General features: G+C 43.2%; 92 protein-coding genes and 3 tRNA genes (1 of these 95 cut by a window edge). 49 read left to right on the forward strand and 46 right to left on the reverse strand.

All coding sequences use genetic code 11. From position 1 onward, the window contains the following. Positions 1-238 carry the 5' end (the start) of an Mrp/NBP35 family ATP-binding protein gene (locus tag CJD36_RS16165; RefSeq protein WP_105040233.1) on the reverse strand. It extends 860 nt beyond the left edge of the window, so only the first 238 of its 1,098 coding nucleotides appear in the window; it begins with the start codon at positions 236-238; its stop codon lies off the left edge, out of view. Positions 239-417: 179 nt separating this feature from the next. Between CJD36_RS16165 and CJD36_RS16170 the strand changes: the two genes are divergently transcribed. After that, positions 418-1,092, forward strand: coding sequence for a carboxypeptidase-like regulatory domain-containing protein (locus CJD36_RS16170; RefSeq protein WP_240609370.1), 675 nt, complete (start codon positions 418-420; stop codon positions 1,090-1,092). 141 nt (positions 1,093-1,233) lie between these two features. On the opposite strand, the gene CJD36_RS16175 is transcribed toward CJD36_RS16170, so the two are convergent. Beyond that, the gene (locus tag CJD36_RS16175; RefSeq protein ID WP_105040235.1) at positions 1,234-1,803 is read right to left on the reverse strand and encodes a hypothetical protein; all 570 of its coding nucleotides are present in this window, start codon (positions 1,801-1,803) and stop codon (positions 1,234-1,236) included. Between the two features lie 212 nt (positions 1,804-2,015). On the opposite strand from CJD36_RS16175, the gene CJD36_RS16180 reads away from it, so the two are divergent. Further along, a complete protein-coding gene (locus CJD36_RS16180; RefSeq protein WP_105040236.1) occupies positions 2,016-2,687 on the forward strand; it encodes a DUF1579 domain-containing protein in 672 nt (223 codons plus the stop codon). A gap of 75 nt (positions 2,688-2,762) precedes the next feature. On the opposite strand, the gene CJD36_RS16185 is transcribed toward CJD36_RS16180, so the two are convergent. From CJD36_RS16185 to CJD36_RS16195, 3 genes are read right to left on the reverse strand one after another with little or no spacing between them, the layout of a single operon-like run. Next, positions 2,763-3,428, reverse strand: a complete 666-nt coding sequence (locus CJD36_RS16185) for a DUF2461 domain-containing protein (protein ID WP_105040237.1) — start codon at positions 3,426-3,428, stop codon at positions 2,763-2,765. Positions 3,429-3,466: 38 nt separating this feature from the next. Continuing rightward, positions 3,467-4,531 (reverse strand): cytochrome-c peroxidase, encoded by a 1,065-nt coding sequence (locus CJD36_RS16190; RefSeq protein WP_205685625.1) that lies wholly within the window; start codon positions 4,529-4,531, stop codon positions 3,467-3,469. A gap of 13 nt (positions 4,532-4,544) precedes the next feature. Further along, a complete protein-coding gene (locus CJD36_RS16195; RefSeq protein WP_133162671.1) occupies positions 4,545-5,345 on the reverse strand; it encodes an MbnP family protein in 801 nt (266 codons plus the stop codon). A 227-nt stretch (positions 5,346-5,572) separates the two neighbouring features. On the opposite strand from CJD36_RS16195, the gene CJD36_RS16200 reads away from it, so the two are divergent. Continuing rightward, positions 5,573-6,169, forward strand: coding sequence for an outer membrane beta-barrel protein (locus tag CJD36_RS16200; RefSeq protein WP_161499340.1), 597 nt, complete (start codon positions 5,573-5,575; stop codon positions 6,167-6,169). A gap of 43 nt (positions 6,170-6,212) precedes the next feature. After that, a complete protein-coding gene (locus tag CJD36_RS16205; RefSeq protein WP_105040240.1) occupies positions 6,213-7,226 on the forward strand; it encodes a hypothetical protein in 1,014 nt (337 codons plus the stop codon). A 205-nt stretch (positions 7,227-7,431) separates the two neighbouring features. Here CJD36_RS16205 and asnS read toward each other — a convergent pair whose 3' ends face one another. Further along, positions 7,432-8,862: an asparagine--tRNA ligase gene (gene asnS / locus CJD36_RS16210; protein ID WP_105040241.1), complete on the reverse strand. Its 1,431-nt coding sequence runs from the start codon at positions 8,860-8,862 to the stop codon at positions 7,432-7,434. A gap of 423 nt (positions 8,863-9,285) precedes the next feature. On the opposite strand from asnS, the gene CJD36_RS16215 reads away from it, so the two are divergent. Further along, positions 9,286-11,331: a gliding motility-associated C-terminal domain-containing protein gene (locus CJD36_RS16215; RefSeq protein ID WP_161499341.1), complete on the forward strand. Its 2,046-nt coding sequence runs from the start codon at positions 9,286-9,288 to the stop codon at positions 11,329-11,331. A 70-nt stretch (positions 11,332-11,401) separates the two neighbouring features. Here CJD36_RS16215 and CJD36_RS16220 read toward each other — a convergent pair whose 3' ends face one another. Beyond that, positions 11,402-11,776: a hypothetical protein gene (locus CJD36_RS16220; RefSeq protein WP_133162672.1), complete on the reverse strand. Its 375-nt coding sequence runs from the start codon at positions 11,774-11,776 to the stop codon at positions 11,402-11,404. Between the two features lie 113 nt (positions 11,777-11,889). On the opposite strand from CJD36_RS16220, the gene CJD36_RS16225 reads away from it, so the two are divergent. Beyond that, positions 11,890-13,626, forward strand: coding sequence for a M28 family peptidase (locus CJD36_RS16225; protein WP_105040244.1), 1,737 nt, complete (start codon positions 11,890-11,892; stop codon positions 13,624-13,626). Between the two features lie 56 nt (positions 13,627-13,682). On the opposite strand, the gene CJD36_RS16230 is transcribed toward CJD36_RS16225, so the two are convergent. Beyond that, positions 13,683-14,627, reverse strand: coding sequence for an ABC transporter ATP-binding protein (locus tag CJD36_RS16230; RefSeq protein WP_105040245.1), 945 nt, complete (start codon positions 14,625-14,627; stop codon positions 13,683-13,685). Between the two features lie 145 nt (positions 14,628-14,772). Here CJD36_RS16230 and CJD36_RS16235 point away from each other — a divergent pair, with 145 nt between their 5' ends. The 3 genes from CJD36_RS16235 (at position 14,773) to CJD36_RS16245 (ending at position 17,957) form a co-directional block, all read left to right on the forward strand. Next, complete coding sequence (locus CJD36_RS16235) at positions 14,773-15,714, forward strand: alpha/beta hydrolase (protein WP_105040246.1); 942 nt, start codon at positions 14,773-14,775, stop codon at positions 15,712-15,714. A 70-nt stretch (positions 15,715-15,784) separates the two neighbouring features. Beyond that, the gene (locus CJD36_RS16240) at positions 15,785-17,302 is read left to right on the forward strand and encodes a hypothetical protein (RefSeq protein ID WP_105040247.1); all 1,518 of its coding nucleotides are present in this window, start codon (positions 15,785-15,787) and stop codon (positions 17,300-17,302) included. Between the two features lie 214 nt (positions 17,303-17,516). Continuing rightward, entirely contained in the window at positions 17,517-17,957 is a 441-nt protein-coding gene (locus CJD36_RS16245; protein ID WP_105040248.1) for a response regulator, read from the forward strand. Positions 17,958-17,986: 29 nt separating this feature from the next. Here the strand turns inward: CJD36_RS16245 and CJD36_RS16250 are convergent, their stop codons facing one another. From CJD36_RS16250 to CJD36_RS16270, 5 genes are all read right to left on the reverse strand, one after another. Further along, positions 17,987-18,334, reverse strand: a complete 348-nt coding sequence (locus CJD36_RS16250; RefSeq protein WP_105040249.1) for a Spx/MgsR family RNA polymerase-binding regulatory protein — start codon at positions 18,332-18,334, stop codon at positions 17,987-17,989. Between the two features lie 158 nt (positions 18,335-18,492). Then, the gene (locus CJD36_RS16255; RefSeq protein ID WP_161499342.1) at positions 18,493-21,099 is read right to left on the reverse strand and encodes a T9SS type A sorting domain-containing protein; all 2,607 of its coding nucleotides are present in this window, start codon (positions 21,097-21,099) and stop codon (positions 18,493-18,495) included. Between the two features lie 733 nt (positions 21,100-21,832). Then, positions 21,833-24,472: a T9SS type A sorting domain-containing protein gene (locus CJD36_RS16260; protein ID WP_105040251.1), complete on the reverse strand. Its 2,640-nt coding sequence runs from the start codon at positions 24,470-24,472 to the stop codon at positions 21,833-21,835. A 914-nt stretch (positions 24,473-25,386) separates the two neighbouring features. Continuing rightward, a tRNA-Asn gene (locus CJD36_RS16265) sits at positions 25,387-25,460 on the reverse strand. A 118-nt stretch (positions 25,461-25,578) separates the two neighbouring features. Continuing rightward, positions 25,579-25,652, reverse strand: a tRNA-Asn gene (locus CJD36_RS16270). A 240-nt stretch (positions 25,653-25,892) separates the two neighbouring features. On the opposite strand from CJD36_RS16270, the gene CJD36_RS16275 reads away from it, so the two are divergent. From CJD36_RS16275 to CJD36_RS16305, 7 genes are all read left to right on the forward strand, one after another. Beyond that, the gene (locus tag CJD36_RS16275; protein WP_105040252.1) at positions 25,893-26,153 is read left to right on the forward strand and encodes a PadR family transcriptional regulator; all 261 of its coding nucleotides are present in this window, start codon (positions 25,893-25,895) and stop codon (positions 26,151-26,153) included. A 47-nt stretch (positions 26,154-26,200) separates the two neighbouring features. Then, the gene (locus CJD36_RS16280; protein ID WP_205685626.1) at positions 26,201-26,542 is read left to right on the forward strand and encodes a PadR family transcriptional regulator; all 342 of its coding nucleotides are present in this window, start codon (positions 26,201-26,203) and stop codon (positions 26,540-26,542) included. Next, positions 26,543-27,682, forward strand: coding sequence for a hypothetical protein (locus tag CJD36_RS16285; RefSeq protein ID WP_105040253.1), 1,140 nt, complete (start codon positions 26,543-26,545; stop codon positions 27,680-27,682). Positions 27,683-28,162: 480 nt separating this feature from the next. Further along, positions 28,163-30,571, forward strand: coding sequence for a TonB-dependent receptor (locus CJD36_RS16290; RefSeq protein WP_105040254.1), 2,409 nt, complete (start codon positions 28,163-28,165; stop codon positions 30,569-30,571). A 202-nt stretch (positions 30,572-30,773) separates the two neighbouring features. After that, positions 30,774-31,679, forward strand: coding sequence for an ABC transporter ATP-binding protein (locus tag CJD36_RS16295; RefSeq protein ID WP_105040255.1), 906 nt, complete (start codon positions 30,774-30,776; stop codon positions 31,677-31,679). A 10-nt stretch (positions 31,680-31,689) separates the two neighbouring features. Continuing rightward, a complete protein-coding gene (locus tag CJD36_RS16300; protein ID WP_105040256.1) occupies positions 31,690-32,466 on the forward strand; it encodes an ABC transporter permease in 777 nt (258 codons plus the stop codon). Positions 32,467-32,591: 125 nt separating this feature from the next. Further along, on the forward strand, positions 32,592-33,821 hold the full coding sequence (locus CJD36_RS16305; protein ID WP_105040257.1) for a DEAD/DEAH box helicase: 1,230 nt from the start codon (positions 32,592-32,594) through the stop codon (positions 33,819-33,821). 88 nt (positions 33,822-33,909) lie between these two features. Here the strand turns inward: CJD36_RS16305 and CJD36_RS23025 are convergent, their stop codons facing one another. Continuing rightward, complete coding sequence (locus CJD36_RS23025) at positions 33,910-34,392, reverse strand: hypothetical protein (protein WP_133162673.1); 483 nt, start codon at positions 34,390-34,392, stop codon at positions 33,910-33,912. 52 nt (positions 34,393-34,444) lie between these two features. Next, positions 34,445-36,385, reverse strand: a complete 1,941-nt coding sequence (locus CJD36_RS16315; RefSeq protein ID WP_105040259.1) for a glycosyltransferase family 2 protein — start codon at positions 36,383-36,385, stop codon at positions 34,445-34,447. Between the two features lie 64 nt (positions 36,386-36,449). Here CJD36_RS16315 and CJD36_RS16320 point away from each other — a divergent pair, with 64 nt between their 5' ends. From CJD36_RS16320 to CJD36_RS16345, 6 genes are all read left to right on the forward strand, one after another. Further along, positions 36,450-36,752 carry a hypothetical protein gene (locus CJD36_RS16320; RefSeq protein WP_105040260.1) on the forward strand — a complete coding sequence of 101 codons (303 nt, stop codon included), beginning with the start codon at positions 36,450-36,452 and terminating at the stop codon, positions 36,750-36,752. A 121-nt stretch (positions 36,753-36,873) separates the two neighbouring features. Then, positions 36,874-38,982 (forward strand): endonuclease MutS2, encoded by a 2,109-nt coding sequence (locus CJD36_RS16325; RefSeq protein ID WP_105040336.1) that lies wholly within the window; start codon positions 36,874-36,876, stop codon positions 38,980-38,982. Positions 38,983-39,048: 66 nt separating this feature from the next. Further along, positions 39,049-40,560 (forward strand): hypothetical protein, encoded by a 1,512-nt coding sequence (locus tag CJD36_RS16330; protein WP_133162674.1) that lies wholly within the window; start codon positions 39,049-39,051, stop codon positions 40,558-40,560. A 14-nt stretch (positions 40,561-40,574) separates the two neighbouring features. Beyond that, positions 40,575-41,711 carry a hypothetical protein gene (locus tag CJD36_RS16335; RefSeq protein ID WP_105040262.1) on the forward strand — a complete coding sequence of 379 codons (1,137 nt, stop codon included), beginning with the start codon at positions 40,575-40,577 and terminating at the stop codon, positions 41,709-41,711. After that, positions 41,704-44,352, forward strand: coding sequence for an amidohydrolase family protein (locus tag CJD36_RS16340; protein WP_105040263.1), 2,649 nt, complete (start codon positions 41,704-41,706; stop codon positions 44,350-44,352). The genes CJD36_RS16335 and CJD36_RS16340 overlap by 8 nt, the downstream gene beginning before the upstream one ends. 157 nt (positions 44,353-44,509) lie before the next feature. Further along, on the forward strand, positions 44,510-44,752 hold the full coding sequence (locus CJD36_RS16345; RefSeq protein ID WP_105040264.1) for a hypothetical protein: 243 nt from the start codon (positions 44,510-44,512) through the stop codon (positions 44,750-44,752). A gap of 14 nt (positions 44,753-44,766) precedes the next feature. Here CJD36_RS16345 and CJD36_RS16350 read toward each other — a convergent pair whose 3' ends face one another. The 5 genes from CJD36_RS16350 to CJD36_RS16370 form a co-directional block, all read right to left on the reverse strand. Then, the gene (locus tag CJD36_RS16350; RefSeq protein WP_105040265.1) at positions 44,767-45,279 is read right to left on the reverse strand and encodes a hypothetical protein; all 513 of its coding nucleotides are present in this window, start codon (positions 45,277-45,279) and stop codon (positions 44,767-44,769) included. An 89-nt stretch (positions 45,280-45,368) separates the two neighbouring features. Next, positions 45,369-45,869: a MepB family protein gene (locus tag CJD36_RS16355; protein WP_105040266.1), complete on the reverse strand. Its 501-nt coding sequence runs from the start codon at positions 45,867-45,869 to the stop codon at positions 45,369-45,371. A 74-nt stretch (positions 45,870-45,943) separates the two neighbouring features. Further along, on the reverse strand, positions 45,944-46,495 hold the full coding sequence (locus CJD36_RS16360) for a hypothetical protein (protein ID WP_105040267.1): 552 nt from the start codon (positions 46,493-46,495) through the stop codon (positions 45,944-45,946). A gap of 47 nt (positions 46,496-46,542) precedes the next feature. Then, positions 46,543-46,902: an MmcQ/YjbR family DNA-binding protein gene (locus CJD36_RS16365; RefSeq protein WP_105040268.1), complete on the reverse strand. Its 360-nt coding sequence runs from the start codon at positions 46,900-46,902 to the stop codon at positions 46,543-46,545. A gap of 6 nt (positions 46,903-46,908) precedes the next feature. After that, positions 46,909-47,853, reverse strand: coding sequence for a DUF3667 domain-containing protein (locus CJD36_RS16370; protein WP_161499343.1), 945 nt, complete (start codon positions 47,851-47,853; stop codon positions 46,909-46,911). Positions 47,854-47,912: 59 nt separating this feature from the next. On the opposite strand from CJD36_RS16370, the gene CJD36_RS16375 reads away from it, so the two are divergent. After that, positions 47,913-48,713: a GNAT family N-acetyltransferase gene (locus tag CJD36_RS16375; RefSeq protein WP_161499344.1), complete on the forward strand. Its 801-nt coding sequence runs from the start codon at positions 47,913-47,915 to the stop codon at positions 48,711-48,713. A 31-nt stretch (positions 48,714-48,744) separates the two neighbouring features. Here the strand turns inward: CJD36_RS16375 and CJD36_RS16380 are convergent, their stop codons facing one another. The 5 genes from CJD36_RS16380 to CJD36_RS16400 form a co-directional block, all read right to left on the reverse strand. Continuing rightward, positions 48,745-49,167: a WG repeat-containing protein gene (locus CJD36_RS16380; protein ID WP_105040271.1), complete on the reverse strand. Its 423-nt coding sequence runs from the start codon at positions 49,165-49,167 to the stop codon at positions 48,745-48,747. A gap of 93 nt (positions 49,168-49,260) precedes the next feature. Continuing rightward, positions 49,261-51,153 carry a WG repeat-containing protein gene (locus CJD36_RS16385; protein ID WP_161499345.1) on the reverse strand — a complete coding sequence of 631 codons (1,893 nt, stop codon included), beginning with the start codon at positions 51,151-51,153 and terminating at the stop codon, positions 49,261-49,263. Between the two features lie 113 nt (positions 51,154-51,266). Next, on the reverse strand, positions 51,267-51,737 hold the full coding sequence (gene rpsG, locus CJD36_RS16390) for a 30S ribosomal protein S7 (RefSeq protein ID WP_105040273.1): 471 nt from the start codon (positions 51,735-51,737) through the stop codon (positions 51,267-51,269). Positions 51,738-51,779: 42 nt separating this feature from the next. After that, positions 51,780-52,178: a 30S ribosomal protein S12 gene (gene rpsL, locus CJD36_RS16395; RefSeq protein WP_105040274.1), complete on the reverse strand. Its 399-nt coding sequence runs from the start codon at positions 52,176-52,178 to the stop codon at positions 51,780-51,782. Between the two features lie 500 nt (positions 52,179-52,678). Continuing rightward, positions 52,679-53,221: a hypothetical protein gene (locus CJD36_RS16400; protein WP_105040275.1), complete on the reverse strand. Its 543-nt coding sequence runs from the start codon at positions 53,219-53,221 to the stop codon at positions 52,679-52,681. Positions 53,222-53,436: 215 nt separating this feature from the next. Here CJD36_RS16400 and CJD36_RS16405 point away from each other — a divergent pair, with 215 nt between their 5' ends. From CJD36_RS16405 to CJD36_RS23035, 7 genes are all read left to right on the forward strand, one after another. Then, complete coding sequence (locus tag CJD36_RS16405; protein ID WP_105040276.1) at positions 53,437-54,213, forward strand: hypothetical protein; 777 nt, start codon at positions 53,437-53,439, stop codon at positions 54,211-54,213. A gap of 523 nt (positions 54,214-54,736) precedes the next feature. Continuing rightward, entirely contained in the window at positions 54,737-54,988 is a 252-nt protein-coding gene (locus CJD36_RS23030; protein ID WP_161499346.1) for a hypothetical protein, read from the forward strand. Beyond that, complete coding sequence (locus tag CJD36_RS16415) at positions 54,985-55,749, forward strand: sensor histidine kinase (protein WP_105040278.1); 765 nt, start codon at positions 54,985-54,987, stop codon at positions 55,747-55,749. Before CJD36_RS23030 ends, CJD36_RS16415 begins: the two co-directional genes overlap by 4 nt. A 6-nt stretch (positions 55,750-55,755) precedes the next feature. Further along, complete coding sequence (locus CJD36_RS16420; RefSeq protein WP_105040279.1) at positions 55,756-56,415, forward strand: response regulator transcription factor; 660 nt, start codon at positions 55,756-55,758, stop codon at positions 56,413-56,415. Between the two features lie 434 nt (positions 56,416-56,849). Further along, positions 56,850-57,734: a succinate--CoA ligase subunit alpha gene (sucD, locus tag CJD36_RS16425; RefSeq protein WP_105040280.1), complete on the forward strand. Its 885-nt coding sequence runs from the start codon at positions 56,850-56,852 to the stop codon at positions 57,732-57,734. Between the two features lie 151 nt (positions 57,735-57,885). Further along, positions 57,886-59,322 (forward strand): DUF6600 domain-containing protein, encoded by a 1,437-nt coding sequence (locus tag CJD36_RS22920; protein WP_117601803.1) that lies wholly within the window; start codon positions 57,886-57,888, stop codon positions 59,320-59,322. Between the two features lie 593 nt (positions 59,323-59,915). Further along, positions 59,916-60,185: a hypothetical protein gene (locus tag CJD36_RS23035; protein WP_133162676.1), complete on the forward strand. Its 270-nt coding sequence runs from the start codon at positions 59,916-59,918 to the stop codon at positions 60,183-60,185. A gap of 255 nt (positions 60,186-60,440) precedes the next feature. Here the strand turns inward: CJD36_RS23035 and CJD36_RS16435 are convergent, their stop codons facing one another. Together CJD36_RS16435 and CJD36_RS16440 are read right to left on the reverse strand one after the other, a co-directional pair. Continuing rightward, entirely contained in the window at positions 60,441-60,893 is a 453-nt protein-coding gene (locus CJD36_RS16435) for a DUF4268 domain-containing protein (protein WP_105040281.1), read from the reverse strand. A gap of 12 nt (positions 60,894-60,905) precedes the next feature. Then, entirely contained in the window at positions 60,906-61,343 is a 438-nt protein-coding gene (locus CJD36_RS16440; RefSeq protein ID WP_105040282.1) for a DUF6526 family protein, read from the reverse strand. 368 nt (positions 61,344-61,711) lie between these two features. Between CJD36_RS16440 and CJD36_RS16445 the strand changes: the two genes are divergently transcribed. From CJD36_RS16445 to CJD36_RS16475, 7 genes are all read left to right on the forward strand, one after another. Further along, complete coding sequence (locus tag CJD36_RS16445; protein ID WP_105040283.1) at positions 61,712-62,164, forward strand: hypothetical protein; 453 nt, start codon at positions 61,712-61,714, stop codon at positions 62,162-62,164. A gap of 206 nt (positions 62,165-62,370) precedes the next feature. After that, positions 62,371-63,636 (forward strand): adenylosuccinate synthase, encoded by a 1,266-nt coding sequence (locus CJD36_RS16450; protein WP_105040284.1) that lies wholly within the window; start codon positions 62,371-62,373, stop codon positions 63,634-63,636. 116 nt (positions 63,637-63,752) lie between these two features. Continuing rightward, complete coding sequence (locus CJD36_RS23285; protein WP_161499347.1) at positions 63,753-64,205, forward strand: hypothetical protein; 453 nt, start codon at positions 63,753-63,755, stop codon at positions 64,203-64,205. A 3-nt stretch (positions 64,206-64,208) separates the two neighbouring features. Beyond that, entirely contained in the window at positions 64,209-65,513 is a 1,305-nt protein-coding gene (locus CJD36_RS16460; RefSeq protein WP_105040285.1) for an anthranilate synthase component I family protein, read from the forward strand. Positions 65,514-65,598: 85 nt separating this feature from the next. Beyond that, positions 65,599-65,669, forward strand: a tRNA-Gln gene (locus CJD36_RS16465). A 63-nt stretch (positions 65,670-65,732) separates the two neighbouring features. Further along, positions 65,733-66,632: a hypothetical protein gene (locus tag CJD36_RS16470; RefSeq protein ID WP_105040286.1), complete on the forward strand. Its 900-nt coding sequence runs from the start codon at positions 65,733-65,735 to the stop codon at positions 66,630-66,632. After that, entirely contained in the window at positions 66,629-66,868 is a 240-nt protein-coding gene (locus CJD36_RS16475) for a hypothetical protein (protein ID WP_133162677.1), read from the forward strand. The genes CJD36_RS16470 and CJD36_RS16475 overlap by 4 nt, the downstream gene beginning before the upstream one ends. A 21-nt stretch (positions 66,869-66,889) precedes the next feature. Here CJD36_RS16475 and CJD36_RS16480 read toward each other — a convergent pair whose 3' ends face one another. After that, positions 66,890-69,040 (reverse strand): hypothetical protein, encoded by a 2,151-nt coding sequence (locus CJD36_RS16480; protein WP_105040288.1) that lies wholly within the window; start codon positions 69,038-69,040, stop codon positions 66,890-66,892. A gap of 49 nt (positions 69,041-69,089) precedes the next feature. Beyond that, positions 69,090-71,603 (reverse strand): cation-translocating P-type ATPase, encoded by a 2,514-nt coding sequence (locus tag CJD36_RS16485; RefSeq protein ID WP_105040289.1) that lies wholly within the window; start codon positions 71,601-71,603, stop codon positions 69,090-69,092. 104 nt (positions 71,604-71,707) lie between these two features. Here CJD36_RS16485 and CJD36_RS16490 point away from each other — a divergent pair, with 104 nt between their 5' ends. From CJD36_RS16490 to CJD36_RS16500, 3 genes are all read left to right on the forward strand, one after another. Then, complete coding sequence (locus CJD36_RS16490) at positions 71,708-72,070, forward strand: SpoIIAA family protein (protein ID WP_133162678.1); 363 nt, start codon at positions 71,708-71,710, stop codon at positions 72,068-72,070. Between the two features lie 95 nt (positions 72,071-72,165). Continuing rightward, on the forward strand, positions 72,166-72,588 hold the full coding sequence (locus CJD36_RS16495; protein WP_105040291.1) for a response regulator: 423 nt from the start codon (positions 72,166-72,168) through the stop codon (positions 72,586-72,588). 34 nt (positions 72,589-72,622) lie between these two features. Further along, positions 72,623-73,720, forward strand: coding sequence for a DNA topoisomerase IB (locus tag CJD36_RS16500; protein WP_105040292.1), 1,098 nt, complete (start codon positions 72,623-72,625; stop codon positions 73,718-73,720). Between the two features lie 78 nt (positions 73,721-73,798). On the opposite strand, the gene CJD36_RS16505 is transcribed toward CJD36_RS16500, so the two are convergent. The 4 genes from CJD36_RS16505 to pyrR form a co-directional block, all read right to left on the reverse strand. Then, on the reverse strand, positions 73,799-74,224 hold the full coding sequence (locus CJD36_RS16505) for a hypothetical protein (protein ID WP_105040293.1): 426 nt from the start codon (positions 74,222-74,224) through the stop codon (positions 73,799-73,801). Between the two features lie 109 nt (positions 74,225-74,333). Then, complete coding sequence (locus CJD36_RS23040) at positions 74,334-74,720, reverse strand: GldL-related protein (protein ID WP_133162679.1); 387 nt, start codon at positions 74,718-74,720, stop codon at positions 74,334-74,336. A 16-nt stretch (positions 74,721-74,736) separates the two neighbouring features. Next, positions 74,737-75,669 carry an aspartate carbamoyltransferase catalytic subunit gene (locus CJD36_RS16515; protein ID WP_105040295.1) on the reverse strand — a complete coding sequence of 311 codons (933 nt, stop codon included), beginning with the start codon at positions 75,667-75,669 and terminating at the stop codon, positions 74,737-74,739. 88 nt (positions 75,670-75,757) lie between these two features. Next, a complete protein-coding gene (gene pyrR / locus CJD36_RS16520) occupies positions 75,758-76,303 on the reverse strand; it encodes a bifunctional pyr operon transcriptional regulator/uracil phosphoribosyltransferase PyrR (protein ID WP_105040296.1) in 546 nt (181 codons plus the stop codon). A gap of 145 nt (positions 76,304-76,448) precedes the next feature. On the opposite strand from pyrR, the gene CJD36_RS16525 reads away from it, so the two are divergent. The 5 genes from CJD36_RS16525 (at position 76,449) to CJD36_RS16545 (ending at position 81,923) form a co-directional block, all read left to right on the forward strand. Further along, complete coding sequence (locus tag CJD36_RS16525; RefSeq protein WP_161499348.1) at positions 76,449-76,871, forward strand: hypothetical protein; 423 nt, start codon at positions 76,449-76,451, stop codon at positions 76,869-76,871. Between the two features lie 198 nt (positions 76,872-77,069). Next, positions 77,070-77,450: a hypothetical protein gene (locus tag CJD36_RS16530; protein ID WP_105040298.1), complete on the forward strand. Its 381-nt coding sequence runs from the start codon at positions 77,070-77,072 to the stop codon at positions 77,448-77,450. Positions 77,451-77,635: 185 nt separating this feature from the next. Next, a complete protein-coding gene (mrdA, locus tag CJD36_RS16535) occupies positions 77,636-79,651 on the forward strand; it encodes a penicillin-binding protein 2 (protein WP_105040299.1) in 2,016 nt (671 codons plus the stop codon). Between the two features lie 25 nt (positions 79,652-79,676). Beyond that, the gene (rodA, locus tag CJD36_RS16540) at positions 79,677-80,999 is read left to right on the forward strand and encodes a rod shape-determining protein RodA (protein WP_105040300.1); all 1,323 of its coding nucleotides are present in this window, start codon (positions 79,677-79,679) and stop codon (positions 80,997-80,999) included. Positions 81,000-81,176: 177 nt separating this feature from the next. Then, positions 81,177-81,923, forward strand: coding sequence for an MBL fold metallo-hydrolase (locus CJD36_RS16545; protein WP_105040301.1), 747 nt, complete (start codon positions 81,177-81,179; stop codon positions 81,921-81,923). An 85-nt stretch (positions 81,924-82,008) separates the two neighbouring features. Here CJD36_RS16545 and CJD36_RS16550 read toward each other — a convergent pair whose 3' ends face one another. Next, positions 82,009-82,848: a 5'-nucleotidase, lipoprotein e(P4) family gene (locus CJD36_RS16550; RefSeq protein ID WP_105040302.1), complete on the reverse strand. Its 840-nt coding sequence runs from the start codon at positions 82,846-82,848 to the stop codon at positions 82,009-82,011. A gap of 64 nt (positions 82,849-82,912) precedes the next feature. Continuing rightward, complete coding sequence (locus CJD36_RS16555) at positions 82,913-83,908, reverse strand: LuxE/PaaK family acyltransferase (RefSeq protein ID WP_240609372.1); 996 nt, start codon at positions 83,906-83,908, stop codon at positions 82,913-82,915. 20 nt (positions 83,909-83,928) lie between these two features. On the opposite strand from CJD36_RS16555, the gene CJD36_RS16560 reads away from it, so the two are divergent. After that, positions 83,929-84,387 carry a hypothetical protein gene (locus CJD36_RS16560; protein WP_105040303.1) on the forward strand — a complete coding sequence of 153 codons (459 nt, stop codon included), beginning with the start codon at positions 83,929-83,931 and terminating at the stop codon, positions 84,385-84,387. Between the two features lie 58 nt (positions 84,388-84,445). Here CJD36_RS16560 and CJD36_RS16565 read toward each other — a convergent pair whose 3' ends face one another. From CJD36_RS16565 to CJD36_RS16615, 11 genes are all read right to left on the reverse strand, one after another. Then, a complete protein-coding gene (locus CJD36_RS16565; RefSeq protein ID WP_105040304.1) occupies positions 84,446-84,874 on the reverse strand; it encodes an SRPBCC family protein in 429 nt (142 codons plus the stop codon). A gap of 5 nt (positions 84,875-84,879) precedes the next feature. Beyond that, entirely contained in the window at positions 84,880-90,972 is a 6,093-nt protein-coding gene (locus CJD36_RS16570) for an FG-GAP-like repeat-containing protein (protein WP_161499349.1), read from the reverse strand. Between the two features lie 162 nt (positions 90,973-91,134). Continuing rightward, positions 91,135-92,778, reverse strand: coding sequence for a S8 family serine peptidase (locus tag CJD36_RS16575; protein ID WP_105040306.1), 1,644 nt, complete (start codon positions 92,776-92,778; stop codon positions 91,135-91,137). Between the two features lie 6 nt (positions 92,779-92,784). Then, the gene (locus CJD36_RS16580) at positions 92,785-93,558 is read right to left on the reverse strand and encodes a hypothetical protein (protein ID WP_105040307.1); all 774 of its coding nucleotides are present in this window, start codon (positions 93,556-93,558) and stop codon (positions 92,785-92,787) included. A 161-nt stretch (positions 93,559-93,719) separates the two neighbouring features. Beyond that, positions 93,720-94,826 (reverse strand): tRNA 2-thiouridine(34) synthase MnmA, encoded by a 1,107-nt coding sequence (mnmA, locus tag CJD36_RS16585; protein WP_105040308.1) that lies wholly within the window; start codon positions 94,824-94,826, stop codon positions 93,720-93,722. 295 nt (positions 94,827-95,121) lie between these two features. Further along, a complete protein-coding gene (locus CJD36_RS16590; RefSeq protein WP_105040309.1) occupies positions 95,122-95,472 on the reverse strand; it encodes a hypothetical protein in 351 nt (116 codons plus the stop codon). 661 nt (positions 95,473-96,133) lie between these two features. Next, positions 96,134-96,613, reverse strand: coding sequence for a ComEA family DNA-binding protein (locus tag CJD36_RS16595; RefSeq protein WP_105040310.1), 480 nt, complete (start codon positions 96,611-96,613; stop codon positions 96,134-96,136). A 72-nt stretch (positions 96,614-96,685) separates the two neighbouring features. After that, entirely contained in the window at positions 96,686-97,762 is a 1,077-nt protein-coding gene (locus CJD36_RS16600; RefSeq protein WP_105040311.1) for an iron-containing alcohol dehydrogenase family protein, read from the reverse strand. Between the two features lie 439 nt (positions 97,763-98,201). Next, positions 98,202-100,139: a T9SS type A sorting domain-containing protein gene (locus CJD36_RS16605; protein ID WP_105040312.1), complete on the reverse strand. Its 1,938-nt coding sequence runs from the start codon at positions 100,137-100,139 to the stop codon at positions 98,202-98,204. A 102-nt stretch (positions 100,140-100,241) separates the two neighbouring features. Then, complete coding sequence (locus CJD36_RS16610; RefSeq protein WP_105040313.1) at positions 100,242-100,799, reverse strand: DUF6368 family protein; 558 nt, start codon at positions 100,797-100,799, stop codon at positions 100,242-100,244. Positions 100,800-100,900: 101 nt separating this feature from the next. Continuing rightward, positions 100,901-101,350 carry an HAD domain-containing protein gene (locus tag CJD36_RS16615; protein WP_105040314.1) on the reverse strand — a complete coding sequence of 150 codons (450 nt, stop codon included), beginning with the start codon at positions 101,348-101,350 and terminating at the stop codon, positions 100,901-100,903. Between the two features lie 415 nt (positions 101,351-101,765). Between CJD36_RS16615 and CJD36_RS16620 the strand changes: the two genes are divergently transcribed. From CJD36_RS16620 to CJD36_RS16630, 3 genes are all read left to right on the forward strand, one after another. Beyond that, positions 101,766-102,356, forward strand: a complete 591-nt coding sequence (locus CJD36_RS16620) for an RNA polymerase sigma factor (protein WP_105040315.1) — start codon at positions 101,766-101,768, stop codon at positions 102,354-102,356. Beyond that, positions 102,337-103,569 (forward strand): hypothetical protein, encoded by a 1,233-nt coding sequence (locus tag CJD36_RS16625; RefSeq protein ID WP_105040316.1) that lies wholly within the window; start codon positions 102,337-102,339, stop codon positions 103,567-103,569. The genes CJD36_RS16620 and CJD36_RS16625 overlap by 20 nt, the downstream gene beginning before the upstream one ends. 324 nt (positions 103,570-103,893) lie before the next feature. Then, entirely contained in the window at positions 103,894-104,739 is an 846-nt protein-coding gene (locus CJD36_RS16630; protein WP_105040317.1) for an NAD(P)-dependent oxidoreductase, read from the forward strand. Positions 104,740-105,389: the final 650 nt, after the last annotated feature.

Below are 105,389 nucleotides of genomic sequence, written 5' to 3' on the forward strand. Positions count from 1 at the left end.
CGGTAAGATTCACCTTTACTACAGCTTCTTTATCTACCAGATGATGAATGGCAGTAACGCAAGCTCTTTCGATCATCTCTTTAAGCGGGCAGGCAGGAGTTGTGAGTACCACAGTAAATGATACATTCTTACCATCAACTTCTACATCCTTCACCATGTTCAATGTTACCAGGTCTTTTCCCAGATCGGGTTCTTCCACATTGCTCAGCGCCTCTAATACAGCTTCTTTTGTTATCATGTAAACCTTTGTTAAAGTACTTTTTTCGTACCGCAAAAGTAAGTGAAACCCGCTTACTTTGTAGGGGTACAAGTGATCTTTATTCGTTTTTAACTGTATACGGTTATAAATAGAATTAATTTCATTTCGATTGCCCGACCCTCATCTGTTTCTTATTTATAATTGTAACTTTGGTATACATGCGGATGAATTTTTTGTCATATTGTCTCTTATCGCTGCTGGTGCTCGCAGTTGGTCAAACTGGCCATGCTCAAACCGGGTATGACAATGTGATACAGATAAACGGGGTGATCATGACAGCCGACAGCCTTAGGGCAGTGCCCAATGTGACAGTACAGGTAAAGAACAAGAACCGCGGTGTAGAGTCGGAATACTCGGGTGTATTTAGCATTGTTTGTTATAAGGGGGATACTCTGGAATTCAGCAGTGTTGGTTACCGCCCTAAAGAATATGTAGTAAAAAAGGATATAGGCGGTAACATATTTTCTATGATACAGTTGATGGTTCAGGATACGTTCTTTCTTCCTGAAACGATCATCCGTCCTTTGCCATCCGGAGAGGGATTTGATTATGCATTCCTGCACTGGCGCATTCCTAATGACCAGTACGAAATTGCCCGCCGCAATACAGATGCCTACATCCTTCGTGCGCTGGCCTATACCTTACCTAAAGATGGCCATGAAGCACAATCGGCCTACCTGCAGCAGCAGGCACGTGAGGCTGTTTATTACGGACAACAAAAACCAATGAACATCCTTAACCCGCTTGCATGGGGCGAGTTCTTCGAGGCCTGGAAGCGCGGTGATTTCAGAAAAAAGAGTAATCCTTATCTGAGTACTCAGAGTAGTTATTAGGGGTTTGTCCTGATTTTTGTCTGAACCAGGATTTATAGGATTAAAGGATTTATGGATGCCCGATAATTGGGTTGCTATGCTCAGCCGCTCTGGAGACGCAATTATGCGTCTCTACGTTCTCGGAGTTGAGTGATTTTTGATTTACGCGGCCCGCTCCAGACTCTTCTTCCAGATCTTTATGTTTTGTTTGAGTACCTCGTAGTCGACATATTCGAGGAAGTCGTTGGCGTCATGGATGAATTGGCGGCTGGCGGCGGGTAGGCAGTACTGGAAGAGGTTATATTGCAGCCATTTGGCGTTTACCTGCGTGTCTCTGAATTTTACGGTGGTGGCGTCTTCAATAAAGCCAATGTTGCCAAGGATGTAGTTGTAGTCTTCAAAATCCTGCTGGCTTACAGGTGCTGTTTCTTGTGCGGCTACGACCTGTTGTTTTTCTGTGTTCGCCGGTACTGCAGTGGGAGCCGTTTCCGCCACCGTGGTTTCTTTCTTTGTTTTGCGCGATGGCGTTCTGCCAGAGAATCTCCTTATTTTATCCAGACAGTTCACGAGTTTCACCATCATCATTGTTTCTTCGGATGTTGGGGCGTCTTGCCCCTGTGGACGGGCAATGATGTTTCGTTGGATAGCAATGATCTGGCGGCAAAAGTTTTCGGCGATCTGATCTGCGGCTAAGAGGGCGGCTTCGTGGTATTCGTTTGTAATGTTGTTCATGCTGATATAGTTTGAGGATGTAAAATTGCTATGAAAAAACGACACTTGCAAACTAAAAATCATAAGTTATCCACATTTGCGTGTGCCAAAAGTGATGCTATCAATTGATTTTCAATGTACTTATGAGTGATCAAAAAATGTGGATATCTTTTTTAGAGCCTTCACTTAAATAATTAATAATATATTATTAATTTGCAAAGAAAAACCGGATCATGAAACACACATTTATTCTAATTCCCGTTATTGCCGTGGCAATGATCGGTTGCAATTCAGGCGAAACAAAGACGGCGACAACTGATAGCACCACTGCTACGACAGCCACTACCACCACGGTAGCTGCAACACCCGCTAAAGAAGAAACCAAGGCTCCGCCAATGGATTCGGCAGCCAAAATGAAGGCATGGATGGACTATGCCACACCGGGTGATATGCACAAGATGCTGGCATCTATGAGTGGTAAATGGTCCGCAGAAACCACTATGTGGGAAGAGGAAGGCAAGGCACCGCAAATGGGTAGCGGTGTATGCGAGAATAAGATGATAATGGGTGGCCGTTATGAGGTGTCGACCTTTCATGGTACCATGATGGGGATGCCTTTTGAAGGCACTAACACAATAGCCTATGACAATGGTAAGAAGAAATTTATAAGCACGTGGATAGATAATATGGGTACGGGAATGATGAACCTGGAAGGTACTTATGATGCCGCAGGTAAAGCACTAAACCTTACAGGCAAGTGTGTAGACCTGCTTACCGGTAAGGATATGGAGATAAGGGAAGTGACGAAGATGATAGATGACAAACACCAGGTAATGGAGATGTATACTACTCCGGCAGGTGGTAAAGAGTTTAAGACAATGGAGATAAAGTATACGAAGAAATAAGTGTTAGCGCTCATGAAATGAAAATGCCACTTGCAGTAGCAGGTGGCATTTTCATTTGAGTATTGGACTAGATCATTAGCTGATTTCCGCCCCTTTATTGAGGAACTGAATAAAGGGATCCATTGTAGCAAAAGTATCTGTAACAGTCTTTACAAACGTTTTGCTATGTATTTCTTTGTCAGCTATGTTGTTGCTGACAACAAATCCTTTCATCTTAATGTACTTTATTGCCGGATTATCTTCGGTATAGCCAACGGGTGGTTTCTTGGCCGATTCTCCTGTTACTTCGGGGAACATTTTTTTGAATTTCTTATCGTCTATTATGGCTTTGAACTCATCGAAGTTATAATCGATCTCCTGCCTTACAGCTTTAAGTACAGGCGATTCTGGCATCCACAAGCCGCCACCGGCAAAGGTTTTGCCACCCGGCTCTACATGCAGATAAAAGCCTGCACCGGTAGACTTTTTGCCACCCTTGTTGAAGTAGGCACCAAAGTGCGATTTGTAGGGTGTTTTATCGGTACCGAAACGTACATCTCTGAATATGCGGAAGATGCAGTCTTTGGGTTTCTGCTCTGCAAACGCAGGTTCCATCTTTGCCAGGCCTTTAAGTATATCCGCTACCACTACTTCAAAATCTTCTTTTGCAGCGGTGTACCGGTCGCGGTTGGCGTCGAACCATGGCTTGTTATTGTTGTGCGCTAGCTCTTGCAGAAAGGTGGTGGTGCCGGTGGTAAGCATGAATAAGTTTTTTGAGCAATAAATTTTGAAGCGTTGGCTTAAGGATGTTTAAAAGCCTGGTTGTTGATAAATGAGGTATCGGTGAGTGTGTGCAGGAAGGCAATGATGTCGGTCATATCCTGAGCTGTCATTCTACCTTTGGGAGATACTGAAAGCACCGGGTCTAGCGATGGACTGTAATGAAAGCCGGTGTTATAATGGTCAAGGCACTGCTGCAGGGTAGTAAACCGACCATCATGCATGTAAGGGGCAGTGAGGGCAATGTTCCTTAGCGATGGTGTTTTGAATTTGCCACTATCGCTGCCTATGAGGGTGATCTTATAGCGTCCTGCATCGGCATAGATGCTATCTACACCATTGTTACGGAATTCAAAATCTGAGAAGGTGCTACCCATTGCATGGCAGTGCGTGCAGTCGCCTTTGGCCGGGTCCTGGTATAGCTCCATACCTCTTAATTCCTGTGCAGTAAGAGTCGCCGAGCCTCTTACATATTGGTCGTATTTTGAGTTGCCCGATATCATGGTCCGTTCAAATTGGGCTATCGCCCTCATGAGCATAGATGTCGTAATGGTGTCGCCACCAAATGCTTTCTTGAACAGAGTAGGGTATTCCAGATCTGTATTCAGCTTGTGAATGGCGTTGGCAAGGTTCTCGTGCATCTCTACCGGGTTCTGTATTGGGCCAATTACCTGGCTTTCCAGGTCTGCAGCACCACCATCCCAGAAGAATTTTTTCTGGTAGCCAAGGTTCACAAGGTTCATTGCATTGCGTGTACCTGCTAAGCCATCTATACCTATGCTATATTGGTTGCTGCTGTCGGTAAATGAAAAGGCCTGGTTGTGGCAGCTGGCGCAGCTCATGGTGCGGTTGCCTGAAAGGATAGGATCGTAAAACAACTTTCTACCTAGTGCCACACCTTCTTGGGTCATTGGGTTGTTGGCCGGTATATCCATCCTTGGTAAACCCGTTGGTATGACCAACAGATAGGGGGTAGGACCTGTATAAGCATCGGGGTTTATGTCCTTTTTACAGGCATTAAAAACCGTTACTGATAACATTAGTGCAAGTATAGCCAGACAAATGTGTAATTTCTTATTGCTCATTTAATGATTATGATTACTGTACTTTATCGAATGTAAATGCAGATGAGAAATTGGCTTTCATCTGACCTAACCATGCTCTGTCTCTTGTTTCCAGAGATTGGTGCACGGCATTGCCGCTATCGAAAGTAATAACATTAGGATCGCCGTATTGCTTATTGAGGTCGAACTTGAGCAACATGGTCTTATGGTCTGCTGCTATGGTGAATGCCGATACCGGGATGTCAATAGTTTTCATATTAGCATCTACACCATAGTGGTAAAGCAAGACGGATGTGCCACCCGTGTCATTGATGAATGTTCCCTCATGCTTAAAGAATATGTACCCGGTGCTCCAGGTCCACACCATGCCGTTAGATGGGTTCAGGTCGCCTTCATTCAGTAATGTATGGTTCTTGGCAGAATCTACACCTATGTAAAAGCGAACCGCTTTGTAAGTGCCATTGGCAACAGAATCGAGCGTAAAGGAACAGGTGCTGGTATCGGCAGCGTTGATGAGCTTATAGTTGGCGAAATTATGCTCCGAATTATCGCTTTTTATCAACGTAAAATTGCTCACGAAGTATTTGAGCAGGTCTACCTTATACGCATTGCCAGCGGCATTGGTATAGGTGCCGGAGCCCATTACAATGGCTGTGCCGCCGGCCTCATTACTAAATTTTACAGTAAGCGACCCGTAGCTGCTTGTTGGTGTTACAGGAGTAACTACAACAGCCTTGTCTTTATACCTGCAAGATGCAGTTACTAACAGCGCGCAAATGGCTGCAATGCCGGCATATCTGAAACCGGAGAATCTAGATCTAATAGCAGAAATCATGTATGTAAAGATACTGATTTTAGGAGAAAATAGTTTTGCCGGCAAACGCAGAGTTTGTAATTAACTTTTGCAAAGCCATTGATATTGACCACAATAAGAAAAGCCAAAGAGAGTTTAGGTTATTAGTAACTTTACCCACAGGGAAATTGTCTACCAATAAGATGATAAAACGGTGTCTGATACTCTTACTCATATGTTTGCCGCTGTGCCTGAGGGCGCAGTTCAACATGTTTGCTAAAGAGGGCGAAGACCTGAAAAAGTTTACAGGAGCATTGGTAATGGGGCTTAATTTCTCGCAGGTAGATGGAGACTCTTACTGGGGTTATCACAAAGTAGGACTGAATGCAGGTGCCCAGGTATTCATCCACTTTACCCCATCTATTGGCATTAGCATGGAATTGCTCTACACCCGCAAGGGTAGCAGGGCAGCGACGGTGACAGAGTCACCCTACGTAGGCACGTATATATGGAAGTACTACATGGATGTGAATTATGTGGAGGTACCCATTATGCTGCACTATACAGAGGGTAAATATGACTTTGAGCTGGGCGCGAGTTATGCGCGCCTCATCAATTCAAACGAATATGTGATCACCGACCAGCCCGTGAATATAGATGCAGTCGGCAATCGCTTTAATATATCTGATATCGACTTCACTGTAGGACTTACCCGCCACTTGTATAAAAACCTGCTGGCCAATATCCGTTACCAGTATTCCCTCACCTCCATTCGCCCACCCGAAAGAATACCCATAGGGTATAGCTATGGCAATCAGGGGCAGTTCAATAATCTGTTTAATTTAAGGTTGGAGTATGTGTTTTAGTTATGTACTCAACAGTTTTGCAGTATCTTGGTAAAAACCTGCTATGCGCTATCTCTTTGTATTACTTTGTCTGTTGCTATTTTCTTGCGAGGAAAAGAGGCAAAGGCTCACTGAGCCCAGAGACGCACTGACTTTTCTAGATGCCGGACATGTATTAAAAGAGTCGGAACACAAGTTGACTTTAAGCGATCTGAAATTTCCTGATCCCGAAAAGGACGAAATAATCAGAAATCATGTTCAATGTATTACCGGCCTTGATTCCTCCACCTATAATTACTATCCACCAACAATATTGTCAGGGATCATTATCAATTCTTTCAACGATACATTGGAAAGTTATGAAGGAAGAGAAATAGAAAAATTTGACAGATCGGGTAATTTGATATTTCATATTTCTGCTGGTCAACGCGAGTATATGCGACGCCCGTGGATTGAGAAGTTTACTTTTGATTGCCTCGATTATAATGTGACCCACTATTGTGTAACAACTGAGTTTGGAGGACCGCAAGGCAGTTTTGATACTATTTGTTATTCATTGGTGCCTTGTAAAAATGTATTGAAGACATCATATAAGATAAAAGTACAGCTTTTTTGGCCACACTATTGTGATTCTTCATATTCCTATTTCGATAGCGCAGGTAAATTGCTGGCTACGATAAGTTACCCTAATAAGCGAGCGGATACAACAATTTACTTTTATGCTAAAGATGGGAAACTACAAACTATAAAACAAAGGAACCAAACAGATAGTTATTGCCACCATTGTTTAAAAGCGACCACGCAATATGGTTATAAAAAAGGTTTGCTCAATTCAAAGAAAATACTATCCTTTTATGAAGATGGTTGCGTAAGTAATGATGACTATTATTATGACGAAAATGGAATCATAAGAACAAGCTACCTTGACGACGCGTATTTTCAAATTGATGGCTATGGTAACGAGCATGTACACTTTGATACAGCAAATTTACGTCCCAAGTTTAATTACAATAGGCGCCTGAGGTATAAGGTGATGTATAGCTATAAGCGATTTGACGGTACGAAATCAGTTCAATGATCGACTGTTCAATCAATCAGTTTGGGGTAGGTAGCGAACCTACGGCTCGCTATGTGAGAGGGTGGCTAATGTGCTACAAACCTGTTGCCGCCTAACGGGGCAATGATATGCGATGTGCAGTTCTTCGATGTGTAATTTGTATTGTAGGTAATAAACAAAAAGCCGCCCGGTTAGGCGGCTTTTTACGTTGAGTATTATAACTCAATTAAAACTCAGCATTCTTTGGTGTCCTTGGGAAAGGTATTACGTCGCGTATGTTGGTCATGCCGGTAACGAAGAGCACCATGCGCTCAAAGCCCAGTCCGAAGCCTGCGTGTGGCACTGTGCCGAATTTGCGGGTATCCATGTACCAGTACATTTCATCGGCAGGAATGTGCATTTCCTTCATGCGCTGTTCCAGTTTGTCCAGGCGCTCTTCTCTCTGGCTTCCGCCTACTATTTCACCAATGCCCGGTGCCAGTATATCCATAGCGGCTACGGTCTTGCCATCATCGTTCTGGCGCATGTAGAACGATTTGATGTCTTTAGGATAGTCGGTAACGATAACCGGTTTCTTAAAGTGCTTTTCTACCAGGTAGCGCTCATGCTCGCTTTGCAGGTCTACGCCCCATTTCACCTCATACTGGAATTTCTTCTTTTTGTTGGCAGGTGAGTTCAACAGTATGTCTACCGCCTCGGTATAAGTGATGCGCTCAAACTTGTTGTTAAGTACAAATTCCAGCTTCTCTATCAGGCCCAGTTCACTGCGCTCATTCATTGGCTTCTGCTTCTCTTCATCCACCAGGCGCTGTGCCAGGAATTCAAGATCCTCACGGTTATGCTGCATGGCATAACCTATAATGTACCTGATGAAATCTTCAGCAAGGTCCATGTTGTCGGTAATGTCATTGAATGCCACTTCGGGTTCTATCATCCAGAACTCGGCCAGGTGACGGGCGGTGTTACTGTTCTCGGCACGGAAGGTTGGTCCGAAAGTATATACCTCACTAAATGCCATAGCACCCAGTTCTGCTTCCAGCTGACCGCTAACGGTAAGGTTGGTGCAGCGGCCAAAGAAGTCTTCTTTATAGTCTATGCTGCCATCTTCATTGCGTGGCGGATTTTCTGTAGGCAAGGTACTTACCCTGAACATTTCGCCGGCACCTTCGGCATCAGATGCGGTGATGATAGGCGTATGCAGGTATACAAAACCCCTGTCGTTAAAGAACTGGTGTACTGCAAATGCCAGTGAGTGGCGTACCCTGAAGATGGCGCCAAATGTACTGGTGCGGAAGCGCAGGTGTGCTATCTCGCGCAGGTATTCCAGGCTAGGGCGGTTCTTCAACTGCAGCGGAAATTTATCCGTATCGCAATCCCCGAGAATGGTAATGTTGTCTGCCTTTATTTCTACTTTCTGTCCTTTACCCAATGAGGCTATAACAGTGCCGTCAACGCTTATAGATGCGCCGGTGGTGATACGTTTAGTGATCGCTTCGTCTGTATCGAGGGTAATTACTACCTGTACATTATTAATGGTGGAGCCATCGTTAAGGGCTATGAACTGGTTATTGCGGAATGAGCGTACCCATCCTTTTACGTTTACCGTATAATCTGTCTTGTCCGATAGTAAGATGTCCTTGATCTTTGTCCGTGCCATTTGTATTGTAGTAATTTAGAGTGTGGGCAATGCCCTGTTGCGGGCAAACCCTCTATTATAATGAGCATCAAAAATAGTTCATAGTAAGAAGTAATTACAATATCGGGTAGGTAAAACGGGACTAAAAATCAAAAAAAAACCTTAAAGCTTAATGCAGGGTCGCTTTTAGCCCCAAATAGAATATTTGATTTATTGCAATCTGGCCGCTTTGTGCCATCTTTGTAGTAGCCGGTTTCTATCAACGGTGTAATACCAATGAGTAGATTGGTGCGTATTTTTTTACTGTCCTTCACTTTGCTTTTCCCGGCTCTCTGCTCCCGGGCCAGTCATATTTTTGGGGGTGAACTATTGTACACGCATCTTTCTGGCAGCCTTTACCGCGTTTCGCTTACCCTTTACGGTGATTGTCAGGCGGATTATAGTTTGTTTAATCAACTGTATTCCGCAAGGCCGCGGCTAGAAGTTTGGGATGGTAATGTGTTGGTGAGAGATTCTTTTGTGTTGAAACTCAATCCCGGGTCGGGAATAGAAGTGTCCCCCGTATGCCCCGGCCAATTGAGTAATACTTTTTGTAATGGTGGTACTTTGCCCGGTGTAAAGCAGTTCGTATATTCAGATACCATCTCGCTGCATCCTTCTTTCAGGTGGAAGTTTATATTCAAAGGAGTATTGGGCGATGGGTATAATGCGGGTAGGAGTGATAATATTACCAACATCAATTCGCCTACTATCATGCAGATAGAGGCATCGCTCGACAACCAGGCAGGCGAAAATTCATCTCCTATATACTCCACCATTCCCACACCATATTACTGTATCAACATACTGCAGCAATACAATCATGGCGCTACAGATGCTGATGGCGACTCGCTTGCTTTCAGTCTCGTGCCCGCACTCAATGGGTCATCGGGAATGAATGTCACCTACATCTATCCGCGCACGGCGACAGCACCATTGGGCACAGCAGCGGGAGGGTTTCTCTTTAATTCGGTCAACGGGCAGATGACCTTCACCCCCAATCTGGTGCAAGATGCGCTGGTGGTAAACCGGGTGAGTGAATACCGCAATGGGGTACTCATAGGCACTACTGAGCGGGAAATGGCATTTATTGTGCAGAACAATTGCGATGGGATACCGCCTGTTGCCAATGTGTCCAGTATTACCGGTGGCATCCTCACTCCGGGTAACGTTATCAATATCTGTGTTGGTCAACCCAATGTAGATTTCACTATTACGCTTGATAATCCTGATGGTGATGTAACTGATATAACCCCCGTTAACGTGCCATCTACCGCTACGCTGATGGTGAGCTATAACCACACCGCTGCTCCTGTTGTTAATTTCAGCTGGGCTACCGGCGGACTGGCTGTAGGGCATTATACCTTTTACCTGAATATTAAGAACAATCATTGTCCGCTGGTCAATACCCAGACAGTAGCCTACACCATTAATGTAGCCTATCCGCCAACCATGCAGGTAAAGCAAACCTCTGTTACCAATTGCATACACCCGGCAGGAATAGATTATACGATCAACTATGGCTTTGCCCCGCGCAACATTATAGTTATGGAGAGTGGGAGCGTGGTGAAGACAATAATAGATAATACTGCCGGCGATACTGTGGTGGTTAAGGACAGCCTGCCACCGGGGAATTATACCGTAATAGTAAGGTCTGATATGCTTTGTGTAGATTCAGCTTCATTCACCATTTCTGATAGCGGTAGTCTGCCGGTGTCGCCCGTTACAGTCTCTTATTGCAGGGGCGATGGGTCTTTACCTATCGTTATTGTGCCTATAATGCCGGGTGCTACCATCAACTGGTTCAATACAGATAGTACGCCACTGCCCGGAGCACCTGTTGTCAATACCTCATCAGAAAATGTGTTCAGCTGGTATTTTATTGAAGACTACAGGGTTTGCTCATCCGGGCCTGTGCCGGTTACTGCAACGGTGCACCGGCTTCCACATGCCGTGCTATTGAATTTACCGCAGACCATATGCTATGGTGATGCCATATACCTGCAGGCAACGGGGGGCACACAATACACGTGGGAGCCTGTCTCAGATGTAAAGCACGATACGGGCGGGTATTATATTGAGGTGTTGACACCGGTAACGGTAGTAGTACACGCCACAGATGAGTTTGGCTGCAAAGACACCACAAGCGTCACTTTTTCAGACATACAAGACTGCTGCCGCTTCTCTTACCCCAATGCATTTACCCCCAATAACGATGGCAATAATGATGGCTTCAGGATAGTGACCTGGGGCAATATGCGCGACTATTCGCTTACTATATTCAACCGCTGGGGGCAGCCCGTATTTTTTACCGCCGACCCTAAAAAAGCCTGGGATGGCACCTTTCATGGTGAGCCCTGCGATATAGGCACCTACTACTACTACCTTAAAGCCGAGTGCCTTACCGGCCCTAAAGAATGGCATAAAGGTGATGTGATACTGATACGGTAATTTGATAATTCGGCAATTTGACAATTCGGCAATGCCTGTGATTTGCAATATGTGCTTGTTTTTGAATTTGCTACTCCCTCACACCCCGCAGGGTTATTCCATAATACGCACTACCTGGTGATGCGGGACCAATGATATTTATGTAAATGGAGCTATCTGTAAGCATCATGTCGTTTTCTACGCCGGAAACTGAATACCGGTACTGGCCGCTGTGTAGCATTTGGAAAGTATCACTGCCCCATAATGCATATTTGGCGGTGTCTACAGTTAATGATATTGTGCGGTTGATAGTTGCTCGGTTGGTGTAGCCTGTACCTTTCCAGGAATAAGTATAACTGCTGTCCGTGAGGCGGTAATGGCGCATGTTCACTTGTGATAATGTCGTCTTTTTGCAGGAAGCGCTTAAAATGATAGCGGTAATAATAAGAACGAGATAAGGGCGCATAATGAAGGTATTAACATAATAAATTTAAGCCTTGTTTCAGAGATATCCAAAATATGAAGAGGTCATGCCAGCACTATTCATATAATGTGTAGTTTTATACCAAAGCCAACTAAATGAAGCAACTGCTACTTTTATTATCAGGTATATTTTTTCTTTTCGCATCGCAGGGCACTGCACAAACCGCTATTACCTGTTCCGATACTATTGCAGCACAGGTTATGATGGGCAATTATGATCCTGCTGCTTTTATGGCTACTGCCGTTATTAACGACCATAACTCCATCAGCAATGGCATACATAGTGGGGTGTCGGCTGATACGCTGCATAGCTACCTCAGTAAATTACAGACATTTTACACCCGCAATTCAGCGTCAGATACCGTTTCTAATACCATAGGTATAGGTGCTGCCCGCAGGTGGGTGTTGGCTAAATTTAAACAGATAGGCGCACAGAATGATAATCGCCTGAGACCCTGCTATTTGCAGTTCGACCAATTGATGTGCACGGTGAATCAGCACCGGAATATTATGGCCGTCCTTCCCGGTATGGATACCAGCGATAGGTCGATCATCATTATAGAAGGTCATATTGACAGCCGTAGTGCAGACCTGTGCGACACCGCAATAGTAGCGCAGGGAATGGAAGACAACGCAACGGGCACGGCATTGGTGATAGAGCTGGCAAGGGTAATGAGCCGTTATAGTTACAACCATACAATAGTGTTTATGGTGACTATTGGCGAAGAGCAGGGGCTGTATGGCGCACAGGCTTTTGTGAACTATGCTAATCTGCATGGAATAAAGATAAAGGCAGTATTGAACAATGATGTTATAGGTGGAGTGATCTGCGGGCATACTTCTTCGGCCCCCAGCTGTTCTGGCGAGGGTACGATCGATAGCACTCACGTGCGGTTGTTCTCTTCTGGTGGGTTCAATTCTTTTCATAAAGGACTGGCACGCTATATAAAGCTTGAATATAACGAACGTATTTTACCAACTGCCGCAATGCCAATGGGCATAAGTATTATGACTCCTGCCGACCGCACGGGGCGCGGAGGAGACCATATTCCTTTTCATAATGCCGGTTTTACTGCTATGCGGTTTACTGCCGCAAATGAAAGCGGTGATGCCAATGTAACTGACACTGCATACCACGACAGGCAGCACACTTCACGCGACAGCCTGGGCTTAGATACTAATGGAGATGGTATCTACGATAGTTTTTATGTAGACTTTAATTACCTGGCACGTAATACCATTATTAATGGCAATGTAGCAGGTATGATAGCTATAAGTCCTGCTGTTCCTGATTTTACAATGACATCGGGGATCGGCAGCTTCACTGTGAACATTACTACGCACCCCGAATACCTGCATTATAAAGTAGGCGTGCGCACCACCACCTACGACTGGGATTCTGTCTATGAGTTTTCCGGGGCTATCACACAGACCATTGCTGTGCCTGCCGCAGGTACTTATGAGGTGAGCGTAGCATCGGTAGATGCCAATGGGGTAGAGAGTATGTTCTCTAAAGAGATCATGAAGGTGGTGGGTGTGGAAAATATCGCTGCTGTAAAACCCGCTGTAGAGTTGTTGCAGAACAAGCCCAATCCATCGGATGAGGCAACAATGATATCGGTAGTAGTTAGTGAAGCGTTTACTTATAGGGAAGCATACATTGATATTACTGACCTTAACGGCAAGTTAGTGGAACGAAAGCCCGTTACGCTTAACACAGGCGTTAACGAATTACTTTATGAACACGGCTACCATGCTTCAGGCACGTATGTATACACCTTGGTTATAGATAACGTGAAGGTACAGAGTAAGAAAATGGTGTTTGTAAATTGAAAAGGAATGTGGTGAAATGTAGTAATGTGGTCGGGTCGAATTAAGACTGCATTCAATTATATCGACAAATTAACTACCTCTCCCTTCATAAATCCTGGCTTATCTGTGCGCACTATGAGGGTTTGTCCGGCAATGAATACTTCCAGTTCGTAATGGCCGCCATAGAATAGTACCTTGGTTATTTTGGCTTTCAGTCCTTCGGCATCATTGGGTAGTATGGTTATTTCTTCGGGGCGCACGTATGCTTTGCGGCCAAAACCACCGGGTAGCATGGTGGCCAGTTCCAGGGAAATGAGATTGTACTTGCCCAGTAGTCCGGCTACATAAGTGTTTACGGGAGAGCGGTATACATCCATAGGTTCGCCACGCTGTACTATTTTACCATTCTGCATCACAAGTAGTTCATCGGCCCATGGCAGCAGGTCCAGCGGATCGTGAGAAATAAGCATACAGGTGATACGCATACGCTCACTGGCAAAGTCTACTACTGCCTTCAGCGTGGTTTTGTGGATGAGGTCCATATTAGAGAACGGCTCATCCAGTAGCAACAATTTCGGCGTTTGGGTGATCAACCTGGCCAATGCTACACGTTGGCGTTCACCACCGCTCAGTGTCTGGCATTGGCGGGTGAGCAGGTGCTTTATGTGGCATACATCTACCAGTGCGTCAAAAGAATCTTTGAGCAGGTTATTGGCATACATCAATTCTTCCTCTACCCGGTAATTATTGCGTAGTTCAAAGTGCTGAGAGAGGTAGGCAATGCCCTTGTGGCCTGCCATTAGTTTTTCGTTGACACCTTTTACCGGACGGTCTTCAAAAAGTACCTCGCCGCTATCCGCTTGTCCCAGTCCGGCTACAATACGTAGCAGGGTCGTCTTCCCGCTTCCTGTTTCACCGGCAATAGCTATTTTCTGCATCCGCTCCAGCGTAAAGCTCACGTTGTTCACCACCGTTTCGGTGCCATGCTTCTTAACTATGTTGGCTACTCTGAGCAAGCTCATTTTTAGGGGAAGACGATTGATTAAGTGTGCAAATATAAGGGATAAGCTGTTGGGCTATATGGTATTCATTAACCTTAATTAATGTGCATGCTCCTATATCTTGTACCAATTTGCTGAACTTTACTGTAAATACGCTCTGAATTCTATGAATAAACCCCTCAAGCGCTGCCTATGGGCTGTGGTTATTATCTTTATAGCGGCCAATGCAGTTGCGGCCATGCATGCTTATAAGTTTACTCATTACAGCACAGCTGGTCAACGGGTAAGTGAACTTGGGTTGAGTCTGCCGCAGAAGTTAAAGCTTGTTGTCACAGGGGTAGACTTGCCCCGCCCTGAAAATACAGCCTTTCCGCAGCACCCTTTTACAGCAGTTACCATACCCAGTAATGTGCCGCTAGGGTGTTGGTATATTCCATCGATAACGCTACAGTCGAAGGGGACTGTAATCATCTTTCATGGGTATTCTTCTAACAAAAGCTCGCTGACAGGCAGGGCAGAGCCATTTCTGCAAGATGGCTATAATTGCCTGTTGGTAGATTTTATGGGGTCGGGCACTTCGGGTGGCAATGCTACCACCATAGGCTTTAAGGAAGCATGGGAAGTGAAGGACTGTTTTGAATACATCAAAGCGCAAGGGGAGCCTCATATTTTCCTCTACGGCTCATCAATGGGCGCGGTAGCCATAATGAAAGCCATCAGCGACGAACACATAGCGCCTAAAGCCATAATCATAGAATGTCCTTTTGCCAGTATGTATGAGACAGTTGCTATCAGGTTTAAGAATATGGGTATACCCACATTCCCTATGGCACATCTGCTCATGTTCTGGGGTGGGGTAGAGAATGGATTCTGGGCATATGGCCATAATCCTTCTGAATATGCTAAGCATATTCATTGTCCGGTATTGCTGCAATATGGTGAAAAAGACGAGCGCGTGGCCCGTAATGAAACAGACCACATTTTCGCCAATCTTCATGGACCCAAACAATTGATCACTTATCCTTTGGCTGGTCACGACGACTACCACCGGCAATACGGCAGGCATTGGGCCAGCAACATGACGACATTCCTGGATCAAATAAAATAGCACGTACTACGGGCTGTTTTCTTTTATAGCTCATTATAGCTACTTTTATCTCCATGCTAACTCCCGGTCTATGAATACTATCAACAGCAAAATACAAGGTGCGGCGCGGGTAATAACCCTCGTGTCACTGCTTTTTCTTATTGTTATCGGGGGCATTATGGTTGCGGTAGAAATAAGACCATTCTGGGTAGATGAGTGGTTCATTATCTACAATCTGAAAACGAGGGCTGCCGGCGATATGTTTACCAAGCTGGAATTTATGCAGCAGTTCCCCCGCACCTATCTGGCGTCATTAAAGCGATTCACTGCATTCTTTAACTACAGTTATAGCTCACTCAGGTTGCCATCTTACCTGGTTAGTTTATTCAGTATGGCACTTGTGTGGAAGGTAATGAAGCGCATCTTTGAACCGGCAGTATATACTCGCTATTTGTTGACATTGGTGCTGATCTCGTCATTTACCTTCCTTAAGTACTATGTAGAAATGAAGCAGTATCCTATGGATATACTGATGAGTGTAGTGGCGCTCTGGCAGTTGTTGGAGCTACTGGAAATAGATAAAATACAAACGGGTTTTGCAATGCGCTATGCGTTGTTGTGTCAGAGTTTTGCGGTAGTGCCCTTCTTTAGCTATACCTATTTATTGGCTATCGCGCCTGTGTATGGTGTCTTGTTTCTGCAGGCTATCTCAGTCATCAGATCCAATGCCGATGTGGGTGTGAAATCAAAAACGCTGATCAGACAATGGGTGCCCCTCATCATAGGTTTGGCAAGCATTGCGACCTTCTATAACATAGACGTGCGCCAACTAGCCACCGACGCTGTTATGTACGATCGCTGGAATTTCATTATGTTGGATAACAACCACAAGGTGCTTTCCTTTTTTATGAGTGCATATAGTCTATTTGCCCAGGTGGGCACCGGAGATCTGTTTGAAAATGTATTTGGGGTACTGGGTGTAGTTTCTTTTATAGCGGGTGCAGTGCAAGTAATTAAAGGTTGGTTGCGTAAAGAGCAGTCGCTTGACATACAGTTGAGGTTGTACAGTATTCTTGTAGTATGTGTGGCATTGGTGCTCTTTTTGCTAAAGAAATTGCCATTGGGCACGCCCAGGCTCAATGTATTTACTGTTCCTTCTATTACGCTACTGATCATCTATGGCATTAACAGCTTGCCGGTTAAGTGGAGTAAGGTGCAAATAGCGATAGCCTCTTTGTTGTATCTGGGTTTAGCGGGTAATGTATTTGTAACCTACTTCAACTACTTCAGCAGTGAAGAGTATGGTAAACAACAGAAGATATATACCAATACCACAATAGCCATACAGCGCGCGCAATCATCACGTATGCCGATATTCGTGTTGCCCGGAATTGCCTATCCTTACGAAACACCGGTAATAGATGCAGGTAAGCCCGACCCTGCAATATGGGTACTGCAAACATTTCCTGCGTACAATATGCAACAGCAGTTACCCGTTTATCCTATTTATCCGGGTAAGGACCTGCATGACACCTGGCAGAAGATTGGAGCAGGGCCCGATAGTGCGCTCGTTGGCGATGGGGTAGATTGGCGTGTTATGGGTAGGTAACGTCTCCCGTAGATCAGTGTATTTCATTTGATTTCCTCAATAGTGTGTTTCGTTATATTCATGAAGCATTGGTCGGCCAAATTGTGAATAGTAGTCATTATTTTTGTGGGCTACGGGAAAACCATTAGTAATTCTAAAGTTGGAATATGGGCGATTGGCATGATTTATATTAGAGTGAAGTGAACCTTACCTTAACCATCAATTACCATGTACCATGAACCAACGTGACAACGAAATAGATATTTTACTGGCAGATGACGATCCGGAAGACGTATTTATATTTGAAACCGCGCTGCAGGATGCAGAGATAGGCTATGTGCTGAGACACGCCAATAATGGAGAAGCACTTTTTGTGCTGCTTAAAGATAAGCTCCCCTATATTTTATTCCTCGACATTAATATGCCCTGCAAAGATGGTGTGGCGTGTATAACAGAAATTAGAAAGAACCGCGAATTTGACAACCTGCCGGTAGTAATGTATACCTCCAATCTTTCTGCCAAAGTAGTAGACGAATGCTTTGAAAAAGGAGCTAACCTCTATATGGCTAAGTCCTTTACCTTCAATACCCTTATTCAGAACCTTAAAAAGGTATTTGCTATTGATTGGGAAGATTACCTGCACTACCCGCCTAAGAGTAGGTTTGTACTTAGTTAACCCATTTGTCATCACAGGAGTCCGGGTGATCAGATAAGTTCGCTCAATTCCTTTTCATTCCACCCCAGGTAAAATTTACCATTGCCAAAGTCCCACAACGGACGCTTGATGAGCGAATTATGCTTCATCATCAGGGCTATAGCCTTAGTCTTGTCTGTAACACCTGCCTTTTCTTCAGCGGTAAGTTCCTTATAAGTAGTGCTGCGTAGGTTCACCACCTTATCTAACGGCAGCTGTTTCAGCCATTCCGTTATTGTAGCCTTGTCAATGCCCGACTCCTTGTAGTTGTGAAACACATATTCCGTTCCCCTTGCATCCAGCCACTTAAGGGCTTTTTGCATAGTATCACAGTTCTTTATGCCGTAAATGGTGATCATGGGTACGAAGGTAAGGAAATGAGGAAGCCTCGACTTCTCTCGAAAGCCTTTTTCTTTTTGTTCTCCATTAGTGACTTGAAGTGCCGTCTATAAAATACAAAGAGCGCCTCCGTTGCCGGGGCGCCCTTTATAGATTTCATTACATTTATTTTCAAAGATTACAACTTCTGGAATTTTCCGGTTTTAGTTCCGTTTTCGCCAGAGAATTTGTAAATGTACATACCAGATGGTAAGCTTGAAACATCTACGGTCTGTTTGTTCGATCCTTGTAGTTCATGTACCGTAGTTTGGTTGATTACTTTGCCAACCATATCGGTAATTTCGATCTGAGCATCATTATCGCCTGCGCTTGCCCACTCAAAATTTAATGTGCCGTCTGTAGGAATTGGATACACAGTCAATTCGTCTCCTGATTCTGCAGAGGCTACACCACCAGAGTTTGTTTTGAAAAAGTTTCCGGCACTCCAGGCTGGACCACCATCAATGATCTTAAACCAGGTATATGCACTCACTACACCGCAATAAGCAGCTGTGATAGATACTGTAGCCTTAAAAGCATTATTGTTTTTGATAGTACCGTAGTTTATACTAAACCAGCCCGGTGTTGTGGTCAAGGAATTGAACGTAAAAATAGCAGGTAGGCTGGATGCCGCTGTTGTTGAATTAGCAACATTGGCGATAAAGGTAGTACCTGTTGCATCATACTCATCTATCGTAACGTTGTAGCTGCTAAATCCACCTGTTGCACTAGCGGTGCTACCTGCTAATCCACAAGATCCTGCTCCCAGCCAACCTATTATGCATGGCGGTGTGGTAACAGGTGATGTGAAAGTAGTAAACGTGGGAGTTAAATTCCTTGGTTGAAATGTGCCGCAGCTAGATGGGCCATTAACTAAAAAATCAACAGCTGCTGTAGCACTCTTTACATCAAATAATTGGAATGTTGAGGCTGTGTTGCAAAGGCCGTTTACTGTTAACGTTACCTTGATGCAATTTACAGGGGAGGCAAGGTAAGCAGGGAAAAGTGTGTACAGATTGACACTTGATGGAAGTGCTCCGGGGGTATACTGTGTTGCTGAGGTTCCGGCGGGGATAAATCCACCTGAATAAGAGCCCTTTTCTACGGTTATGGTATAGCCTGTAACGCTACTCACGCCAGCGGGTGCTATTGATGGAGCCAAAACAATAGCTGTACTGCCAGCGCACTGCCATACATCTGCCGGTGCAGCCAAAGTTTGGGTTTGGCCACCTACGGTGAAGTTGAGGCCAGTTACAGAAACACCGCTTACAATGTTAAACAGCTCTTTTACCGGTGTGGCACATGCGCCGGTAGTTACAGTTACCCGTATACAGCCTGTATATCCGCTCAGGAAAGGGAGAACGGTAAGCAGGTCGGTAGAAGGGAAGCTAGAGGCAACTTTAGTATATGTTTGGGTGCCGGCACCACCAAGTGGGTTAAAAACTGTAGTGAAATTACCTTTCTCCACAGTTATGGTGTAGTTAGTAAAAGCTCCACTTATGCTTGGGTTTAACAGAAGGGCAGTAGCGCCGTTGCAAAGTGTTATATTGGTAGGTGAGGTTGCAGTGCTCGTAATTCCGTTAATATTGAAGTTGGTAGAGGTAGGTGTTGTGAATGCCAAATCAATATCTTCTCCTTCAACATGGCTATTTACGCTATAAACCTGATTAGTAAATGCATATCCCGGGTCATTAAGATTGGAGCCTGTATACCCAAAAGTTCCAAACCCTGCTGGCGAAGGTATGTAGTAGTCCAGGTTTACATCGGTCATTGTTGCGTCGAACTGACCAAAATAGATCTTGCCATCCTTTCCTAATGCCATAGTGCAGTTAATTGCATTTGATGCACTTATGGGTGTAAAACTACCTGCTGTATTTTCTACATAATAACCAAAGTCCGTTCCGTTGTTGGCGTACCAGCGGCGAGAGCTTTTCAAAGTTACCTGCACTACTCCGCATCTCTGATATATTCCTGTAGGGCGTCCGATTGGAGTTGTTACAGGTGCCATCATGCCCACATATGCGGTAAAGGCTCCTGTAGTGGTGTTGCATGTTGTAAACTTACCTGTATTATTAAAATAGGCGATCGTTGCACCATCGGGCGATATATGCGGGGTGGTAGCAACGGTAGGTATGCTGCTGCTAATAGTAATAGGACCTGATATGACGCCAGTATAAGAAATTGCGTAACGAAGCAATGCGCTACTTGTGGCAGCAAAACCCATTGTGCCCTTCAAAACGTAAATGAATCGCGTTCCGTCAGAATTCAGTGGGGCAACCACTGTTGAATACCCAAGTGTACTGGCAGAGGCAACAATCTGTGGGGCTCCTGCTGAAGGATAGCCTGTTGTAGCAGGATTTGTTGTCACAGTCGAGGCGTCGATCGTGCTTATTGTAACAATATTTCCGTAGGGAGAAGTAGCGCCTGTAGGGTATTGAACGGATAGGGCATAGTATTTTTTGCAATTTCCCGGTATTGGAAATAACTGTGGTAAGGGGCCAGTTAAAGATCCTGATATATTAGGGTATCCAACTACAAATCCGCTTGTGCCTATGTTATTTAAAATGCCGAACATAAGGTAGCCGGCACTGTTGAAAACTGGTTGCTCTTCCTGATCTATCGCATAGTTATAGGTGGCTGGGCTTGAAGGGAAAGGTGTTGTGGTGCCCGTAGCGGTATTATATAATTTGTAATTTCCTACAGGTATATAAGTATCCTGTGCTCGTGTACTAACTACGTTAGCCATTGAAAGGCATATCAATGTTAACGAAGTTAACAAATATTTTATTTTCGTCATGATGATTAAGTATAAAATTAAATAAGAAATAAATTATGTTTGTTAAATAGATAATGATATTATTTAAGTAGGACTTCTGGGCTTTTTATAAAAAAGCTTACGATAATATGAGTTTACCATATTTGATTATTTTAGACTTCAAATTAAGCTATATAAAAATATATAATGTAAATTGAATTGTGTAATTTGAGAAAGAAAGTTGTAATTGCGGCAGGGAAATACCCTAAAATGAACAAAGGATGGACCTATGTTGTTTTGTAGTGGGGATTGAAAAGGCTGAGCCTAACATTATTGGTGAAATCCAGGGGGAGAAAATTAATGCCGGAATGGTTTGGTGTTTGTTTCATGAGTGTAGGTTTTTTTAGGAAAAATGTACAGATGCTTTATTTCAAAAAGCTCCATTTGCAAGTGTAAGGTAGGTGTCAGAAAGTAATTTGTCAACTTTTTTTTAAACTTTATTTATTTAATGTTTAGACTTTTGTTTACAAATTGTTTAAAAGATTAAAAAACAATAAAGTATTATTTTAAAGTTTTGATTATAACCGTGCATGGTATTTTCAGGATGGTATAAAAAACATGTAAGTATAGGAGTATCGTAAAAATCAGAAAATATAAAGAGCGCTTCCGTTGCCGGAGCGCCCTTTATAGACTCTTAACTACATTTATTTTCAAAGATTACAGATTATAATTTCTGGAATTTTCCGGTTTTAATTCCGTTTTCGCCAGAGAATTTGTAAATGTACATACCAGATGGTAAGCTTGAAACATCTACTGTCTGCTTGTTTGATCCTTGAATTTGATGTACAGCGTTTTGGCTTATTGCTTTTCCAACCATGTCGGTAATTTCGATCTGAGCATCTTTATCGCCTGCGCTTGCCCACTCAAAATTTATTGTTCCGTCTGTAGGGATTGGATAAACAGTCAATTCATCTCCTGACTCTGTAGAGGCTACTCCACCAGGGTTTGTTTTGAAAAAGTTACCGGCACTCCATGCTGGCCCACCGTCAATAATTTTAAACCAGGTATACGCATTCACTACACCGCAATAAGCAGCTGTGATAGATACTGTTGCCTTAAAAGCATTATTGTTTTTGATAGTACCGTAGTTTATACTAAACCAGCCCGGTGTTGTGGTTAAGGAATTGAAAGTAAAAACAGCAGGTAGGCTGGTTGCCGCTGTTGTTGAATTAGCAACATTGGCGATAAAGGTAGTACCTGTAGCATCATACTCATCTATCGTAACGGTATAGCTGCTAAACCCACCTGTTGCAGAAGCGCTGCCACCTGCCAATCCACAAGAGCCTGCTCCAAGCCACCCTTGAATGCATGGTGGGGAGGTAACCGGTTGCGCAAAAGTAGTAAATGTAGGTGTTAGAAGGCGGGACTGAAAAGTAGTGCAGCTGGAAGGGCCATTAACAGAAAAATTGACTGCTGCAGTAGCGCTCTGTACGTTAAATATCTGTACGCTTGACGCTGTGTTGCATAGTCCGATTACAGCCAATGTTACCCTGATATAACCTGCAGGAGATGTAAGATAAGCTGGGAAAAGGGTATACAGATCTGTACTTGTAAGCGGCCCTGTAAAAGGTGCACTTACACCGCTGCCTATTGGAGTAAAGATGCCTCCTGAAAATGTGCCTTTTACTACTGTTATTGTATAATTGGCAACACTACCTGCACCAGCGGTAACTGAAGGCACGAATGGTAATGCTGTACTACCACCGCACTGCCATACATTGGCTGGTGTGCCCGCCAGGGTTTGCGTCTGACCATCTACAGTAAAGTTGAGGCCGGTGATAGAAACGCCTGTACTTATATTAAATAGCTCTACCACAGAAGTGCCGCAGCCACCTACAGTCACAGTTACGCGCATATAGCCTGTATACCCGCTAAGGAAAGGGAGAACGGTGAGTAGGTCGGTAGAAGGGAAATTGGAGGCAACTTTAGTATAGGTCTGGCTACTGGTTGGTGTGAATGATCCTGACCATGTACCTTTTTCCACCTTTATGGTATAGTTGGTAAAAGCGCCAGATATGCTTGGATTTATTTGAAGAGTGGTAGTACCTCCGCACAGTACGATATTAGCTGGTGAAGTGGAGGTGCCGGTAATGCCATTCACATTGAAGCTGGTAGAGCTAGGTGTTGAGAATGATAAGTCAATATCTTCACCTTCAACGTGGTTATTTACACAATAGATCTCATTGCCCATTGAAAAACCTGATATATCATTGAGGAGACCACCCGTGAAGCCAAAAGTACCAAGTCCAGATACTGCTGGTATGTAATAATTCAGTTTAGTATCTCCTGAAGCAACGTCTAACTGACCAAAATAGATCCTGCCATTTTTACCCAATGCCATTGTGCAATTTGTGGCATTTGCACCACTGAGTGCTGTAAAACTACCTGCTGTACTTTCTATATAGTAACCAAAGGCAGTGCCATTGTTGGCGTACCAACGACGAGAGCCACCAACTGTTGTTTGCACGACCCCGCAAATCTGATATATGCCAAGCGGTGTGCTCATTGAGCCTCCTGATAAAGGAGCTGTCATGCCAAGATAGGAAGTAAATGCACCGGTACTGGTATTGCAAGTTGTAAACTTACCTGTATTATCAAAGTAAGCCATAGATGCGCCGTCAGGCGACAAATGCATAGGGGCAGCGATAATAGGCAGTCCGGAGGCAATAGTGGTCGGGCCCGAGATAACGCCGTTAAAAGAAACGGTATAACGAAGCAACGTACTGCTTGGAGGGGCATATCCCATAACACCTCTCATAACGTATATGTATCGCGTGCCGTCTGAATTTAATGGAGCTGCTGCAGCAAGGTAGCCTAAAACACTGCCAGATGCCACAACCTGCAGTGCTCCTGTTGAAGGATACCCTGTAGTAGCCGGATTGGAAGTAACCGCTGAAACATCTATAGTGCTCATCACCACTACGTTTCCGTAATAGGGAGTCATGCCTGTTGCATATTGGACAGATAGGGTAAAGTACTTATTGCAATTCCCGGGTATTGAAAATACCTGAGATGTAGGTCCGGTCGCAGATCCTGATAAATTGGGATTCCCAACTGTAAATCCGCTTGAAGCAGTATTATTCAAAATGCTAAACTTCAGATCGCCTGTACTGTTGAAAACAGGTTGCTGATCAATCGAATAGCTATAAGTAGCCGGACTTCCGGGAAAGGTAGTTATTGCGCTTGTGGCAGTATTAAACAACCTATAGCTTCCCAGAGCAATATAAGTGTCCTGCGCCTGAGTACTCATCACACTGGTAAGCAAAAGACACGCTGTAAACAATAAATTTTTTATTTTTATCATGATGATTTATTTTAAAATTAAATTAATAATAAATTAATTATTTAAAATTTATAGTGGATTTATTTGAAATTTTGTTGGCCCCCTCGGCTTTTTATAAAACAGCTTAAAATAACATATTGTTGACATATACAATTAAATAAGCCATTTGCATTAAAAACCTCAGCAGAGGGAAGAAGTGAGCTACATCCGATTTTGGTTATTCGTGGAGGCTGGTTGAGTGTCGATTTATCCCGAAAACAAAATAGATTGGACCTACGGGGTATTTTTGTACGAATGGAAATTGCTTGGTCGCGCTTTACAGTTAGCGATTGTGTGTAGGGAAATCACGCTAAGATTATTCTTTAATTGTTTCATAACTATAGGTTTTTAGAGAAAATCAATCGGTTGAATGAGAAAGGATAACTTATTTCTATGGCAAGGTATGTCTCAATTTTTAATTTCTAAACTTATTTTTAAATTATATAAAATTAATATTTCTTATACTGTTTGTAAATAGATTAAGAAAAATATAAAATATTAATATGTAATTAATTTACAATTGTATTGACCTGGATTTTTTGAAAACGCTTCCAGCAAGGTACCTGTTGGGTGTTTAAACAGTGTTCAAACAATACGCAGGATCTGGTAGATTTATGGGTGAACTCATGGATCAATCCTAAATGAGAAAATCTCCTAAGATGCAGTGCTGGACTACTTCTTAGGGTGCTGCAAGTGCTCTCCCTTCTGGACTTAAACCATCCCGTACCTACGGGATGATTAACTGGTCGTACTGGACACTATCTAATTCGTCCAAAGTACCTGCCTCAGATAGCGTGGTATAGAACGAGTTGTGTCTACTGAATGTGTTGAACGGCCCTAAAAGAGAAAATCCTCATATAAACCTGATAAACAAGTTAATATGAGGATTTCTAGCGCTCTCCCTTCTGGACTTGAACCAGAGACCCTCTGATTAACAGTCAGATGCTCTAACCAACTGAGCTAAGGAAGAATCTTGTAAAACAAAAATAAAGCGTTTTTCCGTGCTTTCAAAAAATGAAAACTAAAAAAATACTGCTTTCATTTAAAGCAAAAAAGCAGCTACAAATGAATGTAACTGCTTTTGACTGCTCTCCCTTCTGGACTTGAACCAGAGACCCTCTGATTAACAGTCAGATGCTCTAACCAACTGAGCTAAGGAAGAATCTTTACCCTATTAGATACTTTGCAATCGCTTACGCTGTATCGTTTTGGGAGTGCAAAAATAGGTTGTTTTTTAGTTCTACAAAATTATTTGCTGCTTTTTTTTAGATATTTTTTATTGGCAAGTAAAACAAGTACATCTGAATAGTTTTAAATAAATTGAGTTAAAATAAATGTGATTAATTTAACCAGATGCATTGGAATCCAATGTATCTTTGTCTTATGCTAATAAATAGTTGATATGTCGCAACTCTATACACCAGATAAAAAGCTCCTGGCAATTGTTTTGAAGTTGTTGGATAAAGAAGAGAAAATGCACGGCTACCTGCTTACACAAAGATTCAAAAGCATGGTAGATGTGCCGGTAAAGGAAGGTGCATTGTATCCTACTCTTTACTTGCTTGAGGCAAGGGGTTTGCTGGTAACAGAAACAGAAGATATGGGAAAAAGAGTACGAAAGTATTATAGCCTGAGTGCAGCAGGTAAAAGGGCATCGGAGTAACAGACAGATTGGTTAACTTGTATAAGAGAAGCTATAAATAAAAGGATATGATTTTTTCAACGGAATTGCTGAAGGGGACGCTTAAGACCATCGTTTTGAAATTGCTCGACGATAACAAAAGAATGTATGGTTATGAGATAACGCAGAAAGTGAAAGATCTGACAGCCGATAGAATTCAGCTTACGGAAGGATCGCTATATCCAACGCTGCATGCACTTGAAGCTGAGGGCTTGCTGACAACCGAACTGGAATATATTGGTAAGCGGGTGCGTAAGTACTATAGCCTCAGCCAGACGGGTAAAACAAAGTCGGCCGAAAAGGTAAATGAGCTGGCGGCGTTTATGGAAACTATGACTATTCTGCTTGATATCAAACCTAAAATTGCCTAAATGTATACCATTACAGACGAGCAGATAGACTTCATCCTTGCCGATATCAAAAAGAATGGTATCGATACGGAAGATCTGCAGCTAAATCTGCTGGATCATATTTGCTGCATACTGGAGCATGAGGTGAGTAGTGATGGCGATTTTGATGCCAGCTACAAGAGGGTGGTGCGGCAGTTTTATAAACGGGAGCTGTCGGAAATAGAAGAAGAAACAAAACAATTGCTCCAATTCAAAAACTATTATGCAATGAAAAGGTTAATGCTCATTTCCGGTGCTATTTCGGCAGCTGCATTTATAGGTGGTTCTATATTGAAGATCATGGCGTGGCCCGGTGCAAGCGCGTTGCTTTTCCTGGGGGTGGTTATCCTTAGTTTTCTGTTTTTACCGCTACTGGTGTTGCTGAAGACCCGCGAAGCAGATACCCGCCGTAATAAGCTGGTGTTGATACTTGGCGCAGTGGTAGGTATATTATATAGCATGTCGACACTGTTTGCCATGATGCACTGGCCGGGGGCTACATCACTCTGGCTCACAACGGTCATCATGTCTATAGGTGTGCTGGTGCCTACTTATTTTTTTACCGGCATCCGCCAACCCGAAACCAAAGTAAATACCATTGTTACTACTATACTGCTTGTAAGTGCCACGGGTTTGCTGTTTACAATGTTGCGTATACGCCAGCCATTGCCGCTGCAAACGTACAATTATATTAAAAATGAACAGCTGTTGAAGAAGATGCAGCGAAACCTGAATAATGTTGGTGATACCAACAACAAATTAGTTGCCGATATCAATACTGCCTGTGACAGCCTTAAGGGTATCATACTGAACAGGGACATAGCCCGCACAACTATCCCCGATGATGCCGAGCAAAAAGAGATAATTATAGCCGAGCGTAACGTGTTTATGCCGGAAACGAGTGAGGCCTTTGCACTACTGGAAAAGCTTAGAGTAGCAGTCTCTGCATACAATGCAGCGCAAACAACTAATGATAACAAAATATCGACGGCCCATACAGTTTTAGAAATTGCACCCGATAAATTAAATACCTGTACCAATTTTTTTGTGTTGAACAGCCTTACGCAGATGCAGCTGAGCCTGGTGAGCAATGCGCAGCACCCGGTGTTGACTATGAAGTAAATTGCCGGAATAGCAAGGCGTATAAAAGTGTAGTGGTATATATAGTTATGTCGCCCCTACAGGGCTGGTATTAAATTGAGGAAGTTTTGCTTAATTAGACATGCGATACCTTCGGCATCGGCCACCTAATTAATAACTGATTTGCTATAAACATGTGATGCCTTCAGCATCATTACGCACAATGACTCCTTTAACTTAATGACTTGCCTTTCTGGGCTGGTCGTTTTCGTGACTGTTCTTTTGAATACCATATTCCCTGTCAGTCAGGGGACAGGGAAACTATTGTCTTTTAAAACTACAAAATCATCGTTGCTATGTATGCCATCCTTCGTAGAGTAGCCGCTGCTTAGCGCTAAAAATCCCAATTAATTTCTCATTTCGTTTGCCTTCTTCACCTGCATTTCAGCGTGTACAGGTCTTGCTATGCCCCTAATTGTCATCACCAATCATTCATTTCACCACTCTTAAAACTTAAAGATCATGAACAGGTATTTGTTTTTATTGCTGTTATTATGCAGTACCATTTGCTCCCTGGCGCAGCCGCGTATCACAGGTGCGGTCAAGAATAGCGCCAATATACCTCTGCCTTATTGTGCCGTTGCGCTAATGGATAGCGCAGGCCATACTACATTGAAGGGTACAATAACCGGCGAGGATGGCCGGTTTGTTATAGACATACCTGTGCCGGGCCACTACAGGGTACAGGTGAGGTTAATGGGATATACTGAGTATGTTTCTGGTGTCGTAAATATTGATAGCCTTGCCGTTGACCAGGGTGCAATAGTATTACGATACGCCACGCACGGACTTGCAGAAGCTGCCGTTAAAGCACAACGCCCCCTGGTTGAATTTAAAAACGGTACCATAGTGCTCAATGTAGAAAACGACCTATTGGCTACCGGCAATACGGCACTGGAACTGCTGAAGCGGCTGCCGGGAGTGATGGTGGATGCACAGAATAATGTAACAGTAGATGGCAGGGGGGGGATAGGCTTTATGATGGATGGCAGGCTGCAGCAGATACCAGCTGGGCAAATGATCAATATACTCAGCAGTATGACCTCTGAATCTATAGCTTCTATCCAGCTTATTAAAAACCCTTCTGCCAAATATGATGCGGCAGGCACATCGGGGCTAATTAATATTATATCTAAGAAGGTAAGGCTGCGTGGCGTAAGTGGCAATCTATTTGAAAGTGCCAGCTATGGCAAGCGGGGTGGAAGTGTGTCGGCATTTTCGCTCAATTATAAAACCAACAAATTCACCCTGCTTACCAATACCAGTTATAATAACAAAGTAATACTGTTAGAGAATACCATGAACAGGACATTAAATACAGCAGGTGGCGATATGGTGATACGTGCTAAGGGCAGGTCGGAGTCGTTGAGTTCTGTACTCAATTTTAAGGGCGGCGTCGAATATGCGCCTACAGACCGCACTACCATGGGCATTAATATAACAACTGCTCCCAACACCGTAAATGAATTTGCTGACCTGAACACAACTATAGACGGTGCCAATACTTTAGCCTATAGCCTGCTTAGCAGCAAGGCATACAATCCGGAGCATTACAATAATCCATCAGTGAGTACCTATGCTGTGCATACTTTCGATTCGAGCGGCACACAGCTAAAATTTTCGGCTGACTATACCCGTTTTCTCGATGAGTATTCGGGGTTGAACAGGAACAGTTTTTTTAATAATCAGATAGAGGTAATGCCCATGCAGGCCTATAACAACCACATAGATCTGGTCTTTAAGGTATTTACCCAGAAGCTGGATTTCACCAAAATGCTCACAAAAACCATTACCCTGGAGGCAGGTGAAAAGACCAGTTTTGTGGAAAATAACAACAGTAGTTCTGTCGACATGAATGTACCAGGCACTGAAACCTATTATGCCGATACGCTGTACAACAACCGCTATGTATATAACGAACAGATATTGGCAGGCTATGTAAATGTGACCAAGGCACTGACAAAGGGAGCGCTGCAGCTGGGCTTGCGCGGAGAACAGACAAACATAGATGGCATAAATCATGCAAACGGCTATTCGTTTACACAGCATTACTTCAATTTGTTTCCTAACCTGAGTTTTGATTATGCGTTGAGTCAGAAGAATAGTCTGCAATTCAGCTATAGCTATAGGATAGACAGGCCGGCCTACAACCAGCTGAACCCGATCCGTATCTTCAGCGATGCCTTAAACTATGGTACAGGTAACCCTCAGTTGCAGCCACAATACAGCCATAAGATAAATGCAGAGGTGGCCCATGGTCGTGTGTTTCACTTCAGTCTGGCATACACGCATACCGACAATAGCATATACAGCTATTCATTTACCCGGCCCGGCATGCAGAGCAATGTGGATACCACTTTCAACTTCGCGTTTAGCGACCAGGTAGTGCTGGGCACATTTGCGCAATTCCAGTCTAAATGGTATAACCTGCAGACAATGGCCGAGTTCATGTATGGTAACCGCCGGGGAATGATAGACGGCAGCAATACATTGAATGAGACCTTTGCCATGCAGGGCAGCATGAACAATACCTTCTTACTGCCCAAAGAATGGAGACTGCAGCTAAACGGGCGATACAATACCGGCTTTTATGATGGTATACAACATTATAATCAGCGCGGCCAGGTTGATATTGCCGTGCAAAAGAAACTGCTGAAAGGAAAGCTGAACACGACCCTGGGCATCTACGATATATTCTATACCGACTATGGCAGGTATACTAGCACCTTGCCGGGGCAGCAATATTATTATAAACAAAGGCCGGATAGCAGAAGACTGCGCCTTACCCTCAACTATCGCTTTGGTAATATGAGAATAGACCGCAAGGTAAGTGATGGGGAGGATAATAGCAGGCTAAAGAAGGGGAGCTGATGAAAGTTTAAAGTCAAAAGTTAAAACCTAAAAGTGGGTCACAGCTTTGAATACTGAAGCAGCCTAATTCGTAAAGATCCACCCCAACTGGTCTTTGCGAGGAACGAAGCAATCTCGCATCGGGACGTATTCGTTTTGTATTGAGTATGCCTTTGCGCTCTTTGCCTGACCCTTTTTAATCATTCATAAAAAAATAAATTTTATGTACTGTATAGAAACAACCGATCTTACCTACAAGTTCGAAAAGGGAGATCCGATTCTTAATAATATCAACATCCGGGTGCCGGAGGGGTCGATTTATGGTTTTCTTGGCCCCAATGGAGCGGGCAAGACCACAACGCTTAAGCTCATTCTCGGGCTGTTGAAGATGCAGCAAGGCAGTATTTCGATACTCGGCAAACAGATCGACAAAGATAGAATAGCCATACTGCGTCAGGTGGGATCTTTGATAGAGGCGCCATCGCTTTATGCCCATCTTACAGCAAAAGAGAATCTACGTGTCTTGCAGATGATATATCAATGTCCCGAAACGCGCATACAGGAGGTACTGGATATAGTAGGCCTGCCCGATACCGGCAAGAAGAAGGCCGGCCGCTTTTCGTTGGGTATGAAGCAACGGCTGAGTATTGCCATTGCTCTCTTACCCAACCCCTCATTGCTTATTCTAGATGAGCCTACCAATGGCCTTGACCCCAACGGCATTATTGAAATGAGGGAGCTGCTGAAACGGCTGAATAAGGAACATAAGATGACTATTGTCATATCCAGTCACTTGCTATCGGAGGTAGAAAAGCTGGTAACCGATGTTGGCATCATCAACAAAAGCGAACTTCTTTTCCAGGGCACGCTGGAAGAATTACTTAAACAACAGCAACAATCTGCCCACAGCCTGCTGGAAACCAGTGATAATGCGGGTGCGATAAAATTGCTTACAAAGGCTGGCATTAGTGCTCACGAGGAACATGGAAAGGTGGTGATGCCAGCGGCCACCAGAGAAGCACTTGGAGATATAAGCCAGAGCCTTGCGCAGCAGGGTATTAAAGTGTATGAGATCACCACAGTGAAGAACGACCTGGAAACAATATTTATTGACTTACTCAAAAACTAAAACTAATTATATGAACGTCTCTTTTGTTAATAGTTTCAGGAGCGAATGGCTCAAAAGAAGGCATACTGCCTCATCGTGGATAGTACTCATCGGAGCGGCCTTTATGCCATTGCTGGTAATCCTTATGCGCCTGCAGGATCATGGTAAGCCGGCCGACAAAATATTTATGAAGAATATATGGGCGGCTATGTATCACCGCAACTGGACGGCCATGGGCATGTTCATGCTGCCATTCATGCTCATATTGAGTACCAGTCTTATTACCAATGTGGAATTTAAGAACAATACCTGGAAGCAGTTGCATACCACTCCTCAGAGCCTGACTACTATTTATTTTGCCAAGTTTTCTGTGATCATTGTAATGCTTATTCAGCTCTTTCTGCTGTTCAATGTGGGTATATACTTGTCGGTAATGCTGCCAGGTTATATCTTCAGCGACCTACAGCTACCTACTGATCCGTATCCTTATCAGGCTTACTTTCGCGGCACCGGTTACTTTTTTATAGATTGCCTGCCTGTTATAGCGCTCCAGTATTTGCTCAGTCTGAAGTTCAAAAACTTTATAGTGCCGATAGGTATAGGATTTTCAATGCTGGTAATAGCATTGCTCGCCCTTAACTGGAAGTATGGCTACATCATTCCCTATATCTACACGCCCCTCAATTTTAAAGAGAACCAGAATTTTGTAGATCCGTTAATGAACAGACACTATTGGGCAGCCGGTTATTGTGTAGTGCTGACTGTTGTCGGGTATATATTATATGTGACCAAAAAGGAGAAGGGGTAGTGGTATAGCACCTAGCTTGTAATGGTTGCTACTCCGGATTTAATTAACCCGTTTAATATGCTCTTAATATATAAATGCGGTTACCGCCGGTTTCTGTACTATCTTTATCCAAATTTATTTAAGAATTGAAGTTTTCAGAATTTGGATTTGATGATTATCTCATGGATGGTATTGATGCCATGGGATATGTAGACGCTACACCTGTACAAGAGGCAGTAATACCAAGCATAATTAATGGTAAAGACATTATAGCCGCCGCGCAAACCGGTACAGGTAAGACCGCAGCATTCCTGTTGCCCGTACTGCACAACATTCTCACGCACACTAAGGACGACGGTAATATTAAGTGCATGATCATTGTGCCCACCCGCGAACTGGCTACACAGATAGCACAGACGCTGGAAGGTATCTCTTATTTTACCGAGGTGAGTTCCATTGCCGTTTATGGTGGAGGCAGTGGCAACCTATTTGCTGCCGAGCGTAAGGCATTGTCATCGGGCGTAGATATTGTTATCTGCACTCCCGGTCGTATGATCGCCCACCTCAACATGAATTATGTAAAGCTTGATGAGCTGAAGTACCTGGTACTGGACGAGGCCGACCGTATGTTGGATATGGGTTTCTTTGAGGATATCACCAAGATACTCTCTTATATGCCCAAGAAAAGGCAGAACCTCATGTTCTCGGCTACCATGCCACCTGCCATCCGCAAGCTGGCCAATACCATGTTGCACAACCCGGTAGAGGTGAATATTGCCATAAGCAAACCCGCAGAGCAGATCAAACAAGGCGTTTTCTATGTATTCGACGGACAGAAGATAAAGCTGGTAAAACACGTGCTAACGCATGGCGAATTTACAAGTGTACTTATTTTCTGTAGCAGCAAGCTAAGTGTAAAAGCACTGACCGAAGAATTGAAGCGTGCCAAGTTTGCCGTAGATATGATACAGAGCGACCTGGAGCAGGAGAAACGCGAACAGGTATTGCTCGACTTCAAGAACAAGAAACTAAAGATACTAGTTGCTACAGATATCCTGAGCCGCGGTATTGATATAGAAGATATAGACCTGGTCATCAATTACGATGTGCCGCACGATGGTGAGGATTACATTCACCGTATTGGTCGTACAGCCCGTGCAGCTGCAAAGGGTACCGCTTATACCTTCGTAAATGAAAAAGAGCAATATAAGTTCAAGCAGATCGAAAAACTAATGGAGAGCACGGTCGAAAGCCAGAAAGTTCCTGACGAGTTTGGTCCTGTTCCTGAGGTCAGCGAAAATGCAAGGCCATTTAAGAAGCCGGGCGGCAGTAGCGGTGGCGGAAAAGGAAGGAATAATAAGTTTAAGAAAAAGTAAAACAATTTGGCAATTCGGCAATTTGACAATTAGCCAATGATTTTTTGTAAAAATAGTAAAGAGGAATATGTTTCGGCATGTTCCTTTTTTAATAGTCAAAATAAAGGTACGTAAAACGACTGGTGCCTATTCCGTCTCCGGAAACTGTAATATCTGCACCATTTATTGTATAGCCGTAATCATTAGCGCATTGATAACTATTGTATAGGGCAGGTTTCTTTCGACTTACGAAATGCGTGTTCTTAATATAGTATATCTTTTCAGAAGGATGGGCAACCAGTTTCCAATCATTCAAAGTAAAAAGCTTGCCTACCATGTCGCTTCCCCAAATCCCATAATGTTTTTTGTTATGGATCGAATTCATAATCCTGCAATCAAATACGGTATCGGATTGTGAAAAATAGCCCGACTTCGAATACCTGAAGATTGTGACCGATGTATCACTAATCCCGATGGTTGTATCGCGGGCTGTAAAAAATGCAAAACCAAACTGTTCATTTTTACATTCGGTCTTTCCCCGGCAGGAGAAAAGAGCAACTGTTAACGAGAGAATAGCTAGTAGTTGTTTCATATTAAGGAATATAGACTGTTAGGAACGGAGATATCATGAAAATATTATCTGACTACAGAAACCTAAAATTCTTCATCATCAATCCAATATCTGTTGCCGGGGTATAGTGCTGGGCATACGCCAGATTTATCTGTAGCTTCACGTGGTCAGATGGTTCATACCCCGCCAGTATGTTGTAGGGTGGGAGAGCTCCCGGCCGCAACGCTGGCAATCTGTTGGTTGCTGTGCCCGGGGCATAACCTACCCACGTTTTACCACCGCTAAGCACACTAAATATGTTGGTGAACATAGTCCCCGGCTTCTTTACAAGGAAGAAAGTGAATGGAAAAAGGATCAGTAATAGCAGGGACATCACTATGTCTACCAGTCGTTTATTCCGCTGCATGGCGAAAGAGGATAGGTTAAAGCTTCGGTCAATTGTATACAGGTCTCCGGATGTATTGCTTGAATTACTTCCTACAAAGCTTTGACTACCATTAAGATGTATTTTATATTCATAGCCATCACCACACTCCTGCATTTGCTTGAACACATCCAGATAGCTCAAACCATCCACACAAAAGATCACTTCATTTACACCCGTAGTATATAGCAGTTGCTTCATTTCGGGTAGTGCAGCCAATGCATTATCCCGTTCGCTCGTCGGACTAACTCTGCCCGAAAGTTCGGGTGCGTAGTGTACTTTCTGCAATATGTCGGCAGTCTGTTGGTAGGAGGTTTCATCTGCCACTATCACTGCGCGCTTTGGCAGCTTGTCGTAAGGAATGTATTTCAGGATGCCTAGACGATACAATACCTCGTGCAGTCCCAGTAATCCTACCGTACCTACGATGCCCGAGAACACTATGATCGCCCTCGAATACCTCAATTCAGCCGGAAGAAGGCCGAAATAAGCCAATATGATGATCGTACCCATTAACATGCCCCTGATTACCTTAAGCGGGCGGTAAGGGCTGTCGTAGGCCCCGTTAAAATACAAAGACACCAGCCACAGCAATGCGTAGACAGGGAAAGTGGCATAAACCGACGATGCGGGTATGGGAAATATGTTCTTTACCTCATTTACCCAGAATTGTTTTATGCCGTAAAGCGTACCTAGTAGTATTAATGCGTCAAATAGAGGCATGCGCAGCACCTTAAGCGCTGTCTTCAGCGAACCAAGTACTGCTCGCAGTATAATGCCTATGTTGATAAACAGTATGAACAACCGAGCATCTTTGGCCGAATAATGCTTTTTCACAAACGTAACCAGCGCTTCATTAAAGATGCGGACATACGATAACGTCATCTTTTTGGTACTCTCTCCTTTGTAGTGGATCAGGTCTACCTCCGGGTAATAGATGTTCTCGAACCCGGCTTTTAGTATGCGGTAAGACAGATCCACATCCTCGCAATACATAAAGTAATCCTCGTCAAATGCACCACCGGCTATGTCCATGGCCGAGCGGCGTACCAGCATACAGCAGCCACTCAGTACTTCCACAGGGGCGGTTTCCCGCTCACCGATATGCACCGCATAATACTTGTTGAAGTAAGGAGATTTTTTGAATAACTTATTGATTCCCGTAGTTTTGAAGATAGCTACCGAAAGCGAAGGGAAAGATTTTTTTCCATCCGGTGCAAAGTCCCCTTTACCATCAATAAGCCTTGGTCCCAGCGATCCTGCCTTAGGGTGGGCATCCATATAGGCCACCGTCTTCACCAGGAAATCCTCCGGCATCACCGTGTCCGGATTCAGGAAAAGGATGTATTCACCCATAGCAATATCCACACCCTGGTTGTTGGCTTTGGAGAAACCCCTATTGTCTATATTTTCTATAAGTGTAACAGAAGGGAACTTTTCGCGCACCATTGCGCAGCTGGTATCGGTAGAATTATTATCCACAACGACCACCTCAACAGCCATACCTTCAGCCGCACGCATTACAGAATGCAGGCATACCTCCAGAAAGTACTTTACATTGTAATTAACTATAATGACTGTTACTTTCATTCCTTACTGTAGCGGCTGTTGTTTTGAGGTTGCGAAGATAGTTGATTAATGGCTGAATTTCGAAATGGCTGAATGGCTCAATGAGGAACGGGAAATGCGTATATTTATTTTATTCACTAACTTTACGTTTGTGAGCAAGCCCCGCATACATATCTATAGATCGTTTGAAGAGCAAGCAGCAGAAGAAGCTGCTGCCGAAGCGGCTTATTCTCCGGTGGAGCGCTTACGTGAAACGGTAGAGTTGATATTGCGTGTTTATGGCGTTACTAGGGAAGAGTTGATGTCCAGACCCAAGAGCAAAAGGATAAATTTTACACAACCCGATTGGATTGTTAAGGCCAGGCAAATGGCACACGCTAAGAAATAGCTCTATCACATTGCCACATTTCATCGCATTCCTCCCACATTACCCTATTGCCAAATTCAATTGAGCCATTGAGCTATTAAGCCATTGGGCCATTAAAATAGTTTATTTTTGCACAGCCATGATGCAACTGTACCCGGCTACTGCCATTGAGAGTTTAGAGTTTAATAAAGTGTGTGATCTGCTGCTGCATAAATGCCGCACAGATGCTGCACGTGAAAGAGTGCAATCCATTCGTTTTCATGTACGTATGGAGCATATGCAGAAAGAGTTACTTCAGGTCAATGAGTTCAAAATGGTACTGCAGACCGGCGACCATTTCCCCAATGATTTTACCCGAAACATCACCCGCGAACTGAAACTCCTACAGATAACCGGTGGGGTACTGACCGGCGAGCAACTCCTGTTCTGCAATCAGCTGGCGCTCAATATGAAGGACATATTGCAGTGGTTCAGAAAAAATAATGATCTGTTTCCCACCCTTGAGGCTATAAGTGACAAGGTGGTCTATGAGAAAAAGATAACCGAACTCATCACATCTGTTGTCGACGAGACCGGGGTAGTGAGGGATACTGCATCTAAAGATCTCATGTATATCCGTTCCGAACTGGGTAAGGCACGCCATGCCGCAAGACGCACCTTCGATGGTGTTTTGCGCAAACTGGGCAAGGCCGGTTACCTGGCCGATATATCTGAAAGTTTCTATAATGGTCGCCGCACGGCTGCCGTACTGGCCGAGTACAAGCGTATAGTGAAAGGTATCTTGCACGGCGAGAGCGACACCCAGAAAACCGTTTTCATAGAACCTGAAGAGACCATAGACCTCAACAACGAGATATTCTCCCTCGAACGCTCAGAACAAAAAGAGATACAACGCATATTGGTTCAGGCCACAAAAGACCTGTCCGAGTTCGGGCCGCAGCTCGAAGGTTACTATCACATTAGTGGGATTTACGATTTTATAAGAGCCAAGGCAAATCTGGCGGTTGATATGAATGCGCATATGCCGCGGCTTAGTCCGCATGCGGTGATACAGTTGGTCAAGGCATATCACCCCCTCTTGTTGCTGCGCAACAAGCAGAGCGGCAAGCCAACAATCCCCCTCAATATCTCCCTCGATCGTAATAACCGCATCCTCATCATTAGCGGACCTAACGCCGGTGGTAAGACGGTATCTATGAAAACAGTAGGCCTCCTGCAACTGATGGTGCAGGCAGGTATGCTCATTCCGGCCGATGAAAATTCAGAAGTAGGCGTGTTCCGCCAGTTGATGGTGCAGATAGGGGATACACAAAGTATAGAACACGAACTAAGTACCTACAGCGCCCACCTGCAGGACATGAAATACTTCATGGACTTCGCCAATGGCAAGACCTTATTTTTCATAGATGAACTCGGAAGTGGTTCAGATCCAAACCTTGGCGGTGCCTTTGCTGAAGCGATAGTTGAAGACATGGCATCTAAAAATGCCCTAGGTATCATCACCACCCACTACCTCAACCTGAAGGTTATGGCCGGCAAAGTGAAAGGTATTTTCAATGGCGCCATGGCATTTGACGAGGAAAAACTGGAACCATTGTACCAGCTGACCGTTGGCAAACCGGGTAGCTCTTACACCTTTGCTATTGCCCAGCGCAGCGGTTTATCGCCCAAAGTAATAGCCCGCGCCAAAGAACTCACCCAGCGCGAACACTTCAAACTCGACAAAATGCTCCTGCAGACCGAGCAGCAATCGGTACGACTGGGAGACAAAGAAAAGGAACTGGACAGGCTGCTGAAGATCAACGAACAACTGAAAAAGAACCTGGAGACCGTTACCGACAAAGAGAAGATAAAGCAGCAGCACGACATACTGAACCTGCAAAACAAGATAAAGAAAGAAGAGCTGGAATACCTGCGCGACACCGAGCGCAAGTTCAAACAGATCATACAAGACTGGAAAAAAGCCGACAACAAGCAGGAAGTGATCACAGCTGCCGAGAATGTACTCTTCCGTAAAAAGAACGTACAGACCAATGCCGCCGCCGCCAAAAAGGCCGACAAAGCCTACGAACTAACCGGAGGCAAACCCCACATCGGCAACCTTGTCCGCAACAAAATAAACCACCAGGTCGGCATCCTCACCGAGTTCCGCGACAAAAAAGCCATCGTCCAGATTGGCAAACTACCTTTTACTGTGAATATTGATGAGTGGTTGGTGGTGAGGAAGAAGGCGGAAGGAAAGGAAAAATAGCCCAGTTTAATTAGCATTTGTAATTAGTTTATCTATATTTATGGATAAAACTATTATTTCATGTCTATGAAGCAACACACGCTCACTATTGATTTAAATAATGATTACAGAATTAACATCGATAACAACCTAAATTACTCTTTCTTTAAGGATGTATATATTAAGGCAAAAGAGTTGACCGACGATATTATTAAGAAAAATAAACAAAGCAGCGAAAGAAGCAAGTTAGGTGATTTTGACAAGGACGTCTTTTATAATAATGTAATAGCTTTCGTAGGGGATAGAGGTACGGGAAAGAGTTCAGCTATGACTTCTTTTGCGCGGGCATTAATATTGAAAAGTAATACTGAAAACACTATTTTTTTTAAAGGTGCTGAACAAATTGGAGAGACTGAATTTGTGTCTATTGAAACAATTGACCCATCCCTTTTTGATCAGAGAGATAACTTATTGCAGATAATTATCTCTAAAATGTTTTCAAAATTTGAGAAGACACTAAGAGACACCAATAGGCAAATAGATACAGACAAGAAAAGAAATTTAATTAGACTATTTAATGATGTTTATGAGAATCTAAAAACAATAAACCATCCTAATGAATTTAAAGGTGAGGCCATAGATGAGCTTTCTAAGCTAGCTTTAGGGTCAAACCTACGGGTAAAGTTCATGGAATTGGTAAGGTCTTTCAACAATTTTTTTGCAAACAATGACAGTAAAAAAAGCCATTTGATAATTTGCATAGATGACTTCGATTTGAATATTGCAGAGGCTTATGATATGTTGGAGGATGTTAGAAAATATTTGACAGTAGAAAATGTGATAGTATTTATATCGTGTAAGATTGAGCAATTGTTGAATGATATCGAGGAGAAAATACTGAGCAAATATCAATATGTGATTAATTTCTCAAACTTGATTGAACAGCCCAAACAGTCTGGGGAAAAATACCTTGAAAAGGTAATTCCATCAGACCGAAGACTCTATCTCCCAGAATTGAAGAGATTTAACAAAAATAATATCTTGGATATTGAAATCGTAGGTGATCCGATTAAGTATGCTGAAACTAGTATAGAAGCTTTTGTAATGGGATTGATACATAAAAAAAGCGGGTTATTTATCATACCCAGTAACTATTATATACACCCAGCAACGCCCTATTCTCTACGTGCGTTTATAAATAGTTATCAATTGTATAATAGTTTGACATTTTCTTCGTCCTCACTGTTTATATTGAGCAAAAATCTATTAAAGGAGGCGACCTCTATAAAAAATGATTATATAACATATGATAGGAATGATAAAGAGTTATTAAAAGAAGATGCAGTAACTTATCACAGTTTTTTAGAGGATTTAGACAATTTCAATTTAGATATTTTAAATAAAAATATAATATTTTTCCTACTTGATAATGACTTTATCGACGAAAATTTATCAGAAAATTCGTTTATAAATAGCATCACCTCCAATTTAAACAATCCCAAGAATATCTCTTTTGGTGATTTGATCAATATTTTGCGAATTATTCAAATAAGTATAGATCCTAATCAAGAGAGTAGCTACATTTTCTTGTATTGTTAAAGGTTATATTTAATATGAAAATTGCTGGACTAATTTATGATGAGGTAGATATTAGAGCAATTTTGGGCAATAGTTATATTGTTGAGAATGGTCATTATTTCCCGTCGTTAGAAAATAATGCAGTCAGGCGTGATATTTTTGAATTTAACTATAAATCCTTATGCGAAAATCTTGAAAAAGGTGTTATTAATGAGGAGGATTTTTTATGGTTATTCTCTTTTGTCTCGATTTTGGGGCGACGTAGTCCATTATTTATTAGGGTAATTCCTAATGAACAAAGAAATCAACTAGGATATCGGACAGATAGCATCGCAGTTTATGATCGTTTTGATTATGGTTCAAATGTTGGACAATACACTTCTGCTACATTTTCATTTATAGACTTTTTAATTAATTCATTGTTTATCGAGGAGAGGTACGAACGAATTTCTAGGCGACTTCAAAAAGCTAAAAAGAATAACGGTTTATATAAGAAAATTTTGGATTGGAGTAATATAAAAAGTAACAGAATCATGCTTTCCAATATGGATTTCGTCTCGGAATTGATTGAAGAAATATCTTTATTTGGTATAAACTATAGGGAAAAATTGCCGGACAATTATTCAGCCGTTTTGAAAAAATACTTAATAGAAGGATCAGTGAAGGCAATAGAAAAAATGAAATTAAAATATAGTTATTTAGATATTAGTAGTGATTTTATTATCGAACATCCAATAATAAAATACTGGGTAAGCATTGACAATCAAGTTAGAATTGACGATTTGTTGGATGCCGTATATCTTAGCCAGAATGGTAACAATGACGGTAATCTTAAAAAGAATGATGATGCCCCCACTACTCCTATTATATATAAAGTAGCGAAACGAAGGCCACCGCTAAAAAAAGAAGCTAGAACAAGGGATAGGTTGAATAAGACTATTGCTAGTACGATTAAGGTCCTCAGTACGATTTTAGAAAATCATAGGACAGCTAAAATTGTTTTAAGTAGACCGGAAATGGATAAAATCAGAAATGAGTACAATAAGTATTCAGAACGTAGACCAGAAATTCATCTTAATATGAAAGAAGCGTACTTCAAATTTCAAAAGACCAAAAACAAAAAGTACTTATTGGGAATAATCGACTACTTGAATGAAATGATAAATGGATAACCTTATCAACATAATTAGTACTCTATTTAGAAAGGTTAATCCAGAAGACTTATTCTTTTACGGGGGCGCTGTAGATGAAAAAAGTATTCTCAATTATTTGCTACGGCAACATAAAGAGTATATTGGCAATCACTCCGAAGATGACTGGAATAACATAATAAGCCTTGTTGGGCAAAAGTGGTTGATGACTCGTGATTTAGATGAGACTGCAAATAGGTATAACTTATTGTTACATTTCACTAAAGATATTTTAATTGAAGATCACGATCAACCAGGTGTTCAATTTAAGCACTTGCTTCGATGGCGAATGTTGTCTTATGAGATAGGTGAAGATTTGTTGACCTGTTCTACTATGGCATATAGAGATGTCGTTTCGAGGCGGCATCGAGATTTTTTCGCTTGGAAGCCAACTATAGCATCAGATAATTCAAGACTCAAGGCAATTCTAAGTGAAGGCGTAGCGGAAAATCATTTTCATTTAAAAGGTTCTGCGCCTGTCTTTGAAATCTCATGGATATCATTAATGAACCAACCCAACGAAAGGAGTGAGGAGTGGGCGGCGTTTACAAAGAAAGGAAGATTGAATGAGGCCACACATGCTGTGTTCAACTACCAAAATGTATCACTTGAAAGTTTGGTGAAATTTGCAGCGGTATTAAGGCTGCAACTCTTTGCCATGACCAGTGCTCCTTCAGTTGCAATTGATCCGTTGATACAAAACATTGATAAGCAGAATCTCGGTTCAAAATTCGACGATGTGTTTCTATTACTGCCAATTATGGAAAGTGAGAAAAGTGCTTTTACTGCAAGTAATATGTGCCTTAAGTTTCCTTACAGAGATAATAAGTATACTATAGACTATGCGATCCCTTCAAATATACACGCCTCAAATTTATCTGCCAATGTAATATTGACCGGTGAACGAATACTGCTATATAATTGTTTTAGAAATATTTTCGGAAATGGAGAAAACCACGAGGTTATTGCTCATAATCTATATATCTACTTATTGATAAAATCAAAACTTAGAGAGGAACTTGTTCAACTCAACAATAAGGTTGGTTTTGGAAATTTCTTGAGTTATCAGGATAGGAAAGAAGTATTCATAAAGTCGGGTAGTATATATGAGGTAGCATTTTACAGTATGGCGGTCGATGATACTAGTAAGAACAATCGTTTACTTTCTTTCGAGACGCGTATTGCACCTAAGAATAATGCTAACAATTTATTGAAGTCTATTATTGTAACTGACAAATTATCTGCTTATCAGTACTTTGATAATGTCACAGATAAGCTATCTAATTCATTGAGTGTAATTACTGGTACTTATGTAAAGCCCGAACCATCTAATCATCATACTATTCATTTCATTAAGCATAATCCAGATGAAAGGTATAGACATGACATTAGAGACTTGATTCTTACTGTTATTCCTCGAAACAATGTACTTAGGCAAAATGTTAAAAGAGAGGCAATTGCTATTCAACGATTACGTGAGTTTGTGACAAAAAGATCAGAAAGAATATGGGGAATAGATGCTGCGTCCTCAGAGTTTCAGGCCAGACCTGAGGTGTTTGCCCAGGCTTTCAGATACCTTAAAGGTCATCAATTATCTGGCAGAAATAATCATCTTAAGAACGAACTTGGTATAAGGAAATTGGGTGCTACTTATCATGTAGGAGAAGACTTTTTCGATATTATTGATGGTTTACGAGCTATAGATGAAGTACTTATTTATCTCGATTTTCAACAAGGTGACAGAATAGGGCATGCCTTGGCTATGGGTATATCTGCTGAACAGTATTTTAGATTCAAAGGCAAGACGCTTGCCATTTCTAAGCAAGATTATTTAGATAATATTGTTTGGGTGATATTTAAGTCTATGAAGTTTGGCATAAAGGAGTGTTCGAACGAGGTATTGAAACTTAAGATCGAATTTCATAGGTTGTTCAATGAGATCTACCTTAATAATTTACCAACAGGCTCAAATGTTTCATTTACACAGCTAGATTATCATGATGCATGGTTACTGAGAGGTGATGATCCAGAGCGATATTTGAACGATTGGGAAACTGCCGATAGATCACGTCAGAATTTGACTTATTGGGATCGGTGCGGCTTGAATTGTTCTATCTCCATCCTTGATACTGCTAGGGAGAACAGAAATGCTAGATTGCTTTACCATATGTATCATTTCAACGCTAATGTCAAAAATGCGGGTAGCCTGATCGAAGAGGTAAAGATATCTCAAGAGTACATCCGACTGGTTGACAAGATTCAGCATGAATATCGTCACTTCTTTAGCAAGAAGGGTATTGCAATTGAGTGTAATCCCACATCCAATTATTTGATAAGTACGTTCAAAAGATATGCAGATCATCCAATAAAGACATTTTACAATTTAGGTCTCACTTACGATCCCCAAGAGAATAAAAACTGCCCGCAGATAATGGTATCAATTAACACTGATGATCAGGGTATTTTTTCTACAAGTCTCGAAAATGAGTATGCTTTATTGGCGTTAGGTTTAGAAAAAGAAACTAATGCAGATGGCACTGCCAAGTATAGCCCAGCAATGATATATGACTGGTTAGATAGAATTAGAAAAATGGGCCTTGAAATGAGCTTCCAAAATAAGTAAATTCATTTGATTACTTTATATAACAAAACACCACAACCCAAAATGAAAAACCTCCTCCTCCCTCTGCCTCCTCACCACACTCACCGACACCCGCCTCCATGCCCAAACCCTTATAGGCGGCAAGCACTGGTATCGCGTAACCAGCGATTCGGGTAGGGTGGTGATACCGGCCAACTGTGTTGTTACAGCTATTGGCGTTAATTACGAGAGTAAGCGTTCTTTTCCCGAGCGCATATTTATTGACCAACTATCCTATACCCTCAATTTCGATGGTGGTATTCAGACATTCGGCTTTACCGGTGAGATCTTCAGCGGCAACAAGCCTCTCGATGTATACCTGGGCTCAAGTAAGGGCGCGCCTTTGAATAAGGGTATTATGGTCGTTACTTACTATAATTGATAGTTCAACTCCCATTATTTCCTGAACACCCATACAGGAAATGGTGCTAAAGAATCATTAATAGCGGGTTGGCCATTAAACTTGCAATAGACAAGCTCATAGTAACATTGACATGTTTTGCTGCCGTTTTCATAATGCCGGTATTCCATTTCTATACTGTCGAACGCTACGCCTTTCCTTTCCAGGTAAAACTTGTGTATGCCTACATCAGCGGTTTTAAAGATCAGGTCTCTTGAAGCAAATATGTGCTGAAACTTATAGGGCTCAGGATAGGGTGCATAGGCGAAGTCACCAATATAATATTTAGACCCCGCATAGTAGTACACCAGTGCCACAGAGTCAGATACTTTGGTAGTATCCGTATTGTCAACATAATAGTCATTGTTATTGCTATCCACTATTACAAAGCAAAATGGCGACGGCATAATACCCGGTATAGGGTCTTCGTATATGTCGGGAAATTTTTTACAGCCGGCTACTGCATAGAGCAGGTAAAACAATAGTGCGGCAATAGAAGCTTTTTTCATTTGGTAGTGTATATCATCACCAAGGTATATACTTTTTTGTAAAGCGGCAACGGCTCGAAATACATTCTGCCACTTTGAATCAGATATGACTAGTGTAGTCCATACAACTCCTTTAGTCGCTCAAGGTCTGTGTCTGTTATTTTAAGGAAATAAGCCACCTGCCACTGCTGTGTTTTCGTTGCTTTTTTGTTCAGGTCTTGTTCCCACGGCGGGTATACCCTAAATCCACGTTTGCCATCTTTGCCATTGGCCGAAAATACACCATGTTCCACCAGTGCCGTCACTGGAAAAACAAACTGTCCCGATAGCTGATCTTTGCGCACATCAATCACCACCAGGTCTATGCCATCGGTCCTATCAAACGGAGCCGTAATGCCCTGCTCGTTTCTCTTCCATACAGTAACAAAGAGGCCGGGTTTGGTGGGTGTAATTTTGGCTTCACGGTATATTACACATTTCCCATTCAGGGTAAACCTGCAACCATTATAGGCTGCGCTCTCTTTGTCGGGTTGCACGTCTGTTGCCACCCAACCACTTTTATTATAAATGGCAGTTTGTACAGACCTTGGGCCGGTGATTTGATTGTTCATAGACTTTGCAATTTACAACAATGCCGCTACCAGGCTAGCTGGTAACGGCATCAGATAAAAAAGTTAATTGGAAACTAAGCGCCTACTCTAAAGCAATAACCTATCAGAGCTGTTGTGCTACTTGCACCCATTATAGATATGTTTGGCCTGTTTACGAGGAAGCAATACTCACCATTTTCAAGCTGATCTTTGCATGATACTGCGTAAACACCATCAGAAACTTTCTTGAACGTCAGTTTTACTTTGGTAAGTTCTACAGTTTTGTCTTTGCCCATGCTCATTTCAGCAACCAATATCTGGCGGTTTTTCTTAGTCTGTTCAAATTTGAACAATTCAACCACGGTTTCAGGGTCAATACCTGGTTCTATCTTTACTACATATGTTTCGCTGGTGCTGCCCGCATGTACTGTTGCCGAGGTCTTTCCGTTAGCTACAATGTTTACTTCAGAGTGGCCACCCATGTTGGTATGCAATACCGATGAAAGGTCTGTCTTGTCAAGATCAGCAAGCGCATTGCTCTTGTCTACAAACATTACCTTGTTCTTAAATTCGGGCGCAGGAATGTTTTGCGCATAAGAATTGAATACAATTGCACCAAAGGCAATTAAAAGTGATAGTTTTTTCATTTTTGTTTTTTGCTCAAAAGTAATCGATTATGTCCATTTTTAAACTATCAGTCAATGGTATTTTCTTTCCGTGCCAATATAGGCTGCGCCAGTTTTTTAGGTGCTACTGTACAATAGGCGGTCTCCAGTGCATCCTGTAGCATCTCCTTTTTTATCAGTGCGAGGTTGATGAGTGTCCACCCTTGCTTGCCCCATTTGTTGGGCACCGGGTATATCACATCCCTATCAAAAGAGCAGAATGCCGACTGGTCTAGCTCCGAAAATTTCAGGCATGCCCGGTTCTCCACCATATTCAGCGTAGCAAATATCTTCTTCTTTACCCTGAAGGAAGTCTGCTCAAAATGAGGTTGCTCCTCCGCTTCAGGTAGCGATAAGGCTATATTGCGAAATGTGTGAATAGACGTCATAATACACTAGTGTTTAAAATGAACATGTAGATATCTGACAATAAAGTAGTAGACCAAAAACACAATAAAGAGCATAAATGCATAAGAAATGATTATGATCACATCATAAAGAATGGCTCTTCCCGTTTTTATCCCGTAAACTTGTTTTAGTGCCAGAACGGAATAAAGAAGTGGTGCAATTGTAAAGATGTACCCAATTACCCTATTGAAGACATTATCACTATCATATAGCGTAAAGATGAGTGATAAGAAATAAAAAGTTTGAACGTGGAATGAAAATATGGTATGGTGCACGATGGTCAGTTCCTTTCGCTTACTAAATAATAGTTTCAATACAATAGCCAGAAGAGGGATCATAAAGAAAAAGAATTTGGGAATTGTGTGTTCAATATTTTCCCATGTCTCGTCTCTCGTTTTTAGCCTTTCCGCCCTTTCTTCAGGGGTAAGTCTGGCTATTTTAGGTGCCTTAATGCCAAAGGCTGCTGCTACTGCCGCCTTTCCTGCAGAATCACTCTTTTCAAGTTGTAACTGCTGTGCAGCATCCGCAGACTTACGAGAAGAAGTCCACGTGTCCGGAGCCGAAAATGTATAAACAATGAAAAAGAAAACGAATGTTACGAATAAATACAACGATATAGGTGACAGGTAGCGGGTACGTTGTTTATTCCAATAAGCAATGGTTAACTTTCCCGGGCTTACAATTAGTGTTTTCAGAGTTTGCCAAAACTTAGAGTCGTAGTGAATATAGTGACCAATGAAGTGCGTGGTGAGCGCCCACAAGGTATCACTATGTAAACGGGTCTCCTGTCCGCACTGGTAGCAGTAGTTGCCGGTGGTAGTGCTGCCACAGTTAGGGCAAATTTTGTTTTCTTCCGTATGGTGAGATTTATCTTCGGTGTTATAAGACATTAATGTGTAGCTATTGGCAGAGCAAGATAATAATTCTTTCAACAACAGCGTTGATATAGCCTTCCATATTACACCGGATTCTGCTACATTTAATGAACAAAATGGACTTTCTTTCCTTACTACATACCGATCTTGACGAACTCCGCGAACTACAGCCTGTAGACTGGGCAGATATCATTGCCCCAACGTTGCGCAATATAAATTCATCATTCTGCATGGTGTATAAGGCTGTGATAGATGGTAAGATGGTTGGTACGGGAGCAGTTATTTATCATGGCCATACCGCCTGGCTGGCAACGATCATTGTGCATCCCGACCATAGAAACAAAGGCTATGGAAAGCGCATAACCCAATATTTAATAGATAGTATTGACCGCGTAAGATACCCAACTATCTTGCTTGATGCTACCCACTTTGGTTATCTCGTCTACAAAAGCCTGGGCTTTGAAACCATAACGCATCATGTACACTTTGATATTACCAGTCCTTACCCTGTAGTTGCATCATCGCCCCATATGAGACCATTTGAACAAAATGACCTTAAGCAGATACTCGCTCTTGACCGTGTAGCGACAGGGGAGGATAGAACAGCAACATTACTGACCAAAGTAAGCACAGCAATTGTATTTGCAGATGGCGGACGTGTAGGTGGCTTTTACATGCCGGATCTTATGAAGGGCCTGCTCATAGCAGACAATCCGGTAGCTGGTATCGAACTAATGAAGATACGCCTGCAGCATCAACCCAATTGTATGCTGCCAGAAGAAAACAATGCTGCTCTAGACTTTTTTATCGATGCCGGCTACACCCAATCACGTACATCTACCCGTATGAGGCTGGGCCCGGCTGTGGAGTGGCAGCCTGAATTTATATATAATGTGGCCAGTGGGGCGATTGGGTAGGGGATTAGCAGCATTCCTGTTAATAATCGCATTATTGTCCACTGCCCTTACATGACCATACATATGGGTGGTTATCTATGATAATTCCTCTTCTGTTTATTATTCTATATTCTTTACTTTGTTTTACCAATGCGTCACCATACTTAAATTCTTGCGCACTATCAAAGGTGCAATGAATTATTTCCCTTCCATCGGCAGTAACATAGCCCCACTTGCCTTTTTTAGAAACTGGCTGTAATCCTTCCCTATACTCACCAACTGCATCGTATTGGTAGGGCACTATCAATGTTCCCTTGTTACTGATCATACCCCACTTGCCATTTTTCAATACCCATGACAGGCCATTCTTTTTATAGTCTATTTCGTCATAGATACAAGGTATTATTTCCTCGGCACTGAAATTAATTATTCCTTGTTTTTTTCCCTTATAAACCTTCGCAAAGCCATCAAACAAGTCATAGTTGCTGTTTTTCTATCTATGCGCGTATAGTTACTGTAAATTATTGTTCCACTTTTGAAATTAAATATAGTCCAGGAGGTATCCTTGCTAAAAGCAATAAGTTGATCTCCTATATATCCAAGTACTATATTCAAATGGCAATACAGGATATCCTTTGTCGTTTATATAGCCCCATTTACCATTTTTTAATGCTGGTGCATATTTGTTGTGGATATGATAGACTTCTTCATAGTGATAGGGAATAACAAGCTCCAGTTGGTTATCAATAAAGCCCCATTTTTTGCCATTTTTCACTGCCGCCATACCGCTCGAAAAATCCTGACAATCGTCATATAAACACGGGATTATTATTTTCCCGGTAGTGTCTACATAACCATATCTTTTATTTCTGGCCACCTTCACTACACCATCTTCTATATCGTCGGCATAATCATAAATGCAGGGTATAGTTGCTCTTCCTAATGTATCTATATAGCCATATTTGTTATTTCTTTTTACTTTTGCAAAGCCACTTCTGAACACACTAATGTTATCATAGGGTATGCCGCCAATTATTTGTCCATTTTCTTTTATAATATCCCACTTTCCAGCTTTCTTTGCTAATCCGGTTGTTCCATTAAAATTAACGGCTGTGTCGTACTTGCACTCTGCTATCAGCACACCGTCAGTATTAATAAATCCCCATTTTTTATCTTTTATTACAATTGCCACGTCTTCATTTTCCAGTTCATCGCCATATCTGTTGCCAGGTATTATTGCGTCATATATGCAGGGTATTATTTCCACTCCTTCATCATTGAGCATTCCATTCTTTTTATTTCGGGTTACTATCATGTCAAATGGGTTATAAAAGACCTTGCTATGGTAACTAAGCCCGGCATCATATAAATTAGATGAGATTCTTTTGCCGCTACTATCCCACAATTCCCATTTGTCATCCACCCGCGCTTTCAATATTCTGTCTGTATAAAAATCTATCTCTTGGTATTTGCAAGGTATTACTTCTTTCAGTGAGGCATTTACCATCCCAATAAGTTCATTTTTTCTGATTATGGCGAAATTATTATAGCGTTTTACTACAAGGCTATCATAGATCTCACTCACCACCTTTCCTTTTTTATCAATAAGCATACTGCGGTGATTTATCTTTGCTGTTGCAAGACCATTACTGAATTCGTCAAGTTGACTATATATGATTGGTATTACTTCATGATCAGTTGAGTCTACATATCCCCATAGGCTGTCTTTTTGTACTAATGAGATACCATCTTCAAAAAGGCCTATTGATTTATACTTGTTTTTTGCAAAATACCTACCATTTCTATCTATAAGATTTTTGTTCCCATCTTTGACCACAAAGGCGTATCCGTTATAAAATACAGTGGCTTTGTCAAATTGGAATGGCAACACAATTTTTCCTTTCAGATCAACAAAGCCCCATTTGTCTTTTAAGTAAACACAAGCGATACCCCCGTAGCAGCCATTTACATCATCATACTTACAAGGCACAATTTCTTTTCCGTTTGTATCCGCTAGGCCCCACAAATTATTTCTACATACTGGTGCGGTGTAAGCTATAAAGCGTTTTACTACGTCATATTTGTATTGAGATACCTGCTTTCCTGTAGCGTCAAGGTACATCCATTTCTCGCCTTCATTTACAAGCACCAAGTTGTTGGTGTATATATATACCTGATCGTAGATTAATGGAATTTTTATTTTGCCATTTTTGTCGACACATCCACACTTATAGTCACCCACAGAGACCGTTGCAAGTCCAAATTCAAACTCTCCTGCCGATTGATATTTACACGGGATAACTGTTTCGTTGCGACTATTTTTGTATCCCCAAAGCTTGAATTTTTTATACCGGTGAAGCGCACCTTGTTCTGTTTGGTTTGGTAGGGTAGAGGTTGTTTGCGCAAGGGTGCTATAAGAGCAGAGGCCAGTTACAACTATGAGCAGATCAATAAATCTCATGATAATAGGTATATAGTGAATACCTAAGTTACAAAATCTCCCGCACCCACACAGCAAAAAGCCTTCCGACATAATCGAAAGGCTTTTTAAATATATTACTAACTGTATAAAGGTTAGATCTTGAAGTGAGAGAACGCCTTGTTGGCTTCAGCCATACGGTGCGTATCTTCTTTTTTCTTGTATGCTCCACCTTCACCCTTAGCAGCTGCGATGATCTCGTTAGCCAACTTGTCAGCGATGGTCTTACCGTTTCTTTCACGAGAGAAGCGGATCAACCACTTCATGCTCAAAGAAATTTTACGGTCAGGGCGTACTTCAGATGGTATCTGGAAAGTAGCACCACCAATACGGCGGCTACGAACCTCTACAGCAGGAGTTACATTCTGCAAAGCGCGTTTCCACACCTCGTAGCCTTCTTCTGTACCACTTATTTTAGTTACTTTATCAAGCGCATCATAGAATGCACTCAGAACTACTGTTTTATTACCACCCCACATAAGGCAGTTAACAAAACGGGTTACTTGTTTGTCGTTGAATTTTGGATCCGGTGCTAACGGGAACTTTTTGGCTTGTGCCTTTCTCATTGCCTGAGCTTTACTTTGTTATCTTAATGAAATTAGTTTCGATTATTTCTTCTTGGCTGCTCCGCCTTTGATCTTTTCTTTCTTAGTACCATACTTAGAGCGGCTCTGCTTACGGTCTTTAACACCTGCAGTATCCAATGCACCACGAACGATGTGGTAACGTACACCCGGAAGGTCCTTAACACGACCACCGCGGATCAATACGATTGAGTGCTCCTGCAAGTTGTGGCCTTCACCCGGAATATAGGCGATAACCTCAATTTTGTTTGTCAGACGCACCTTTGCCACCTTACGTAGGGCAGAGTTTGGTTTCTTAGGAGTGGTTGTATATACGCGGGTACAAACACCACGGCGTTGAGGACATGCGTCCAGTGCACGAGATTTGGATTTCGTCCGCATTTGTTCGCGGCCCTTGCGTACTAGTTGTTGTATTGTAGGCATTGTTAGCTTTAAGTAAAAAATTAAAACGGAGTGCAAAGGTAAATAAAAATTTCAATAGCAAAAACAAAAAGTAAAAAAATATTTTCTCAGCTTTTTATTTTACCACCGCTTCTTTATTTACGGACTGCAAAAGTATAAAATATGAGTTATATAATGTTCAATTCTCAAAATTATATTTTTCCACAACCACAAAATAACTGGCTTTTGGGTGTTTTTTAACATAATCTCTGTAAAATCAAGTTCTTTAAGGCTATTCGCCCTGTTCCATTCCCCGTTATTTCACGTTAGGTTTTAGCCAGACTTCTCATTCATACTCAACATATAAATGATCACACAGAACCCCACCATAACCTTACTTAACAATAGCGTTGTATACAGTAAGTAACTGCTGGTAGCGCCGGCAGTGGGAAGCAGCCGGCGGGAGATCTGTGTGATCCTCTAATAACGCCAAGTGAGGATGCGCATGCATCTTAGATACATAGCACGATCACTTTTTACGCTCAATACTCGTACGTCCTCAGGTGGTCTTTAATAACCCTGGTGCCCGGTATTATCACATCGTGCTCCAGCTGCACATTATACTTATTCTTGCCATCCAGCATTTCTTCTCCTATATTACCTATCAGGTAGGGCGCGGTTAGCTCTTTGCCCGCAAGGGTAGTATCTCCGTGGCCAAAATAGTGGTTGCCGTGGCGGGCATTTACAGCATGTACGCAACTATGCAGCAGGGTGTTGCAAATGCTGGCTACGGGGCGTTCCAGCTTCCATATATTCATGTGTATAATGTCGGGGTTACGGTCATCGTCATAGAGGTCTATGTTCTTTACCGGGCTTATTGCGTAATATAGGTCTACTTCCATTTTAAAAGCTGCATTGCGCATCAATACAGCTATTTCCATGGGCGATGCAGTTGAAAGGTCGAACCAGCTATGCCTGGCTACATTATCATAAAAGCGGGGATCTTGTAGTAGTTTGTTCGTCTTGGATACTGCTTCCTGCACTATTGGCCTCATGCCAGAATATTCTATGCATATCGTATTCATTGTGTTGGCTGATGTTATGTTCCCGTATCAGTATCGGGGTTTAGCGATGGTAAAAAGAAGTGATCTATAATCTGATGTAAAATTTGCGAAGTTCACTTTGCCCCGCAAGGTGAAAAGATGCAAAGGCAAAGGGGGTAGTTTTCACGGGTAGGAAAAATTTGGTTTATTGGCAATCAGTACTTTATATTTACTGTCTACCATTTAAACAAACCTTTATGCCGGTAAAACTAAATTCAGAGAGCAATTCCCAGGATGCTATGAGCATATCCTTAGCCGAATACAACCAGGGCCGCACCAACTTTACCTCTCATTATTACAGGTCTTCCTGCAACACTAATTTTGGCGGGCAGGACCTGCAAATACCGTGGGATACTTTGCAAACCGACGTCAACAACTTTATTGCCAATGCCCAGACCACCGATGTAGCACTACGAATGGTATACTGCTTTGATGGTGCCACCAATGCACTTTATCTAAGAATACAAATATGCAGGATGGATGAATTGGAACAATCGCTGGGTACCTATGCACTGATCACAACCGGCTGTTCATGGTATAAGTTGTGGAACGGCACATTAATTACTACCCCCGACACTTCACTGCAAAACGCCGCTTACCTCAATAGTTTTTACTACTGCGCCAATCCTCCTTGCACAGGCACCAATGTGCAGCAACTGGCAGCTGATACTTCAGCTTCTCTATACGCACGTACCATTACCTTCCCTTGGACACAGGAAATACTGCAGATGTATATTGACAACGGCTCACCAACCGGTGCCAAGATATGCTTTGGTTCCACGTCTTATGTTCATGCCAACAGTGGAGAGTCTAACATACCATTTCCGCACGGGCTGGTGTTGTATCTAAGAAACAGCGCAGGGCAGCCGATGCTGGACAATAACGATACGATATCGGTGTTTCATAACAAGGGTGCTGACTTTGGTACTCTGTGCCCTAACGTTTGTGGCGTTTACGTATTGCCAAAGGTGTAATCGTTTCTTCAAAAGATGGCAACAAGAATTGATAGCGAACAGTTTTCGAACTTGTTCGCTACTGTTGTTACCAGTGTTTAATTAGATTTGCAGGTAAATACACATCACCTTGCTGAACCTACATTTTTTACTCATTATTATAGCCCCGAAGGTAATCGGCATGTTGATAGGGCTCTATTATTTCAGGTGCTTATCGAATCCTTTCAGATTATTTTTTTTTATCAATGTTGTAGCGCTTCTGGTTGAAACCATTGGACATTTTATCAGTTATGGTCTGCAAAAACCTAATTTGTGGCTGTTTAATATTTATCTTTTTGTCGATCCTATCTTATATCTCTCACTGTCAGGTTACTTTATAAGGGAGTATATAAAAAAATATTTATATTTAATATGTTTGGCCAATCTTGTTGTTTGGGCATATTTGATCTACAGAAATTCGATTTTCAATTTCGCTTATTTTTCATTGGTGCTCACAGCCCTTATAATTACTTTTATTTATACATTTATCTTGATCGATAATACTATGCGCTCATCAAAAGGGGTTGCGAAAGATCCATTGTTTTGGCTTTGTTTATCGATAGTATCGTACTATGCCTGCGATATTCCGTTTATGAGTACGCTTGCGCTTGAAGCCAGTACTTTTATTAAAACTGCCGCACATATGCACATTTTTGATGTTAATGATGTGCTGGGTGTTGTGTCACAGGTGTTTGAATGTCTTACTATCGTTATGGCTGCTAAAGAAATGAAAAACTATAAACTAACTAACGGATGACTGATCACAACGGTATTACGGTCATATTTTCCACTCTTGTTATACTCCTTTTATTGTGTAGCGTTATCATCAGTGTATTCGTTGCCAATCGCCGACACGTAAACCAGGAAGTAAAAATAGCCCGCATGGAGGCAGACTACGAAAAAGAACTACGTATAGCCGAACACGAGGTGCAGGAGCGCGTAATGGCCAATGTGGCCCGCGAATTGCACGACAACCTGGGCCAGCGGCTCACGGTATTAAAGATGCACGTAGAGCGACACAAGATCATTCACAAGGACATAAGAGAGGAAATAGAACCGATAACGGCTGATATTGACACAACTATAAGTGAACTAAGACAGATAAGCCGCAGCCTGAACAGCGATTTCCTGGAGAAGGGGGGCATGATAACCGCCATGCACGACGAAATAGAACGCATACGCAAGTTGAATACCTACACCATCCACTGGACCGCCGAAGAAGAACCTAAACTGGAAAAAGACCAACGTGTTATGATGTTCCGCATATTCCAGGAAACGCTTAATAATATATTGAAGCATGCCAGAGGTAAGAACATTTATATAACCCTGCAAGGAGGTAGCCAATTTATGTTGGAGGTAAAGGATGACGGCATGGGCTTCGACGTGGCTACTAAAATGACCACAGGTAATGGTGCCGGGCTGAACAATATGATAAAGCGTGCTGCCATAGCCAACATAAATGGCTCAATAGAAAGTGAGGAGGGTAAGGGTACAATCTGTAGATTTACACAAGTTTAGTATCTCATGGAAAACAAAGTATCTATAGTATTAGTTGATGATCATGTAATTGTAAGGAGTGGTTTGCGGTCATTAATAGAAGTATTGGGCAATTACGAAGTGATTAAAGAATACTCTGACGGCAAAGAGCTTACAGAAGCCATAAAAGCCGGCGAGCCACTGCCCGATATTGTGATCATGGACCTGGAGATGCCCGTAATGGATGGAGAGGCAACAATGCTGTGGCTGCAAAAGAAAGTACCCAAACTAAAAGTGCTGATACTTACCTGGGATGCCAGTGAACGTAAAGTAATAGACCTCTTCAGGCTGGGCGTAAGAGGCTACCTGCTTAAAAGCTGCACTGCAGATGTGCTGCAAAAGGCCATTCATGACACCCACACCACGGGCTACTACCATAGCGAACTGCTGCAAACGGCCATGATGAAGAAGATGGAAACCAACGTGCCGGTAAATGAAGTAGCGCAGCATGTTACCGAGCGCGAGATGATGTTCCTGAGGTTGGTATGCGATAAAAATGAATACACCTACGATAATATGGCAGATATACTACAGGTACACCGCCGCACCGTAGATGGCTACCGCGAGTCCCTCTTTGATAAATTCAATATCAAGTCAAAGACCGGTCTGGTGATGTTTGCGATCAAGCACGGTTTTGTGGAGTTGTAGTAAATTTTTATATCAATAATGTTGGTGTTGAGCGTATTCGTTTTCTACCCATAGGGGCAATGTCATTGACTTAAAGCTCTGAAAGAGCGTCCTCAATAGCGTAGGGCGTTTAGCCCTACGTCAGAAACCACCGCATCACAAAAGCGCTGAAAGAGCGCAATCAGTATAGAAGACATCTTAAATCAATGACATTGCCTGTATGGGCAATCCCTTGCGGTTGCCCTCCCAAGCGTATGTATTCGTTTTCCCATTTCCATGCACTCTCTTGTCGGTCTGACTGACGACCATCGAATTGAAATCATAGTCGATCTTTTAATCAGTGTAATCACAGTTCAGACAATTGTAGTTACGTTTCCTGCTTTTTTTCACCCGCTTATATTGCTTTTGCGGCCAAATTGATTAATTTCGCCATCAAATTCAAAAAATAAAGGCTCATGGCTGTTCTCGTAAATAAAGATTCAAAGGTAATTGTACAGGGTTTTACCGGTACTGAAGGTACTTTCCATGCTACCCAGATGATAGAATATGGTACCAACGTGGTTGGTGGTGTTACACCTGCAAAGGGTGGTACTACTCACCTCGACAGGCCTGTATTTAATACCGTTCAGGATGCTGTAGACACTACCGGTGCCGATGTTTCTATCATATTTGTACCGCCTGCATTTGCAGCAGATGCTATTATGGAAGCTGCTGACGCAGGTGTAAAGGTGATCATTTGCATTACAGAAGGCATTCCTGTACAGGATATGGTGAAGGCACGTGAATTCATCAGAAGCCGCGATTGCCGTTTGATCGGTCCTAACTGCCCTGGTGTTATCACTGCGGGTGAGGCTAAGGTAGGCATCATGCCGGGCTTTATCTTCGTTCCGGGTCGCATCGGTATCGTATCTAAGTCAGGTACATTGACTTACGAAGCTGCCGACCAGGCTGTAAAGGCAGGATTGGGTATCTCTACTGCTATTGGTATTGGTGGCGATCCTATCATTGGCACAACTACCCGCGAAGCGGTAGAATTGCTGATGAACGATCCTGAAACTGACGGTATCATCATGATAGGTGAGATCGGCGGTAATATGGAAGCTGAAGCCGCTCATTGGCTTAAAGAAAATATGCGCAAGCCTGTTGTAGGTTTCATAGCTGGTCAAACTGCTCCAGCAGGTCGCCGTATGGGTCACGCTGGTGCTATCATTGGTGGTGCCGATGATACAGCTGCTGCTAAAATGAAGACTATGGCTGAGTGTGGTATACACGTGGTTGCGAGCCCTGCAAACATTGGCGCTACAATGGCCAAAGTGCTTAAGGGTGAATTAGTTGCCTAGTTAATGTTATTATATTTTGTACATCCCCGGTTATGCCGGGGATTTTTTTTAAGTTGTTGAAAATTATTGGCATCATTATTGAACTATACAGATCAAACAGTGAGATTTTAAGTCAAATACAATCTGAAAAACAACATTTAAAAATAAAAACATGAAAAAAGTATTCAATAGCCTGCTGTACGTCTCAGTGTTGAGCATGTTACTGCTTGTTTCTACCGGAAGCAAAACTCAGGCTCAGGATGTTTCCGTTTCTTACCAGACATTTTATGATGAATTGTCTCCCTACGGCCAATGGGTTTATGATCCTGAATATGGTAACGTTTGGGTGCCTAACGAAGATGGTGATTTCCGTCCGTATGGCAGCCGCGGCCAGTGGGTGATGACCGACTATGGTAATACATGGGTTTCTGATGATCCTTGGGGATGGGCTTGCTACCACTATGGCCGCTGGACATATAACGGCTATTATGGCTGGATATGGGTTCCGGGTTATGAATGGGCTCCGGCCTGGGTAAGCTGGAGATATGGCGGCGGTTATGCCGGTTGGGCGCCGCTGGCACCTGGTTATGGTGTAGGCTCAAGCTATGGTTGCCCCGATTCATGGTGGGTATTCGTAGGTCCGCAGTATCTCTACAGGCATGATTACTATAACTACTGGAGAGGTCCTTCTTACAACAGAGGGTACATTAACCAGACTACCATCATCAATAATGTGTATGTCGATAATCGCTCTCATGTACAGTATAACTATGGTCCGCGTGCGTCTACAATACAGGCTACAACACATGCACCTGTGCAGGTTTACAGAGTGTCAAACAGCACAAGGCCGGGTTCTTCTGCTATACAGCAGCGCACAGTAAGCATGTATCGCCCTAATGTAGACAGAGGTACTTATACTACTGCTCGTCCGGGTAATGTTGTTCAGGCACCGCGCAATATCGGTCGCCCTGAAGCGGCAACACCAACTACCGGTAGGCAGCCGGGTTTCAGACAGGAAATACAGAGGAACAACCCGGGTAACACTGGTGTTGTAGGTCCGAGGAACAATAATAATAATAATAATACGCCTAACCAGCAGCCTGGTCGTAATAACCCGCAGCAGGCAAACCCCGGAGGCCGTAACGATCGTAATCCCGAACCACGTAACCCGCAGCAGTCACCCGGCCGTTTCGACCAGAGAAATCCTCAGCAGACACGCCAGGAACCACAGCGTAACCCAGAGCCTGTAAGGCAGAACCCACAGGTGCAGCCACAACAGCCTCAGCGCTTTGACCCTCAGCCACAGCGTAACCCAGAGCCTGTAAGGCAGAACCCACAGGTACAGCCACAACAGCCACGCCCTGAGCCACAGCGCTTTACCCCTCAGCGTAATCCTGAGCCGCAGCAGCCACAACGTGCACCTGAGCCACAGCGCAATCCTGAACCTCAACGTTATAATCCGCCGCCACAGCAGCCACAGCGCGCACCGGAACAGCCAAGGCCACAGCCGCAACCACAAATGCAGCAGCCACGCCCTCAACCGGCACCGGCTCCCGCACCAAGGCCGCAGCAGGCACCACAGGAACAGCGTGGTGGTGGTAGAAGGTAAAATACCAGTAAGTTATAAGTTGTAAGTAGAAAGTCTGCTTATAGATACATAAAGAAACAGGCCGGTCATATCTGATCGGCCTGTTTTGTTTTTCATCTCTCTGATCGCCTGCGTTTGAAACGCGGATGCAACGGTAGGCGTTTGTAACGCCCATACGCACCATAACATTTGCAGACTCCGTAGAATAGCTCCCATTATTTAGAATGAATTCATTTTTTGCGTCGCGAGAAAAAACATATCCACAAAATTCGTCGTCTGTAACCCTTGCCCACAAGGCGTATCAGCCGACGCAGACGTAACTTTTGTGAATATCTTTATTTGCCCGAATCAATCTGCCGTATTAATTTACACCCGAATTATAAATTTGTCATCCTGAACTCAAGTTTACACTGAGTTTACCAAAGTGAAGGACGACGCGCTCTTTGACATTATGAACCCTATGAAAACACAATCACTCCACACAAATCGCACTGTAGGGGCTTAACATTTTCCGCCCCTGCACCAACCAATGAAAATCACTCATCTAATTAGAATCTGTAGAATCTGTGATTCAGACAAAAAGCAGAAGAAATGTAGAAGAAATGTAGAAGAAAGTGGAAGAAAAGTGGAAGAAAGTGGAAGTTTTTGGAAATTTGTTAAAACACACTGAAACGCAATACCATAAGGTACTTCAGCCAAAACACACCCAACAAAACTTCCGCAAGCAAGAAAAAACTTCCACTGGCAAAAACTGGTTGTTCGTAGAGACGCAAGATTTTGCGTCTCCTCAGCGGCAGGGTAAAAACAACATGTCTTACTGGTCGAAGCGTCCGCTTCGTCCTTATTATTGGAAGCGTCTCGCTTCCGAAAATGTCAGCAAATAACTACACGTATTATCTAACCAACATGTAAACCTATTAAGGGACTACTCACCTAAAAAAGTAGCACCCAAAAAGTAGCATCCAAAAGTAGCATCAAAAAGTGGCAACATGTGGCAGAAAGTGGCAGGAAGTGGCAGAAAGTGGCAGAAAGTAGCAGTTTGTTAAAATACGCTGGAAATCACATCTGCAAAGCATTTCAGCCAAAAAACCTAAACCAAAACTGCCACTTTTATGAAAAACTGCCACTTTTCAAAAACTTCACTCAAACCCATACTTTGCCATGCTCCAGAAAGCATCAAGTGCCACAATGCGTTGCTTAAAGAAAGAGATGATCTGTGGCCATTCGTCTTTACGAAGTACGTTTATATCGTCGAGGGTGATGCCTACCTGGCTTATCTGCTTACCATATTCATCCTGTACTTCAGGTTGCCAGTCCCACTGCTCGTTGGTAGATTCAAGTAACACTGCTTTAAGGCGCACCAGTTGGTCATAATAAGCACGGCGTACGTCTGCATCACTCTGCGCAAATACAATGGCAATACTCGCACGTTCGGTATCAGCATCCATTTTAAAATGAATGCCAGATATGCCGGTCTTATAGTTGATCCAGTTTATTTTTTCCTTATCAGCCGACAATATAGGTTGCATATATTGCCCGAAGGTGGTCCAGAATAACTGCCTTTGTTTTTGTGCTTCCTGCCTGGTGTACATTGTGTGGTAAAATTACACCCTCATATAATCACCTTCCCAGTTTTTGATCGCCTTTTTTATGTCGGTCGGTGATAGTTTTTCGGCAACCGCACGTTGCACCAATGCGGGTAGTTCTTCATCACTTGCAAAGCGCAATGCGGATAGTTGACCAAATGATAATTGCTGTTCTATTGGCTCCAGGCGTTGCTGCGTAAGTATAAAATAGCGCAGCCGCAATTCCAGTCTTACTGTTCGGTTTTGGTTGATCAGCCCGTAGTGTTGGCGCATCATAAAAGACAGCCAGGCCAGCAGCAGGAATATCCCGGTAATGGCAAGCCATTCCATTTGCACCTCAGGATGAGTAAAAGCACGCCTGCCGCTATATATGGATGCAGCTAATACAACAGGGTAAAAAATAAAATGTTGTGGTACATACCACTGTATATGATTAGAATACTCTTGTTTTTTCATCTCTTATTATGTCGATTTCAGGGTCAATTACCGCAGCCAAGCTACATGAATTTTTACTGCAACTTGTAGATTTTCTTCTATTGCCCTATTGTTATTATGTGTTGAAAAGCAGGCTAAAGTAAGAGGCTTTTATTCTTTGTTTTACATATTTACAGCCTTAGTAACCCATTTACACAGTGAATTTATATTAACTTACTATTTAAAAAACACATAATTAGGCAATACCCAACCAATAAAAGAATCCGCTGCTGGTAAGCGTTTCAGGCTATAAATGGCGGTTTTGGATGTGAAAGCACCAGGAGTAAGTATTTTTTGCAAGTATTTGTCTAATTTGCTTTAAAATTATTCATTAAAATAATAGGTTAATTATGAAAAAGCTAATCATTACCACTGCATTATTTGCGTTTGCAACTGTTCCGGTTTTCGCACAGTCTACGCAAACACAGGCTGCACCAATGCCTGCAAAGCAGCAGCCGGTTCAGCAGCAGCAAATGACGCCTGCACAACGCTCTGAGAAAATGGCTGAGCACCAGTCTCAAACTTACGCTCAGCAGTATAAGCTGAACGAAGATCAGACTAAAAAGATACACGCGGCATGCCTTGAGTTTGCCACCACATTGGAAAACAGCCGTGCATCGGGCAAGCAGATCACCCGCGCTGATGTAGATGCCGCTCTTGCTACAAGAAACGCTAAGTTCAAGTCTGTAATGACTGCAGAGCAGTACAAGGCTTACGATGCAACGTTGGTTCACTCTACGCCACAGCCAGTGCCTAATGGCCCGGTAAAAGTACAGGGTGCACCTGCCACAAAAACAAAATAATACTGTGTAAAGTACTTATATAATTGATCAGCCTGTGGTTTTCCGCAGGCTGATTTTTTGTGGTAAAGCGCAAACAAATATTTGCCCGTTATAGAAAAGAAAAGTGAAATAAAAAAGTTTAGTTAGCGAATTAAAACTAGCACGGGTGTGCACATTTGTATAATTTCGCATCTGCATTATAATTGTAAGCGTTTAAACTATTTTTCATGATCGATGTTTTGCTGGGATTACAATGGGGGGATGAAGGAAAGGGTAAGATAGTAGACTATCTTGCTGACAAGTACGACATCATAGCCCGTTTCCAGGGTGGACCAAATGCCGGACATACCTTGTATGTAAACGGTGAGAAGGTAGTATTGCATACCATTCCTTCAGGTGTGTTCCACAATCATTGCCTTAACCTTATTGGTAATGGCGTAGTAATAGATCCTGTTACATTGCAGGCCGAAATGAAGAAGATAGTGCCGCTTTGCCCCGATCTGCTCAGCAGGTTGTATGTATCGCAGAAGGCCCATCTTATACTGCCTACACACCGTGCGTTGGATGCTGCTTCTGAAGCGGCTAAGGGTAAGGATAAAATAGGCTCTACTCTTAAGGGCATAGGTCCTGCTTACATGGATAAAACAGGTCGTAACGGACTAAGAGTAGGGGATATACTTTCAAAAAATTTCCGCGAGAAATATGACAAGCTTACGCAGAAGCATAAAGACATGCTGAAGCAGTATGATAATGTAGTAGAATGGCAACAGTGGGAACCTGCATTTTTTGAAGCGATAGAAGAGTTGAAAAAACTGCAGATAGTGAATGGTGAATACTGGCTGGATACACATATGAAAGCGGGTAAAACAGTATTGGCAGAAGGTGCGCAAGGTAGCATGCTCGATGTTGACTTTGGTACTTATCCGTTTGTTACATCATCCAATACTATATCGGCTGGTGTGTGTAATGGGCTGGGCGTTGCTCCGCAAAGGATTGGCGAAGTGTTTGGTATCACTAAGGCATATTGTACTCGTGTAGGTGGTGGTCCATTCCCTACAGAGCTGCATGATGAGACCGGTGAAGCGCTGCGTAAAGCAGGCAGTGAGTTTGGCGCAACTACCGGAAGGCCGCGCAGATGTGGCTGGATAGATCTTGTTGCACTGCGTTATGCAGTGATGCTGAGCGGGGTGACCAAACTCATCATGACAAAGACAGATGTACTCGATAACTTTACACCAATTAAGGCTGCAGTTGCGTATATTGCAGATGGAAAAGAAACGGAAGAGTTTCCTTATGATGTAACCGATGATGTAAGCCTGGAGCCTGTTTACAAGGAATTTGCAGGATGGGGTGAGCCGCTTACTGGTGTTACAGAATATGATGCACTGCCACAGGATTTTAAAGATTACTGCAAGTTTGTAGAACAATTTCTAGGCACTAAGATAGCTTATATTTCTAACGGTACAGGTCGTAACCAGTTGATAGTTATCTAAGCGCCAGAAGTCAATGTAACGAACATTTTTAAGAAAAAAAATTATAAAATTTCTGTCAAAAAAATTTGGCAATCTCATCAAACTATTAAAATTTTACGTCAACAAGTATGAGCGCGATGAAATCAAATACAGACAAAAAAACCGCAAGCAAAAAGAGTGCTGACGAAAGTGCGGTAGGAGCATCTAAGAAAGCAGCAGCTTCAAAGAAGAGCAAGGTGGAAGACGATGACGACGACCTTGATGACGATCTTGAAGATGATGATGCACCTAAGAAAAAGGGCGCAGCTAAGAAGACAGCAGCAAAGAAATCTAAGGCTGATGACGATGATGACGACGATGATGATCTGGACGAAGTAGATGATGACTTCGGCAAAGACGATGACGACGATTTTGATGTTGACATCGACAAGGATTTCGAAGAGTTTGAATTGCCGAAATCTAAGACCAAAGCTGCTGGCAAAAAGAAATCATCTAAGGATGATGACTTCGACAGTGATGATGATTTTAAAGACCTTGGTTTCTTCAGTGAAGGAGCAAGTGGTTTTGATGACGACGACGACGATTTTTAATTAATGTCCACATCGCTGCACAGGCAGAAAATAGAATTTCCTATCGGTCCGCATGAGGCCGGTAATATAAAAGCAAGGATGCTGAATTGGTCTCAACAATTCAGCATCCTTCTTTATCTTGATAGCAACAGTTATCCATCGGTTTACGGCACTTATGAGTGCTTGCTGGCTACAGGTGCAAGGGATAGCATATCGTCCGTTAATGGTGAAGATCTTAGTTCACTTTCCGCCCGCTACAATTCGCATAAAGACTGGTTGTTCGGGCATATCAATTACGACTTCAAGAATGTACTATTTAACAAGCTACATTCAGACCACAAAGCCACATCACAGTTCCCGCAACTCCACTTCTTTGTCCCTGAAACGGTGTGCCATATTAACCCGGCACAAACTTCCCTAACCATAGAGTCATTTTATGATCCGGCCTTAGTTTATGACCAGATAATCAATTGGGAAATTGCAGCCGCACCCGCCTTACCAAAAGTTACGTTTACGAGTCTCTTCAATAAAGAAGATTATGTTGCCACTATTGAGGCACTAAGAGATCACATTAGGGAAGGAGATTGCTACGAGATCAACTTCTGCAACAAGGGTTATTGTGATGATGTATTGCTTGATCCGTTGGAGGTATTCAAAGCACTCAATGAGCTTTCTCCGGCACCGTTTGCCGCATACTATAAGCTTAACGGGCAATACATGGCATGTGCCAGCCCCGAGCGCTATTTGAAGAAGCGAGGTAGTAAAATACTTTCGCAGCCCATAAAGGGCACCGCAAAGCGTAGCAATGACCCTTCTGCAGACAATGAGATAAGAGAACAGTTGCGGAATGATGTTAAAGAGCGTGCCGAAAATGTAATGATAGTAGACCTGGTGCGTAACGACCTTGCAAAGGCGTGTGAGGTGGGCAGTATTGCAGTAGATGAATTGTTTGGCATATACACTTACCCTCAGGTGCACCAGATGATATCTACCGTAAGCGGTCATTTAAAGGCGGACACCCCATTTACAGATGCCATACATCATTCATTCCCTATGGGTAGCATGACAGGGGCACCGAAGTACAAAGTAATGCAACTGATAGAGCAACATGAGCGCTCGCAACGAGAACTGTTTTCGGGCTCGGTAGGGTATATAACACCTGCAGGAGATTTTGATTTTAACGTCATTATCCGTAGCCTTTTCTACAATGCCGACACTCATTATCTTTCTTATCAAACTGGTGGCGCTATTACATATGATAGTATTCCTGAACAGGAGTGGGAAGAAATGAGGCTAAAAGCCTGGGCTTTGGAGCGAATTTTTGAATAACTGAAGGTTTTAAGAAAATTTTCGGGAGAAATTTTTCATTATCTCTGAAAACCTTCTTAACATTGCACTCCCAAACACAAATCATAGTTCGATGGTGTAACGGTAGCATTACAGTCTCTGACTCTGTCTGTCTAGGTTCGAATCCTAGTCGAACTACTTGAAAAATGCAAGCCACGTGCTTGCATTTTTTATTTATATTACTGCCTGAAATTGATACATATGGGCACTTACCTCCGCTTCAGTCATTCTATTTTTATCCTATCACTCTTTTTGTGTACAAATGGCTATGCGCAATACAAGCGCGTGCCTGATGTAAACAAAGACCGCAATGAGGTTAATCAGCAGATACTGAAAGGGCACTATAAGGGCACAAAATTATACGAGTTGGAGTTGTTTCCTGATAAGGCAATGGACACAGTGATGTATAGCGACTTTAGTTACTATCCGTCTGGTCAGTTAAAAGAGTTTAAAGGCTACAGTTATACGAAATGGGAGGAAGTGAAAGAGCTGGAGTATTGGCGGAAGTTGGGTAGGTATCAGCAGGGGGCAGCGGTTAGTTTTTCTTACGATGGCAAAGGCAATATGGTAGCTAAAAGAAGCACCATCCTCTATCCGCGCAATTCATATATGGCAATGATGGCAATAGCCATGAAGCCAGAAGTTAAGCAGGGTCTGGACCCCGATTCATTGTTGGCGGTAGGAGTACCGGAGCAAGCCATGGCCAGAGAAGTACTTACTTACAAGTATGATAAAGATGGCAATCCTGTATCTTCATTTGATTCGGTAAACGGCGCTACTACGGTCTATAGATATAAGTATGATAATGCTAAAAGAGTAACAGTTCAACGACAGACCACTTACGAAAGCGACAAGCAGCGCCCTAAAACAGTTTCGGAGTTTCATTTTGGATATGACAAGACCGGTAACCTTGATTCTATAATGGCGTATCGATCATTTATGGACACGGTAAATGTGGTTATAGCGCGCAACAGGCAATACATGGTAGGTAGAGTGTATAACGGAAAAGGCAAGGTGATCAGAGAGTATACAAGCAGCCAGAGCACGGATCCCGCTGAGACTGTTTTTATATTTGATGATACCTTAATATGGGTAGCGTGACGATCAGGAAATTTACGAACGATACTGATGCCATAACCGAAAATCGGTATGACGATAAGAAACGCCCGATAGAGGAAAAGAAGACAGTGTTTAATAGGGGCATCCGATATTCCTACAATAGAAAAGAATTCACCTATGACGATGCCGATAATGTAACCGAGATCCGCTACTATAGCCGCGAGGCGGCCGCTACTAAAGAGCAGATGAACAAGAGAAATGTGTTTATATTTTACTAGTTATGTGCAGTATTGATCGGGTCACTTTTCGCTGGCCTCATCCCAGTATTTAATGCCGCTTACAGAGTAGAAACCGCCTATGAGTTTTACATAGTTGGTATGGTGTGTGATCTTGCTTTCCGGGTCTGATTCGTAGTCTTTTTTCATGGCGTGAAGTATGATGCCACTTTCCATTCCGGGTTTAGTATTGATCACTTCTTTCGCCGTCATTCCCGAATATTCTTCATAATCGCTAAAGGGCAAGACGGGCGAAAGATCGAGCGCTGAGAAGACTCCCTGTTCCTTATCGGTGTTGGTGCAGATAATAACAATAGCTGCATTATTCAGCGTTTTGTAGTCGCGGTAAGCGTAGGGTAGAGAATCGATTTTATTTGTGGCCGGGTTGTACAATTGAATAGAAGTAGGGGGAAGGAACTTTGATGAATGATAGCGTAATATTTTCCCATTAACGGTAAGTAGGTATGCTGCGCCTACTACATTGCTTACATCCCATGTGGCCAGGATTTCTCCATTTGCATTGATGATATAGGCCTTTGCTACTTCGGTATAATCGTAGTTGTTGTTACGCCAGTAGGCAGGTGGTGCCTGATAGGTAAAGGCGAGCCATTTGCCGTTTACAGAATAGTCTGAGATATAGTCGAAATATACACCGTCGAATACCACATTGTTAGCAGTGTCGATCCAGTACGTTTTGCCCTTTCTTGTTACTTTGGCATACAGGCTATTCTTAAACTCGAGGTAGTCGTACAAAGGCGAAATTGTTTCCTCCATACTGCTGTTGATCAGTCCATACTTGTCCTTTCTCTTTACCTTGGCAAACTTATTGGCAAGTATTCTTAATGATACAATGGAGTCGTACTTTTTGTTGATAATATTTAGTTGTGGGTCGAAAAGGGTAAGTGGTCTGTCCATCTTTTCTCTCACAAAATTGTATCGCACATTTGTCCAGTGGCCATCTATAAGCTTGGTATAGGTTAGGTCGCCCATAACCTGTCTATAGGGTTTGTGTCCCCACATTGAGTCGGGCATGGAGAATTGAATCTTCCCGGTGTAGCCGTTAATGTATTGCTGGTAGCCAGCATGTCTAACCGTAAGAAACTGACCATAGTCGGTAGACAGTGCTGTAGGCTCGGGAATTGTGCTTTCGGCTGCTTGTACAAATGGTTCCTTGTAGATCAGCTTCCATGAGTTCTTTACAATATCATACAAGTAGGTATTTGTGGTAAGTGCCGGAGTTGAATCGGCAATGGCAACCAGCAGCATGCCGTTTAGCCATTCTCTAACTGTGCACACGTTTTTAATAAAGGTGCCATCGGTCGAATAGAGTGCTATTCTGTTATCCGGTTTCATGGTCTGTTTTCTATTGCTCAGCCATAGTGCCTTTACTTTTTCGTTAGGGTATATCATTCGGCCCCAATCTTTATCAGCGGCAAAAAGTAGCTTGCCGGTATTAGTATACAAAGAACCTTTCTCTCCCTTTTTGGCATGTGTTTCCAATAGCAGTCCATCATTGTATATTTCCTTTAGGTCACTTGCGGCAATTGGGATATTATATGATTTGCCCGTGAAGGTGTAGGCTGTACATTTATCAGCACTACTTACAAGTATAAATTTATGAGGGACGATCCTCATGCTGTCGGGCGACAATGGGACAATGTATTGCTGTGTGTTGATGTCATAAACGCCTTGATAGTTTCCGTTACTGACACGTACCCAGGCATGGCCATCGTGCATGGCAATGAGTGTGTCTTTGACCACTGTTTTGTATCCCAAACTATCTATTGTCCATGCTCGGGATGGTGTTAGTTCTGTCCACTCACTTAGGGTGCGCCGACTATTTTGTTGCTGCGCAATCAACAGCTTTACCATATCTCTTACATTATATGGCTCAATTAGCAGTACCTTGCTCGTACCTATCCTGAATATGTTGTAGGATGCGCTATCTATGGCTTGTGCTTTGCTATTAAATACTGTAACCATTCCTGTAGAGGCCGTGCAGATATAGAAATTGTCATTAGCCTCTGTGGTAATATATACCGGAGGAATAGCCATTCTTTTTTCTTTTGTGCAATAGCCAAACAGCTTACCTGCTTTGTAGGGATACAGCGGCTCCTGTGCAAAGGAGTTGGTTATTAGAAACAATGCAATCAGGCAGGCTACCGGGAACTTCATTGGTTGGCTATTAGTTTACCGAAGATAAAAATTTCCCAATTGAAATTTGTTAGTTAGCTGGCTTCTTACTAATAATCCTCTTCCGCCACTTTACAGCTTCATACCAGATCACAGATAATGCGCCAATGCCAATACTTGTGCCTGCCTGCGCCGGTGTGAGGTAGCCAAACTTGAAAAAGTTGCTTAGTGAAGGGACATAGATAAGCGCCACTGCAATTGCCATGGTTATGCCAATTATCAACCAGACCAGATTGTTTCTATACCTGATGGTAGTGAGTATTGAATAATAGAATGAGCGGTTGATCAAGGTAAGCAAAATGTTTGCAGACAATAATGCCGTGAATACCATGGTACGGGTTATTGGTTCATTATAGCCCTGATGTACTGCATATTGATAGGTGGTGAGCGTGCCGGCTGTAATGAGTAGTCCCTGTAGTAAACTTGTTGCCAGTTCGCTCCAGTTGAAGAATGTTGTTGCAAATGGGCGTGGCTTAAGTGACATGGTATTCTTTTCCATGGGTTCATTCTCATAGATGATAGAGCATGTTGGCCCCATTATCAGCTCCAGGAAAATTATATGTACCGGGGAAAAGATATTGGGGTATATCCAACCCAATGCCAATGGTATAAATACGGTAAGTATAATGGGTATATGAATAGAGATTATATACTGAATGGCCTTTTTGAGGTTGGTGTATATCTTACGTCCTATAGCTACTGCGTCGACCATTTTAGAAAGGTCGTCTTCCATGAGAATGAGTGATGCTGCGTGTTTGGCAATTTCAGTACCTTTCTTCCCCATAGCAATTCCAATGTGCGCCGCTTTTAAGGCGGGCCCATCATTTACTCCATCGCCTGTCATGGCTACAATTTCGTTGCGGGCTTTCAGCGAGTTTATGATCCGCAGTTTTGCTTCCGGGAACATGCGGGTAAATATATTGGTTGTTTCTACGCGCTCCTCAAGTTCGGCATCTGAAAGGGCCATTAGTTCATCGCCTGTAATACTTTGTTCAGAACCCTTAAATCCTATTTGTCGTGCAATAGCGCCTGTGGTAGCTGCATTGTCGCCGGTTACTATTTTTACCGCTATGCCTGCCTTATAAAATTCCTGTAGTACAGCTGCTATGTTCTTTTTCGGAGGATCATAAAATGCCACCATACCCATAAATTTGAATTTGTAATCCTGCTGTTGTTCGGGACAGTTGTTACCCTGCATGGATGTTACTCCCACAGCCAGCAACCGGTATCCTTCCGCAGCCATTGAGTTGATGGCGGTGTGTATATTCTGTTTTTCGGTGTCCGAAAGGTCTGCTACTGCCATTATAGCCTCCGGTGCGCCCTTGGCAGCTATAATGCGGTTGCCTGCCTTGTTTTCATGTATATGAGTCATCATAGGCGGTTTGCCGCCCAGCGGATATTCATGGATCAATTTGTAGTCGGGGCGGTCATCAACCTTTGCAGATCGGGCATAGGCGTCGTGCAGTGCTATTTCCATCGGGTCGAAGGGAATAGGCTCGCTGGCCCACATAGCCAGTGTGATCAATTCTTTTTCTTCGTCATTCAGTGTTTCCTCGGGAGTGATCGTCTTGTTGGCGGTAAGTGTGAAGAGACGCGCTAGTGTCATTTTATTCTCGGTGATAGTACCTGTCTTGTCGGTGCAAATAACGGTGGCACTACCCAGGGTTTCCACGGTTTTCATTTGCTTTACTACAATTCCCATCTTCATCAGCCGCCATGCGCCCATAGCCATAAAAGTGGTAAATGCTACCGGTATCTCTTCCGGCAATATGCTCATGGCTAATGTAAGCGCTTTGAGCAGGCTATCCAGTATACTGCGTGAATGATAATAGTTAATGCCCCAGACCACCACAAATACTATTGCGCCAATGATCACCATCTTCTTGACAAAATTGGTGATCTGTAATTCTAAAGGCGTTGGCTCGTCTTCAATGCTTTCCAGGCTTTTGCCTATTTTACCTAGTTTAGTCTTATTGCCAATAGCCGTGATCTCTACTATTGCCAGTCCACTTATCACTGAAGTGCCCCTGAACACAAGGTTATTCTCACTTGCGTGATCTTTGTAAACCGATAAAGATTCTCCCGTGAGAATAGACTCATTTACTGAAAAATCGTTGGAATGAACTATGGTGCCATCGGCCGCGATAGCGCCGCCTTCTTCGATCATCAGGCTGTCGCCTATGACTAGTTCTTCACTACCTATTTCGATCACCTCGCCATTGCGTATTACTTTGGCGTTGGGTTGGGTGAAACTTTTTAGTTTGGCCAGGGCATCCCGGCTTTTTGCATCCTGGTACAGGGAAATGGTGGCTACCAGAACAATGGCGAATGTCAGAAACGCACCATCACCAAAATCACCGCTTATGAAGTAAATAGAAGCAGTAATGATCAGCAAGATGACCATCGGCTCTTTAGCCAGGCTTTTAATAGCATCAATTATTGTATTTTCCTTCTTGTAGTCAAGCCTATTAGCACCGTTCTTATTTCTTGATTCGATTACTTCATTATTACTCAACCCTTTTATTTCGGTATTGTTAATTATCATAAGTGGCTGATTTTGTATGGGATCCCATTGCTGAAATTACAACAAATAGCGTGCCCCTGCCGTGGCATAGAAATTATTGCAGCCTAAAATACAAAAAGCATTTTATGATAGAACAGATGAAAGACCTGCCGGCCAATGTGGTTGGGTTCAGGGCAACCGGAAAGATAACTAAAGAAGAATTTGACACGGTACTGATACCTGCAGTTGATAAAGTTGCTGATGCTACCGGAAAGATCAACTATCTGTTTGTACTGGACACAGATGTAAGCAATATGAGCGCAGGTGCATGGTATGATGATATGAAATTAGGATTAAAACACCTGCTGCAGTGGCGGAAGATAGCTATTGCCAGTGGCCAGGATGGCGTAAATAGGGCAACCGATATTGCGAAACATGTGATGCCAGGAGAAGTAAGGTCATTTACGCTGGGTGAAATAGACGAGGCTGTCAATTGGCTGTCTATATAAATTTTTCTGTCTATTTGGTTGGTTGATAGGTATATATATATTCTCCTGTAATCATTCGGGTATATTAGTCTACCTTTCACCGCTAACGGTATATCATGAATAAAAATGGTCCAATAATAGTAATTGAGGATGATCTTGATGATCAGCATTTGTTGATAGAGATATTTGCTAAACTGGGTTATGCCAATGAAGTGCACTATTTCATGAACGGATATGAGGCATTGGATTTTTTGAACCGAACAGACATTCAGCCATTTTTAATTCTATCTGATATCAATATGCCTAAGATCAACGGATTTGAACTGCGGTATAAAGTGTTCAACAATGAAGAATTGAAAATGAAGTGCATTCCTTACCTGTTTTTCACCACCGGGGCTAATAAGCAATCTGTTGTTGAAGCCTATGCCATGTCGGTGCAGGGATTTTTTAAGAAGCCGGGATCGCTGGAAGAGTTTGAAAGTACCATAAAAAAGATCGTTGAATACTGGAAGGAATGCATAGCACCGAATGAATACTAGCTGAAGGCACGAATTTTTTAGGGTTATTAGCATTATGCGAAAAGTTACCCAAACAGATAGCAAAAACGAGTTAACCCTTCCTGCAAAAAAGCTGGCGGCCCTATTTAAGGATGGGGAAGGAAGTGCAGAGGTGGTGAACCTGGTATATGTGAGTGATAGTGAGCCGGGTATAACACGGGAAAAGGAGGGGTCTGACTTCGTTTACGTGTTTAAATACCGGGAAGTTAAAGATAAAAACGTACTAAAAAGGATAAAGCAACTTGTACTTCCTCCAGCCTGGGAGAATGTGTGGATCTGTGTTAATCAGGATGGGCATCTGCAGGCAACTGGTATAGATGCAATGGGTAGAAAGCAATACCGCTATCACGCTATGTGGAATGCGGTGCGCAATGAAACCAAGTTTCACCATCTGTATGAATTTGGTAAGGTGTTGCCACAGATCAGGGAGCGACTTCATAAGGATCTTTCGCTATCGGGTTTACCAATGGAAAAGGTGTTGGCTACAATAGTGTCGCTTATGCAGTGCACCTGTATACGCATTGGCAGTAATGCCTATGAAAAGCTATATGGTTCTTATGGATTAACAACTTTGAAAGATAAGCATGTCAGTTTTTCGGGCGCTACCATGGAATTCAAGTTTAAAGGGAAGAAGGGTGTGCTGCATGATATATCTATGCATAACAAACACCTGGCCCATATTGTAAAGCAGTGCCAGGATATACCCGGAAAGGAGCTGTTCCAGTTTCTTGATGCTGATGGCAAGCATCATAAGGTAGAGTCGGGGATGGTGAATAATTATATAAAAGAAATAAGCGGCGGTGAGTTTACCGCTAAAGATTTCAGGACATGGGCGGGGTCGCTGCACGCCATAGAGGCGTTTATGGAATTGGGTGATGCTGAATCGGAATCTGGCTTGAAGAAGAATGTAGTGGCAGCACTGGATAAGGTAGCCGAACATTTGGGTAATACTCGTATGGTGTGCAAGAAGTATTATGTACACCCTATTGTAATAGATCATTACATGAACAAAACTATAAAGAAATACTTTGCGAAAGCAGAGAAGAAAAAGGATTGTGATACATCTTCATTACTTAGTGCAGAAGAACAATTGCTGATGGATATGATAAAATAATTTGACAATTTTTACTGAATAAAAAAACGTGGCATACTTTCAAAGTGTGCCACGTTCCTGTATTATTGTTGTAGATAATTATTCTCCCTTATTTTTTTCCTGTGCTTCGTGGTTATCGCCGCCAAGGCTGTAGTAGTTGTTTTCTTCATCCTCTTCGCCTAAGGCTTCGTTTTTGTCGTCATCCTCACTTCCCGGTACGTCCAGATCGCTGCCCGACAGGTTGCCGGGAAGCGTTGCTTCATTGAGCGGATCTCCATCTTCATCGACATTATCTAAGATAGACTGCTGTAAATTGGCAGCATCGGTAGTGTCCATATTATTTTCTGTGGCATCCAGTATTTGCAGGTCATCAGCAGATACATCTGCATCATTATCTGTTGCTGTAGGTGCATTAGGTGTAGCATCTCCGGCCTCTTCCTTTAGGGTTACTTTCCCGGCATTGTTAGTGATGTCTTCATTGGCAGGGTAGTGTGGATACCCGGGAAACTGTTCGTTCTTGTCCATGGTGGTTTGTTTTTATGGAGTGTTACAAAATCGTGCCTAAAGAAATGGCTCAATAGCTTAATGGCTCAATGCAGTAACATGAAATTTGCCGAATTGGGAGAGGTAATTACTAAACATCAATAGAATCGAACTTAATGTGGTCGTACCTGCCACGTACATTCAGGAATTTCTTTCTGCCGTTTCTTAAATAAATGGTTCCGATTATAAAAAATGGCAATAACAAGGGTAAGGATGTAGTAAAGAAACCTAGAAAGGCAAGACTTGTGATGATGACCAGTATTATCAGCGGAATTCCCCACAGCAATTTTGTGCTTAAAGATGCCTTACGGGAACCGAATATTTCAATTGCCATTATTATCATACATACCATCTCAATGGCCGTGCCTGTCACAGAGCAATACAAACCACCTGGCCAGTGTTGTATTTTGAATAAAGCACCTACAATGAGAAAGGAAATGCCAATGTAGAATGTGCCAGGAACCACTCGGGTTTTCATAGTGTATCGTTTTGGTCTATTCGTTCATGTCTCTTTTCCCAGACAGCAGGTAGATGACTGCCATACGGATGGCTACACCATTTTCAACCTGATTGAGGATGATGGATTGTTTGCTATCGGCAACATCACTGTTTATTTCCACGCCGCGGTTTATGGGGCCCGGGTGCATGATCACTATGTCTTTCTCCAGGCTATCGAGCATTTGCTTGTTTACGCCATAGTAGAGTGCATATTCGCGTAGGGTAGAGAAGAGCGGCTTGTGCTGGCGTTCCAGCTGTATACGCAGCACGTTGGCTACATCACACCATTCCAAGGCCTTCTTCACGTTGTATTCCACCTTTACACCCAGTGATTCTATGTGTTTAGGTATCAGCGTGGGAGGGCCTGATACGACTACCTCGGCACCAAGTTTATTCAAACAGTATATATTGCTCAGTGCTACGCGGGAGTGCATGATATCACCCAATATGGCCACACGCTTACCTTTTAAGTTGCCCAATTGTTCCCGCATAGAATAGGCATCCAGCAGGGCCTGTGTGGGGTGTTCATTTGTTCCATCGCCGGCATTTACTATGCTGGCATCTATATGCTGAGCCAGAAACCATGGCGCTCCGCTGGCAGAGTGGCGCATCACCACCATATCTACCTTCATAGCCAGAATGTTATTGACCGTATCTATCAGCGTTTCTCCCTTGCTTACAGAAGAGCCAGATGCGGAGAAGTTGACTACATCGGCACCGAGGCGTTTTTCGGCCAATTCAAAAGAAAGACGCGTACGGGTAGAGTTTTCGAAAAATATGTTGGCAACGGTAGTATCCCGAAGGGTGGGTACTTTCTTAATAGGCCGCTGTAATACTTGTTTAAAATTATCAGCCGTCTGAAATATCTGTTCAATATCCTGAGCATTCAATTCTTTGATACCTAACAGATGTTTTACCGATAGCGCCATTTTTCTTTTTTTTCAGTTGTGGTGGTTGTCAGCTTTTTCCGATCAGCCACCGGTTATGCAATAAAAAAACAGGAATAAATATCCTGTTCTACTTAATTTCAGTATTCTTTTCAATCAATACCACTTCATCTTTACCATCTTTTTCATCCCAGTATACTTTCACTTTCTGGGTAAGAATAGTATCAACGGAATAGCCTACATAGTCGGGCTGTACCGGTAATTCTCTGCTGAAACGCCTGTCTATAAGTGTGAGCAGCTCTACTTTCTTGGGGCGGCCAAAGTCTATCAGCGCATCCATAGCCGAGCGTATGGTACGGCCGGTGTAGAGCACATCATCGATGAGGATTACGTTCTTATCTTCTATGCTGAAGGAAATATCGGTATGAGATGGCACCTGAATATTAGTCGTGTGCACATCATCGCGGTAAAAGGTGATGTCGAGCAGGCCGTAATTAATATTGTTATTGCCACTGATCTTTTTTACCAGCCTGGCAATGCGGTCGGAAAGGTAAATGCCCCTGGGTTGAATGCCTATCAGCACGGTGTCAGCAAAAGACAGGTGGTTCTCTACCAACTGGTGTGCCAACCGCTGCAGCGTGATATTCATATGGGTACTGGATAGCAGGGTCTTCAATGATTGCTGGTTTTAGGGTCAAAATTAAAAATCTCAGCGGGATTATTCTGAATTATTTTTTGAAAAATGTTTTTTGCTACTTTACAAAATAGGATAAAGTGGTACTTTCGCGGCGTGAAATGAGTGAGTTATGAATAGTTCTGCCATGCCGGTACAAAATATAAATGATTTTTTTGAAATATATGCTAATGCTCTTGTGCAGCACAACACAAAAGGCATGGCCTACCTGCATCATGTTCCGTGTACTATGCTATCGGACGATGCTACAACGATATTTAGTGATGCCAGTAAGCTAGAGGGCTTCTTTAACCAGGGAATGTCTTTTTACAGGCAATTTGGTATTACCCATGTGCGCTCGGATGTGTGGAGCTCGCAGCAACTCACAGATAGAATTTGCAAGGTGAAGGTGTTGTGGCAGTATATGGACGCGTTCAAGCAGCCTATATACAACTGCGATTATCACTATGTAATGAAGCTGGATAAGTACAATACTTGGAAGATCATTCTCTCTGTATCGGTAAATGAGAAGGAAAGAATGGAAGAGTGGAAGAGCAAGAGCGAAGGTTAAGTTGAGAGCGGGTCTGGGAGCGGAGAGCGGCTGCCGTGACATAGAGCGTGTGGCCGTATGTGGAAGCAGTGTAGTAATATACAAAACGAATACGCCCCGATGATCCGGCCGGGAGACCAGCAACCGCTAAGACGTAGTCAGTGACTACTTCTGCCATCAAGAATGTTTTAAGTTTGTTTGATAAAATATTAAAAAACCATGCTGAATAAGCGCACAAGTTCGTTCCAGGTGTGGGTGTATATAGCCTACGGGTTCTACTTCCTGGTGGGGCTTGCCTGGTTTTTAATGAGCCTGCTGAAGGGCGGGCGTTTTAACATTTACCCGGTCTTTATCATGGCTATTTTCGGGGTGCAGTATTACTACAAGCACCTTATAACCAACCTGGTACTTGGATTGCTGTCCTTGTTGTTATCTGTTTATTCTCTTCTTGAAGCGGTTAATCTCGCAGCCTATTACGCCAAGTTACGTCCACTTGAAATGGCGGACAGGCTATTGATCGCTTTGCCTGTAGTAGGCATCGTAATGTCCGGAATCCTGGTGTTCAGCTACATAAAGTTGAATCTGGACAGGAAGCTGTAATGGTGGACAACCCGTTTTTATCCTTTCAATTTCTTGCTTCCAAATGCATATTTGTACTAATTTGTTTTAGTTAATAAGTGTGTGAGTAAATAATTGGGTTTTGTATTAAAATTACCTTTTGCAATGCTGTTTTATTAATAGCTTTGTAATGAATTTTCCCCCTACTTTTTAAATAGTAAAATTATATGTCTTCAGCGGCAAACCCGCGTCAATATATTATTCAGATAATATTCCTTGGCGTGGCCTCGGTGATATTATTGCGCTTGTTCTTTTTGCAGAATTTCGAGTCGAAGTATAAGGTCATGGCCAATGATATTGCCATCTATAAAAAGGTGGTGTATCCTCCCCGTGGTGTTATATATGACCGCAAGGGCAAGGTAATGCTCTCTAATACTACTATCTATGATCTGATGGTGACGCCGAGGAATATGAAGAACTTTGATACCGCACAGTTTTGTGTGGCTATGGGTCTTGATCTGCCGGGCTTTCTGAAGATAATGAAAGGTGTGCAGACACGTAATATCGATGTTCGCCAGAGTACATTTATGGAGCAGCTGAGTCCGGAACAGACGGCAAGGTTCCAGGAGAATGCATTTTCATTCCAGGGATTTGAGTTGGTAGAGCGTAACATACGTGAATACAAAAATGCTACAGCAGGTATAGTGCTTGGTTATATAGGCGAGGTGTCGCTGGATATGCTGAAGAAAGATCGCTATGCATCTTACCGACAGGGTGACTATACCGGGTTGAGCGGGTTAGAATTGCAGTATGAGGAGGCTCTTCGCGGACAGCGAGGGGTACACTTTATGGAAAGAGACAAGTTCAATCGTCCGAAGGACCCTTACCGCAATGGTGCGCTCGATACCATGGAAATTTCCGGTAAATCTCTGGAACTATATATGGATGCCGATCTGCAATCTTATGCAGAGAAGCTGATGCAAAACAAAGTGGGCAGTGTAGTGGCAATAGATCCGCAAACAGGTGGCATTCTTACCATGGTAAGTAGCCCTTGTTATGACCCTAATTTATTGCGAGGAAGAGACAGAGCTAAGAATTACGGCGCACTTTATCGCGAAGCAACAAGGCCTCTGTTCAACCGTGCCACCCAGGCAGCCTATCCTCCGGGTTCTACTATTAAACCTATGACTGGGCTTGTGGCATTGAGTGTAGGCGCTATTACGCCTTCATTTGGGTTGGGCTGCTTCGGTTCGTATAACTATTGTGGCAGACCTATTGCCTGTGAGCACCATGATGCGGGCCACGCGGCAAACTTCCGTCTTGCTTTGGCGCACTCCTGCAACTCTTATTTCAGTCATATCTTCAGGATGACCATCGACTACAAGGGCTTTGGTAGCGTGAAGGTGGGTCTACAAAAGTGGCACGATTACTTCTCTGCCTGCGGTTTCGGTCGCCAGTCGGGTATAGATCTGCCATTTGAGGGTAAGGGATTGCTGCCCGATACCACTACCTATAACAAAATGTATCGCGGCGTTTGGAACTCCTGCACAGTGGTATTTGTGGGTATGGGACAGGGCGAGTTGGCGTTGACGCCACTACAGATGGCTAATAGTATGGCTATTATTGCCAATAAGGGTTTTTACTACATACCGCACTTTGTAAAGTCTATAGGCAAAAACGAAAACGATCCGCAACTTAAAAAATACCGCGAAAGAAAGACAGTGTTGAATATCCCCGATTCTTCATTTAGTGTGGTGCAACAGGCCATGCAGGATGTGGTAGAAAGCGGTACGGCCATAGGTGCAAAAGTAGATGGTGTTACTGTATGTGCTAAGACAGGTACGGCGGAAAATAAGGCGATAGTAAATGGCGCGGTGATCAAAATGGCCAATCACTCTATGTTTGTGGCATTTGCTCCAAGAGAGCATCCCAGGATAGCAATAGCGGTGGCAGTAGAAAATTCGGGATTTGGTGCTACGTGGGCAGCCCCTATTGCCAGCTTATTAATAGAAAAATACCTTAAGGATAGTGTGTCGGTAAAGAGAAAGGCAGTTGAAGACAAGATGTTTAATGCCAAGCTGATCAATAAATATGTATACACTATCGATTCGGCAATAAGGTTAAGGGATGCGAACAATTACGCGGCAAGAGTGGAACGGAAGAGAGCCGCGGAAAGCATGAAGAGAGCGCAGGATTCCTTAATGTTTGTAAGGTGGATGGAAAGAAGAGGAAGAAAAAAATAATAGAACAAGGTCAGGTTTTTATAATATGAGTCCAGTAAGAAAATCGTTGTTTTACCGTATTGATGGCGTGATGATCATGCTGTATGTGATCCTTGTGATAATAGGATTGCTTGCTGTGTTTTCCGTTGAGCACCGTAGTACCGACCTTACCATATTTATTGCTAACAAGAACTATTCAAAGCAGGTGATCTGGTTTGGATACTCTTTGTTTTTAGGGTTCCTTATATTACTTACTGATAGTAAGTTCTTTGCGTCCACAGCATTCCTTGGCTATACCGTAGGGGTTGTTGTGCTCATTCTAACCATATTTATTGGGGTCGATGTGAAGGGTTCCCATTCTTGGCTGGGGGTAGGCAGTTTCAGGTTTCAACCTGGTGAGGTATGTAAAATTTTTACCTCGTTGGCGCTGGCTAAATTTCTCTCTTTGCCAGAGACGAATTTTAAAACGTTAAAACACCGGTTGCTGGGTGTGGCGCTGGCCATGGGGCCTGCAGTTATCATCCTGCTACAAAATGAAGCCGGTCTTGCATTGGTTTACTTCTGTTTCTTGTTGGTGATGTATAGAGAAGGCTTGCCCAATGCAGTGCTTGTATTAGGCTTCTCACTTATTGCCCTGGTGCTGGGCACGTTGCTGGTCGATCGTAAGGTGTTCTTTATCATTCTTACTGTGCTTGCGCTGATCACTGCTTACTTGATGCGCTCTGCATTACGCCGCCGTATGGAACCAAGAATAATACTCATAAGCATATGGGCGGTGTGTATCCTCTTTTCGCAGCTGGCAGTACCAATGGTTTTCAAGCACGGTTTGAAGCAACACCAGATAGATCGTATCTACTCTATGCTGGGTAAGGAAGTACCTGTAGAATACAATAAGAATGCCGAGGAAGGTGATGAGAAAAAGGTAAACGCTTCGGAGTATAATGTACTACAGTCTAAGATAGCTATCGGTTCGGGTGGATTTACCGGCAAAGGATTTTTGAACGGCACATCTACTAAAAATCAGTTTGTACCCGAGCAAAATACCGACTTTATATTCACCGCAGTTGCGGAGCAATTTGGCTTTTTAGGGAGCTTCTTTCTCATAGGTATCTATGTGTCATTGATGCTGAGGATCATATTTGTGGCCGAGCGCCAGCGCTCGGCATTTACCCGTATATATGCCTACTGTGTAGCGTCAATATTGTTCTTCCACTTTGCTATCAACATATCTATGACCATCGGCCTGGCACCGGTAATTGGCATCACACTGCCGTTCCTCAGTTATGGTGGCTCATCTTTACTCTCTTTTAGTATCCTTATTTTCATACTCGTGCGACTCGATGCCGACCGGCAGGCGATGATAAGATAAGTCAAAAGTTAAAAGTGAAAAGCAAAAAGTATGGGCTTGTAAGATATTCGATAACATTCTTCATTAAGAAGCCCGCTTATATTACACAGATATTTTGTAAACATTTACATTTTCAGGTTTTGACTTTTGCATTACTATCACGCACTTTTTGGTTTTGACTTTTAACTTTTAACTTAAATGGCTACAATTTTCCCATTATCCGAAGGGCATTTTACAATAGGGCGCGATAAACAGTTCATTCCTTTTGATCTGGAGAATGATATCTTGAATGAACGCCCTACAGGGTCATTGTTGGTTGAAGTGCAGCCTTTCCTGGTAATTACCGACAAAGATGTAATAGTGCTGGATACGGGTCTGGGTTTTAAAAACAGCAAGGGTACACTAATGATACATGAGAACCTGTATGCCCGTGGATACGGCCCCGGTGATGTTACTAAAGTGCTGCTCTCTCACCTGCACAAAGACCATGCAGGTTGTATGACCTACAAAGATGAACAAGGCAACAATGTGCCTACCTTCCCCGATGCCGACTACTACATTTATAGCCCCGAAGCCAACTTCGCGATAAAGACAGGTACACCATCTTATTATCCGCAGGATATAGAGCCAATAATGACCACCGACAGGGTGAAATGGCTGGAAGGGGAAACCGGTATGATAGATGGTTACATTTCTTTCCGACACTCAGGTGGGCATTGTCCCGAGCATATAGTGTACATTATTGATGATGGTACTGACAAGGTATTTTTTGGTGGAGATGAAGCGCCACAGTTAAAGCAGATGAAAATGAAGTACGTGGCCAAGTATGACTACGATGGCAAAAGAGCAATGATGCTGCGCGAAGAATATGCGGAAGAGGGCAGAAGAGAAGGCTGGCAGTTCTTATTCTACCATGATGTGAAGACGCCTGTTGCAAAACTGTAGTGCGCGTTGAATAGACCGAAATACAAAACTAAAAGCGGCAATCCTTATGGATCGCCGCTTTTATATTTTGTTGAATGTTCTATTATTAATACTTCTTCAATGCTCTTACCCTTATAGCGTAAATACTATCAAGGCTAATGCTTTTTACTTCGGGATGTGCTTTGCGGTAGTCCATGTATAGTGCATTTTCCCAATCGCCATAGGTAGCATTAGGGAATACAATATAGCGGTCTCCCCATGCCATACGCAGACTGTCCGCTGCATGCTGGCGCACGTTCTCTGGTGCTTTATCAAATGCGGCATCCATATCTACAAGATTATCGCCCAATAGTGCTACTATCTTGTAGTTCTTCGCTATCTCTCTGCGGCGTTCTTCCTTGCTGCTGGTGGTTGTCTTTAGTTTAAAATGGTCTTCGCTTACCTGCGGAAAGCCCAGCCTTTTCATTTTTTCCATGGTCTTGGCCAGTGCCGCATTGCTACGGTTGGAAACATAGAATATGGTTACGCCCTTTTTCTCGGCATACTTAAAGAAGGTAACACTGCCCGGTACGGAATCTGCAACGGCATCATTGCACCACTTGTTCCATGAATCATCGGTATATCCATGCCCTTCCTCAAAACACCTTACCGCATAGCCACTGTTGTCAACAGCGGTTTCATCAAGATCAGTGATCACTGCCAGTTTTATATTCTTCTTCTTGCCCTTTGCTGCATCGTCTATTTTGTGCATGGCAATATTATAAGCCTGAAAGCAGAGTGCCCTGTATTCTGCAGCGCGCTGCTGGTAGATAACACCCATTACATTTTGTTCTACGGGCGCAGGTTTTACCATTTCAGATATAGCATGGCTAATGGGTTTAAACCCCACGATTGCTATAATAGAGAGGCCTGCAATGAAGGCGGTAATAGATATGCGTTTGCTCATGTGGTGTAAAATTATAAAACTTATTGCTGTTTCAGATCGTCGTGTTTTATGAAGATGTTATGTTTTACACCGCCATCAGGCTGCAGCCCCTCAGTGCACTGTGGTCCATACGGCCCATTACTTCAAAAGTTCCGTCTTCGTGCACTTTGCCAATATCTTCAGTGGCTATAAAAGCACATGAGTTGATATTGGCCAGGTCTATGATGTTTATACAGCCCGTGCCTGATGATGTTACATCAAGCGGGTCATTCACATCTCTTATCAATACACTCATTGTATTGGTAGGGGCATAGATACCATCGGCCATTGCATAGGCTTGTGAGAGGAGTTCGGTCATGCCGTATTCAGAGTGGACGGCATTGAGCTGCCATTGTTGTTTCAGGTAATCATGTACCTGTACGCGTGTCCACTCTTCTCTGCGTCCTTTCATGCCGCCGGTTTCCATTACAATTACATTGCGCAGGTCCATAGGGTGGTGTTCTGCAAAGTCGAGTAAGGCAAATGTTACGCCCAATAGTATCACTTTCTGCCCCTGGGCTATCAGCTGTTGTAATCTGGCCTGCAGCTCGTCCCATTCCTTAATGTAAAAGCCGTTATCGGGGTGCCCGCTTGCCTTCATCAGCTGTTGCGCCATGTATACCAAAGAGGCGTTCTTTCGCTCCAGATAAGAAGGGAGGAGCGCTAGTATCGCATAATCTTCAGGGCTTCCATATTGCAGGGTAAAACCGTGCATTAGTGATTGCTCATAAACAGCAGCCTCTTTTACATAGTGTTTAGAGGTTATTTCGCCGGTGGTGCCGCTGCTTTCAAACAGCAATTCTTCTTTGTCCCATATTTCTGTTTGTATGCGGTGAGATTTAAAGAAGGAGATGGGCAAGTAAGGAATTTGAGTGATCGTTTGTACGTCGTCTGCATTTACACGTAATGCATCGCAAAACTGACGGTACACAATATTATGGGTATGCTGGTAGTTAAATAGCTGTATAGCCGCATCGGCAAAGCCCGACGGGGTTATGGTGATGATATTTTCGGTATTTATTAACGAGTTTTTAATACTCACTTTCGTTAACTTTGGTTTATATGAAAATGTGGTTAATTGTTATGCTGGTTGGTTGCACTGTGCTTTTCTCTTGCGAGAAGAATACGATGTCAAAGATACCACACATAGTGCTTAAACAATTCGGCCCCGATTCAATAAGATCTAATTACGATACTGCTTACATATTATTCAGCTTTGCCGATGGTGATGCAGATCTTGCCAATGACACCTCATCCTCAGTTTACATAAAGGATCTGCGCTTTCCGGATGATGGCTATATCCGGTACGATTTTCCTCAAGTAGACCCGGGGATCGAAGATCCCAAAAAAGGTTTAACAGGATCCGGAGTCGTTCTTTTACTCGGTCCGCCACCTGTTCCCCGTTCAGATACCTTTCACATGCTCAACGGCGATACAACCTCATTTGAGATGTATATTACCGACAGGGCACGTAATGAAAGCAATCACATTACCACAGGGCAGTTGATCATAAGGCCATAGCTGAATTTGACAATTCGGCAATGCGCCTGAAAATTGTTACATGCCAGTATTATCTGGTTTAGCTTTCCAGGTAGTTTCTTAGGTTGGTATTGATGATCTCATTCCACCCGTTCTCGAAGCTTGTTCTTGAAAAATTAGTGTCGTAAGTCGGGAAGGTTTCAGTGCCCGAATGCACCAGTCGCAATTTCGTTTTGTCTCCTTCCTCGGGATGGATTTCAAAGGTTACATGCGAATCTCCTTCTACACCGTCATACTTCCAGTCATAGCCAATTTTCTGGTCCTGCACCAGGTCAGTGATCTTGCACTTATGCAGGTACTGCCGTTCAGGTGTGCCACCATAAAACTCAAATTCGGCGCCATACTCGGCAATGAAATCTTCGATATCAAAATACCAGTGCTTCATTTGCCTGTGATGCGTGAGTGCTGCCCACACTTTGTCTGCCGGGGCATTTAAAATTGCTTCAACTATTATAGGTGGTGTTTTCATGATGCTTATTTTGCTATTACAAATTTAACTGTATGCCACGCTTTCTTAGATACTACTGATAGCATGTATACGCCATTAGCCAGGTTATCTGATGTCATTTCTGTGGCCACATTAGTATGTACCGGAATTACACTAATGATCTGGTAAGCACTATTGGCAATAACTACACTTAATTCTTCATCAAGGCTTGATGATAGAAGTATGGTGAACTTACCACTATTAGGGTTGGGGTACAATTTAATATCCGTTATTTCGCCGCCCTGTGTTGATTCAAGAATGGTGATCGGATATACTGCTACCGATGAACCGCATGAATTGGTGACAGTATATTTTACCGTGTCCGGTCCTACTATCAATGCACCTAGTTTACCTACCGATGATATTACTGCTTTGGAGCCCTTCATACTCCATACACCACCTGTTGTTGAGTCTTTCAGCGTTACCTGCTCGCCAACATATAGCATTGAATCACCGGTGATCATTGCCACATAAGGTAATGGGTTCACCGTTATCTTCTTCAATACAGAAACCATGCCGCAGCCTGTACTTATTGTATACCTGATCGTGTCGCTGCCTGCTGAGGTGCCCGTAAGAATGCTGTCTGCCAGTGTTGTATGGGTGCCAATGTTGCTCCATACACCTCCTGCCACACTGCTTCGTAAAGTTATAGACTTACCAACGCAAACTGATGCGGCACTCGTTATACTGCCTGCTGATGGTGTCTGGTTGATAGTTATCTCTTTTGTTGCCACCATAGGGCATGTACCCAACGGGGTGTATTTAATTGTATCCACACCTGCTGAAACCCCTGTTACTACCCCTGTTGCAGACACATTTGCTTTTGCATTGGTTTTGCTCCAGGTGCCACCGGTTGTGGCATTGGTCAGTGTTATCATTCCGCCTGTGCATACGCTTGAAAGACCCGATATAGTATCGACCAGAGTGGTAGGATTAATGGTAATTTTCTTTATGGCAATGGCCGATCCGCATGAATTGGTTACTGTATACCTGATCGTATCTATGCCCGATGCTACACCGGTAACAATACTGTCGGCAGTGCTTACCAGTCCTATCAAGCTGCTCCATACGCCACCTGTTACGGATGCATGTAGTGTAGTAGATACGCCTATACATAAGGTGGTTGCACCTGTCAAAGTACCTGCATTGGGTAATGGTAAAACATCTACTATAGCTGATGCCGTGTCTGTGCCACAGCCTGTGGTTACTAAGTAATAAACGGTATCTGTACCTGCTGTTATTCCTCTAACGTCGCCATTCGCAAATGCCTGTGCTCTGCTATTGCTTACCTGCCAGGTGCCGCCGCTTACTGTATTGGTCAGGTTAATGGTGTCGGCCTGGCAAACAGTTGCTGGACCGATGATAGTGCCGGCTACCGGAGAAAGAGATACGACTATTACCTTGGTACCTATGGCGGTGCCGCAGCTGTTAGCAATTGTGTATGTGATCGTGTCAATTCCTACCGTTACGCCTGTAACAATGCCTGTAGACGAAATGGTTGCAGAACCATTGCTGGCCGTCCAGTTGCCTCCGGGTCCTGCAATGTTAACCAGCGTTATTGACGCACCGGTGCAAACAGCCGCCGGGCCGGAAATTACTGAAGCATTATATGTAGTGTCTACTGCCAATGGCAGGGTAGACTGGTATAAACCGCATGCCGTTGTTTTGGCATAGGTGATCGTTGCGGTACCATAACTAAATGCATGCAATGAACCTGTTGTATTTACAGATGCCACAATTGCATTACTGCTACTCCATGTGCCACCTGCGGAGGTGTCTGTAAGCGTTACCGTACTTCCTGCACATAGTGCTGATGGGCCGTTTATTGAACCTATAACATAGCCTGTGCCGGGAGTTACGGTAATGTTTATGGTGTCAAATGATGTATAACAACCTGTGGTAACCGCATAAGTGATCATAGCTGTGCCCGCACTTACTCCGGTAACAAACCCATTATCGTCAATCGTTGCAACAGCAGGTGCATTACTTGACCAGTTACCTGTTGTAGCTATCTCGTGCAACTGTAACAACGCACCGGCACACAATGTAGTCGATGAGCTGGTAATGGCTCTTACGGTGTCAGAGTTTTTTATGAATACATCAAATGCCACATAGTTGGTATCACCCTGAGCTATGGTGTAGTAGGATATTGTTGCTGTGCCCGTGGCTACACCGGTAACCATGCCTGTGTTGGTGATCGTGGCTATTGATGGCTGGCTGCTCAGCCATGTGCCGCCCGGTTGTGTATTAGAAAGCGTTGCAACAGTTCCTTTGCAGATGGTATCGCTGCCGGTAATTGTACCTGCCGGTGGCAATGGATAGTTTTTAAGAACAGCTACAGATGACGTAGTAGTACTAACAACAGCAAGGTCCGGTTTACCATCGCTATCTATATCACTGAATGCTACACCGCCTACATCAACTCCTGTATTAAAGCTCTTACGTGTGGCCAATGAACTTGCGTCTATTGCGCCAGTGCTAGCAGTATTGCGGAATATCGATACATTGTTGGCAGAATAGTTTGCTACTGCTATGTCGGGTTTACTATCACCGTCTACATCAGCAATAGCCAGGTCCTCAGGTGCTGTTTCAGTAGCAAACGTATTACCTGCTGCAAAAGACATTGAGCCCGCTGTAACATTGGTATTGCGGAATACGCTTATCGTATTGCTGCCACTATTGGCCACTATCAGTTCAGGTTTGCCATCGCCATCTATATCAGTAGCATTGATGCCTGCGGGCGATGTTTGCGTAGTAAGGGTAATAGTGTTAGAAAAGGCGGTAGTATTAAATGTGCCGGTGATGAAGTTATTATGCATCACATATATTTTCGTTGTGCCGTAATCGGAAAACGCAATATCTGGTTTGCCGTCATTGTCTAGGTCTCCGGCAAAGATCCTGTAAGGGAAAGCCGGACTTACCGAAGTGAAAATAGTTGATGTGAATGATGAACTGGTGATGACACCGGTGGTTGTTACATTGCGTAGCACAGATATCCAACCTGTGTTTTGATTGACAACAGCTATATCCGGTTTGCCATCACCATCAAAGTCTGCAATGTTCAGATCTATAGGCCCGCCGGTGGTACTTATGCTCACCGGAGATGCAAAGGAAATAACACCGGGAATTGATTGATTTTTGTAAATACTGATGGAGTTAAATCCAAGGTTGGCAACCAATACTTCCGGCAATCCGTCTCCATCCATGTCCGCTATTCTTGCATAGTGCGGGCCATTGCCGGTAACATATGTATTGGGTGTGGCGAATGATGCTGAAGTGATAGAGCCGTTAGTGCTGGTATTGCGATACACATACATGTTATTCGGACCGCTGTTTACCACAATCATGTCTGATTTACCATCTCCATCAAGGTCACCAAGTGTTACACCTACAGGCGTAGCACCGGCAGTAAAGTTCACTTTAGGTTTAAAGTTCACTGAATCAGGCATAAGGCCTGTATTGGTATAGGTAGGGTTGAATCTTGATGGCGAATAGCCGATTAGACCAGTTGCAATGTCTTGCACGATGATGTAATCGTGCATAGCATTAACAGGTATGGTAACTTGCAATGAGGTCGGTGTAGCAGCTACAACTGTAGCCTTTACTGCACCAAAGGACACTATATTATTAGCAGCAACAGGATTAAAATTGCTTCCTGTTATGGTTACTGAAGCCCCGGGATTGCCATATATCGGGCTAACCGAGATGACAGACGGAATTGGTACAACGGTAACGGTATCTAAAACGTAAGCCGATAAACCGCAAAAATTAGTGATCGTATAGGTGATAAATGTTGTGCCCAGACTAAGTCCGGTAACCACGCCACTTGTATTTACCGTTGCGATTGTAGGTGCATAACTTGTCCATACACCGCCTGATGTGGTATTTCGTAAAGTAACATTACGGCCCAATGGTATCATAGACGGGCCAGTAATAGCCGAGACTATGGGTGTGCCCGTTACTGAAATATTAGATCCATTGTTGGTGCCAAATACATTGACCACACTGTTGTTGGTCACCCTTACTCTATAGCCGGTGCCGGTTGGTGTACCCATCGGGATGGTAGCTGTAATAGGAGATGTAGTGCCTGTGCCGATGATGTTGGTGGTAAAGTCGTTGGTAAACGTGCCCGTAGGGCCGGACAGCTGCACATAAAATGGAGCACTAATAGGCCCCGTATAGGTAAAGGCCACACTCAGGAAATTATCTATGGTATTGCAATAGCCGCCATACGTAGCCGGGGTGGTGGTGATGGTGGCTGCAAGTGGTACTATTTCACCGGTACTCAACTGCGTTGCGCTGAAGGTGTTGCCACTGCCGTCTATAAATACAATTTGAGCACGTTGTGTAGCCGTTAGTCCTGTAGCATTGGTACCTATGAATATGCGACCCTTTGTGCCTGCTGTACTGTTCCATCCGCCTTTCCAGTTAAAGATGGTCAATAACTTACCTGGTGTCCAAATTATAGAGCTGCTGTTAGTAAATCTTATTGAGTGGAGTGTATCTATGCCAAGGTCTATAGTAGAGTTGTCAGCAAGTGCCAGTGTGCCAAAATTGAAAGTAAACGTTCTGGTAATACCATTCGTGCTTAGTGTTCCGCCAGCCAGTGTATCAGGCGATGAATTGGTTACATTAATAGCTGAAGACGGATTATACCTTACTTCTCCTAAAACGATCCTAAGGCCGCCGGAAAATGTGTTGGCTGCACTGGTAAGTATAAGTCTGCCGGTGCCCGTCTTTACTACTGAGCCTGTGCCGGTAATCGTGCTGGTTAATGTAGATGTACTTCCGCCGTATACCGTATTGCTGTTCTGGGCAATCGTCAGTCTGGTGCCATTAAGTATTACTGCATTATTGTTGTTGATACCTGTAAAACTGCTGCTGAGGCTGGTAATGGTTTGTGCTGCGTTATTAAAGCTGATAGAAGGATTTGAAGTAACCTGTGCCATCAGCAGATCTCCTACAGGTATAGATGAACCGGAATTTACAGTTATCCGTCCGCTGTTTATTTGTGTGCCGCCTGCCCATGCGTTGGCCGCTCCACTTAGCACCAGATTACCAAGTCCCGATTTGATCAACTGCCCTGTACCGGATATGTTTCCCATTACTGTAAGCGTTGTAACTGCTGAACCTGCAACGTTTATTCCCGCATTACTTGCCAGGTCTATATTGCCAGTCCAGGTATAATTGCTGTTAGCCAGATTTACCAGTGCACCTTTGCCGGTTGTTGTATAGGCATTGCCATTACCATTCAGATGGAGCAAAATGTTGTTGGTGTTATAAATGCTACCAGTTCCGTCTGCAAGGTATAGTTGACTGTTGTTATTGACAGTAATGTTATTTCCGGAAATGTTAGCGATGGCGTCTGTTGTGTCCAGTTCCAGTATACCACTTAGCGATCCATCGCTCATTCCTACTGTTATCCCTCCGGTAAATGTATTGGCGGTTCCCAGTCTTAATAATCCGCCATTCAAGCCGGTGTCTGCCGCGCCATCTCTTGTGCCACCTCCCAGAAAGGTGAGTGCAGCTGAGCCGCTGATAACATTACTGATGCTTATAGTATTGCCGATAGCTAATGTTGTACCCGATCCTGTAATTATTTTCTTAGTCCCGGTTCCAATGTTTATGCCTAGGGTACTTGCGCCTGCGCCTTGTTTGTTTTGCAGTTGTAGTCTGGCGTTCGCCGCTGCCAGGTTAGCCAGTATTACATTGGGTGTGCCATCTACAGTTGTGCCGGTTAAGGTAAGTATGCCAGGTGTTAAAGGTGAGTTGTTGCCTATGATCAGGTTGTTGCTTCTTAATGGAGATACATAAATAGCCCCAACAGTTACTGCGCCACTTGCCGTGTCCATATTGATGCCAATACCTGTAGTTGCAGAGGCTGGGTTAGCGTTAAATTGCGCCACCTGGGTAGCACTCGGAACAACTCCGCCTGTCCAGTTAGCGGGTGTTAGCCATGCGGTACCTGCAGGTGCAGACCAGATGACCTGTGCGTGAGAATTGAGGGATATTAAAACTAATAGGACTGTTAGGGAAAGCAGGGTAGCTTTATGATAGAAATTGTAGAAAATACGAGCCATTACAGAGGGTAATTTTAAAAAATTGAACAACACAAAGAGCACACGCACAATACTATCAATAAACATTTTATTTATGTTTAATATAGTAGTATTTAAATAGAATCAAAGATAATACTTTTTGTGGATTTGTCGGCTGCGGAATGACTGAAATGGCTAAGGTGACTAGTTTTTGACAAACTTAATTACTTGCTGCTGTGCGCCCGAATTTACCTGAAGCAAGTACATGCCTGCAGGCACTTTACTGATGTTGTAAGCAACCGGGCTGTTCAAGCCTTGCAGAAAATGATCGGAGAAGCTCGAAACTGTTCTGCCGGTCGCATCAACAATTCTGAAATCAACTACACCGGATACTTGCAGCCGGAGTGTAACAACAATATCGCTGCTGGTAGGATTAGGTGTAAGGGTCAGCAATGCTCCATTACCAGGTGTGGGTGTATCTACAATATTCAGCGCCTGTGCAGCACATTGAAAATTGGGTATGCCATAGCCAATCTGATTGCCGGGAGTGGTGTAGCGGCTGGCACATTGTCTTATGGCTTGTCTTATTTGTCCGGGGGTAGAGTGGGGCGATGCTTGCCACAGGCACGTTGCGAACCCGGCAATTTCCGGTGTAGATAATGATGTGCCTGAGGTGGAACTGAAGTCTGTGGAGTTAAAGACGGCAGCGTTTTGCCCCATTCCGCATACATCGGGTTTTATGTGCCCTGCGGCATTTGGTCCGTATCCGCTGTTGGTAGGATTAACACCGCTAACATCTACGCTGCCGATAGTTAAAGCACTGTCCGCATCACCCGGTGTGAGTATCTTTTGCCATGAATTATTGCCTTCATTTCCGGCAGAGGTAACGAATAAAATACCCTTTTTGGTGGCCAGGTTGGCGGCCTTAGCTACTACGGTCGTCTTGCCATCAAAGTCTGTAGCAAATACATAATCGTAGATCGGATCATCAAAAGTATTGTACCCCAATGAACTTGAGATAACGTCTGCACCCAGGCTGTCTGCACGTTCTGCACCGCTCACCAGGTTCAGCAATTCTATTGGTTGTTCCCCTGCATCTTCAGTAACATACAGCGCATAAGATGCCAGCGGAGCCGAGCCTACAAATGTATCAGGCACATAACCTGCCATGGTAGACAATACCTCTGTTCCATGATTGTCATAGTCAAATACCCATGATGTATCGTTAGTGAAATTATGCGCATCTACCAGGCGCCCAGAAGTGCGCATACTGTCGAATCCTCGGTGTGTATTAGTGGCTATATAACCACCATCTACCACTGCAATTATCTTACCTTGTCCTTTGTATCCCAGGTCGTGCAGGTAGTTGCCGTTTACAATTGATGTTTGCGGCCACGTAAGTCCATAGTAAGCAGCTCCTGAAGTGGTCTTGGCCTGCAGGTCATTGGTCTTTTGGTGCGCCCACTTATGCAAAGTACCTGTGTAGTAACCCACCAACTGAACGCTGCTGATAAACGTCTTGCCGCTCAGCGCATGTATTTGTGTAGAGTCATTGACCAGTATAACGCAGAAGTTGAACCACTTAGATACTGCATGGAATTTTCCACCTGTAAGCACAAGCACACTATCTACATAGGCGCGCGTTACAGGCAGGTCGGTACTGTCTAGTGCAATGCCGAAATTATTTCTGCGGGCCATAGCCCTGGGAGATAGAAATGTAAGGGAGTCGCTGAAAGTGAGTGTGCCGTTCTTATCCGTAAAATTTACCCTGTAGGCAAACTGTGTTGCCTCAGCTGCATCTGTAAGAAAGAGCAGGATAAAAAACGATAGGATCAGCTTTCTGCACATAACATTTTAGTTGTGATCAATGGCGCGCATTATTACCGTGTACCCCTTCACGCAGGTTGAATGATTGGGGTGGTAGATATAATGTGTCCATTCCTTATAAACCATACCCACATTGTAGCCATAAACTTCTTTGGCATAAGTGCGGTAAGCATATTGCGTAGTATCCAGCTGCGGATTGTAAACAGATTCGTTGTTCTCCAGAACGGTAACAGTATTATCAAAGTTCATAAAGCCGGTGTTGAATGAGCTGTAGACATTCTGATAAACGTAGTTCCAGTTATTAAAGTATGCGTAGTCAGTGTCTAAAACGGGTACCAGCGCATTGCCCTTCCATGTATTACCTTCCACAATAGGGAATTCAAGTCTGATGAACTGAACACCAATTTCTGAGAATATGAGGCTGTTAGTAGGGGTATTAGGTGGAGGGGTAGTGGTAGTAGGCGCAACAATTGCAGGTGTAATAGTGATCACGCGTGCTTTCTGCCATACTGCACCATCGTGCGGTCGGCTGAAAACATCCATGATGTAAGAAAGCCTCTTTTTGCTGTCGCGGAAAGTGTCGGTGATGGCATACTTCAACTGCGTCCTCGATTCTCTTTGGGTGCAGTTAGCATCATCATATATAATGGAGTCAACGTTATAAGTAACGGTTTTTCCAAACTGTAGAGGGAAGTAATTAAGGGTCTGATCGCCGGTGTTTGAATTAGTCTTTCTGCAGGAATAAAATGCTGTAGCGCACATTCCTATTGTCAAAATACTAAGTATGATCTTTTTTGTCATAAATCCCGTCTGAATATATTTAGCGTAAATTTAGTTAAAGAAGCGAAAATAACTATAATAAATCAAAAAACCATCTGATATTCTTTTAATCAGTATGTTAGTAACTATTAAGCCTGCACACATGGCGCAGGCTTATATTTTCGTTGTTTCAGATTATTCTTTTATTGAAACTGCAATGCTGGTGATTTGTGTATCACGCCACCACCTATCACATCATCGCCTTCATAAAATACTGCCGACTGGCCCGGTGCAATACTATTTACCGAATGGTCAAAAACAACTTTCACACCATCGTCAGTTGGCGTTAGGGTGCTTTCGCTACCAGGATCCTTATATCGGATCTTAGTAACAGCCTGCATAGTACCGGGTATTGCATCATATTTTATCATATTGATACCCTTCACTATCATTTCATTGGCCTCTAGTTCGTGCAACTCACCCAGTACTACCGTATTGGTCTCTGGTATAATATTGGTCACAAACATGGGCTTACCCAACGCTACCAATCCCTTACGCTGACCAATAGTGTAAAACGGGTAGCCATTATGTTTACCCACTTTCTTGCCGTCTGCCAATACAAAATCACCACCGCTCACCCTGTCTTCCAGTCCGTCCACATTCCTTTTCAGGAACCCGCGGTAGTCGTTATCGGGCACAAAGCATATTTCGTAGCTCTCCGCTTTTTTAGATAATTCCTTGTAGCCCATGTCATAGGCCAGCTGACGAACTTCGGTTTTCAGCATGTCGCCCAATGGGTATATGCTGCGGGATAGGCAATCCTGTCCCAGTCCCCAAAGCACGTAGCTCTGGTCTTTGGTAAGGTCTTTGGCTTTAGACAATACAAAGCGCTCATTCTCCTCACGTATCTTTACGTAGTGCCCTGTAGCAATATGGTCGCAGCCCAGTGCATTGGCACGTTTCAGCAACGCGGCCCATTTTATATGTGTATTGCAGAGCACACACGGGTTAGGTGTGCGGCCGGCTATATATTCCTCAACAAAATTATTGATCACGAAATCACCAAACTCCTCCCTGATATCCAGGATATAGTGCGGAAAGCCATGTTCCACAGCTGCCATACGGGCATCGTTGAATGAATCCAGGTTGCAGCAACCCGTTTCTTTCTTTCCACCGCCTGAAGATGCATAGTCCCACGTTTTCATGGTGATACCCACAACTTCATATCCCTGCTCGTGAAGCATAAGGGCACTGACAGTACTATCTATACCGCCGCTCATTGCCACTAATACCTTACCATTTCTACTCATAAGAGTGCAAAGGTAAGCATAACCTCTTTTTGATGAGTGTTAATATCATCAATAGGTGTATAGGCGGCTAGTCGTAAGTCGTAAGTTGTAATTGGAGAAGTCGTAAGTTCAGGCATTCGTTAAGGTTAAACGTCATGATGCCGAAGGTATCAGATGTCTATAGCAAAATCAGACAGTGATTGGGAACGATGCCGAAGGTATCGGATGTTTGGTTAAGGGAAATATTCCTAACTAACTGGTAATTGAGGAAAGAGATGTCTTAACTCGGGACTAACCACTATCTACTAATGACTATTTACCCCTTGATAACCACCTCTGCCATAAAACCGAAAACTTTGATCTTAATGCCTTGCTTCAGTGCAATGATGTGATTGCCGGCAGGCAGCGTTTTTATGTCAATTTTGTTGCTGCCACGGTTAATGGTTCCCGACTGTTCTACAATGCCTTGCTCGTCCATAATGTACAGCTCCATATCCTTATTTGGCAGGTTTTTAAACCGGATATTTTCTCCTGTCATTTCCATCTTTGTATGTTGGAAGACGTTAGCCGCGGCCTTTATGGCTGCGGGTTTGCGCTCTGCGCTGTTGCGCGCTGTAGCGCCCAGTACTAGCAATAATAATGCTCCTGTGGTGATGATGTGTTTCATAAAATCTGCTTTAAGTGTGTTACGTATATATGACGAACGACCACTCAATTTTGTTACAGATTTTATGATATTTATTTTTATTTACTTTGATGGTATGCGCTGAATAACTACGCACTAAAAGTATTATGGATCGCTCCGATGATCAATGTCAGTGAACTATTTCGATTTATATCAAAAAGTGCTGCCCTGAAAGGGCAACCTCAATAGCGTAGGGCGTTTCAGCCCTACGTCTAATATCCCATAACACTAAGCTCTTAAGGAGCGCAATAAATATAGAGAAATCCCTAAGTCAATGTCATTGACTTAGGGATTTGGAATGCATGTTATGATGCTGAAGGCATCACATGTCTGTAGAAAATCAACTAAATAATTTGGGACGATGCCGAAGGTATCGCATGTCTAAATAAGCAACTTTTCCTAACTCAATATAATTGCGCAGTTAGGCCAATGTCATTGACTTAACGATTTTTGTCAGCCCCAACGGGGCGAAATATGACAGCCGAGGGTGAAGCCCTCGATTAATTCGCCACAATACACAAAGCCCTCCTATATTCGCAATCAGGCAATATCTGTAAGTCAATGTTATTGCGCCGTTAGGTGCAAAAGGTTTGTAGCGCTATATCCCCCCTACACAGCGTGCCGTAGGTACGCAACTCCACTGTTATTCTGAGCTTTTGCTACTATCTACCGCAAGATGCTTCTTTACCACATCAAATGTTCCCTTCGGTATACTTTGCACATCCAATAGCTCATCTACCTTCTTAAAGAGGTGCTTTTTTCTGTACGCCAATATCTTATGAGCCATGGCAGGCCCTATCCCCTTGAGTCTGACAAGCGTTTCGGAATCTGAGGTATTGATATTGATGATAGATGGTAGCGGAGCATCATCCTCGCTTGTCTTGTCGGCGTATGTTGACTGCTCATTTCTTACAGAATCACTTATAGGCTTAGGTTGACTACGTTTAAACACTTCCCAGGCAGCACGTAGCTTCTGTTCTTCTTCAGCATTATGTTTAGGATGCACGTAGTACACCATGGTGATGCGCACTGCCAATAAAATAATGATCAATGCGGAAAGGCAAACCATGCCTATCCGCTCATTGCGGGTAAAGGAAATGTATGATCGTACAGCGCGTTTCATGGAGGTGATGCAAAATAAAAAAGCTGCCCGATAATCAGGCAGCTTTTGCAATAAATATTGAAGGACGTCTACTTACAGCTTTTCGTAAATAGCACGCAATTTTTCACGGGTCATTATTGTCTGCCAATCCTTACCCAGTGCATTTTCCCAAAGTGGTGCCATGCCCAGTGATACGTTGATCATAATGTCAAACTGTTCATCTGTAAGGCCCTTGGTAATACCTTCGGGAATGTAGATGTCGTTCTTTTTCAACATTTTATGGAATGTTGCCACACCTTCAGGATAATAGTCCTGCAGGTGATTGAACACTATGCAATTACCTATGCCATGCTTGGTACCCAGCAGGTAGCCAAGTCCGTAGCTAATAGCATGAGCCACACCTACCTGCGAATAAGCAATACTCATACCACCGGCGTAAGAGGCCATCATCAGCTGCTCATCACTTTCTTCATCCCAGTTGTCTTTGTGCAGAAATATTTCTTCACATAGATCCTGTGCCTTTTCTCCATAAGAACGGCTGAATTCATTGATGAACGTGCCTTTCAGAGATTCTACACAGTGAATAAAGCAATCCATTCCGGTATAGAAGCGCTGGTTCTTAGGCGCATCTTTTGTTAACGCGGGGTCCAATACTATCTGGTCAAAAGGGGTGAAGTCAGAGTTCATTCCCAGCTTGCGGGTAGGGCCTGTTAATACGGTGGTGCGGGAAACTTCTGCACCGGTACCAGATAGGGTAGGGATACCTACTTTATAAACCGACTTGTTTTTTACAAGATCCCATCCCTGGTAGTCCTGCGCTTTGCCGGGGTTGGTCATCATTATAGATACTGCCTTGGCAAGGTCCATTGTAGAACCACCACCAATGCCAATTACACCCGATACTGTACCGAACTTATCCTTCAGCATCTGTGATACTTCGTCTACATAAGATGTTTTAGGCTCATGGTCTACATCAGCGATAACCAGTATATCATTGGCTCTTACCGGTATCCGCGCTTTCAGCTCATTGTTATTCTCAAAGAAATGATCGAGCAGGAATACCATCGGTGCATCACCCTTACGGTGCGGAGCTATGATCTCATCTACCTGGTCGAAACAACCACGGCCGTAGACCACATAGTCTACCATCTTAAAATTACGAAACTTCATATTGCGAGTTGAAAAGTCAGATATTGAAGCCCAAATTTAAGGTTTTGCCCAACAATCAAAGCACCTTTTTTGCCAAAATGAGCATTGCTATCAAGTTAAGATGCTAATAGTAGGTCATGATCTCAACTGCAGGTGGGAATCATATGTTTATAGTAAATCATATTAAATAGACATTGAAAATAGGTGCCATCTAATGTCATTGCGCCGTTATGTTCAAAAGCTCTGTAGCGTTCATTGATACCTTTTTAACATGGCGCCCCGTAGGGCAATGTCATTAAGTTAAGGCGCTAGCAACAGGTCATGATGCCGAAGGTATCATATGTCTATAGTAAATCAGATTGTATTTCAGGAACGATGCCGAAGGTATCGCATGTCTGTATAAGCTCCCTTCCGTTAAATTAATGACATACCCAACAGAGATACATGCTATTTACTACCCTCAGTGTATTACCTCCAACTTTACAGACTTACTGCCTTCGTCGGTCTGCACATTAACAATATACAACCCACTCCCTAGTGGGTCAACCGGTAATTCTATTTCGTTTCTGCCTGCAGAGAATTGGGTTACAGAGTGAGTATAAAGGGTTCTGCCGGTAAGGTCGGTAAGCGTCACATGTGCGGTTCCTGCACTGTTCAGATTGAAATATGTCCGCGCATCGTCTTGTGCCGGATTAGGATATACTCCTGCCGAAAATGCATTAGCATTTACATCAGTTACTTCTACCGGGAAGCGGATCTCATTGCTATTCAGTACGGTGCTGTCATTATGTCTTATCAATAAGACTTTCGCTTTTACTTTGTGTGGGTTCCAGGCAGGGTCAAGAGTAGTAGTGAACGTGTAAGAATAGTCGATACCTGCGCTCAGAGTAGAGGGCAGCATTCCCGGTTGTCCGTCTGGCGATGGGAATGCCTTTCGGGCTACATAGTTATACACCATACTGGCAGCGGGTATTGGGTTAGCCATCGTTTCAAAGCCGCCCATTGGCCCATGTGCGTTAAAGGCATAGTTATTGGCCTGGTCCCATGCTATGGTCGTGCCGGTCACCCCATCTTCTGTAAGTATGAGCACCAATCTGAAATCGCCGGTCATATCCAATGCAGGTGTTACTTTGGCCGTCACATTAATGCCATCTATATCATTAAACGACGATAACTGCATATTGGCAAAACCAAAATACTGTTTTTGTATATCCAGGTAGTAAAAGAAACTATCCAGCGGTATGCTCTTTCTTCTGTCAAACAGAATGTAGGGTACATAGTTCCAGCCGAGATTAAACATGAAATCATGATAGGGTGTATCCACCATTGGGTCAAACTCATGTATAGAAATCAGCGTGGCAGGCACGTCCATTAGCGGTAACATTTTCAGGTAGTAAATATTGCGGGGAGACCACCCATTATAGGTCCCTTCGCCGCTCTCTATCGTCAATCTTTTAGAGGGCATAAAATCTACTCCTGTAAGGTGTGTAATTGCTGAATCATTGGCATGATTAGCATCGCTGTCCAGTGCTGCCCATACTTTAATGGTGTGCATGCCGGTGGTAAATACAGTATCCGGTATATTATGAGAGAATACCGTTGTGGCAAATGCCGGCATATTAAGCCCGGTGATTAAATTAGCCATTATTGGTCCCGAGTCCTGTTGATAGAATAGGCGGAAAGAATGCACCGTATCCAGCCCTTGGTTGTAGATCTTTACCTTATGTATGTGCGATTGACCGGGCACCAGGTAGCTAAGCATAGTATCTGTAGGTGTAGCTGAAAGTACTGCAAGATCTTTATGGGCGGGAATGAAAACAGTCACATTATCTATAGCCCAGCCCATCATATGCCCTCCATCGTCATTATACCTGAATCCTATCCTGATATTACCCACATGGTCGTAGGCCGATAAGTTGATGTAGTGAGTATTAAACAACCCCTGCGGTACGCTTGGTGCCACGTTTTCAAGCACCGTCCAGGAGCTTCCGCTGTCTGTCGAGATCTCAACTGTTGCTCGCTCCGTATCTCCGGCATAGCTGTACCCGGCAAAATAAGAGTCATATTGGAGCCATGCACCCGCCACAGGCCCCATATTAATGAGTGGTGTGCTGGTGAGTACGTTGGTGTCATTTGGGTCGGAAGTGCCACACTCCGCAAAGCAGGCCACTTTGTTTGTGCCTGAATTTTCAGCCATAGCTGCCCCTAGCGGTATCATACACGGCCCAACTGTAAAAGGAATCCCACACTGCCAGGGCACCACACCCGAAAACTGGTATGGCCACCCGGTAAGGTTATAGCTAGGCATCCCATCAAATTTCTCTTCAAAAACAATGGTTTGCGCGTTTAAGTAACAGGTCGAAAAGAGGAAAATAATAAGAGTAATGGCTGTTTTCATCCAGTCTGTCTTTAGTTGTTATCGGGGACACGTATATATCTCTGTAAATATATAGACGTAATATTATGGGATAATCTTGGGTGATAAGTAAAATGGTTCCCGTCATTTGATCATCCTGAAATTGTCTTGTTTTATAAAGGCTTTTAAAAATTGCAGGTCGGCGATCTGATAATAATATTGGTTGCCGGGTGTTGTTTCATACCATATGTCAAGCAACTGGCCTTCGTAAATAAGATCCTGTTTTCTTTTCATCACGTCTCCACAAAAGTTGATATAGCCGCCAAATTTTTCCAATAAGGCAATTGCAATGTATCCTAGCAGCAGGTGGTACTGTTGGCCGTTACATCCCGAGTAAAACATGATGTGGCCGTGCGGCCTGAATCCAATGGCCTGCTCAAGTTGCTGCAAAATGGCCTCTTCTGGTTGTTCCTCAGCTCCCCAATCATCGATTAGCCCCGCCCAGGTACTAAGTGAAAAAGTACATAGATTGTCGGGGGCGCTGCCCGGTATAATAATTTCTATCATTGGGTAGAAATCCCACGATTGTTTTCCATCAGATCTGTTAACGTCTGTGCCAATATGCATCAGATAGCCATCTAGCTCCGCTATCTGACGGTCACTCAGCGGTTGTTCTAATAATATGCTACAGACTGGTCCCATATAGTTAGATGTTTTTTTTAAAAATTAGCGGATTGTTTCACAATGCTCTTCTGAATGTGCCTGTTTTAGCCCTGCATTTCGACTCAGGCAGACAATGGTCTCTACCTGTTCATCATCGCTCTCGCAATCTCCAAATGTTCCTCCGTAAGCCCAATATGCGAACTCGTCTGGATTAAGTTATCTTTTAAAATAGCAGGAAGATCATTGAGTGATTTATCGTCATCGACAATAATAAAGCGCTCGTTGCCTTTGTTTAGACCAAACCAATTCATTATCTCTTCCTTCCTGCTTAGGTTACCAGTGTTCGCAGGAAGACAGCTTAATTTATCAATTATGATACCTCTCACTTTAAAAATGCCTTTCCATTCTTCAATGCTATAGTTCGATTTATGAGAAGTTGTAAGTATCACGGTCGTATCGCCGGAGATCAAACTCTGAAGTACTTTGGTTGCGTTAGTACTAAACGCAGCAAAGCCATCACTTAAAAGGTCAGGCCTCGTCCAGCTTTTTGCAGGCACCATTACGCCATCTATGTCCAGAAATATCAGCATTCAAATGTAAAGGTCATTGTTTGTATGCTTATTTCGGATGCAAAATATAAAAATGTAAAAATATTTTTACAAACACCCAAGATTTCCGTTTCTCCCATCGTCTTATTATTAGTGGTTAGTTTGAATGTTTGAGAAGGCGCCTTTAAAAACACTTAGACAACACCTGTAGACACTATCATAATCCTTTTAAATTCTATCAAAAACCGTTTAGAAACCCTATTGTTTGTAAAAAAGAGAACCTATTTGACCTATTTCTAAATCGAAGAGCTGGCGTGAATGGTGAAGAGCCCCTATAAACTATCTATCATTTAATTGTAAAATGATACCCAAAAGATGTGATGACGCATCAATAAAAAAGACGAGATGAGAAAAATGTAGTAATTTAAGGCTGTAATCAAAATAATTACCTCCCCTTATGCCCGCATATTCTGAACAAGATATAATAGCAGGGTGCCGGAAAAAAAGCCGGGCTATTCAGGAACATCTGTACAAAACGTACTACAGCATGTTCTTGAAAGTATGTGCGAGGTATGCCAAAAATATGCAGGATGCAGAGCAGCTGCTTAATGATGGCTTTCTTAAAATTTTTACACAAATAGATAAGTACGGCAATACTGGCTCCTTCGAAGGATGGATGAAGCGCGTGGTAGTTAATACCTGCCTCGACTACCTGAGAAGTACTTATCTGAAAGAAGAAATGACAATGCATGTGAATGCGATACAACCCGAGGATACCGACTTGTCGGTGACCAACGAAGGACTGGAGCATATCGAATTCCGTGAATTGGTAAGTATGATACAAGTGCTCCCTTCAATGACAAGAACTGTTTTTAACATGTTTGTTTTTGAAGGGTTTAACCATAAAGAGATTTCAGAACAATTAGATATAAGTGAAGGCACCTCTCACTGGCATGTGCACCAGGCGAGAAATGTACTTCAGAAAAAAATCACCAAGGTAGAACAACAACTACAACAAAAAGTGACGTATGAAACCAGGAGAATTTGACGATTTGGTCAGACAGAAGTTCGACCAGAACGACTTTGAGTTTAGCCCCCGAAACTGGGAGAAGCTCACTGAAGAATTAGACGGGCAAAAGAAGAAAAGAGGTCTGCTGTTTTGGTGGATGCCCCTTATGGGTGTAGCTGCCACTGTAGCTATGGCATTCGGTGTGTCTACTGTTATCCGCCACGGTGGTGGTGTTAACAGCACATCTGCCACACCTGCAGCAGTTGCATCAACTCATAAGCATAAAGCCAGCCATGCACAGGTTGCTCGCATTGCTTCACCTGCCGCTGTTATCCCTGCACAGGAAACACCCGTAGCTGAAGTAGCTGACAATAACACTATTAAAACTGAATTGCCGGCTAACACAGCTAAGATCGACGATAAGAAAGCAGTAACTACTACCAATACAGATGTTGCTTTGAATAGCAAACCTGCTGTTGCAAGCGCACCTTCAAATATTGTATCAACATTTGCTGCTAATGCCGAAGACGCCAAGATCGAAGCACTGAAGAAAAAGAAGAAAGTAATTCTTGCTCCCGGCTACTATACATTCAACGAAGAAGAAGTAGCTAAGAAAGATCCTAAGGTAGCTATTGCCCTGGGTGGTGGTGTAAACTACAGCTCACAAAGCAATGGTTACATGGTAGGTGCTACTGCCCGCCGGATGATCAATGATAAGGTATATGTAGAAAGTGATATCGCTTTTATAGGAACTAACAATACACAGAAGACCACATACTTTGACAAAACCGGAACCGTTGGTACCACTCAGGCTGTCTCTGCTTTAGGTGCTTCTACCATGGGTGCCAAAATATCTGCCAACAAGAATACTGATGAGGCTAAAAACACTGGTTCTACTCCACAGGGTGTTATGAGAACACAGGATCAGGCTTACAATCTGTATTATGCTCAGATAACACCTAGCATCGGCTACAAGCTCACTAAGAAACTGTCTTTAGGCGTAGGTCCCGACTTCCAGCAGATGTTGGTAGACAACCGCCCCGAGGTATCAACAACAGAGCGTGGTAATATAAGAGTATCACCTATGTTCGATATGGGTTTTATGGGCAAGACAGAATATGCCATCTCAAAGGGAGTTAAGGCTGCTGTTTATTATAGAGAAGGTATCAATAATATCATCACTCCTACTAATAAATACATAGATCGCAACTACCTTCAGTTCCAGATCAAGTGTACCATTCTTAACAGGTAATTATTTCGAACGCTAATAAATAAATATAAAGGGCATCCAATGGATGCCCTTTATATTTTTATCTTCTATCGGTGAAAGCGATATTATACCATATAAACATTCACAATAGGCACCTTCTCACGTCATTGCGCCGTTAGGTGCAAAAGGTTTGTAGCAATACACATCATCTCTTTAACCGCGAGCCGTTAGGTTTGCGCCCTATCGTAACTGTGACTAGGTTTAGTGTTTACCCGTGTCATTTGCTAAGAATATATCAACCTAGGTACTCAAATAAAACACTAAATTTGGTCTGACATTACACACCATAATAAAACACACCCACCAATGATAGCATTTTTAGGAATGGGCCACCTCGGCGCCAACTTTGTTAAGGCCATGCTCGATAAAGGCCGGAAGGTAAACGTATGGAACAGAACACCTGCTAAAGCCACTGATCTCGAAGCAGACGGAGCGAAAGCCTTTGCCAACATCGCCGACGCCGTAAATGGTGCTACCCACATTCACCTTACCCTAAAGGACGATGCAGCTGTAGATGAAGTGCTGGAGCAGGCGAGTGCAGGCTTTTCTGCGGGGGCTATTATACTAGATCATACTACCACATCCACAGCCGGCGCAGCCAAACGCGCTGAATACTGGAAAAAACGTGGATTTGCCTACCTGCATGCGCCTGTATTTATGGGCCCGCAAAATGCAAGAGAAAGTACAGGTAGTATGCTGGTGTCAGGAGATCAGCAACTGATAGAAGAAGTTACACCTTTATTAGCTGCAATGACAGGGAAAGTGCTGAACTTCGGTACAGACCCTTCCAAAGCGGCTGGGTTAAAGCTTATCGGCAACCTTTTACTCATTGCCATGACCGGTGGACTGTCAGATGCGCTTTCACTGGCAGGGGCAACCGGTGTAACTGTTGAAGACATGGCTAAGCTGTTCGAGACATTTAATCCCGGCAACACATTACAAGCCCGCCTGAAGAAAATGACCAGCGATACTTTCGATCAGCCTACCTGGGAGTTGAACATGGCCCGCAAAGATGCCGGATTAATGATGAAGGAAGTTTCAGGTAAACCTCCTATGGTCATAGTCCCGCCTGTAGCAGCCGTTATGGATAAATGGATAGCCAACGGCCACGGTCACCAGGATTGGACGGTAATAGCAAAAGATAGTTTGTGAGGTGTAGTATATAACAAAAGGGATGGAAGCTGTATTATATATAGGTCGGGGCATTAGTTCCGACCTATTTCTTTACTCAAATTGATCAATCTTGCATCTGCCGCTGTTGCCTATCCCGACCAACAGCCATCAGGCCGGTTCTCTTTGAGTCACCTCTCTGTATCCGGCGGTATTCGTTTTGTACATGTCCCAACCCACATTTATTCATCGTAGGGGCAATCCCTTGCGGTTGCCCTGCATCCGGCGGTATTGTTTTATACATACACCCAACCCATCTGCCGCTGTTGCGTCTCCCGACCAACAGCCATCAGGCCGGTTCTCTTTGAGTCTCTCTAGCACTGGTCTAAGCATTCGCGGAGTTTATCCCGATTTTTTCGGATCCCAACTCCTGCTAGTATCTCGCTTGCGAACCTTCAAATTGCTGTCGTCACGTTAGTTCCGATTATTTCGGGACTAACGTGACTACCATTTTGACGCGTCTCTGACCCGAACACCCGGCAGAAACACACCATTTACCCACCCTTCAGACGTAAAACAGTCTAAATTCCACGCCCTACGCATAATTTAAAACATATACCTCGCTTGAAATAGGCTAGAGTGGCTCATCTAAATCAAAAAGTAGATGTAAAATGGCAAAAATAGTTTGGTGT

This window comes from Flavipsychrobacter stenotrophus (assembly GCF_002954265.1).
Classification (GTDB): domain Bacteria; phylum Bacteroidota; class Bacteroidia; order Chitinophagales; family Chitinophagaceae; genus Flavipsychrobacter; species Flavipsychrobacter stenotrophus.

Bases quoted from the DNA above. Each gene is read 5' to 3' on its own strand.
- CJD36_RS16205 (WP_105040240.1), top strand. From the start codon at position 6,213: ATGCGCTATCTCTTTGTATTACTTTGTCTGTTGCTATTTTCTTGCGAG.
- CJD36_RS16630 (WP_105040317.1), top strand. From the start codon at position 103,894: ATGATAGCATTTTTAGGAATGGGCCACCTCGGCGCCAACTTTGTTAAG.
- CJD36_RS16235 (WP_105040246.1), top strand. From the start codon at position 14,773: ATGAATAAACCCCTCAAGCGCTGCCTATGGGCTGTGGTTATTATCTTT.
- CJD36_RS16185 (WP_105040237.1), bottom strand. From the start codon at position 3,428: ATGCTTACCACCGGCACCACCACCTTTCTGCAAGAGCTAGCGCACAAC.
- CJD36_RS23285 (WP_161499347.1), top strand. From the start codon at position 63,753: ATGAAATCAAATACAGACAAAAAAACCGCAAGCAAAAAGAGTGCTGAC.
- CJD36_RS16605 (WP_105040312.1), bottom strand. From the start codon at position 100,139: ATGAAAACAGCCATTACTCTTATTATTTTCCTCTTTTCGACCTGTTAC.
- asnS (WP_105040241.1), bottom strand. From the start codon at position 8,862: ATGGCACGGACAAAGATCAAGGACATCTTACTATCGGACAAGACAGAT.
- CJD36_RS16365 (WP_105040268.1), bottom strand. From the start codon at position 46,902: ATGACGTCTATTCACACATTTCGCAATATAGCCTTATCGCTACCTGAA.
- CJD36_RS16530 (WP_105040298.1), top strand. From the start codon at position 77,070: ATGCTGAATAAGCGCACAAGTTCGTTCCAGGTGTGGGTGTATATAGCC.
- CJD36_RS16515 (WP_105040295.1), bottom strand. From the start codon at position 75,669: ATGGCGCTATCGGTAAAACATCTGTTAGGTATCAAAGAATTGAATGCT.
- CJD36_RS23025 (WP_133162673.1), bottom strand. From the start codon at position 34,392: ATGAAACAACTACTAGCTATTCTCTCGTTAACAGTTGCTCTTTTCTCC.
- CJD36_RS16240 (WP_105040247.1), top strand. From the start codon at position 15,785: ATGAATACTATCAACAGCAAAATACAAGGTGCGGCGCGGGTAATAACC.
- rodA (WP_105040300.1), top strand. From the start codon at position 79,677: ATGAGTCCAGTAAGAAAATCGTTGTTTTACCGTATTGATGGCGTGATG.
- CJD36_RS16580 (WP_105040307.1), bottom strand. From the start codon at position 93,558: ATGACAAAAAAGATCATACTTAGTATTTTGACAATAGGAATGTGCGCT.
- CJD36_RS16505 (WP_105040293.1), bottom strand. From the start codon at position 74,224: ATGGACAAGAACGAACAGTTTCCCGGGTATCCACACTACCCTGCCAAT.
- CJD36_RS16545 (WP_105040301.1), top strand. From the start codon at position 81,177: ATGGCTACAATTTTCCCATTATCCGAAGGGCATTTTACAATAGGGCGC.
- CJD36_RS16190 (WP_205685625.1), bottom strand. From the start codon at position 4,531: ATGAGCAATAAGAAATTACACATTTGTCTGGCTATACTTGCACTAATG.
- CJD36_RS16285 (WP_105040253.1), top strand. From the start codon at position 26,543: ATGTATACCATTACAGACGAGCAGATAGACTTCATCCTTGCCGATATC.
- CJD36_RS16325 (WP_105040336.1), top strand. From the start codon at position 36,874: ATGCAACTGTACCCGGCTACTGCCATTGAGAGTTTAGAGTTTAATAAA.
- CJD36_RS16500 (WP_105040292.1), top strand. From the start codon at position 72,623: ATGCGAAAAGTTACCCAAACAGATAGCAAAAACGAGTTAACCCTTCCT.
- CJD36_RS16565 (WP_105040304.1), bottom strand. From the start codon at position 84,874: ATGAAAACACCACCTATAATAGTTGAAGCAATTTTAAATGCCCCGGCA.
- CJD36_RS16180 (WP_105040236.1), top strand. From the start codon at position 2,016: ATGAAACACACATTTATTCTAATTCCCGTTATTGCCGTGGCAATGATC.
- CJD36_RS16385 (WP_161499345.1), bottom strand. From the start codon at position 51,153: ATGAGATTTATTGATCTGCTCATAGTTGTAACTGGCCTCTGCTCTTAT.
- CJD36_RS16320 (WP_105040260.1), top strand. From the start codon at position 36,450: ATGGCTGAATGGCTCAATGAGGAACGGGAAATGCGTATATTTATTTTA.
- CJD36_RS16360 (WP_105040267.1), bottom strand. From the start codon at position 46,495: ATGAAAAAACTATCACTTTTAATTGCCTTTGGTGCAATTGTATTCAAT.
- CJD36_RS16175 (WP_105040235.1), bottom strand. From the start codon at position 1,803: ATGAACAACATTACAAACGAATACCACGAAGCCGCCCTCTTAGCCGCA.
- CJD36_RS16595 (WP_105040310.1), bottom strand. From the start codon at position 96,613: ATGAAACGCGCTGTACGATCATACATTTCCTTTACCCGCAATGAGCGG.
- CJD36_RS16575 (WP_105040306.1), bottom strand. From the start codon at position 92,778: ATGTGCAGAAAGCTGATCCTATCGTTTTTTATCCTGCTCTTTCTTACA.
- CJD36_RS16340 (WP_105040263.1), top strand. From the start codon at position 41,704: ATGGATAACCTTATCAACATAATTAGTACTCTATTTAGAAAGGTTAAT.
- CJD36_RS16610 (WP_105040313.1), bottom strand. From the start codon at position 100,799: ATGGGACCAGTCTGTAGCATATTATTAGAACAACCGCTGAGTGACCGT.
- CJD36_RS16450 (WP_105040284.1), top strand. From the start codon at position 62,371: ATGATCGATGTTTTGCTGGGATTACAATGGGGGGATGAAGGAAAGGGT.
- mrdA (WP_105040299.1), top strand. From the start codon at position 77,636: ATGTCTTCAGCGGCAAACCCGCGTCAATATATTATTCAGATAATATTC.
- sucD (WP_105040280.1), top strand. From the start codon at position 56,850: ATGGCTGTTCTCGTAAATAAAGATTCAAAGGTAATTGTACAGGGTTTT.
- CJD36_RS16290 (WP_105040254.1), top strand. From the start codon at position 28,163: ATGAACAGGTATTTGTTTTTATTGCTGTTATTATGCAGTACCATTTGC.
- CJD36_RS16495 (WP_105040291.1), top strand. From the start codon at position 72,166: ATGAATAAAAATGGTCCAATAATAGTAATTGAGGATGATCTTGATGAT.
- CJD36_RS16275 (WP_105040252.1), top strand. From the start codon at position 25,893: ATGTCGCAACTCTATACACCAGATAAAAAGCTCCTGGCAATTGTTTTG.
- CJD36_RS16200 (WP_161499340.1), top strand. From the start codon at position 5,573: ATGTTTGCTAAAGAGGGCGAAGACCTGAAAAAGTTTACAGGAGCATTG.
- CJD36_RS23040 (WP_133162679.1), bottom strand. From the start codon at position 74,720: ATGAAAACCCGAGTGGTTCCTGGCACATTCTACATTGGCATTTCCTTT.
- rpsG (WP_105040273.1), bottom strand. From the start codon at position 51,737: ATGAGAAAGGCACAAGCCAAAAAGTTCCCGTTAGCACCGGATCCAAAA.
- CJD36_RS16400 (WP_105040275.1), bottom strand. From the start codon at position 53,221: ATGAATACGATATGCATAGAATATTCTGGCATGAGGCCAATAGTGCAG.
- CJD36_RS23030 (WP_161499346.1), top strand. From the start codon at position 54,737: ATGCGCTCATCAAAAGGGGTTGCGAAAGATCCATTGTTTTGGCTTTGT.
- CJD36_RS16440 (WP_105040282.1), bottom strand. From the start codon at position 61,343: ATGAAAAAACAAGAGTATTCTAATCATATACAGTGGTATGTACCACAA.
- CJD36_RS16300 (WP_105040256.1), top strand. From the start codon at position 31,690: ATGAACGTCTCTTTTGTTAATAGTTTCAGGAGCGAATGGCTCAAAAGA.
- CJD36_RS16590 (WP_105040309.1), bottom strand. From the start codon at position 95,472: ATGAAACACATCATCACCACAGGAGCATTATTATTGCTAGTACTGGGC.
- CJD36_RS16220 (WP_133162672.1), bottom strand. From the start codon at position 11,776: ATGCGCCCTTATCTCGTTCTTATTATTACCGCTATCATTTTAAGCGCT.
- CJD36_RS16445 (WP_105040283.1), top strand. From the start codon at position 61,712: ATGAAAAAGCTAATCATTACCACTGCATTATTTGCGTTTGCAACTGTT.
- CJD36_RS16260 (WP_105040251.1), bottom strand. From the start codon at position 24,472: ATGATAAAAATAAAAAATTTATTGTTTACAGCGTGTCTTTTGCTTACC.
- CJD36_RS16550 (WP_105040302.1), bottom strand. From the start codon at position 82,848: ATGAGCAAACGCATATCTATTACCGCCTTCATTGCAGGCCTCTCTATT.
- CJD36_RS16250 (WP_105040249.1), bottom strand. From the start codon at position 18,334: ATGATCACCATTTACGGCATAAAGAACTGTGATACTATGCAAAAAGCC.
- CJD36_RS16615 (WP_105040314.1), bottom strand. From the start codon at position 101,350: ATGCTGATATTTCTGGACATAGATGGCGTAATGGTGCCTGCAAAAAGC.
- CJD36_RS16625 (WP_105040316.1), top strand. From the start codon at position 102,337: ATGAAACCAGGAGAATTTGACGATTTGGTCAGACAGAAGTTCGACCAG.
- CJD36_RS16620 (WP_105040315.1), top strand. From the start codon at position 101,766: ATGCCCGCATATTCTGAACAAGATATAATAGCAGGGTGCCGGAAAAAA.
- CJD36_RS16230 (WP_105040245.1), bottom strand. From the start codon at position 14,627: ATGAGCTTGCTCAGAGTAGCCAACATAGTTAAGAAGCATGGCACCGAA.
- mnmA (WP_105040308.1), bottom strand. From the start codon at position 94,826: ATGAGTAGAAATGGTAAGGTATTAGTGGCAATGAGCGGCGGTATAGAT.
- CJD36_RS16490 (WP_133162678.1), top strand. From the start codon at position 71,708: ATGATAGAACAGATGAAAGACCTGCCGGCCAATGTGGTTGGGTTCAGG.
- CJD36_RS16525 (WP_161499348.1), top strand. From the start codon at position 76,449: ATGCCGGTACAAAATATAAATGATTTTTTTGAAATATATGCTAATGCT.
- rpsL (WP_105040274.1), bottom strand. From the start codon at position 52,178: ATGCCTACAATACAACAACTAGTACGCAAGGGCCGCGAACAAATGCGG.
- CJD36_RS16315 (WP_105040259.1), bottom strand. From the start codon at position 36,385: ATGAAAGTAACAGTCATTATAGTTAATTACAATGTAAAGTACTTTCTG.
- CJD36_RS16245 (WP_105040248.1), top strand. From the start codon at position 17,517: ATGAACCAACGTGACAACGAAATAGATATTTTACTGGCAGATGACGAT.
- CJD36_RS16330 (WP_133162674.1), top strand. From the start codon at position 39,049: ATGAAGCAACACACGCTCACTATTGATTTAAATAATGATTACAGAATT.
- CJD36_RS16570 (WP_161499349.1), bottom strand. From the start codon at position 90,972: ATGGCTCGTATTTTCTACAATTTCTATCATAAAGCTACCCTGCTTTCC.
- CJD36_RS16350 (WP_105040265.1), bottom strand. From the start codon at position 45,279: ATGAAAAAAGCTTCTATTGCCGCACTATTGTTTTACCTGCTCTATGCA.
- CJD36_RS16295 (WP_105040255.1), top strand. From the start codon at position 30,774: ATGTACTGTATAGAAACAACCGATCTTACCTACAAGTTCGAAAAGGGA.
- CJD36_RS16255 (WP_161499342.1), bottom strand. From the start codon at position 21,099: ATGGCTAACGTAGTTAGTACACGAGCACAGGATACTTATATACCTGTA.
- CJD36_RS16480 (WP_105040288.1), bottom strand. From the start codon at position 69,040: ATGAAGTTCCCGGTAGCCTGCCTGATTGCATTGTTTCTAATAACCAAC.
- CJD36_RS16485 (WP_105040289.1), bottom strand. From the start codon at position 71,603: ATGATAATTAACAATACCGAAATAAAAGGGTTGAGTAATAATGAAGTA.
- CJD36_RS22920 (WP_117601803.1), top strand. From the start codon at position 57,886: ATGAAAAAAGTATTCAATAGCCTGCTGTACGTCTCAGTGTTGAGCATG.
- CJD36_RS16560 (WP_105040303.1), top strand. From the start codon at position 83,929: ATGAAAATGTGGTTAATTGTTATGCTGGTTGGTTGCACTGTGCTTTTC.
- CJD36_RS16470 (WP_105040286.1), top strand. From the start codon at position 65,733: ATGGGCACTTACCTCCGCTTCAGTCATTCTATTTTTATCCTATCACTC.
- CJD36_RS16600 (WP_105040311.1), bottom strand. From the start codon at position 97,762: ATGAAGTTTCGTAATTTTAAGATGGTAGACTATGTGGTCTACGGCCGT.
- CJD36_RS16435 (WP_105040281.1), bottom strand. From the start codon at position 60,893: ATGTACACCAGGCAGGAAGCACAAAAACAAAGGCAGTTATTCTGGACC.
- CJD36_RS16375 (WP_161499344.1), top strand. From the start codon at position 47,913: ATGGACTTTCTTTCCTTACTACATACCGATCTTGACGAACTCCGCGAA.
- CJD36_RS16420 (WP_105040279.1), top strand. From the start codon at position 55,756: ATGGAAAACAAAGTATCTATAGTATTAGTTGATGATCATGTAATTGTA.
- CJD36_RS16225 (WP_105040244.1), top strand. From the start codon at position 11,890: ATGAAGCAACTGCTACTTTTATTATCAGGTATATTTTTTCTTTTCGCA.
- CJD36_RS16460 (WP_105040285.1), top strand. From the start codon at position 64,209: ATGTCCACATCGCTGCACAGGCAGAAAATAGAATTTCCTATCGGTCCG.
- CJD36_RS16335 (WP_105040262.1), top strand. From the start codon at position 40,575: ATGAAAATTGCTGGACTAATTTATGATGAGGTAGATATTAGAGCAATT.
- CJD36_RS16280 (WP_205685626.1), top strand. From the start codon at position 26,201: ATGATTTTTTCAACGGAATTGCTGAAGGGGACGCTTAAGACCATCGTT.
- CJD36_RS16415 (WP_105040278.1), top strand. From the start codon at position 54,985: ATGACTGATCACAACGGTATTACGGTCATATTTTCCACTCTTGTTATA.
- CJD36_RS16355 (WP_105040266.1), bottom strand. From the start codon at position 45,869: ATGAACAATCAAATCACCGGCCCAAGGTCTGTACAAACTGCCATTTAT.
- CJD36_RS16405 (WP_105040276.1), top strand. From the start codon at position 53,437: ATGCCGGTAAAACTAAATTCAGAGAGCAATTCCCAGGATGCTATGAGC.
- CJD36_RS16195 (WP_133162671.1), bottom strand. From the start codon at position 5,345: ATGATTTCTGCTATTAGATCTAGATTCTCCGGTTTCAGATATGCCGGC.
- CJD36_RS16170 (WP_240609370.1), top strand. From the start codon at position 418: ATGCGGATGAATTTTTTGTCATATTGTCTCTTATCGCTGCTGGTGCTC.